The following is a 90366-nucleotide window of genomic DNA, read 5'->3' on the forward strand; positions in this document are numbered from 1 at the left end:
CATCAAGCCATACATCCGGATAACGATCTGGATCACAATCATTAACAAAACCGATGTAACCGTTTTCATCCTTGTGACCTTCTTCACGTAGTCCTCGCCTTGTCGCTGCCAGAATAGGCACCTTGCTAAACACAGGGGGTGTCTGTGAGTCGCTGCAATCTAAATAAGGGTGGTGAATATGATCACCATTCGTGACGTCGCGCGTCAGGCGGGCGTTTCTGTCGCCACCGTTTCCCGGGTTCTTAACAATAGCGCACTGGTCAGCCCGGAGACGCGTGAATGCGTGATGAAAGCCGTCACGGCGCTGGGCTACCGGCCTAATGCGAACGCCCAGGCGCTGGCGACCCAGGTCAGCGACACCATCGGTGTGGTGGTGATGGACGTGTCAGATGCGTTCTTTGGCGCGCTGGTGAAAGCCGTCGATATGGTGGCGCAGGAGCACCAGAAAAACGTGCTGATCGGCAACAGCTATCACGAGGCGGAAAAAGAGCGCAACGCCATTGAGGTGCTGATTCGTCAACGCTGTAACGCATTGATCGTGCATTCAAAAGCGTTAAGCGATGAGGAACTTTCCGCGCTGATGGAGCAGATCCCCGGCATGGTGCTCATTAACCGCATCGTTCCCGGCTATGCCCACCGCTGCGTCTGCCTCGATAACGTCAGCGGAGCGATGATGGCCACGCGGATGCTAATGAACAACGGGCATCAGCGTATCGGCTATCTGGCCTCCAGCCATCGCATCGAGGACGACGATATGCGCCGGGAAGGCTGGCAGAAAGCGCTGCTGGAACAGGGCATTACGGGGTCGGAAAGCTGGATCGGCACCGGCGCTCCGGACATGCAGGGCGGAGAGGCAGCGATGGTGGAGCTGCTCGGGCGCAACCTGCAGCTGACCGCGGTCTTTGCCTACAACGACAGCATGGCGGCGGGCGCGCTCACGGCGCTGAAAGACAACGGCATTGCGGTGCCGCAGCATCTGTCATTGATTGGTTTTGATGATATTCCGATTGCCCGTTACACGGACCCTCAGCTGACGACGGTTCGCTACCCCATCGCCTCCATGGCCCGGCTGGCCACAGAGCTGGCGTTACAGGGGGCCGCCGGGAAGCTGGATATCAATGCAACACACTGTTTCATGCCAACTTTAGTGCGTCGCCACTCCGTTGCCATTCGGCAAACTGTGGTGCCGATCACTAACTAATAATTCGCCGTGATGTAACCGTTTTCAATTTGTGAGTAAATTCACAGTAACTTAACAATGCGCTGTCTATGATGTCAGCGTTTTAGCAACTGAAACGCTATGTAACGGTGATTAATCACTTTGACCATAGCTGAGGTCCGTTAAACATCCAAAAAAACGCATTCTGGAGCGTTACCGACCAAGGAAGATAGAAATTTTATAAGTGGACTTCGGCCGGCAGTAACGTTTCTTTAACATGTGCCCGCCGAGCGTTATTCACACGAACTACCCTGCATAAAAATCGGAGATATCATGAATAAGAAGGTGTTGACTCTGTCTGCTGTTATGGCAAGCATGCTTTTCGGTGCCGCCGCGCACGCTGCAGATAGCCGTATTGGTGTGACTATCTATAAGTATGACGACAACTTCATGTCCGTTGTGCGTAAGGCAATCGAGAAAGAGGGTACAGGCGCACCAGACGTACAGCTGTTGATGAATGACTCCCAGAATGACCAGTCCAAACAGAACGACCAGATCGACGTTCTGCTGGCGAAAGGCGTAAAAGCTCTGGCAATCAACCTGGTTGACCCGGCAGCAGCAGGCACTGTTATTGAAAAAGCACGCGGCCAGAACGTGCCGGTTGTGTTCTTCAACAAAGAACCTTCCCGCAAAGCGCTGGATAGCTATGACAAAGCCTTCTACGTCGGTACCGACTCCAAAGAATCCGGCATTATTCAGGGCGACCTGATTGCCAAACACTGGGCCGCTAACCCGAACTGGGATCTGAACAAAGACGGTCAGGTACAGTTCGTACTGCTGAAAGGCGAGCCAGGCCACCCGGACGCTGAAGCACGTACCACCTACGTTATCAAAGAGCTGAACGACAAGGGTCTGAAAACCCAGCAGCTGGCTTTAGATACCGCAATGTGGGATACCGCTCAGGCGAAAGACAAGATGGACGCATGGCTGTCCGGCCCGAACGCGAACAAAATTGAAGTGGTTATCGCCAACAACGACGCGATGGCAATGGGTGCGGTAGAAGCTCTGAAAGCACACAACAAATCCTCTATCCCGGTATTTGGTGTGGATGCCCTGCCTGAAGCGCTGGCACTGGTTAAATCTGGCGCAATGGCGGGTACCGTACTGAACGATGCAAACAACCAGGCGAAAGCCACCTTCGATCTGGCGAAAAACCTGGCAGAAGGCAAAGGCGCGGCTGACGGTACTAACTGGAAAATTGACAACAAAGTTGTTCGTGTACCGTACGTTGGCGTAGATCAGGAAAACCTGGCGCAGTTCACCGGTAAATAAGTTATAGCATTCCACTGGGCGCAGTTTCTGCGCCCTTTTATCACGCGACGCGAGGCCGAGAAGGTATAATTATGGTCAGCACAACGACTCAGTCGTCCGGTGAATACTTGTTGGAAATGAGCGGTATCAACAAGTCTTTTCCCGGTGTTAAAGCACTGGATAATGTTAATTTAAAAGTACGGCCTCACTCCATTCACGCCTTAATGGGTGAAAACGGTGCGGGTAAATCAACATTATTGAAATGCTTATTTGGGATCTATCAAAAAGATTCTGGCAGCATTCTTTTTCAGGGGAAAGAGATCGATTTCCATTCCGCCAAAGAGGCGCTGGAAAACGGTATTTCGATGGTTCACCAGGAGCTTAACCTGGTACTTCAGCGTTCTGTTATGGACAATATGTGGCTGGGTCGTTATCCGACCAAAGGCGTATTTGTTGATCAGGACAAAATGTATCGCGACACCAAAGCTATTTTTGATGAACTGGATATTGATATCGATCCGCGCGCGCGCGTCGGTACATTGTCTGTTTCACAAATGCAGATGATCGAAATTGCCAAGGCCTTCTCCTATAACGCCAAAATCGTGATTATGGACGAGCCTACCTCTTCATTAACGGAGAAAGAGGTGAACCACCTGTTCACCATTATCCGTAAACTGAAAGATCGCGGTTGCGGCATCGTTTATATCTCTCACAAAATGGAAGAGATCTTCCAGCTTTGTGATGAAATCACCGTGCTTCGCGACGGGCAGTGGATCGCCACCCAGTCACTGGAAGGGCTGGACATGGACAAGATCATCGCCATGATGGTTGGCCGCTCCCTGAACCAGCGCTTCCCGAACAAAGAGAACAAGCCGGGCGAAGTGATTCTGGAAGTGCGCAACCTGACTTCACTGCGTCAGCCTTCCATTCGCGATGTTTCCTTCGATCTGCATAAAGGGGAGATCCTCGGTATTGCCGGTCTGGTGGGGGCCAAGCGTACCGATATCGTCGAAACGCTGTTTGGCATCCGCGAGAAATCCGCCGGGACCATTACCCTGCACGGTAAAAAGATTAATAACCATAACGCCAACGAAGCTATTAACCACGGCTTTGCGCTGGTGACCGAAGAGCGTCGCTCGACCGGTATTTATGCCTATCTGGATATTAACTTTAACTCCTTAATTTCTAATATTCATAATTATAAAAATAAAATCGGTTTGTTGGATAATTCCCGCATGAAGAGCGATACCCAGTGGGTGATTGACTCCATGCGCGTAAAAACCCCTGGACACCGCACGCAAATTGGCTCGCTTTCCGGTGGTAACCAGCAAAAGGTTATTATTGGACGCTGGTTGTTAACCCAGCCAGAAATTCTGATGCTGGATGAACCAACCCGCGGTATCGACGTTGGTGCAAAATTTGAAATTTATCAGCTGATTGCTGAATTAGCTAAGAAAGATAAAGGGATTATTATTATTTCTTCCGAAATGCCGGAATTGTTAGGGATCACAGATCGTATTCTGGTTATGAGCAATGGTCTCGTTGCCGGAATTGTTGACACCAAAACGACAACGCAAAACGAAATTTTGCGTCTTGCGTCTTTGCACCTTTAAGATCAGGGGCTCCTCATGAGTGCGTTAAATAAGAAAAGTTTTCTTACTTATCTGAAAGAAGGCGGTATTTACGTTGTTCTTTTAGTCTTACTGGCCATTATTATTTTCCAGGATCCGACTTTCTTAAGTCTGCTGAACTTAAGTAACATTCTGACCCAGTCTTCGGTGCGTATTATTATCGCCCTCGGCGTGGCAGGTCTTATTGTCACCCAGGGTACTGACCTGTCAGCCGGCCGTCAGGTTGGTCTGGCGGCGGTTGTTGCGGCAACGCTTCTGCAGTCGATGGAAAACGCCAACAAGGTCTTCCCGGAAATGGCAACCATGCCCATTTTCCTGGTGATCCTGATTGTCTGTGCCATTGGCGCGGTCATCGGTCTGATTAACGGCATCATCATTGCGTACCTGAACGTAACGCCGTTTATCACCACCCTGGGTACCATGATCATCGTTTACGGTATTAACTCCCTGTACTACGACTTCGTGGGCGCATCACCGATTTCCGGTTTCGACAGTGGATTCTCGACCTTTACGCAGGGCTTTATCGCGATGGGCAGTTTCCGCCTCTCCTACATCACCTTCTACGCGCTGATTGCCGTGGCGTTCGTCTGGGTGCTGTGGAACAAAACCCGCTTCGGTAAGAACATCTTTGCTATCGGGGGTAACCCGGAAGCGGCAAAAGTCTCTGGTGTTAACGTGGCGCTGAACCTGCTGGTTATCTATGCCCTGTCGGGCGTGTTCTACGCCTTCGGTGGTCTGCTGGAAGCGGGCCGTATCGGCTCTGCCACCAACAACCTCGGCTTTATGTATGAGCTGGATGCCATCGCCGCGTGCGTCGTGGGTGGCGTGTCGTTCAGTGGTGGTGTGGGTACTGTGCTGGGTGTGGTAACCGGTGTGATCATCTTCACCGTTATCAACTACGGCCTGACCTATATCGGCGTCAACCCGTACTGGCAGTACATTATCAAGGGCGCCATCATTATCTTTGCGGTAGCGCTGGACTCCCTGAAGTACGCGCGTAAGAAGTAAGATTTCGGTTAGCAAAAAACCCGCCTTGTGCGGGTTTTTTTATGCCCGGCGGCGCTGCGCTTGCGCGGGCCTACGGGGTAATGTAGGCCGGGTAAGGCGAAGCCGCCACCCGGCGGGGGTTACTTCTTCTTCTGCATCTCAAGCAGCTGTTCTGGCGTGACCGCCGGATAACCCTGGGCATCGGCCGGGACTTCCGTCATCGTCGGGATCGGCACCAGCGGGCCTAAGAAGCGCGGTTCGCGTTTAAAGATGTAGAGATCCGCCAGCGCCCCCAGGCGTGCGCCAAACTCGCGTACCCGCACGGTGAGCATATCTTTTGGCGATGGAACGGCATAACACTGGGCCTGAATGCCCATATGCAGGGCGATAAACAGCGCGCGTTCGCAGTGGAAGCGCTGGGTAATGATGATGAAATCGTTGGTATCAAATACCTTACGGGTGCGAACTATCGAATCGAGGGTTCTGAAACCGGCGTAGTCGAGCACGATATCGGCCGGATCAACCCCTGCGGCAATCAAATCCTTACGCATGGTGACCGGCTCGTTATAGCTCTGGAGCGCGTTGTCACCGCTCAGCAGCAGATAATTCACTTTGCCGCTGTTATAGGCGTTGAGCGCCCCCTGAATGCGGTAACGGTAATACTGGTTGATCACCCCGGTGCGGTAATACTTGGCGGTGCCCAGCACCACGCCGACCTGCCGGTAGGGCAGATCCTGAAGGTCATCAAAGATATAAGGAGCCGTTTTCCAGCTCATCCAGCGGTCGAGGCCCAGCGCAGTCAACAGCACGATGCCGATCAGGACAACCAGGCTGTAAAACACGCGCTTTAACATACAGATGACTCTTACCAAAGGTGAAATTTCACTCAGGCTACTTTACCCGTCTGGTAAGCGCAAGAAAGGGCGATTTAATTGGGGGGATTTTCATCAGTTGTGCGGGCATGGCTGCCCGCATCATACGCTTAGCCCAGCAGGACACGATCAATGTTGCTACAACCCAGCGCCCGCAGCGTGGCCGCAGTGGCATCCCACTGGATCAGCGGTGCATCGGCTTTCTCCGCCAGAATGGCGCGCTGGATATCCGGGTAGTCATAACCGTTTAGGCTGAGCAGGTTCAGCGCACCCTGTAACGGCGGCAGCGTCGGGTTAAAGGCGGCGTTTTCGGCATAGCTGCCGGTAAAGATTCGCCCGTCACGACACTCCAGCGCCACGCCGCTCGGCGCGTTGCTGTATGGCGCGTGTGCTTTATTGGCGGCAAGAATAGCAGCCTGGCTCAGTTCATCTCCGCTCACGGCATAACCGTGGTCCTGCTCGTCCATCAGCAGCGATTTGATCTCTAGATCTTTCGGTCCGAAGGCATCGGGCAGATAATCCGCCAGCGTATGCTGGGCGCGGCCCGGCAGGTTGATGCGCAGCGCTAATCCGCTGTTGAGTTCGTTCATAAACTGACGGCAGTGGCCGCATGGGGTGTAGTTGACGGTGATCGCCTCCAGGGCTTGTTCGCCGCGCAGCCAGGCGTGACTGATGGCGCTCTGTTCCGCATGAACGGTCTGCTGCATGGTAGCGCCGAGAAACTCCATATTGCCGCCGAAGTACCAGGTGCCACTCACGCCCCGGGCAATGGCGCCGACGTTGAAATGGGAAAGATCGGCGCGGGCGCAGGCCGCCGCCAGCGGCAGAAGCGCAAAAGCCAGCGCGTCATCATCCAGATCCGTGGCACGTTTCAGTGCGGCGACCTGTTCAGCCGTCAGCAGGGCGGGGAAGTGTGCATCCGCCAGAACCGGGGCCAGGGCTGACTGCAAATTCTCTGCTAGCTCGGCAAAAGCTGATTGAAAACGTGGATGCATGGCGTTGCCTCATAAAGGTTAATGGATCGGTAGTTTACGGAGCCGCTGGGGCTTTATATGTGACTTAGATCTCATTATGTGTGCAACTTATGAAACTCAGATTAAAAATGCGCGACGCGTCGCAAATTTTAGCCCACCACAGCCAGAATTATCGGGAACAGGAAAGGGGCGATTAGCGAGGTCAAAATCCCGCAGATCACCAGCGCCAGCGAACTGAAGGCACCTTCCTGATAATCCAGCTCCGCACAGCGGGCGGTGCCGAGGGCGTGTGAGGCGGTGCCCATCGCCAGCCCACGGGCAGATTTGGTGCGAATGCGCATGGCATTCAGCAGCGTATGGCCTAACACCGCACCCAGAATACCGACATAAATGACGCACACGGCGCTGATCGCCGGAATGCCGCCGAGGCTGCCGCCCACCGCCATTGCAATCGGCGTGGTCACCGATTTGGGCAGAATGGAGGCGGCAATTTCGGGTGTCGCCCCCATCAGCAGCGCCACCGAGGTGCCGGTGATCATCGCCACCACGCTCCCGGCGAGACAGATGGTAATAATCGATTTCCAGCGGGCGCGGATCTGGTGCAGTTGCTCATAAAGCGGAAACGCCAGCGCGACCACCGCAGGCTGGAGCAGATCGTTGAGAACTTTGCTGCCCTGGAAATAGTGAGCGTAAGGGATGCCGGTTAACAGCAGGAAAGGGATGATCACCACCATCGCTACCAGCAGGGGATTAAGAAGAGGAAACTTCAGGCGCACCGCCAGCTTGCGGGCGGCGAAGAAGACCGCCACGGTGAGCGGCAACGACCACCAGATATTCGCCATCATTTTTTCTCTCCTTTCTGTCCAATCACTTTGCGCTCCCCGTGCGCCAGGTGGGTGCTCCAGCTCACCACTAAAAACACCACCAGCGTACTGATCGTGCAGGAGACGAAGATCGGGCCAAACTGCGCGCTCAGCAGATCGTAATACTGCATCACGCCCACACCGATGGGGACGAACAGAAGGGCCATATAGCGGATCAGGACCGAGCAGCCTGGCTTGACCCAGTTTGCCGGAAGGATCTGTAAGGCAAGCAGCACAAACAGGATCAGCATGCCGATAATACTGCCGGGAATGGCGATCGGCAGCAGGGAGGCGAGAAAAATACCTGCATAGAGGCAGGCATAAATAAGGATGAAGGCGCGCAGGTATTGCCAGACAACGATCAGTGATTTATTCATGGTGGAAGCCCTTAATGGAACGCATTCATCATACAATTAAAACCGGAAACGTGCTACGGATCACATCATGACTTTTGAACATACCAGACATTCCCATTTGGAACCTCGGGCATTCCCCCAGCCAGAAGGGTAAAAACATTATAAATCAGCCCGGTTCCACGAGCCCTGAAACAGGGCTTTCCACCGTTACACAGAGCAGATACCATAGCGCCTCTTTTTTTACGGATATTGATATGCGTGTATTACTGGCACCGATGGAAGGCGTGCTCGATTCGCTGGTGCGCGAGCTGCTGACTGACGTTAACGATTATGATCTCTGCATCACCGAGTTCCTGCGGGTGGTGGATATGTTGTTGCCGGTAAAATCGTTTTACAGACTCTGTCCGGAGCTGCATCGCCAGAGCCGCACCGCCTCCGGTACGCTGGTGCGCGTCCAGCTTCTGGGACAATACCCCGAATGGCTGGCAGAAAACGCCGCGCGTGCCGTCGAGCTGGGCTCCTGGGGCGTGGATCTTAACTGCGGCTGTCCGTCGAAAATGGTCAACGGCAGCGGCGGCGGCGCCACGCTTCTGAAAGATCCCGAGCTTATCTACCGTGGCGCAAAAGCGATGCGCGAGGCGGTGCCCTCGCATCTGCCGGTGACCGTGAAGGTACGCCTCGGCTGGGACAGCGGCGACAGGCAGTTTGAAATTGCCGACGCCGTGCAGCAGGCGGGGGCGACTGAGCTGGTGGTTCACGGGCGCACCAAAGAAGATGGTTACAAAGCCGAACGCATTAACTGGCAGGCTATCGGCGAGATCCGTAAGCGGCTGACCATCCCGGTGGTCGCTAACGGTGAAATCTGGGATCGCGAGAGCGCGCTGGCCTGCATGGCCGCCACCGGCTGCGATGCCATCATGATTGGGCGCGGGGCGCTCAACGTCCCTAACCTCAGCCGGGTGATTAAATACGATGAGCCGCGCATGCCGTGGGCGGATGTCGTCACGCTGCTGAAGAAGTACTCCCGCCTCGAAAAGCAGGGCGACACCGGCCTGTATCACGTGGCGCGTATCAAGCAGTGGCTAAGCTATCTGCGCAAAGAGTATGACGAAGCCCTGGCGCTGTTTCAGGAGATCCGTACCCTGCAAACCTCGGCCGATATCGCCCGGGTGATTCAGGGGAAATAGCAGTACGGTCAGCATCACCTTTTTTGCGGCGCGCATTGTGGCACCGAACGACACAGTGAAATTGCGCAAACGGGATGCCAGTCCGGGCCTTTGCTGGATATGTAAAGGTATGACAAATTGTGGATTGCCACCGATTCCTAAACAAAGGAGGCGAGGCGGGCGTATTTTGCACCCTTCTTTTTTCGGTGAATAACGTCATGAATCGTTCGACTTTTTATTTTTGCTGCCTGCCTCTCTCCCTGCTTCTTGTTGCCTGCGCCCCGGGCCACGATACCGCAGCCTCGCTTAATCAACAGATCCCCGCTGCGAAAATCGATACCGGCCTGGCTGCCGGCCAGTGGCCTAAAGATAGCTGGTGGGAAGATTTTCACGATCCAGAATTAAATAAGCTGATTACCAAAGCCCTGGCCGATGCGCCGGATATGACCATTGCCCGTCAGCGCATCGCCCTTGCCGAAGCGCAGGCCAAAATGGCCATGGCTGCCGATGGCCCGGAGGTTAATTTCTCTGCCGATGCAGAGCGCCAGAAGATGTCAGCCGAAGGGTTGATGGGGCCCTTCGCGATAACCGATCCGGCGGCCGGAACCACCGGCCCCTGGTACACCAACGGCACCTTCGGCCTGACCGCTGGCTGGGATCTGGATCTGTGGGGTAAAAACCTCGCCCAGGTGGAAGCCCGCATCGGGAAGGTCAATGCACAACAGGCGGAGCTGCAGCAGACCCGTCAACTGCTTGCCAGCAGCGTGGCGCGTCTTTACTGGGACTGGCAGACCCAGGCGGCCATCGGGCATCTCTTAACCGCCATCAAACAGGAGCAGCTCAAGATTATCGGTACCGACCGGGAGCTATACCAGCATGGCATTACCTCTTCCGTGGAAGGGGTGGAAACCGACATTAGCGCCAGTAAAACCGATGAGCGACTGGCGGAGGTGAAGGGGAAAATGAAAGCCATCGAGGCGCGTCTGGCGGCGCTCACCAACTCCCCGACGGTGAAGCTCACCCCGCATGCCTTGCCCACTGTGGAGAGCAATCTGCCGTCGACCCTCGGCTATGAATTACTGGCTCGCCGCCCTGATTTACAGGAGGCGCACTGGTATATCGAAGCCTCCCTGCATGAGGTGGATGCGGCGAAAGCGGCCTTCTATCCCGATGTAAACCTGATGGCCTTCTTGCAACAGGATGCGCTGCACCTAAGCGATCTGTTCCGCTCCTCGGCGCAGCAGATGGGCGTCACCGCCGGTCTGACCTTGCCAATTTTTGACAGCGGACGCCTGAATGCGAATCTTGATATTGCCCAGGCGCAAAGCAATCTGTCGATTGCCCACTACAACAAAGCGGTGGTGGAGGCGGTCAATCAGGTGACCCGCTGCGCCAGCGACGTTGAAACGCTGATGGCAAAAAATAAACATCAGCAGCGCGTGGAAGCCGATGCCGCCCGGGTCGTGGCCCTGGCGCAGGCGCGTTTCAACGCCGGGATTGTCGCAGGCTCGCGCGTCAGCGAGGCCAGAATCCCCGCCCTGCAGGAACAACTCGCCGGGATTGCGCTGCAGGGGCAATACGTGGATGCCACCCTGCAACTCACCTCTGCGCTCGGCGGCGGCTATCACCACGGGTGAAAAGTGAGAAGTAACTATACTTATCTCTTTGTCTTCTTTTCTGGAGGTGAGTATGGGTTCAACCAATCGTGTGGCTATTGTAACGGCATCAGATTCGGGAATCGGCAAAACCACTGCGCTGATGCTGGCGGAGCGTGGGTTTGATATTGGCGTGACCTGGCACTCGGATGAAGAAGGGGCGATGAAAACCTGTCGCGAGATCGAGGCGCGCGGGCAGCGGGCAGAGGCCATCCATCTGGATCTCAGCCAACTGCCGGACGGGGCGAAAGCCATCGAGACGCTGATTGAACGTTTCGGCCGTCTTGACGTGCTGGTCAATAACGCTGGAGCGATGACCAAAGCGCCGTTTCTTGAGATGGAATATGACCAGTGGCGATCCATTTTTAGCGTCGATGTGGACGGGGCATTTCTCTGTTCGCAGATCGCCGCCCGGCAGATGGTGAAGCAGGGGGAGGGGGGACGTATCGTCAATATCACCTCGGTGCATGAACACACGCCGCTGCCGGAGGCCAGCGCTTACACCTCAGCCAAACACGCCCTCGGCGGCCTGACCAAGTCGATGGCGATGGAGCTGGTTCACCATAACATTCTGGTGAACGCCGTGGCGCCGGGCGCCATTGCCACTCCGATGAATGACATGGACGACAGCGAAGTGAAGCCCGGCTCCATGCCCAACATTCCACTGGCAAGGCCGGGGCATACCAAAGAGATTGCCAGCCTGGTCGCCTGGCTATGTGACACCGACGCCAGCTACGCCACCGGACAGTCATTTATCGTCGATGGCGGCTTTATGCTGGGCAATCCACAGTTTAAACCGGAGCAGTAATGCTTAGCTGCGATCCCGGCGTTTAAGCCACCAGCGCACCGCGAAAACCAGCACCAGCACCCCAATCAGCCAGATCCAGTGGCGCAGGTGCTGGTCCAGCGCGTGCAGCCAGGGCTCCAGCACTTCACCGCCCACGTAGCCTAAAGTGGTGAAGATCAGCGCCCAGATGATGGCGCCCACAATGTTCAGCGGCAGAAAAATTTTTGGCGGCAGGTGACTGGCCCCAATCAGCAGCGGGCCGATGATGCGGAAACCGTACATAAAGCGGGTGCCGATCACGAAAAGGTAAGGGTGGCGCTGGATCAGCTGCTGGGCGCGGTTGATTTTCTTCTGATGGCGGGAAAAGCGCCGCAGGATCGCCGGACCAAACCGGACGCCAAGCAGATAGAGTAGCTGATCGCCGATCATGCCCCCCAGCGCTACTGCGGCCACGACCAGGGGAAAACGCAGCAGCCCTTGATGCGCCGCCACGCCACCCAGTAGGGTGATAGTCTCGCCTTCCGCTATGCTGCCAATAACCAACGCGGCATAGCCATACTGTGCAATGAGAGTATTAATGTCCATAGGGGTAAGCGTAGCTGTCCTGAGAAAGTCTGCCTAATCATACACTCCCTCTGTCAATGAACCGACAATGACCATTTCCTTGTGTTGCTCAAAAAATAATCTCAGGCTGCATTATACTTGAGTTATCGCTAGCGGGCCGACAACAAGGGGGCGTTATGAACCATGTCTGGGGACTCTTTTCCCATCCCGATCGTGAAATGCACGTGATCAGAAGCGAAAACGAAACGGTCAGCCATCACTATACCCACCATGTGTTGTTGATGGCCGCCGTACCGGTAATTTGCGCGTTCATTGGTACCACGCAAATTGGCTGGGATTTTGACGACGGCAATATTGTAAAACTTTCGTGGACAACCGGACTGGCGCTGGCCGCGGTCTTTTACGCGCTGATGCTGGCAGGGGTGGCGGTAATGGGGCGGGTGATTTACTGGATGGCGCGTCGCTATCCGCAGCGTCCTTCCCTGGCGCACTGCATGGTGTTTGCCGGTTACGTGGCAACGCCGCTATTTTTAAGCGGGATTGTGGCGCTCTATCCTATTGTCTGGCTCTGCGCGCTGGTGGGCACCCTGGCGCTGTTTTATACCGGTTATCTGCTCTATATCGGTATTCCTACCTTCCTGAATATCAATAAAGAGGAGGGCCGCAGCTTTTCCGGTTCTACGCTCGCCATCGGCGTGCTGTTGCTGGAAGTGTTACTGGCGCTGACGGTTATTCTTTGGGGTTATGGATATCGTCTCTTCTGACGTCACTGCATTGCTGGCGGAATTGCCAGCAATGCAGCATCTGTTCACGATTAACTACTGGTAGCAAGGCATCCGGACGGCTATGATGCCTTAGCCAGCCCGTGTTCTCGCTTCGGCCCGGGCGGCGTACGTTATTACGTGCGTGAATAATTATCCGAAATCTCACCATGCTGAAATTCCGCGTTTCTTTACTGAGTCTTGCTCTGTTGCTGGCTGTGCCAGTGGCGACCCCCGCAATCGCCAACACTGCCGCTGTGGCTACGGCGACACAGCCGGAGATTGCTTCCGGCAGCGCTATGATCGTCGATCTGAATACCAACAAAGTGATCTATTCCAGCCACCCGAATCTGGTGCGCCCGATCGCTTCGATTACCAAATTAATGACCGCGATGGTGGTGCTGGATGCACGGCTGCCGCTGGATGAAAAACTGCGCGTCGACATCAGCCATACGCCAGAGATGAAAGGGATTTATTCCCGCGTGCGTCTGAACAGCGAAATCAGCCGTAAAAATATGCTGCTGCTGGCGCTGATGTCCTCGGAAAACCGCGCCGCGGCAAGCCTGGCCCACCACTATCCGGGCGGCTATGACGCTTTTATCCGCGCCATGAACGCCAAAGCGAAGGCGCTGGGCATGACCCAGACGCGTTTTGTGGAGCCAACCGGTCTGTCGATTCATAACGTCTCGACGGCGCAGGATCTGACGAAGCTGCTGATTGCCACTAAGCAGTATCCGCTGCTCGGCCAGCTCAGCACCACCCGCGAAGAGATGGCCACTTTCTCGCATCCGGCCTATACCCTGCCGTTTCGTAACACCAACCATCTGGTCTACCGCGATAACTGGAATATCCAGCTGACTAAAACCGGCTTTACCAACGCGGCGGGCCACTGTCTGGTGATGCGCACGGTCTTTAATGGCAAGCCGGTAGCGCTGGTGGTGATGGATGCCTTTGGCAAATATACCCACTTTGCCGATGCCAGCCGGCTGCGGACCTGGATTGAAACCGGAAAAGTCACCCCGGTTCCCGCCGCGGCCCTGAGCTACAAAAAGCAAAAAGCCGCCCAGATGGCGACGGCGCAGAACGATTGAATCGCGTTTAATGCCCGGCGGCGCTTCGCTTGCACGGGCCTACGGGTTGTGTAGGCCGGGTAAGCGCAGCGCCACCCGGCAATACCGCGTTGAAATAGATTACTCCGGCAGCGTCCAGTCACCCTCGTTAAGGGGGCGCTGCAAAATTAGCGTATCGCGCCAGTCACCTTTCTTATATCCCACGCTTCTGAGCTGCCCCGCCACTTCAAAACCGTGCTTTTTATGCAGGCGTAACGACCCGGCGTTGTTTGGCCCGTCGCCCACCACGGCGATCATCTGGCGCCACGGCCCCTCTTCGCTGCGGGTAATCAGGGCGCTCAGCAGCGCGCTGCCAAAGCCGCGTCCGGGCGTGCTGGCCTCGACGTAAATCGACTCTTCAAGGGTATAACGGTAGGCGGGGCGTGCACGATAGTGGGTGGCGTAGCAGTAACCCACCACGATACCCCGATAGAGCGCCACCAGCCACGGCAACCCCTGACTGGTCACCGCATGTATGCGCTCGCGCATCTCGTCAACGGTAGGAGGCACTTCTTCAAACGATGCGCGTCCGTTCAGCACGTGCCAGGCATAGATGGCGGCAATGGCATGCGCATCCTCAAGCTCGGCATCGCGAACCTGAACGTCAGTTTCGGAGAAAGTTTCAACAGCCGACATAATATGTCCGCTCCTCATCAAAAAAAGCCAGAGAAACGTTTCTCTGGCGACCCGTGGCTACTCTAGTACGATTTATAGGGGCTTAATAGTAGGTCCGTTCGGGCTAACTGGTGTGATCAGTAGCTTGCGAGCCATTACGCACTGTTTCTGACTCCTCTTTCCAGTTTTTATGCTTGGTTGTTTTGCCAATCCCCGGGTTCATACTGTTAGTTGGGTCATTAGCGCGATAAAACTGTTTTAATGAATCCGGTGCTTCGTAAATGTGACCGACATTGTGTTCCGCCGGATATTGCGCGCCGCGCGCCTTCAACAGGGCCAGCATTTGCGCCTTCAGGGCGTGGGCATCGACCCCTTTTTTAACGATGTAATCCTGGTGGAAGACGTAACACATAAAGTGGCCGTAATAGAGCTTATGCACCAGCTGGCTGTCGATCTCCGGCGGCAGTTTTTCGAACCATTCGGTATCGTTGCGGCGCAGGGCGATATCCAGCGCCAGAATATCCTCTACCTCGTCGGCGTGAACCGCCTGATAGCGGATCGCGGCGCCAGCAGCGGCAAAGCGGTGTAAAAAGGCCTTGCTGCCCTCTTCCGGGGTGCAGGCAAAGAAATCCCCCTCCGCGGTTTTGAAGAATTCGCTCAACCAGCTTTGCGCTTCGGCAATGCCGTCGCCCGCCATTTTCAGCAGCAGGTGATGTTCATACTTATCCCGCCAGCTTTTCATCCGCGGCGGCAGGTGTGCCGGGAATGCGCTGCCCAGCTTCTGCATGAAGCGGTCGGTAAAGTTAGGCTTAAACAGCGACACCTTCTCCAGCATCGCATCGGTGCGCCCCTTCATGGTGAAGAAGAAGGGCATCTTGTCGGTGCCGAGCTTGTCGATCATCAGGAAGGTGTCTTTGCCATAGCGTTCGGCGATGTCGTAAATATCCCGGTGCATATACTCGCCGGCGACCGGCAGATGGGTAAACTCCCCGAGAATGTGGCGACGGATAGTGGTCAGCACCTCCGGCTGGTTGGTGCCGATATAGAACACCTGCTGGCGTTTCTCGGCCGGGAAGGTGTCAAGGCGTACGGCAAAGACCGCCAGCTTGCCGGCACAGCCGGAAGATTCAAACAGACGGTCCGGGTCGGCGTTATAGCGCGCCGGGGTGTCGGCATCAATTTCACGTACCCGGCTGATGTAATCATGGTCGTGAGCGTGGCGCCCGTCATGCAGGACATCGCTATCTTTAACGCGGTCATCATCCAGCTTGCTGAGGATCTGCTCCGGCGTGACCCCTAAATCGATACCCAGATGGTTCACCAGCGTCAGCTTGCCCTGCTCATCGATGCGGGCGAACAGCGACATTTCGGTATAGGCCGGGCCGCGCTGCACCAGCGAGCCGCCGGAGTTATTGCAGATCCCGCCGATCACCGAGGCGCCAATACAGGAGGAGCCAATCACCGAATGCGGCTCCCGGCCCAGCGGCTTGAGCGCCTTTTCCAGGGAGTAGAGCGTGGTGCCCGGGTAGGCCAGCACCTGCTCGCCCTTATCCAACAGATGCAGCTTATCGAGGCGCAGGGTGCTGATGATGACAATGTCGCGATCGTAATCATTGCCGTTCGGCGTGGAGCCTTCGGTCAGGCCGGTATTGGCCGCCTGCATCAGAATGATTTTGTCTGCCGCGACGCAGGCATTAAGTACCCGCCACAGCTCCAGCAGCGTGCCCGGGAACACCACCGCCAGCGCGTCCCCTTGGCCGGAGCGAAAGCCCTTGCGGTAGCGGGCGGTTTTTGCGGCGTCGGTAAGCAGGTGCGCCTGGCCTACCAGACGTGACAACTCGTTAATGAAGCTGGTGTTATCGTGCAGTTGTACAGAAGACATCATCCACCCCTTGTGGTTATTCAAATGCGTCGTCGAAAATCATAGCGCGATTAATGTTTAAGCGAACGACTATTCACCAGAAAAATCAGAGAATAAACCCTGCAACGTTCAGAGGGTTTATGGCACACTGCGCTTTTCGTACGGTCTGGCCGCGACTATCCGGCGGTTATTGATGAGAGAGTAAACGAAATGAAATGGCTCTGTTCTGTAGGTGTGGCTGTAAGTCTGGCGCTGCAACCCGCGCTGGCTGACGACCTGTTTGGCAATCATCCGCTCACGCCGGAAGCCCGGGACGCATTTGTAACCGACCTGCTTACTAAGATGTCGGTTGATGAGAAAATCGGCCAGCTGCGCCTCATCAGCGTCGGGCCGGATAATCCGAAAGAAGCCATTCGCGAGATGATTAAAAACGGGCAGGTAGGGGCGATTTTCAACACCGTCACCCGCCAGGATATCCGCAAGATGCAGGATCAGGTGATGGAACTCAGCCACCTGAAAATCCCGTTATTCTTCGCCTATGACGTGGTTCACGGCCAGCGTACCGTCTTCCCGATCAGCCTCGGCCTGGCCTCCTCCTTTAACCTCGAGGCGGTGAAAACCGTCGGTCGCGTCTCTGCATACGAGGCGGCGGATGATGGCCTCAACATGACCTGGGCCCCGATGGTGGACGTCTCCCGCGATCCACGCTGGGGCCGCGCCTCAGAAGGCTTCGGAGAGGATACTTATCTCACCGCGACGATGGGTAAAACCATGGTAGAAGCGATGCAGGGCAAAAGCCCGGCAGATCGCTACTCGGTGATGACCAGCGTCAAACACTTCGCCGCCTATGGCGCCGTGGAGGGCGGTAAAGAGTACAACACCGTCGACATGAGCCCGCAGCGCCTGTTTAACGACTATATGCCGCCGTACAAAGCGGGTCTGGATGCCGGCAGCGGCGCGGTAATGGTGGCCCTGAACTCCCTGAACGGGACGCCGGCCACCTCCGACAGCTGGTTGCTGAAAGAGGTTCTGCGCGACAAGTGGGGCTTTAAGGGCATCACCGTCTCCGATCACGGGGCGATCAAGGAGCTGATCAAGCACGGCACGGCGGCGGATCCGGAAGATGCGGTGCGGGTAGCGCTGAAATCCGGCATCAACATGAGCATGAGCGATGAGTACTACAGCAAGTACCTGCCGGGTCTGGTGAAGAGCGGTAAGGTCACCATGGCGGAGCTGGATGACGCCACGCGCCATGTTCTGAACGTCAAATATGATATGGGGCTGTTTAACGATCCGTACAGCCACCTGGGGCCAAAAGAGTCTGACCCGGTAGACACCAACGCTGAAAGCCGCCTGCACCGCAAAGAGGCGCGTGAAGTGGCGCGTGAGAGCCTGGTGCTGCTGAAAAACCGTCTCGAGACCCTGCCGCTGGCGAAATCTGGCACCGTGGCGGTGGTGGGCCCGCTGGCCGACAGCAAACGCGATGTGATGGGCAGCTGGTCTGCGGCAGGCGTGGCGGATCAGTCCGTCACGGTGCTGACGGGCATTAAAGATGCGCTGGGCGACAAAGGCAAAGTGATTTACGCCAAAGGGGCCAATGTCACCAACGATAAAGACATCGTCACCTTCCTCAACCAGTATGAAGAGGCCGTGAAGGTCGATCCGCGCTCCGCCCAGGAGATGATTGACGAAGCGGTGAATGCTGCGAAGCAGTCTGATGTGGTCGTGGCCGTGGTGGGTGAAGCTCAGGGGATGGCGCATGAAGCCTCGAGCCGTACCGATATCACCTTGCCGCAAAGCCAGCGCGATCTGATTGCCGCGCTGAAAGCCACCGGCAAGCCGCTGGTGCTGGTGCTGATGAACGGCCGTCCGCTGGCGCTGGTGAAAGAAGATCAGCAGGCTGACGCGATTCTGGAAACCTGGTTCGCCGGTACCGAGGGCGGTAACGCCATTGCCGACGTGCTGTTTGGTGACTACAACCCGTCGGGTAAACTGCCGATGTCCTTCCCGCGCTCGGTGGGGCAGATCCCGGTCTATTACAGCCACCTGAATACCGGCCGTCCTTACAACGCCGACAAGCCGAACAAGTACACCTCGCGCTACTTTGACGAAGCCAATGGCCCGCTCTATCCGTTTGGTTATGGCCTGAGCTACACCACCTTTAAGGTTTCTGAGGTGAAAATGTCGGCCCCGACCATGAAGGCGGACGGCACGGTGACCGCCAGCGTGGATGTCACCAACACCGGCAAACGTGAAGGGGAGACGGTGGTTCAGATGTACGTTCAGGATATTACCGCCTCCATGAGCCGCCCGGTGAAACAGCTGCGTGGCTTTGAGAAGGTCAACCTGAAACCGGGTGAAACGAAGACCATCAGCTTCCCGATCGACGTGGATGCGCTGAAGTTCTGGAATCAGCAGATGAAATATGACGCTGAGCCAGGCAAGTTCAACGTCTTTATCGGTACGGATTCTGCCCGCGTAAACAAGGGTGAGTTCGAACTGCTGTAAAAATAGCCCGGCGCTGCCGGGCAATATCCAGACGGGGCCGCCTCACCTGATTCGTGATCGGCCCCGCAATTTTTTTCCCGTCCCGCCTGAAACCGACCTGATTCCCTCTTTTTTATTCCTCACCGGCGGGTGATTTGTGATGATTTTCACACTTCATTTTTGCCGCCCCTGATAAAACGTGAACCCCATCAAAAGCCCTTTCTACCGCCTTATCCTGGCGTGACGATCTTCACTCTTCGCTCAAAATCCCCAGACAGGGCCCGCGAGCAGGGGGATAAAACGGCGTTAAATGCCTGTCACTTAACAGCTGACAGGTATCAACATGAAGCTCTCGTTAGAAAATGTCGTTCTCGACCGCAGCGGTCTGACTCCCGTCACCGATCTCCTCCAGGGGCTGATTGCGACCCTCGCCCAGGCCGGTGGCGGTACGCTGGTGATCACGCCGGGTACCTACCTGACGGGCACGCTGGTATTACCGTCAAACTTCACCCTGCATCTGGAAGCCGGTGCGCGTCTGCTGGCGAGCCCCCATGAGGCGGACTACCAGGCCTGCGAAACCCAAAGCATGGCCGAGCTTTCCAGAATGGCGCTCCTCTATGCGCGTGATGCCCATCACCTGACCCTGTGCGGTCCAGGCTGCATCGACGGCAATGCCAGCGCCTGGTTTGCGCCAGCGCCGGACGCCCAGGGCTACCGTCAGCCGAAAACCCATCGTCCGCGCATGCTGGTGCTGGAAGGGTGCGAGCAGGTGCGGATCGCCGATATCACGCTGTACGACGCACCCATGTGGACCGTGCACCTGGTCAGCTGCAGGCATGTTTTTATCAAACAGATCACCATTGATAACGATCTGGCGCTCTCCAATACCGATGCGCTGGATCTCGACAGCTGCCAGCATGTGCACCTCAGCGACAGCTATTTCAGCGCCGCCGACGACGGCATCTGCCTGAAGACCACCGCCAAAAGCGCAGCGTTGCAGCAGCCGATGGAGAACGTCACGGTCAATAACTGCATCATTCGCTCAAAAAGTTGCGCCATCAAAGTGGGCACCGAGACCTTTGCCGACATCCGCAACCTGGTGGTCAGCAACTGCGTCATTTTCGAATCCAACCGCGCCATCGGCCTGGTCTCCCGCGACGGCGGACGGTTCAGCCAGATGCTGTTCAGCAATATCGTCTTTGATTGCCGGCACGGCGATCCCTGCCACTGGGGAAAAGCCGATCCGGTCTTTGTCTCCGTCCGCCACCGCGCGCCCAACGTCGCGCCCGGCGAGATAAGCCAGGTCACGTTCTTAAGCCTCAGCGGAAGCGGGGAAGGGGCTATCAACCTACACAGCGACGTGCCGGGCGCCATTCACGACATCACCTTTAACGGGCTGAGCTTCTCTCAGCGCCTGAGCGCCAGCGAGGAGCAGGGCTGCTATGACGTGCGCCCTCCCTGTAACCCCGCGCGCCCGACAGGGATGGGACTGGATAACGCCTGGCGCGTTAACCCGCAAACGGGGCGCGCCTACGGCGTAGAACGCTATCCGCACGGACTGCCCGCGCTCTATGCCGCAGGTGTTGAGGGATTACAGCTGCACGTCATCCAGATTGCCCGTCCGCTGCCGTTACCTGCGGGCTGGGATGAAGAGAGCATCCGAACTTACCCGGCGAATACAGGGAATACAAAATGATAAAAAAAGTGCGAGAAATTAAACTGCGTAACTATGTCTGTTACGGGCTGGCAGATGTGATTGGCTCCGGTGCCTTCACGCTGGTCAGCGCCTGGCTGCTGTTTTTCTTAACCACCTTCTGCGGGCTGACGCCGATTCAGGCGGGCTCGCTGTTTGCGGTGGCGCGTATTGTCGATGTGATCATGTGTCCGGTCATCGGCTACATTTCCGATAACTTCCATAAGACGGCGCTGGGCCGACGCTTTGGCCGTCGCCGCTTCTTCCTGCTGGCCAGCATTCCGCTGGTGTCGGTCTACAGCCTGCTGTGGGTGGAGGGCTTCAATTACTGGATGTACCTGCTGTTCTACATCCTGTTTGAGATCGTTTACACCATGATCATCATCCCGTACGACACCCTGTCGGCAGAGATGACCTCCGACTTCAAAAAGCGCTCAAAACTCACCAGCGCCCGCATGTATATCGCCCAACTGGCCGGTTTTGCTGCCGCCTTCCTGCCGGGACGTCTGGTGGCATACTTCGGGCCGGAGTCGTCAGCGTCATTCTTTTATACCGGCGCCATTTTCACCGTCTCCTTTATGATCGTACTGTTCTTTGTCTACTTCGGCACCTGGGAACGTTCGCTGGAGGAGATCCAGCAGAGCGAAGCCCACAGTGAAGAGGAAGAGAAGGAGCCGCTGGCAACCCGGACGTACCATATCTATTACGATTTCCTCTCCACCCTGAAAATCAAAACGTTCAGATCGCACCTCGGGATGTATCTGGGCGGTTCAGTGGCGCAGGATATCTTCAACTCCGTCTTTACCTACTTCGTGGTCTTCGCCCTGATGACCTCGTCGGTGATGGCCTCTAACCTGCTCGGCGTGATCAATGCCCTGCAATTCTTTGGCGTCGGGATCGCCACCTGGCTGACCCTGCGTTACTCCCCGTCCCGGGCCTTCGCCACCCAGGCCTCAATGGCTCTGGTGGCCTTTGCCCTGCTGGTGTCAGCGTACTTCCACCAGACCGGTGGGATGGTACTGCTGTATGCCGGGGCGGCGATTGCCGGCCTGGCGCGCGGCGGGATCTACGCCATTCCATGGAATAACTACACCTTCGTGGCAGACGTGGACGAGATCCTCACCTGTCAGCGTCGGGAGGGGATCTTCGCCGGCTTTATGAGTCTGCTGCGTAAGGCCTCTCAGGCGATGTCGATTTTCCTTGTTGGCGTGGCTTTGCAGATGTCGGGCTTTGTCTCCGGGCAGTCCGCGCAGCCGCAGTCGGCCATCAACATGATCATAGTGATCATGATTGTGCTACCGATGATCCTCACCGTCTGGGGGATCTGGTCGGCCTGCCAGTTCCGCATCAACAGCCGCACCCACGCCATTCTGAACGAAGAGGTGGCGCGCCTGAAGCAGGGCGGCAGCAAGGCGACCGTCAGCGCGGAAAACCGTGCGGTTATCGAAAGCCTGACCGGTATGCCGTATGAGCACTGCTGGGGCGAGAACAGCGTTGGCTATCTCAACCGCAAACGGATGATGGCGCGTCAGAGCCCTCCGCAATTCACCAACGCCTGATCCTCACAGCCTGACCGGGTCCGGGCCCCCGGTCTTTCAGGACGAAGCACATGACAGAACACAGCGTATATATTCAGCAAGGGATCTGGGCCAGACTGGGTCTGCCCCGGGAACTGAGCTGGGGTTTTATCGGCATTTTTCTGTTTATTACCGGTGCCACCATCGAGCAAAGCTGGCTGGCCTCGATGCTGCAAAACCGCGGCTTTGATGCGTTTCACATCAGCCTGCTCTCATCGGTGTTCGGCCTGTGCGTGGCGGTGATCTCCTGGTTTGCGGGGATCGGCGCGGGGGTACTGGGCCTGCGTCGTCTGATGTGGAGTGCCACGGCGATCTACTTTCTCGGTTCGATCCCGTTTATCGGCTATGCCCTGCCGCAGGGAAACTACCCCCTGATGGTCGCCAGCTACACCCTGCGCGGCGTGGCTTACCCGCTGTTTGCCTACTCGTTTCTGGTCTGGATTAACCAGCGCTGCGAGCCGCGTATCCTGGGGCGGGCGGTTTCCTGGTTCTGGATCGCCTTTGGCGTGGGGATGACCATTATCGGACCGTGGTACGCCAGCCTGATGTTGCCGCGGATCGGCGAAACCGCCACCCTGTTGAGCGGCTTTATCTTTGTGGTACTGGGGGCGTTCTGCGCGCTGGTGCTCAATCCCGATCGGCCGCAGACGGCGCAGGGCGGCAGCATGGGGGCGGCACTCACCGAAGGGATCATGGTGATGCTGCGGGAGCCTAAAATGCGTCTCGCGGTGATCGTCAAAACCATCAACGACATCGGCAAATTTTCGCTGGTGATCCTGATGCCGGTCTACCTGCCGCGCTTTGGCTTCAGTATCGCGACGTGGCTCACCATCTGGGGGCTGGTGAACGTTGTTAATATTTTCGCCAGCTACTTCTTTGGCTGGCTGGGGGACACCATCGGCTGGCGTAACACGGTGGTCTGGTTCTCCGGCACCCTGTGTGGTCTGGCGATGGTGGCGGTATGCTACGCCCCGGTGCTGTCTGGTAACAGCGAGCCCGCGCTGTTCTGCGCCTTAGCGCTCTATGCCATTGGGCTCGGGGCGTTCGGGCCGCTCAGCGCGCTGATCCCCTCCCTGCTTCCTGATAACAAAGGCGCGGCGATCGCCTGCCTCAATCTGGGCTCCGGCCTGAGCAACTTTGTCGGGCCGCTGATTATCACCCTCTGCGTGGCTCCCCTCGGCGTGGAGGGAACGCTGTGGGTGATCGCCATGCTCTACTTTGCCGCCAGCGTGCTTACCCTGCCGTTAAAACTGCCTGAGACGCGCTAAAACGCCACTTATCGACTACGCTTTTCTCTCAAGCCTCTGAAAAAGGCGGCAAAATCATGAGGAAAGCGGAATGACTATTTTAAAGGGGATTGTTGGTTCAGCGGCGCTGCTGGCGGCGTTGAGCCTGCCATTACAGGCAGCGGAGCCGGTAAAGGTCGGGTCGAAAATTGATACGGAAGGGGCGCTGCTGGGCAATATTATTTTGCAGGTGCTGGAGAGCCATGGCGTCAAAACCGTCAATAAAGTGCAGCTGGGTACTACCCCGGTAGTGCGTGGCGCCATCACCTCCGGCGAACTGGATATCTACCCGGAATACACCGGCAACGGGGCCTTCTTCTTCAAAGATGAAAATGACCCGGCGTGGAAAAATGCCAGCAATGGCTACGAGAAAGTGAAAAAACTCGATGCCGAACAGAACAAGCTAATCTGGCTTACCCCGGCTCCGGCGAATAACACCTGGACCATCGCGGTACGCAAGGATGTGGCGGAGAAAGGCAAACTCACCTCCCTTGAGGATCTGAGCCGCTACCTGAAAGAGAAGGGTGATTTCAAACTCGCCGCCTCAGCCGAGTTTATCGAACGCCCGGATGCCCTGCCTGCCTTTGAAAAAGCCTATGACTTCAAGCTCGATCAGAGCCAGCTGCTCTCACTGGCGGGGGGTGATACCGCCGTCACCATCAAAGCAGCCGCTCAGCAAACCTCGGGCGTGAACGCGGCGATGGCCTACGGTACCGACGGCCCGGTAGCGGCGCTGGGTCTGCAAACCCTCACCGATCCAAAAGGCGTTCAGCCGATCTATGCCCCGGCGCCGGTGGTGCGCGAGGCGGTGCTGAAGGCTTATCCGGAGCTGGACGCCTGGCTGAAGCCGGTATTTGAAACGCTGGATGAGAAAACCCTGCAACAGCTGAACGCCAGCATTGCAGTCGAGGGGCTGGATGCCAAAAAAGTGGCGGCAGATTACCTGAAGCAAAAAGGGCTGGTGAAATAACCCGCCGCAGGACTGTGCTGTGCCGATAAGATGTCATAACCGCGTGCTGCTGCTGATGGCTCTCATTGCCCTGGCTGCAGCCGCGCTACCCTTTGTGAATTTTGCCCCGAACCGGCTGGTGTCCGGGGAAGGGCGTGCCGTCTGGCAGGTGTGGGCGTTCTCGCCTGCACTGCTGCTTATTGTGCCGGGTCTGTTAATCGTGCTTGCACTGATGCGTGGTCGCGGGGCAGTGGTGGCGACGCTTGTGGTGTGCGAGCTGCTGTTCGCCGGGCTGGTCTGGAGCGCGGGGCTTGCCGCCACGCATCTTGCCAGCAGCGAAAGTCCGCTGGCGCGCACTGCCGTGGGCAGCGGCCTGTGGCTCTGGCTGGCGCTCTGCCTGCTCGCCTGCAGCGATGCCATTCGTCGGCTTAACCTGCCGCCGCTCTGGCGCTGGCTGCTGCAGGCGCAAATCTGGATCCTGCCGTTGCTGCTGCTGTTCAGCGGCGAACTCAACGCCCTCTCGCTGATGAAAGAGTACGCCAACCGGCAGGATGTCTTTAACGATGCCGGGCAGCAGCACCTCACGCTGCTGCTGGGCACCCTCATCCCGGCCCTGCTGATTGGCGTGCCGCTGGGGCTGCTTTGTTATCGCCGTCCGGCCTCTCAGGGGCCAGTGTTTGCGGTGCTGAATATCATTCAGACCATCCCTTCCGTGGCGTTGTTCGGCCTGCTGATTGCCCCGCTTGCCGGGCTGACCCGCGCCTGGCCGTGGCTGTCTTCGCTGGGCATTGCCGGAACCGGCCTGACGCCCGCGCTGATCGCCCTGGTGCTCTATGCCCTGTTGCCGCTGGCGCGCGGGGTGCTGGCGGGGCTCAGCCAGGTGCCCGCCGAGGTGCTGGAGAGCGCCGACGCGATGGGGATGAACAGCCGCCAGCGTTTCTGGCAGATCCAGCTCCCGCTGGCCCTGCCGGTGCTGTTGCGCGGCCTGCGCGTAGTGGCGGTGCAGACCGTGGGGATGGCGGTGATAGCGGCCTTAATTGGCGCCGGAGGATTCGGCGCGCTGGTGTTCCAGGGGCTGCTGAGCAGCGCCCTGGATCTGGTGCTGCTGGGCGTTATACCGACCATCGTGATGGCGGTGGTGGTGGACGCGCTGTTTGCGCTGTGGATCGCCCTGCTGCGAAGGAGAACCGATGATTGAGTTTGATGATGTAAGTAAAACCTTTGCCGGCGAGCCCGCGGTCAGCAATCTGGATCTGACCTTTGCCGAAGGGGCCTTCACGGTGCTGGTGGGCACCTCGGGCTCGGGCAAATCGACCACCCTGAAGATGATCAACCGACTGGTGGAGCATGACAGCGGTCTGATCCGCTTTGCCGGGCAGGAGATCCGCAGCCTGCCGGTGCTGGAGCTGCGTCGGCGGATGGGTTATGCCATTCAGTCCATCGGTCTCTTCCCGCACTGGACGGTGGCGCGCAACATCGCCACCGTGCCGCAGCTGCAAAAATGGCCTCGGCAACAGATTGACGACCGGGTGGATGAACTGATGGCGCTGCTGGGGCTGGATCCTGCCCTGCGTGAGCGCTATCCGCACCAGCTTTCAGGCGGGCAGCAGCAGCGGGTCGGTGTGGCGCGGGCACTGGCCGCTAACCCGGAGGTGCTGCTGATGGATGAACCTTTTGGCGCCCTCGACCCGGTCACCCGTAGCGCGTTGCAGCTGGAGATGACCCGCATCCATCGCATTCTGGGGCGGACCATTGTTCTGGTAACGCACGATATCGACGAGGCGCTCCGGCTGGCAGACCACCTGGTGCTGATGGACAGCGGCAGGGTAGTGCAGCAGGGGACGCCGCTGGCGCTGCTGACCCGACCGGCGAATGGATTTGTGCGCGAGTTTTTTGGCCGCAGCGAACTGGGCGTACGCCTGCTGTCGCTGCGCACGGTCGGCGAGTCGATGCGCCCGGAAATCACCTCGGGCGAGTCCAGCCCGCTGCGGGCCTCCATGAGCCTGCGGGATGCGCTCTCGGCATTTGTCAGCCAGGGCTGTGAGCGTCTGCCGGTGGTGGACGATCAGGAAAGGCCGTGCGGCACGCTCTGGTTTCGCGATCTGCTGGCCCGGGAGGCGTCGTGAGGCTATTACGCGATCCACTTCTGTGGCTGGTGGCGCTGTTTGTGGCGCTCCTGTTCCTGATGCCCTACAGCGCGCCGCTCTTCAGCGCGCTGTTCCCGGAGCTGCCGCGCCCGGTCTACCAGCAGGAGAGCTTCGTTAGCCTGACGCTCGCCCACTTCTGGCTGGTCGGCATCTCCAGCCTCTTTGCCATCGTGGTGGGGGCAGGCGCCGGGATTGCCGTAACGCGGCCGGCGGGCCGGGAGTTTCGCCCGCTGGTGGAGACCATCGCCGCCGTCGGGCAGACCTTCCCGCCCGTGGCGGTACTGGCCATTGCGGTACCGGTGATGGGCTTTGGCCAGCAGCCGGCGATTATCGCGCTGATCCTCTATGGGGTGCTGCCGATTTTACAGGCGACGCTGGCGGGGCTGGCGGCAGTGCCCGCGGCGGCCATCAGCGTAGCCGAAGGGATGGGGATGAGTGGCTGGCAGCGCCTGCGCAACGTCGAGCTGCCGCTGGCCGCGCCGGTGATGCTGGCGGGGATCCGCACCTCGGTGATTGTGAATATCGGTACCGCAGCCATTGCCTCAACGGTAGGGGCAAACACGCTGGGGACGCCGATTATTATCGGCTTAAGTGGCTTTAATACCGCCTATATTATCCAGGGTGCGCTGCTGGTGGCGCTGGCGGCGATTGTGGTCGATCGCGCCTTCGAACGGCTGGCACGAAGCCTCAGCCAACACCGCCACGGACAATAAACGAATAACCTGCCAGCATCACGCCCCCAATACCGCTGACGGCCATGAGAAAGAAGAGGGTGATAACCGCGACTTTGGTTGCCTTCATAATGTGCTCCTGATGTTAACAGGGCGATTATACGGTGAAGCGCGGGTGTTAATGAACCATTAATTGCCTTTCAGCGGGAAGACGGGATAGCCGTGCGCCTGCCACTGGGTCAGCTGCTGCTCCTGCGCCGCCGTCGGTGATTCTCCGCACCAGACCAGCAGCGTCTGTCCGTCGAACAGCTCCGGGCGCAGCTGAGCCAGCGAATGCGCCAGCACGTCGACGCGCCAGCCCTGCTGGGCGGCAATCCACGCTTCAAACCACAGGCGAGTCGTGTCGTGCACGTTCCAGCCGACTACCAGCGCATCTTTGCTGTTCTTCTTTCGCGCCGTAGCAAGATAAATACAGATATAGTTGATAAGCACGCCGTCCAGCGCGCTCAGCAGTGCCTGGAGCGTGGGCTGCTGCGATTGCAGACGCCTTCGTAACGGGATGAACAGTTGGGTAATAAGGGTTTGCGCAGGGTATTCACTGCCTCGTTCCTTGATCCATATACGCAGACGGTGCAGATGGCCGCATTGCAGATAACGCAGCAGCACCTCCTGTTGTTCGCGCCAGATGTCCTGCTCCTTCTGACCTTCCGGGCTCAATAGCGTTTTAACCTTCCCGACCTGGACGCCATTATCGATCCAGCCTTTGATCTCACGGATCCGGTCGATATCCGCATCCGTAAACAGCCGGTGGCCACCGTCGGTTCGCTGCGGTTTCAGTAATCCGTAACGTCGCTGCCATGCCCGTAACGTCACAGGATTGATATCACACAGGAGTGCCACTTCTCCTATCGTGTAGAGCGCCATGTTTTCCCTCCGGCTTGCGCATGCCCAGATTAACTGTAGACGGAGAATGCTGAACCAGGAAGTTTCGCTCTTTTTTCCCAAAAAAAATGCGAATATCAGATTATGTTCGGCTAAAGGTGTGATGGCTCACACGAAAACACATTTTCGTGCTTTGACTGCAAAGAAAGTTATTGCGCTTCGGTGTATGTTACGCGCTTTAAGAATTTGCGGTTTGTGGGTATGTACGAATTTAATCTGGTGTTGCTGCTGCTTCAGCAGATGTGTGTGTTTCTGGTCATCGCGTGGTTGATGAGTAAAACACGCCTGTTCATCCCCCTGATGCAGGTCACCGTTCGTCTGCCGCACAAGCTGCTCTGCTACGTCACCTTCTCTATCTTCTGCATTCTCGGCACCTATCTGGGCCTGCATATCGAAGACTCCATTGCCAACACCCGTGCGATCGGCGCGGTGATGGGCGGCCTGCTCGGCGGCCCGGTTGTCGGCGGACTGGTGGGGCTGACCGGGGGACTGCACCGCTACTCAATGGGCGGCATGACGGCGCTGAGCTGTATGATTTCGACCATTGTCGAAGGGCTGCTTGGCGGCCTCGTCCACAGCGTGATGATCCGTCGCGGTCGCCCGGATAAAGTCTTCAGTCCCCTTACTGCAGGCGCGATAACCCTGGTGGCCGAGCTGGTGCAGATGCTGATCATTTTGCTGATCGCCCGTCCCTTCGAGGACGCCCTGCATCTGGTGGGCAGCATTGCCGCGCCGATGATGGTCACCAACACCGTAGGCGCCGCGCTGTTCATGCGCATCCTGCTTGATAAGCGGGCCATGTTTGAAAAGTACACCTCGGCCTTTTCGGCAACGGCGCTGAAGGTCGCGGCCTCGACGGAGGGGATCCTGCGTCAGGGCTTTAACGAAGAGAACAGCATGAAGGTGGCGCAGGTGCTGCACCAGGAGCTGGATATCAGCGCGGTCGCCATTACCGATCGCGAAAAGCTGCTGGCTTTTACCGGCACCGGCGATGACCATCACCTGCCAGGCAGACCGATTTCGTCCGCATATACGCTTCGCGCCATCGAGACTGGTGAGGTAGTCTACGCCGACGGTAACGAAGTGCCGTACCGCTGCTCGCTGCATCCGCAGTGCAAGCTGGGCTCGACGCTGGTGATCCCCCTGCGCGGTGAAAACCAGCGGGTGATGGGGACCATCAAGCTGTATGAAGCGAAAAACCGTTTGTTCAGCTCCATCAACCGAACATTAGGAGAGGGGATCGCCCAGCTGCTCTCGGCCCAGATCCTCGCCGGGCAGTATGAGCGGCAGAAGGCGTTGCTCACCCAGTCGGAGATCAAGCTCCTGCACGCTCAGGTGAACCCGCATTTTCTGTTTAACGCCCTCAATACCCTGAAGGCAGTGATCCGTCGGGACAGCGATCAGGCAACGCAGCTGGTGCAGTTTCTCTCGACCTTTTTCCGTAAGAACCTGAAGCGGCCCTCGGAAATTGTCACCCTTGCGGATGAAATTGAGCATGTGAATGCCTATCTGCAAATCGAGCAGGCCCGGTTCCAGTCGCGCCTGCAGGTGACGCTGTCGGTGCCGGATGAGCTGGCCTGGCAGCAGCTGCCAGCCTTTACCCTGCAGCCGATTGTGGAAAACGCCATCAAGCATGGCACCTCCCAGCTGCTGGGCACCGGCGAGATCGCCATCACCGCCAGCCGCTTTAACCGCTATCTGGTGCTGGATATTGAAGACAATGCCGGGCTCTATAGCGGTGCAAAAGAGGGGGGAGGCCTGGGAATGGGGCTGGTGGACAAGCGTCTGCGCGCCCATTTTGGCGAAGATTGCGGCATTACCGTCACCTGTGAGCCCGACAGCTTTACCCGTATAACCTTACGACTGCCTCTGGAGGAACACGCATGTTGAATGTGCTGATTGTCGATGACGAGCCGTTAGCGCGAGAAAACCTGCGATTTTTGCTGCAGGAGCACAGCGATATTGAGATTGTCGGCGAGTGCGCTAACGCCATTGAAGCCATTAGCGCCGTGCACAAGCTGCGTCCCGATGTGCTGTTTCTGGATATCCAGATGCCGCGCATCAGCGGCCTGGAGATGGTGGGCATGCTCGATCCGGAACATCGACCCTACATTGTCTTTCTCACCGCCTTTGATGAATACGCGGTAAAAGCGTTCGAAGAGCACGCCTTTGACTATCTGCTGAAACCCATCGAAGAGCCGCGGCTGGAAAAAACGCTCAACCGTCTGCGCCAGGAGCGCAACGTGCAGGACGTATCGCTGCTGGCGGAACACCAGCAGCCGCTGAAGTTTATCCCCTGTACCGGCCACAGCCGGATCTATCTGCTGCAGATGGAGGACGTGGCTTTTGTCAGCAGCCGGATGAGCGGGGTGTTTGTCACCAGCCATGAAGGCAAAGAGGGCTTTACCGAGCTGACGCTGCGTACTCTGGAGAGCCGCACGCCGCTGCTGCGCTGCCATCGCCAGTACCTGGTGAACATGGCGCATCTGAAAGAGATCCGCCTTGAAGAGAACGGTCAGGCGGAACTGGTGCTGCGCGCCGGACAGACGGTGCCGGTCAGCCGTCGCTACCTGAAAAGTTTGAAAGAGGCGATAGGGCTGTAAAACTGCTACACTGCGCGCCATTGCATCATCGACACTCGAAGGCTCTATGCTCAGTAATGATATTCTTCGTAGCCTGCGCTACACCCTGAAAGCAAATAACAACGACATGGTGCGCATTCTTGCGCTTGCCGACATGGAATCCACCTCGGCCGGGTTCGACACCTGGATGACCAAAGAGGACGAGGAGGGGTTTGTTCGCTGCCCGGACATCATCCTCTCCGGTTTTCTGAACGGCCTGATCTACCACAAGCGTGGCAAAGATGAATCTGCGCCTGAGCTGTCGCTGGAGCGTCGTGTAAACAACAACACGGTGCTGAAGAAGCTGCGCATCGCCTTTTCACTGAAAACCGACGATATTCTGGCCATCATGAGCGAGCAAAAGTTCCGTGTCTCAATGCCGGAAATCACCGCCATGATGCGCGCGCCGGACCATAAAAACTACCGCGAGTGTGGGGATCAATTCCTGCGCTACTTCCTGCGTGGGCTCACCAACCGGGTGCATGCCGCGAAGCCGTAATATTGCCCGGCGGCGGGCCTACAGGTTATGGAGGCCGGGTAAGGCGAAGCCGCCACCCGGCAAAAAGGCATAAAAAAAGCCGGAGATTATCTCCGGCTTTTTTATTTATTTCACCTGGTGACCAGGCAGCGCACCGCTGTCCGGGCTTAACAGGAAAATATCTTTCCCGCCAGGACCTGCGGCCATCACCATCCCCTCAGAGATGCCGAAGCGCATTTTGCGCGGCGCAAGGTTCGCCACCATCACCGTGTGGCGACCAATCAGCGCCTGCGGGTCCGGGTAGGCGGAACGGATGCCGGAGAAGACGTTGCGCTTCTCGCCGCCCAGATCGAGGGTCAGGCGCAGCAGCTTATCGGAGCCCTCCACAAATTCCGCGTTTTCGATCAGCGCCACGCGCAGATCGACCTTCGCGAAATCGTCAAAGGTGATGGTTTCCTGAATCGGATCGTCCGCCAGCGGGCCGGTTACCGGTGCGGCGGCGGCTTTCACCTCTTCTTTCGAGGCTTCAACCAGGGCTTCAACCTGCTTCATCTCGATGCGGTTGTAGAGCGCCTTGAAGGCGTTCAGCTTATGGCCGAGCAGCGGCTGATTGATGCTGTCCCAGCTCAGTTCGGTGTTCAGGAACGCTTCAGTACGCGCGGCCAGCTGCGGCAGAACCGGCTTGAGGTAAGACATCAGTACGCGGAACAGGTTGATCCCCATGGAGCAGATCGCCTGCAGGTCAGCGTCGCGGCCTTCCTGTTTGGCAACTACCCACGGTGCCTGCTCGTCAACGTAGCGGTTCGCCAGGTCGGCTAGGGCCATAATTTCACGCACCGCTTTACCAAACTCGCGGCTCTCCCACGCTTCGCCAATCACGGCAGCCGCGTCGGTGAAGGTTTTGTACAGCTCAGGATCGGCCAGTTCCGCCGCCATCACGCCGTCGAAACGCTTGGCGATAAAGCCGGCGTTACGGGAGGCCAGGTTGACCACTTTGTTCACGATATCGGCATTGACGCGCTGCACGAAATCTTCCAGGTTCAGGTCGATATCGTCGATACGGGACGAAAGCTTCGCCGCGTAGTAGTAGCGCAGGCTGTCGGCATCAAAGTGGTTCAGCCAGGTGCTGGCTTTAATGAAGGTGCCGCGCGATTTGGACATCTTCGCGCCGTTCACGGTGACATAGCCGTGGACAAACAGGTTGGTCGGCTTGCGGAAACCGCTGCCTTCCAGCATGGCTGGCCAGAACAGGCTGTGGAAGTAAACGATGTCTTTGCCGATGAAGTGATAGAGCTCGGCCGTGGAATCTTTTTTCCAGTATTCGTCGAAGCTTACGGTATCGCCGCGCTTGTCGCACAGGTTCTTGAAGGAGCCCATGTAGCCGATAGGCGCATCCAGCCAGACGTAGAAGTATTTGCCCGGCGCGTTCGGGATTTCGAAGCCGAAGTAGGGTGCATCGCGGGAGATATCCCACTGCTGCAGGCCGGATTCAAACCACTCCTGCATCTTGTTCGCCACCTGCTCCTGCAGCGCGCCGCTGCGGGTCCACGCCTGCAGCATTTCGCTGAACGAAGGCAGGTCGAAGAAGAAGTGTTCGGAGTCACGCATCTCTGGGGTCGCGCCGGATACCACGGACTTCGGCTCAATCAGCTCGGTTGGGCTGTAGGTCGCGCCGCACACTTCGCAGTTATCGCCATACTGGTCCGGCGACTTACATTTCGGGCAGGTGCCTTTCACGAAACGGTCCGGCAGGAACATGCCTTTTTCCGGATCGTAGAGCTGAGAAATAGTGCGGTTTTTGATAAAACCGTTCTCTTTCAGACGGGTGTAGATCAGCTCCGACAGTTCGCGGTTTTCGTCGCTGTGCGTGGAGTGATAGTTGTCATAGCTGATGTCGAAGCCAGCAAAATCGGTCTGATGCTCCTGACTCATTTCGGCAATCATCTGCTCCGGGGAGATACCCAGCTGCTGCGCTTTCAGCATGATTGGCGTGCCGTGCGCGTCGTCTGCACAGATGAAGTTTACCTCGTGGCCGCGCATTCGCTGGTAACGGACCCAGACATCAGCCTGGATATGCTCCAGCATGTGGCCGAGGTGGATGGAGCCGTTAGCGTACGGCAGAGCGCACGTCACCAGAATTTTTTTCGCGACTTGAGTCATAGTAGGTATTACTTCTTTTAGCTGTAAAAAGGGTTTTTGATGTTACCCGAAAGGGAATAACTACGCCAAGTGATAAGGGCATTAATCCATAAATGAATAATTGTTACCTCTGGGGTAAACTTGGTAATTACATCTCTTTTTCAGAACAACTACAAAGGAGTCGGGATGAGTTCTCAATCCCAGGCCAAATCACCGGAAGCCTTGCGCGCAATGGTTGCCGGGACGCTGGCTAATTTTCAGCACCCCACCCTGAAGCACAATCTCACCACGCTGAAAGCGTTACATCACGTGGCGTGGCTGGATGATACCCTGCATGTCGAACTGCATATGCCTTTCGTCTGGAGCCATGCATTCGAGACGCTGAAAGAACAAACCAGCGCCGAGCTGCTGCGCATCACCGGGGCGAAAGCCATCGACTGGAAATTAACCCATACCATCGCCACGCTGAAACGGGTGAAGAACCATCCGGGTATCAATGGCGTGAAAAATATCATTGCTATCAGTTCCGGCAAGGGCGGGGTAGGGAAATCCTCCACCGCCGTGAACCTGGCGCTGGCGCTGGCCGCTGAAGGGGCGAAGGTCGGTATTCTGGATGCCGATATCTATGGCCCGTCAATTCCTAACATGCTGGGCGCGGAAAATCAGCGTCCGACCTCGCCGGATGGCACCCATATGGCGCCGATTATGGCTTACGGTCTGGCGACCAACTCCATTGGCTATCTGGTTACCGACGACAACGCCATGGTGTGGCGCGGGCCGATGGCCAGCAAGGCGCTGATGCAGATGTTGCAGGAGACAATGTGGCCGGATCTCGATTATCTGGTGCTCGATATGCCGCCGGGCACCGGTGACATTCAGCTGACCCTGGCGCAGAACATCCCGGTGACCGGCGCGGTGGTCGTCACCACTCCGCAGGACATCGCGCTGATTGATGCCAAAAAAGGCATTGTGATGTTCGAGAAGGTTGAGGTGCCGGTGCTGGGTGTCGTTGAAAACATGAGCATGCATATTTGCAGCAACTGTGGTCATCATGAAGCCATCTTCGGCACCGGCGGGGCAGAAAAACTGGCTGCGCAGTATCATACCCAACTGCTGGGACAGATGCCGCTGCACATTACGCTGCGTGAAGATCTGGATAGCGGCAAGCCGACCGTCGTCAACCGCCCTGAAAGTGAGTTCGCTGAGATGTATCGTCAGCTGGCAGATCGCGTTGCCGCACAGCTTTACTGGCAGGGTGAGGTGATCCCGGGCGACATCGCGTTCCGCGCGGTGTAAGCCTTTGCCGGGTGGCGCTTTGCTTGCGCGGGCCTACACCTCAGGCCAGGTAAGCGAAGCGCCACCTGCGCATTAAGCGATTAACGGTGGTAGAAGATATCGCCGTTATACGCTTTGTAGATCTTACCGTCCGTATCACCCACCAGTACGTAGTTCTCGCCCATGTAAGTCCAGTGGGTCCCCGCATCCGGTTCAGGCAGGTTACGCAGCTTATACTGCTTGATGGTGTACTCAGGTGTCAGGTACTGCGCCGGGGCGAAATCACCAATCTTGTATTTCGTAAAATCGGCTACAAACTCCTGTTCCTCATAGGCCTGGATGCCAGAGGGGGCCGCTGCGGCTTGTGGGGCAGCAAATGCTGCGCTCGCCAGTGACATCAATACGCCCAGAAGTAGAATTTTACCTTTAGTCATTTTATCTCCAGATTTACCGTGGCCATTACTCTTGTTCTGCCGTTTCGTGGCTGAGCAACAGATAGTCTATTTTATGTTTTGCCGGTTGGCTAAGGGTGTAAAAAATGTAACAAATCAACACATCCCCCCGCTAATCGCATCAGCTTTAAATATTTACATTGTGAATTTATTTCCTGATTTAGATTTATAGTGTTTATCTTTCTTTTTATAAATTCTTAAATCACTGCCTTCAGACATAATAGTCGTCAACGTGCTATGTTATTTTTTCTGTGGAATGTTTATGATGCCGTTTGATTAATTTGTGCTGTTTTTGATTTGCTTTTTTTAAAAGATATCAACAGACAATCTCCAGTACGGCCAGTGTTTTTTTATTAGGTTATTTTTTTGTAACTCTCTGACTATAGTTAATATTTTTAAATTTAATAATGTAGCAAATTTAATGAGAGCTACAGGGAAATGCGTGGGCATTTAACGGAATATAATAGAGCACCTCTTATTAATGACAATACCACTCCGCACCAGTGTAAGTTTTATTTGCGCGCTATTATTGACAGGCTGCACCATTACGCCTGGCCAGCATATAAATACTTCCGGGAAAAATAATATTGCGGTTACTGACAATCCATATGATTTAAATAAAAAAATGGATGTCTGGCCATTAACGCCCTCCGTGATTGAACAGCTTCGCACAAGCCAGGTGAAATCTCAGGCAAATCCGAATCTGGATGAGCAATTAAAGCACTGGGAGTACCGTATCGGCCCCGGAGATGTGCTGATGATCACCGTCTGGGATCACCCTGAACTTACAACCCCTGCCGGGCAGTACCGTAGCGCAAGCGACACCGGAAACTGGGTCGGCGCAGACGGAACGCTCTTTTATCCTTACGTCGGTAAACTGCACGTGGCCGGAAAAACGCTCGCCCAGGTGCGCGAAGAGATCACCGCCCGCCTGGACAGAGTGATTGAAAGCCCGCAGGTTGACGTCAGTATCGCGGCGTTTCGTTCGCAAAAAGCCTACGTTACTGGCGAAGTGGTAAAGTCAGGGCAGCAGCCAATTACCAATATTCCGCTGACCATTATGGATGCGATCAATGCGGCGGGTGGCCTCTCCCCGGACGCGGACTGGCGAAATGTGGTACTGACGCACAAGGGTAAGGACACCCGGATCTCACTCTATGCCCTGATGCAGCACGGGGACCTGACGCAAAACAGGTTGCTGTGGCCGGGGGATATTCTGTTTGTACCACGCAATGATGCCTTGAAAGTTTTTGTCATGGGTGAAGTGGTGAAACAGAGCACCCTCAAGATGGATCGCAGCGGCATGACGCTGGCAGAAGCCCTGGCGAACGCGGGTGGCCTGAACCAAAGCATGGCCGATGCGACCGGTATCTTCGTCATTCGCTCCAACGGCAACAACAGTCAGGACGGCAAAATCGCGCGTATCTATCAACTCAATGCCCGCGATGCGTCTGCGATGGTGCTTGGCACAGAATTTCAGCTCCAGCCCTACGATATCGTCTATGTCACCACCGCGCCTGTCTCACGCTGGAACCGGGTATTGACGCAGCTGGTGCCGACGATCAGCGGCGTGCATGATCTGACCGAAACAGTGCGCTTCATTAAATCGTGGCCTGAATAATGATCCGATCCATTCTGGTGATTTGTACGGGAAATGTTTGCCGTTCCCCGATTGGCGAGCGGCTGTTACAGCAACAGCTCCCCTCGTTAACCATCGCATCCGCAGGTATCCGCGCGCTTGCCGGGTACCCGGCGGATCGCTATGCGCAAAAAATTGCTGCCAGGCATGGCCTGTCGCTGGCGGATCATGTTGCACGGCCGCTGACGATAGCAATGATGCGGGAATACGATCTGCTTCTTGCCATGGAGTCAGATCAAATAAACCGGATCTCGCTTATCGCCCCTGAGGTGCGTGGCAAAGCCTTGCTGTTTGGGCAATGGCTGAGGGAACAGGAGATACCCGATCCGTACGGCAAAAGCATGGAAGCTTTTGAATATGTTTTTCGCCTGCTTGGCGAAGCAAGCCAGGAATGGGCCAACCGACTTACCGTTAAGGGATTACGTACATGTCGTCGAACATTGTAAATACTCAGGGTCAGGCTGATAGCCAACATGAGCTTGATCTGGCACGTCTTCTGGGAGAGTTAATCGATCATCGCGTGGCTATTCTCGGCATTACGCTAATTTTTGCGCTCTTCGGAACGTTATACGCACTCTTTGCATCACCGGTCTATCTTGCCGATGCGATGGTGCAAATAGAAAATAAGCAGCAGAACAGTATTCTCAAAACCTTAAATCAGCTGACACCGGCGCTTTCACCAGATTCCAGCGCCGAAATTCAAATACTAAAATCGCGAATGATCCTGGGTGAAACGGTGGAAGCGCTGCGCTTACGCGATGAAATCACTCAGGTTCGCCTGCCGCTGATAGGCAAAGCATGGGCGAAGCTGACTGGTCAACCCGACGGCACATTGATTCTGGATAATCTGACGCTTCCCGAAACCGCGGGCGAGCCGATTATTTTGACCTTGACCGCTGAAGTTAAAGGCCGTTTTCTGCTGGAAGGAGAGGGTATCAGCGCGCACGGCACGGTAGGTAGACCATTGCAGCATGGCGGGGTGAGCATTACCGTTCGTGAATTGTCAGCACCGCCTGGCACGCAATTCCGGGTTCGGCAACGTGGCCCACTGGAAGTGATAAATGCCCTGAGCCGTCAGTTTAGCGTGACAGAGCAGGGCAAAGAGAGCGGGATCCTGATGCTGAGTCTGACAGGCCACGATCCTGTGCAGATTAAAAACACGCTCAATCATATCATGCACAATTATCTGCAGCAGAATATTGCCCGCCAGGCCGCACAGGATTCACAGAGCCTCGTCTTTCTGCAACGCCAGCTGCCGCTGGTGCGGCAAGAGCTGGAGCAGGCCGAGGAGCGTCTCAATACCTATCGTAAACAGCGGGACTCGGTGGATTTAACCCTGGAAGCCAAGTCAGTGCTGGAACAGATTGTTAACGTTGACAATCAGCTGAATGAGCTTACTTTCCGCGAGGCGGAGGTCTCTCAGCACTTTAAAAAAGACCACCCCACCTATCGGGCGCTGCGTGAAAAGCGGCAGACTTTAGAGAGCGAACGTGAACGACTGAACAAACGTGTTGAGACGATGCCGTCTACGCAGCAGCAGGTTTTGCGCCTTAGCCGCGACGTGGATACCAATCGGGCGGTTTATCTTCAGCTTCTGACCCGTCAGCAGGAGCTCAATATCTCCCGCTCCAGCACGATTGGCAATGCGCGCATTATCGACTCGGCAGCCACAAACCCTGGGCCTATCAAGCCGCGCAAGGCGTTAATTGTCGCTTTTATGACCCTGTTCGGATTCTTTATCTCTGCCGCTGGCGTGCTGGCAAAAGCAGCGTTACGACGCGGCATTAACGCACCGGAACAACTTGAAAAAGAGGGTATTAACGTTTATGCCACCTTGCCCCATTCGGTCTGGCTGCACAGCAAAACCCGGGTGGGCAACCGCTATTTCTTCCACTGCTCCAGGCGGCATAAAATCAAAGATGTGCCATTCTTGCCCGTCGACAGGCCGCTGGATAATTTTGTCGAAGCCGTGCGCGGATTACGCACCAGCCTGCACTTCGCGATGATGGATGCCGTAAATAATATTCTCATGTTCAGCGGCCCGACTCAGGACTGCGGTAAAACACTGGTCAGTACCTCACTGGCGGCGCTGGTGACGCAGGTTGATAAACGGGTGCTGTTTATTGATGCTGATATGCGTAAAGGCTACGTGCATAACATCTTTGGGTTGCGCAATGATGCCGGTTTGTCGGATGTACTGTCAGGTAAAGTGACCTTCCAGGCGGCGATTCAGACTTACACCAGCGGACAGTTTGATGTCGTGACCTGCGGGCAGTATCCGCCTAATCCTTCAGAGCTGCTAACGCACGATCGTTTTCGTGAATTCATGACCTGGGCCAGCGAACAGTACGACATAGTGATTGTCGACGCTCCGCCGGTTCTGGCGGTCACCGATGCTGCGCTGGTAGGTCGGATCGCTGGCTCTACCCTGCTGGTAGCCCGGTTTAACGTGACCAGCGTTCGCGAGATGGAGGTCAGCCAGCACCGTTTACAGCAGATGGGGGTCAACATCAAAGGGGCAATTCTGAACGACGTCGTGAAATCGGCGGCCAGCTATTATGCTTCCGGTTACAATGCTTATGGTTATTCTGCCGGACAGCACGAAAACGAGAAGAGTAAAGCGAGATAACGAAAGAGAGACCCGGCAGCGAACGCTGCCGGGTGGGACAACTTACTTAGCCAGCAGCTCGTTCGCCGTGCGTTCCACCAGTGACAGCAGGACTTTAACATCCTCCAGGGTCACAATTGGGTTCAGCAGGGTCAGCTTCAGGCAGGTGACACCGTTATGCTCGGTAACACCCACGTTAGCGCGGCCTGATTCCAGCAGGGCATCGCCAATCTTCTGATTGAGCAGCGCGATGGCCGCGTCATCCAGCTGATGCTCCGGACGGAAACGGAACAGAACGCTCGCCAGCTGCGGCGGCATGACCAGTTCCAGTCGCGGCTGCTCAGTGACATACGTCGCAACCTGTTGGGCCATGGTGACACCGTGATCGATGATCTCAGCGTATTTCTTCTCGCCCAGCGCTTCCAGGCTCATCCACAGCTTCAGCGCGTCAAAGCGACGGGTGGTCTGCAGGGATTTGGACACCAGGTTTGGTACGCCAGCCTCTTCGTCGAACTCAGAGTTCAGGTACGCCGCCTGATAGCGCATCAGCTCATAGTGACGCGCCTCTTTCAGCAGGAACGCCCCGCAGCTGATGGTCTGGAAGAACTGCTTGTGGAAGTCCAGAGTAACGGAATCCACCAGCTCGATACCGTCGAGGTAATCGCGATACTTCTCGGACATCAGCAGCGCGCCGCCCCATGCCGCATCGACGTGAACCCAGATATTCTGCTTCGCCGCCAGCTCTGCAATCGCACGCAGCGGATCGATAGCACCCGCATCGGTGGTTCCTGCGGTGGCAACGATCGCCAGAATCTGTTCGCCGTTGGCATTGCACTGCTCAATTTTCGCGGCCAGATCGTTAAGATCCATGCGCGAACATTCGTCAGTTTTTACCTGGATAACGGACTGGTAGCCGAGGCCCATCAGCGCCATGTTCTTCTGCACAGAGAAGTGCGCGCTCTCGGAGCAGAGCACACGGATCTTACGCAGATCGCCCACCAGACCATCCTGCTGGACGGAGTGGCCCTGACGCGCAAAGAAGGCATCGCGCGCCAGCATCAGACCCATCATGTTGCTCTGGGTGCCGCCGCTGGTGAAGACCCCAGCGTCGCCCGCCTGGTAACCCAGGCGGGTACGCAGCCACTCGATCAGTTTTATCTCGATAATGGTCGCGGACGGGCTCTGATCCCAGGAGTCCATGCTCTGGTTAGTGGCGTTGATCATTACTTCCGCCGCCTGGCTTACCACCAGGCTCGGGCAGTGCAGATGCGCCACACACTGCGGATGATGCACCGCCAGGCTGTCTTTCAGGAAATATTCAACGGCACGCTCGATAGCAGTTTCGTTGCCCAGCCCTTCCGGACTGAATTCCAGGTTGATACGCTCGCGCAGTTCGGCGACCGTTTTACCCTGGTACATTTCCGGCTGTTTCAGCCACTGCATGACCGCCTGGGTGCTCTGCTCGATCGCCTGCTGGTAGGCTTCGATGCTTTGCGCCGAGGACGACAAAATCGGGTTTAAATCTGACATTCTATCCATTGTCTCCGGTTAAACTGGGCGAACGCCCGCAGCAAGCAGCGCCTGCTCAAATTTGTCCAGGAACACATTCAGCTCCTGATCGCTGATCAGCAGGGAAGGCAGCAGACGCACAACGTTACCGTTACGGCCGCCACGCTCCAGAATCAGGCCCGCTTCGAAGCACTTCTTCTGGATCAGCGCAGCGAGCTCGCCGTCGCCCGGGAAGCAGCCCATATGGTCGGCAGCTTCGTGCGGTTTAACGATCTCGATGCCGATCATCATGCCCAGACCGCGCACGTGACCGATAACCGGATAGCGTTTCTGCAGCTCAACCAGCTTCGCTTTCAGCCACTCGCCCTGGGCGGCAACTTTATCAGCGATGTTCTGCTCTTTGAGGATCTGCAGGGTGGTGAGGCCAGTAGCCATCGCCAGCTGGTTGCCACGGAAAGTACCGGTATGGTGACCCGGAGACCAGGCATCGAACTGCTTTTTGATACCCAGAACGGCCAGCGGCAGACCGCCGCCTACAGCTTTGGACATCACCACGATGTCTGGCTGAATACCTGCGTGTTCGAAGGCGAAGAATTTACCGGTACGGGCAAAGCCAGCCTGAACTTCGTCGAGGATCAGCAGAATGCCGTGCTCTTCAGTCACTTTACGGATGCGCTGCAGCCATTCAACCGGCGCCGGGTTCACACCGCCTTCGCCCTGGACCGCTTCCAGAATCACGGCAGCAGGTTTACGCACGCCGCTTTCCACGTCGTTGATCAGGTTTTCGAAGTAGTAGGTCAGCGCTTTCACGCCCGCTTCACCACCGATACCCAGCGGGCAGCGGTACTGGTGTGGGTAAGGCATGAACTGGACTTCAGGCATCATGCCGTCAACCGCTTCTTTCGGAGAGAGGTTGCCGGTTACAGACAGTGCGCCGTGGGTCATGCCGTGATAAGCACCGGAGAAGCTGATAATGCCGCTGCGGCCAGTTACTTTTTTCGCCAGCTTCAGCGCGGCTTCAACGGCGTCTGCACCGGATGGGCCGGTAAACTGCAGGCAGTACTCTTTACCCTGACCTGGCAGCAAGGAGAGCAGGTATTCTGAGAACGCGTCTTTTAACGGCGTAGTCAGATCCAGGGTATGTAACGGCAAGCCGCTGGTAATGACACTTTGAATGCTTTTCAGCACATCAGGATGGTTATGACCCAGCGCCAGCGTTCCCGCACCGGCCAGGCAATCAAGATACTCTTTATTATCCGCATCGGTGATCCACACCCCTTCCGCCTTCGTAATAGCTAAAGGCAGTTTGCGCGGATAACTCCTGACATTGGATTCCATTTCGGCCTGACGGGCCAGATAGGTTTCGTTGGTTTTGAAAGAAGAAGCATTCAAAGTATCAATACGGACTTTATCCGTCATCATATCACTCCTACAACCGCAGCTCAGCACGTGGCTCCGATTGAATAATTAATGAAAAAAATGAGAAGGGCCTCAAAAAACGCGGCCAATATAGAGCCTTTTTGCCCGGGGCTCAATGGTTAATTGTTTATCGTTTTGTAACGCGCGTTGAATCAACGCGCGTAAGGCGTAACCCCGCATGGTAGCTGAGGTTTTGTGGGGGGCGCTTCGTGTAAAAAAGAGGGGCGTTTTAGAATACTTTTGGACTACTTTTGAACGACGTTCAGAATGCCGTTGTCGCGCCCATGGGTTTTATTCCACGAGGCATCGGTCACGCCGTCCGCATCCAGTGAGATCGACAGGACGTAACCTGCGCCTCTGACTTCGTAGAAGTTAGCATTAAAGCGTTTCACCGTGGCTTTTTTGCCGTTGATGGTCGCCTGGGTAAAGCCGTTATTGATGCTGGCTTTGATACCGTTGGCGCTAAATGACGCTTCACGCAGCGGGTCGGCAACGTGTGCCGCCTGACCGTGTTGTACGGCTTCATGCGCATTCTCGAGGGCCTGTTTTTCCGCCGCGGCATTGATGGCGGCCTGACGGTTCTGGTCGGCAACGTAGCAGGCGTCGCGGCTTACGCCTTTGGCCTGACACTGCGCCAAGCGCTGCTCTTCTGAGACGCAGCCCGCAAGAAGCGTAGCCACTATCCCGACTAACAGAATCTTTTTCATACATTAACCTTAAATAAGTTGAGGAACCGATATTCCCCGGGGTTGATAAGTTCATTATTGTTGGTCTGGCCATTCTTTGCGTGCGTCTATAATAGAAACGCAGCGATGGCTCGGGATGACTATCGCGGAAGAGATGCGTTATCAGGTTGACGGAGATCACATTTAGCACGAATAGCTAAAAACTTGAGAGTTATCCTGGGACGATTATTGGAGGTTGGGTGAAAAACAAACTATATCTTACGCAAAAGGTGGGACGGGAGAAAAGCGGGGGATCACTGAACATTATTTATAAGCTGTTATTATCCTCAACTCCGTATGTTGTTGATGGGCTTTATTAATAGTAAATAATGAAAAATGAAATCAAGATAGTCAGTATTCCTACTTGCAACCGTCGCTTTCTTTCCTAGGACAAATTTTAAAATTAAATAGCCAAGCGTGTATCTTGGCTATTAATTTTATAGTTATATTTCAAATAATTGTGGCAAATAGAAAACTGCTAACATTATGAACAGACAAATAAAACCAACGATTGAAAGTCGCACTTTTACTCGTAACCAATCAGTGTACTGATTAGGGAGATCTTTGATGAAGCGAATTTGTTCATTGTCCATTCTGCGGGTATGAAATGAATTTTCCCTAAAATATAATGCTTTAATAAAGAAAGCATCACGCATAAAAGAGAAAAAAAATCCTGCGTCTTGATAAATTAAAACTTCTGCTGGTCTTGCTCCGAACTTATCTACAAATAATGAGCAAAGCTTAACAAATTTTTCATTGGATAATTTGTCATATATTACGCTGGAAGCGTATGTTGTTATTCCAAGAATCATAAAGATTCCAGAAATCTCAATTCGATGAATGGTCAAAAAATTAATTGCCGAAAACATTATACAATTGCTCCCCGCTTAACTCACCAACAGCACTGCCTACTGTACTGCCAGCATACCCTAAACTAATACCGGCAATGACAGTACAAACCAGTCCACCAACACCTGCACTACCAACACCGATTGCGACACATAATGGTATGGCGTAGCCGCCAGCGTAAACTCCACCGCCTGTACCCAAAGCAAAACTACCGATCTCGGTATACTTTTTCTTAGAGCATTCTTTCTCACGACCCACTGAGCAAGCCTGACTTACTTCATTAAGTGAATGGAGTCCGCTGAAGCCAATACCTAAATAACCAGTGTATCGCATTGCTTTAACATATTTGGCTGCCCGTTCAATGTGAGTTGCGTATCCATCAATATCACCCACTCCCGTTTCATTCCATTTGTGGGTAATAGAACTGCTCGAGAGGCCGAGTGCGTTTTTTATTTTGTTATATTCAACAAATTTCATGGCTTTATTAAGGAAACTGACTTTGAGTATGGACTCAAGCTCTTTAAACAACTGGCTACGCTTAACGTAAAATTGTTCACCAATCAACGCACCTCTTGTTATGTAGGTATTCTTATATGTATCCTGAATCTCTTTAAGAATTTTCTCGATATTCTCAAAGTATTTCCCAACAGGATCAGCAGCAAGGCCAATTCCAGTATCAGCGTAGCTGGTAAAATTAGCTATAGTAGCGTAATGCTTATGTAGGAAATTAGCTTCCTTGTGCGTCAATGGTGCCAATGCCGCATCAACTTGCGCTTTCGTGGATTTCATATGGGCGATCTGCTCATCGTCCTGCTTATCAGGATCAACCAGAAGCATAATAGAACCAGCTTTATAGCTTTTGCCTGTACCATTTAGTGTAACGAATAACTCTTTGGCTCCTATAGGTGGGTTTTCCGTGAACAGCAGACGTTGCCAGGCCTCTGTGGTGCCGCCATAAGGGAGAACGGCAAAACCTGCATCTATGCCAGTCTTCTTCGCTGTCTGAGCGTACTGTTCAGGGTCTGGTTCAATCTGATCTGGGAATACAGACATTTTGACGAGGTGAGACAGATCGGTGTGTGCTACTGTTTCATCTCCACCAAGTTCGTAATGATCTTCGAAGTTTGAAGGGACGAATTTCGATTTGCAGGGACAGGAGCTATAGCTGTGCAGAGTTCCAGCTATCCTTTTACCATGTATAGAGTCAGTATCAAGACCGCCACAGATACGGTAACGACCTGGATGTTTACCACAGGTCACTTGATGACCTTCACAGGCCATGTCTTTACCGAAAAACTGGTGATCATTCCATCCTTCAATAATCCGACCGCCGCATACCGTCTTATCACCTCTGAACAGAAAGTAACCTTTGGCTGCCATTAGTGCTTATTCCCTGGCATGTTTAAGAATCCTTTCGGGAATGTGTCACCTTCAGGGAAAATCAGCCTGCTGACGGACTGTGGTATTGAGATTATTTCGTCGCCATTATCAAGTATACTTCCAACCAGTGCTGCAGATGCGCCCTGCCTAATACGTGCTCCACCTGCACCGGAAATAACAGTGGCTTCACTGCTATCAGCGTAAACAACCTTATCTCCAACTCGTGCCATCCTATAACCGCCAACCGTACTACCTCCCGAAAGATTGCAGAGCATTCCCTCGTCGCGGGTAACGCTTCCCCCCACAGTGAACCGGAAAATGTAAGTTAATGAGCGACTAACGTGTTTGTTAAAATCTTCAAACTTTTCACGAGTCTTGCTGTCCCAGCTTTCTAAAAAATCTTCGTAGTAGGGTGACTGTGAAGAGGATTCTCGGAGTTCAGGCGTGATCTCATTGGTATATTGCTGCATAAATCCCTATGCTTGTTGTGGAAATATATTCTGTGGCTATTTTACAAACAATGACCACATGAGCAACAAGTATTGAATTTAAGTAAAACTACGTTTCGTAATAGATGGTTGGGAGATAGGGCGATGCTTTGTGATATTGCTTGGTCTATTAAGCACAAACCTTGAGTTACTTCCGATTTTACGCCGACAACTTCTAAATATCAGGTTAATACTAAAAAATCAGTACCAAGTTTCGACAGTTGTTAACATTAGCTGTAAGCAGCGGCCAAAGTAATTCAGGAGCAAGCAAACAAAGCAGAGTATAGCGCTAGTCCTATGGTGATGCCTCAACGATCATTTGATGATGTTTCTAGTTGTAGTGATTATGGTTATGCATGGATTAAACAATAAATTCGATAAAAAATATGGCTTAATTTAAGCCCTTAAAAACTGCAAATAGGGTAAGTTTACATAGTAGATGAACTACCTCTCATCTTATGTGTAAACTTCGATTTGAAACCCGCATAGAATGGGCATTCAAGGGATATATTTTTTAAAGCTATGGTCTAATTTTAGTTTGCAAGATTCTGAAGGGTTATCTAACCCTTTTTGATGCTGAGAGTGCTGAACCCCACTATAAACGGTTTACACATTAATTATGATATAATGAATAACATCAAGTTAATGTGTTTACGCATTGTGCTATTATTAAGGACATTAGGAATAACGAGATAATAGTAATGCAACATCCCCTTAGTAGATCCCTTGAGTAAGGATTTATTAAGGGGTATTCTTTATTTACCATCGATAATTTTTATCACTTCTTGCATAACAGGATCTTCATCAATCCAGTCATTTACCTTTTTAATAAATTCTCCAGCAGCTATAAGGGCTTCTTTCTCTTTAATATAACGGGGCAGTGTGTCAATAATACTCAAGGCCGTTTCTACAGGTTCACCAGTAAAACCTTCATTATCTAAAATACTTGAAGTGATGCTTTCAACAGCACCATTAATGATCGTTACTTGTTTTACAACCTTCTTCAAATCTCCTATAGCCATGTAATCAGTTCCAGCTCTGATAGCTAGAGCTATGTTACTTCTCGCAGCAGTATTACCCGCCTTTACTACTAAATCTTTGAAGAATCCCATTTTATGTTCATTTCTCAATTAATAAACTTATACAGAGAAAGAGACTAATAGCAGGTTAATAAATCCATGATAGAAACGCTATCAATCTCTTTTCCTATATAGCCCCCTAATAAAGAAGGGCTAATAGTACCTGTTTACTCCTATTTGGAAAGCTGAGCGTTTAACACAATTCCATTTTCAACTACAAGCGTTAACGTGTAGCCTTTCTTATGCCATTTCCCGTTATTAGGTTTCCAGCCTTGCCCTAACAGAAACTCAGAACCATCACCGATAGTACCATTGATTACAGCATCAGACTCAGCACTCACCTGTTTAAAAGCGGCGTCGTGATTAACTGGCTTATGTGCGCTTTGTGCGTATTGAATGAATTCACCGTTAGCGTCGTAATAACCCTTTTTACCATGCTTATAGACTACGCCATTATCCTGATCATCTTCATGATAGTTTTCCGAATCAGAGAGGTGATGATGATGATGGTGCTTGTGCTTACTATCGCTACCAATCTCTTTACCATCGAAAGCAGCAGCATGAGCGTTAGCAAGCGCCTGATTCATTGCAGCGCCCTTATATGCGGCGTTAGTCATTGCTTGCTCTTCTGGTGATACGTAGCGTTGAGCACAGCCAGCCAGCACAGAAGTAAGTACACAAACCAAAACTATTTTATTCATTAGTAATTTTCTCCAATATTATCTTCACAATCCGAAAGGAAGCTAATCACATCCTCAGAAGCGTTATATGCACGTTTGGAATATTCGTAGGCTTTTTCCGATAAACCAATAGCATCAGCATTTTTAGCTTTACGTGAAAAGTCACTAGCATCTTGAGCAGCAGATCTAGCAGAGTCTAAATCACATGCTATAACATTAACTGTAAACAAAGCCATTAAGCCCACAATCAATAACTTTTTCACACCATCACCATCTATTAATTAAAAGCCTAGAGATATTGTTATTATTTCAAATGATAAAAAACCAACTACTAACCAAATTGTAAAACTAAAATCATCCATTAGCCTTAACCAATCTCAAGGCAATAAATAAGCCAATAAGACTAAAGGCCATGCATAGCAATAATATTTTCATTTAGGATTTTGTATTTATTGCATCGGTTAGTAATGGAATCCACCGCCAGATTTACCGCCGCCGATATGTGAGCCAGCAGTAGAGAAACCGCCAGCAGAGCGGGAAGCTTGCGCGTTGTTAGCACCATTACCAGTGCCATGCTCAGAACGGCTATTTTTCTGATGATCGCTATGTACTGATTTTACAGGGGCATCAAATACGCTTTCATAGGGTATTGAAATCTGGATAGTGGAATCGATAGCAGCGATAGCGCCAGCAGTGGTGATGATACTACCCACTTGCACAGGTGTAGACGCTGGTACAGATGAAACACCTACGTTAATTGAGCTATTCGCAACTTTGCTAGTAATGGCTACAGGATTCCCCACTGGATTAGTTTTAACTCCTGGATTCATCGTAGAAGGTGCAACACCCGGAGCAGCAGCAGAGCTAGCCATTTTGCTAGCAGTCAATGCCGCTTGTAGAGCAGCAGCATCAGTAGTGTTTGCTACAGTGGTGCTAGATAACGTAGCAGGAGCCGCTACACCATTAATCACACTTCCAGCAGGTAAACCAGCTACGGGTGCTGTTGACAGGTTTGGATTAACTACCGTCTGAGATACGGTGTAAGACACTGGAGCAGGAGCAGCACCAACAACAGTACCGGGAGCCATACCGGGTGCGGTGGTAGGGGAGGCGGTGTTTACCGTTACAGTGAGTGGTGCTGATGGTGATGCTGGCGCTGATGGTACTGATGGTGTTGCTGACGGCGTTACAGATTGCACAGGAGCAGCTGGAGCATTAGGTGTAGCACTCATGTTAGCCGTAACCTGATTCATATGTGCTGTAACTTGAGCTTGTTGATTAGCTAAGTCTTGAGCCTTCAAAGCATTCAGTTGACCAATTGAAGCGGCTTGAGCATCACGCTGTTGTGCTAACTGATTTCTAAGGGCAGTAGAACGCACTTGAGCTAATGCAGAGTTTAGATCTTTCTGAGCGCGGGATATCTGAGAAGCATCACCAGATTTAGCGGCTTTATCCATATTGTAAGATGCAAGGCTAGCAACAGCTTTAGCAGCAGCCATATCACGACCTGCCTGAGCTTGCAGAGGTTCAGCATAAGCATTGAAAGCTGAGATAGTAGAAGTAGCGACGATGATAGCAAGAATAGAACGTTTCATGGACTGCTGAGATCCTAATTAAGTCGTTGATAGTAATGATTAATTTTGTAAGGCATTGATTATGCGAATACAAAATTTACATTTGTCAGGTTTGGTAATCTTTTTTAATGCCGTGAAGAAACTATCATCGAAACGGTGTTTTGAAATGTTGATGTACATCACGAAAAGCACGTATAGCTTAAGAGATATGATGTAATAAGTTAGGGAAGTAAGGCTTATTTCTTCGAATGAAAGAAGTGAGTGCTTAAAATGAAATTAAATATTAATTAATCAATCAAATGATTAATTAGAAGAGCATGGTTATTACGATGTTAAATTATTTTAACAAGGTTGGAACCTAATTTTACTGCTGTGTAATATACTTAATATAGAGCATTGAAAAAACTCTTGCAGAATCCCGACGACAATAAGGCGCGGGCAAACAGCTACCGACAATTACGCCATGAGCGGGAAGCTACTTCAAAGGCCGGATGCACAACCGGGTAAACAAAGGGAAGAAAGCTTAAAAGTAAGCTTTTCAGGAGTTGCCTACTCTCCTACTTTAACCAAACTGTATCTAAAATATAGTGATTAAGATAAATATTACCTTGAATGATTTACTTTACAGGTAAAGCAAAGCTTTACAATGTAGGATGTGTCTTAGGAAAGTTAATAACTTCCTTTCAATTACTTCTAATAACTTCAAAGCCTTTGGCTTTTCGTAGTAAGTCAAAAGACAAAAGCAATAATATTATCTTATTATTAAAATAAATATTTCCCTTCAGTTATTTATAATAACAACACAAATCTAAAGATTTGGTTGTAAGTAAGTCAAAAGATTAAATTCAAAAGACCGATAGTAAAAAGAACAAAGCAAAAGACTGATATTGCATATAGAGATAATTATCTTCTCTTATCGTACCTAATACGGCCTTTCCCTTTTATCGATCTTTTAATCCTTTCCCTCTCAATGGGAATTTGCTCTCTCTATCGGCCTATTAAAGCTTGCGGCTTTCGGACACTGGATAGTTTAAAAACTCATACTCGATCTTTCAAAGTAATCATAGTAGAAGCGCTTTTATTGTGAAGCTCCCTGACAGGTTGAGTGTGAGTCTTTAAGTTATCCATCCTTGCAGCTTAAATTTACACCCTCATTAGTTAACATTTCCTTGTGTTAGTTTGATCACGTACATATAGAGAAATAAAGAATTCCCCCTCACATGAAAAAGAATTTCTATGCCTAGAGAAACTAATTTTTGTGATGGGGCTTTTTTTAATCAATATGTAGTTATATGGTACTGGTTTTATATTTCTTGTAATAATATAAATATATACCCACCTAATTAATGAGATAGTCATTATGAATACATTCAAAGATATTGAGTACTACCAGCCAATCACTAAAAGAGTAGAGAGATTTAGTGAAAGCTATAAACAATCGGTTGGTTTCAAAAAACAGAAACGTAAAGCTAAGAACATCAACACTCTCAGGCAAGAAGCAATTCATGGCAGAGGGTATAAAGTAGATCTTATCTTCCCTTTATCGTTGGGAAAGTTGGAAGGGCTTCTTAATGGCAATTATCGTTTCAATGATTGGAATGAGTTAGAAGAAGTTTAATTGTTTACGGCCTTACGGCGATTTTTCAGCTTTAACCAAACTTAGATTCGCCGTAATACTTTGTATTCTCATGAGATACATTAGTAAATCCCTGGGATTGCATGATTAATTTTATCATTAATCGATACTCCCCAGTTTCTTAAGATTTTTTCACTATTCAAACTATAGTGCTCAACGGCAATTGATTGGATCATAATACCTTCATTTATGTCTAACTCTAAAGCTTGTGTGATTATCATGCAGGCATTCCAGTAAGCGTTTATAGCCATTTTTATATCATCTTCGCATGAAAACTTGGTAACAAATCGCTTTGTAAACCCTTCCTCGTTAGAAAAGTTTACTAAGAGTAATTTTTTAATTTCAATGGGCTTGAAAAGTAATATTCTATGCATGTTATCAAGAATGTTTTCAATTGATGCTATATATTTTAATGTTGATTCAGCACTCCTGGTAGGTGGGTTTTCCAATTTCTCTTTTAAAGCAATCCATAGATTATCTACTCGGCGTACGAAATTTTCGTCAGCGATGAATTCACCAGAGCTAGTAGACGCCATAGGATAAGAGTACCTATAGGTCGAATAACAGTTGTCAAACTCTAGAGTATATTTTTCGCCTGCCACTTGGAAACTTTTAAATGGTAAGCTTTCAAACATCTCAATAGTGTTTTTTCTATGAGAGTAAAAACCATCGGCCTTGTTTTTTCTTTCTGCTTCTTTTATCTGTTTATCAGTCTGAATGGTTCGATGTATGTTATTTACAACTACGCCAAAGGGAATTGATAAGGATAACAATCCTAACGGCAATTTGCTGATTTCAATGAATTTATTAAATCCATCTGCATCAAGTTTAAGATCGTATTCTCTCCAGCATATAAACCCTATCATCAAGAAAGAAACTATAGGTATTATGATTGCTGCTTTAAATAATTGTTGGTGAGTAAGAGGCTCAGCATTCATTTTGAATGCTTTAACCTTAAACAAATATAAAATGTGTAGTACTAAATATAATAGGAAAAATGCAAATATACCTGAGTTCAATGTCATTTTATCATGCCTTTGATTTTTAATTATTGGTAACTTTTAAATTAAATAATGAAGAGCGCTAAAGCAGCTTCACAAACAACCCTAGTATAATTTTAGCTATTAAACTAAAGGTTTTAACTCTCTTTACTATGAAATCTGATTGCCAATTCTAATTTGTTTTAGTGTCGAGTGAAAGAGGGTTTTAATAATTTGAATGATTTATAACCTTACTTAATCTTGTTGTCTTGACCCACACCCTTACTATCGGACAGCTAACGCAGTTAGCGTTTCTTCTGTCTTTTGCTCCTGCCTTACGCGAAGAAGCGATTGCCCGGAGACGAGTAACTGGAAGCCTGCGACAGTTACAACTTACCTACGCTCTTCACCTCAAGCGGATATACAAGCGGGTGAGCACATTTCAGGTAATTAATTACGTGAGAAACCTATTTCTGGTGTGATAACTGCTGTGATAAGCACTGTGATAAATCGATAATCCTTGCACCCTGCCTACGGCCCCGGTTACACTAAACGCCTACAATTTGTTTCTGTGTAAGTGATTGTTTTGTAATCGATTTGACTCGGGGTGCCCTTCTTTGTGAAGGCTGAGAATATACCCGTACCACCTGATCTGGATAATGCCAGCGTAGGGAAGTCAGATGCCCTCCGGGCTATCGCTTCTTCGCGCAAGGCAGGAGCGATACCATGCAGCCTGACCTGCTTAATCTACACGCCTTACACCATTTCCGAACCCGTTCTCCGCTGACCCACTGCATGACCAACGACGTGGTGCAGACCTTTACCGCCAATGTCCTGCTGGCCCTTGGTGCATCACCGGCGATGGTGATTGAAGCCGAAGAGGCGGAACAATTCTCCGCGCTGGCCGATGCGCTGCTGATCAACGTCGGCACCCTGACCGCACCGCGCGCCCAGGCGATGCGCCGGGCCATTGAAAGCGCGGTGGCGGCGGACAAGCCCTGGACGCTCGATCCGGTAGCCGTTGGCGCGCTGGCGTACCGCACCCGTTTTTGCCAGCAAATTCTCACCCTGAAACCGGCGGCCATTCGCGGCAATGCCTCGGAAATTCTCGCGCTCGCCGGGATGAGCGCGGGCGGGCGCGGGGTGGACACCACCGACACGGCGGCCAGCGCGCTGCCCGCTGCCCAGGCGCTGGCGCGGCAAACCAATGCGATTGTGGTGGTGACGGGGGAGGTGGATTACGTCACTGACGGACTGCGCACCCAGACCCTGACGGGGGGCGACCCGATGATGACCCGGGTGGTGGGCACCGGCTGTGCGCTATCGGCGGTGGTGGCGGCCAGCTGTTCGCTGCCGGGCGACCGGCTGGATAACATCGCGGCGGCCTGTGGCTGGATGAAACGGGCCGGTACCCTTGCGGCTGCTCAAAGCCGCGGGCCGGGCAGTTTTGCGGCAACGTTCCTTGATGCCCTGTGGGCTCTGGGGGCACAACGATGAAACGCATTAATGCCCTGACCATTGCCGGTACCGACCCCAGCGGCGGCGCTGGCATCCAGGCTGACCTGAAAACCTTCTCCGCGCTCGGCGCATACGGCTGCTCGGTGATCACCGCCCTGGTAGCCCAGAATACCCGGGGGGTGCAGTCGGTCTATCGCATTGAGCCTGATTTTGTAGCGGCGCAGCTGGAGTCGGTGTTCAGCGATGTGCGCATCGACACCACCAAAATTGGCATGCTGGCGGAGGCCGATATCGTCGAGGCCGTCGCGGAGCAGCTCCTGCGTCATCAGGTTAAAAACGTGGTACTGGATACGGTGATGCTGGCGAAAAGTGGCGATCCGCTCCTTTCACCTTCCGCCGTCGATACGCTGCGTAAGAAACTGCTGCCGCAGGTGGCGCTCATTACCCCTAACTTACCCGAAGCCGCGGCGTTGCTGGATGCGCCCCATGCCCGCAATGAGCAGGAGATGAAAGCCCAGGGCGATGCCCTGCTGGCGATGGGGTGTGAAGCGGTGCTGATGAAGGGCGGGCATCTGGACGATCCTGAAAGCCCCGACTGGCTGTTCACCCGGGATGGAACCCTGCGTTTTACCGCCCCGCGCATCAATACTAAAAATACCCACGGCACCGGCTGTACGCTCTCGGCCGCGCTGGCTGCGCTGCGCCCGCGGCATGATAGCTGGGCGGATACGGTGCGCGAGGCCAAAGCCTGGCTCTCCTGCGCGCTGGCAGAGGCGGACACGCTGGAAGTGGGGCAGGGCATTGGTCCGGTCCACCATTTCCATGCCTGGTGGTGAAGGTTAGCGCTTATCGCTGGAAAAATCGCCACCCACGGACCAGGCTTAGGGAGCTCGCAATCCTGTGAGCCTGGAGAAAACATGCCGACAGCCCGTCGGCACTAAGGGGAGCAAAACTATGACTGATATTGCGCAGTTGCTTGGCAAAGATGCCGAAAGCCTGTTACAGCATCGTTGTATGACCATTCCAGCCGACCAGCTCTATCTGCCTGGCCACGACTACGTTGACCGCGTGATGGTCGACAACAACCGCCCGCCAGCGGTACTGCGAAATATGCAGACCCTGTATAACACCGGGCGTCTGGGGGGAACCGGCTATCTGTCGATCCTGCCGGTGGACCAGGGGGTGGAGCACTCGGCCGGGGCGTCGTTTGCCGCTAACCCGCTCTATTTCGATCCGAAGAATATCGTCGAGCTGGCGATCGAGGCGGGCTGTAACTGCGTGGCCTCCACCTATGGCGTGCTGGCCTCGGTCTCGCGACGTTATGCCCACCGCATCCCGTTCCTCGTCAAGCTCAACCACAACGAAACCCTGAGCTACCCTACCGAATATGATCAGACCCTGTATGCCAGCGTCGAGCAGGCGTTCAACATGGGTGCGGTAGCGGTAGGGGCGACCATCTATTTCGGCTCGGAGCAGTCGCGCCGCCAGATAGAAGAGATCTCCGCCGCCTTCGAGCGTGCCCATGAGCTGGGCATGGTGACGGTGCTGTGGGCCTATCTGCGTAACCCGGCCTTCAATAAAGACGGCACGGATTACCACGTCTCTGCCGATTTAACCGGGCAGGCCAACCATCTGGCGGCCACCATCGGGGCGGATATCGTTAAGCAGAAAATGGCCGAGAACAACGGCGGCTATACGGCGGTCAAGTTTGGCTATACCGACGATCGGGTCTACAGCAAACTGACCAGCGATAACCCCATCGACCTGGTGCGCTACCAGCTGGCGAACTGCTATATGGGCCGCGCGGGGCTGATCAACTCAGGCGGTGCGGCAGGAGGCGAGACCGATCTCACCGATGCGGTGCGCACGGCTGTGATCAATAAACGCGCGGGCGGTATGGGGCTGATCCTTGGCCGTAAGGCGTTTAAAAAATCGATGGCCGACGGCGTGAAGCTGATTAACGCCGTGCAGGACGTCTATCTCGATAAAAAAGTCACTATCGCCTAGCCATTCTGCCCCTCTTCCGTTGGAAGAGGGGCAGATGCCGGGCGGCACTTTATTTGCCCGGCCTACAGCGACGAGAACTGCTAACGAAACCTTGTTTCATTTCATTCAAATCACCCTTCCGATCCACTTCACATTTCCCCTCTCTTTTGTGAAAAGTATCACTCCCTCCCGTGCAGATGCACAAAAAATGGTCAGCGCTTAGCGGAATTTGTCTAAGGCAGTGGACGAATTTTGCGCTTAAAGTTAGTTTCGAAACAGCTTTTCAAAATGAAAGAACACGCTGAACCTACGCCGTTTTAAGGACAAAAAATGAAAATCGAATCTGTAAACGTCACCGTCTTTCAGTATCCCACCCGCCGGGTCTCTGACAGCGCCGGACATTCCCATCCGGGACCGGAAAGCCTGGCGAAAATGGCGATGCTGACCATTACCGCAGACGATGGCACTAAAGGGTACGCCTTTGCACCGCCGGAAGTGGTGCGCCCCTTTGTGGTCAATACCTTCTTCCGTAAGGTGCTGATCGGCCAGGATGCGTTTAATCGCGAAAAGATCTGGCAGGAGCTGGCGCACTGGCAGCGCGGCAGCGCTCATCAGCTGACCGAGCGCGCGCTGGGCTTTGTCGAGCAGGCGCTGTGGGATCTGATTGGCCGCAAGCTGAATATGCCGGTGTGGAAACTCCTCGGCGGCTATCGCGATAAAGTCCCCGCCTACGGCAGTACCATGTGCGGCGATGACCTGCCGGGCGGTCTCTCCACCCCGGAAGAGTACGCCAGCTTCGCGGAAAAACTGGTTGCCCGCGGCTACAAAGCGATCAAGCTCCACACCTGGATGCCGCCAGTCTCTTTCGCCCCCAACCCGAAGATGGATATCAAAGCCTGCGCCGCGGTGCGTGAAGCGGTCGGGCCGGATATCGACCTGATGATCGACGGCTACCACTGGTACAGCCGCGCGGAAGCACTGTGGATCGGTAAGGAGCTGGAAAAACTCAATTTCGCCTGGTTTGAAGAGCCGATGGAAGAGGAGAGCATGGCCTCCTATGCCTGGCTGGCGGAAAACCTCTCCATTCCGATTATCGGGCCGGAAAGCCTGGGCGGTAAACACCACAGCCGCGCCGACTGGGTTAGAGCCGGGGCGTGCGACATCCTGCGCGCCGGTGCCAATGGCGTGGGCGGCATTTCGCCAACCCTGAAAGTGGCCAACCTGGCCGAATCATTTGGTATGGACTGCGAAGTGCACGGCAACGGCGCGGCGAGCCTGGCGGTGATTGGCGCGATCAAGAACTGCCGCTGGTACGAGCGCGGACTGCTGCACCCGTTCCTCGATTACGATGAGCCAGCTGCGTACCTGCACAGCCTGATCGACCCGATGGATGATGAGGGCATGGTCAGCCTGCCGACGCGCCCGGGACTCGGCGAAGAGATTAATTTTGCGTATATCGAAGCCAATACCGTCAGCCACGACTGATAAATAAAACTTCTACCCTACAAACGGTATACACAGATGAAGAAAAACTCCCTCACGAGGGCGTGTTTACTCGCGCTCTCGCTGATGATGGGGAGCGGTGCGGCGTACGCGAAAACGCCGCCCGATCAGCTCATCATCGGTATGAATATGAACAACCTGCTGACCCTCGATCCGGCCGCGATGACCGGCAACGAGGTGGTGGGCATTGTGGTCAATCTCTACGATTCGCTGGTGGAACTGGATCCTAACACGCTCACCAACGTCAAACCGGCGCTGGCGAAATCATGGGATATCTCGCCGGACGGCAAAACCCTGACCTTCCACCTGCGCGATAACGTCACCTTCCACTCCGGTAACCCGCTGACCGCCGAAGACGTGGTGTGGTCCATGCGCCGCCTGCTGCACCTCAACCTCGCTCAGGCCTCGGTATGGAAATCTTACGGTTTCAGTAAGAAGAACATCGACCAGCAGATTAAGGCCCTGGATGACTACACCGTGCAGCTCACCTTGCCTAAGGCCAACGATCCACAGCTGGTGATTTACTCCCTGGGGGCGCTGGGCAACCTTGGCGTGCTGGACCGCAAAACGGTGCTCGGCCACGAGGTGAACAACGACTGGGGCAACCGCTGGCTCACCACCAACGAAGCCGGATCCGGACCGTTTATGCTGGAGACCTGGCAGGCAAAAGATGTGCTGCGCATGCAGCGCAATCCGCACTACTGGCGCGAAGAGCCGAAGATGAACCGCGTGGTGTTGCGCCACTTCCAGGAGTCGCAAACCCTGCGCCTGATGGTGGAGAAAGGCGATCTGGATATCGCCAGCAACATGGCGGTGGCTGACATCAACGCCCTGCGCAAGGATCCGCAGCTCACCGTCGAAGCCGTGCAAAAGGGCACGGTCTACTACGTGGCGATGAGCATGAAGGAGAAACACTTCGCCAACCCGAAAGTGCGCGAGGCGGTGCGCTATCTCATTGACTATCAGGGTATCAACAAGGCGCTGATGCCGGGCTATGGCGTGCTGCACCAGCGGCCCATCAAAGCGGGAATGCCGTCGACGCTGCCGGATCCGGGCTACAAACTTGATATTCCGCGCGCCAGAAAGCTGCTGGCGGAGGCGGGCTATCCGGAAGGTTTTGACACCACCCTGCGGGTGCTGGCGGATCAGCCGTTCCTCAATATCGCCATCGCCGTACAGTCCACCCTGATGCAGGCGGGTATCAACGCCAAAATCATTACCGGCACCGGGAATCAGATCTACGGCGCGATGCGCGAGCGTAAGTTCGACATGCTGGTGGGGCGCGGCGGCAGCGGCGTGGAGCCGCACCCGCACTCCAGCCTGCGCGCGCTGGTCTATAACCCGGACAACAGCGATGAAGCCCGGTTGACAAACTTCCAGGGCTGGCGCACCAGTTTTTACGACAAAACGCTGAACGAGATGATCGATAAAGCGCTGCTGGAGCGCGATCCGCAAAAACAGATCGCCGACTATCAGCAGATTCAGGTGCGTTACGACCAGTTGATCCCGGCGCTGATCCCGCTCTCCCAGATGGTCGATTCGGTGGTGGTGCGTAACGAGGTGAAAAACTTCCAGTCGCATCCCTCCGCCACCACCTTCCTGCGGGAAGTCTACAAAACCGGAGGTGAAAAATGAGTGTTGCGATCCTCGCCCCAGGCTCCCGCACCCGGCGTTTTTCAAAACGCCTGACCCAGGTACTGGTGACCCTGTTCGGCCTGCTGGTGCTGACCTTTTTCATTGGCCGCGTCATGCCGGTCGACCCGGTGCTGGCCATTGTCGGCCCGGATGCGGACCACAGCACCTATCAGCAGGTCTATCAACAGCTGGGCTTCGATAAATCCCTGCTGACCCAGTTCGGGATCTACCTCAATAACCTGCTGCACGGCGATTTTGGCAATGCCCTGCTGACCGGCAAACCGGTGCTGGATGATATTCTGCGCGTCTTCCCGGCCACCCTGGAGCTGGCAACCATGGCGATTATTGTCGGCGCCGGTTTAGGGATCCCGCTTGGGGTGCTGGCGGCCGCGCGCCGTAACAGCGTCTCGGATTATGTGGTACGCATCATCAGCCTGGCCGGGTACTCCACGCCAATCTTCTGGGTGGGAATGATGGGGCTGCTGCTGTTCTACGCCTGGCTTGGCTGGGTAGGGGGCGCCGGACGGCTGGATTTAGGGCTGGATGGCCTGGTGCCGCGTCGCACCGGACTGATGACCGTCGATGCCCTGCTGGCGGGTAATAGCGCGGTCTTCTGGAACGCCATTAACCATCTGGTGCTGCCCGCCTCGCTGCTGGGCTTCCACTCCCTGGCTTACATTAGCCGCATGACCCGCAGCTTTATGCTGGCCCAGCTGTCGCAGGAGTTCATTATCACCGCCCGGGTAAAAGGCTTAACCGAGCGCCAGGTGATCTGGAACCATGCGTTTCGCAACATCCTCGTGCAGCTGCTGACGGTGGTGGCGCTGGCCTACGGCTCATTGCTGGAAGGGGCGGTGCTGATTGAAACCGTCTTCTCCTGGCCGGGCTTTGGCTCCTATCTCACCGGCAGCCTGCTGCTGGGGGATATGAATGCGGTGATGGGCTGCGTGCTGCTGGTGGGGATGATCTTCGTGATGCTCAATCTGCTCTCCGACATGCTGTATCAACTCTTTGACCCGAGGACGAAATCATGACCGTTTCTCTGGATACACCGCTGCGCGCTTCCCGCAGCGAAGGGCGCCAGCGTCTGGCGCGGATGGCCCGCCGCACCTTTGGGTTTGCCGGGCAGATGGCGCGTAACCCGCTGACGGCCATTGGCGGCGGCATTATTCTGCTGCTGTTGATCGTGGCGGCCTTCGCGCCCTGGATCGCCCCGTACAACCCGCTGGTGCAGGATCTCAACAACGCCCTGGTGGCGCCGAACGCGCAGCACTGGTTCGGCACTGACGAATTTGGCCGGGATATCTTCAGCCGCCTGGTCTACGGCTCGCGCATCACGCTCTATATCGTACTGCTGGTGTCGGTCACCGTTGGCCCGCTGGGGCTGCTGCTGGGTGTTACCGCCGGCTACTTTGGCGGCAAGGTGGATGCGGTCCTGATGCGCGTCACCGATATCTTTATCTCTTTCCCGAGCCTGGTGCTGGCGCTGGCGTTTGTCGCAGCGCTCGGCCCGGGGCTGGAACATGTGGTGATCGCCATTACGCTCACCGCCTGGCCGCCGATAGCCCGACTGGCTCGCGCTGAAACCCTGTCGTTACGCCAGGCCGACTTTATCTCCGCCGTGCGTCTGCAGGGGGCCTCCCCGGTACGGGTGCTGTGGCGCCACATCGTGCCGCTGTGCCTGCCGTCGGTGATTATCCGTATCACCATGAATATGGCCGGGATCATCCTGACCGCTGCCGGGCTGGGCTTCCTCGGCCTTGGCGCGCAGCCGCCGGAGCCGGAGTGGGGGGCGATGATCTCCAGCGGCCGCACCTACATGATGGAGTGCTGGTGGGTGGTGACAATTCCGGGGCTGGCGATCCTGATTAACAGCCTGGCGTTCAACTTCTTAGGAGATGGCTTACGTGACATCCTCGATCCTCGCAGCGCCTGATGCGCCGCTGCTCGACGTGCGCGATCTGCACGTCGATTTTATCAACGGACGCGCGGTCACCCACGCGGTGCGCGGCGTCTCCTTTCAGCTCGGGCGCGAGAAGCTGGCGATTGTCGGTGAGTCGGGCTCCGGGAAATCCACCGTCGGGCGGGCGCTGCTGCGCCTGCACCCGGCAAAGGCGCAGATCACTGCCACCCGAATGCAGTTTGGCGATGTCGATTTACGCAGCGTCAGCGAGGCGCAGATGCGCGGCATCCGCGGCAAGCGCATCTCGATGATCATGCAGGATCCGAAGTACTCCCTGAACCCGGTGGTCTGCGTTGGGGATCAGATTGCCGAGGCCTGGCTGACTCATCATCCTGGGCGTAAGGCCGAGGCGAAAGCCAAAGTGCTGGAGATGCTCGATGTAGTGCGCATTCGCCAGCCGGAGCGGGTCTATCAGCTCTATCCGCATGAGATCTCCGGCGGGCAGGGGCAGCGCATCATGATCGCCATGATGCTGATCACCGACCCGGAGCTGGTGATTGCCGATGAGCCGACGTCAGCGCTGGACGTCTCGGTGCGGCTACAGGTGCTGGGCCTGCTGGACGATTTAGTCCAGTCCCGCGGGCTGGGGCTGATCTTTATCAGTCACGATATCAACCTGGTGCGCAGCTTCTGTGACCGGGTGCTGGTGATGTACGCCGGGCGGGTGGTGGAGTCCATCGCCGCCCACGATCTGCACAACGCGAAGCACCCCTACACGCAGGGGTTGATCAATGCCCTGCCTGAGATGAATCACCGCCGTCCGGTGCTGCCGGTGTTGCAGCGCCAGGCCAGCTGGCTGACCGAATAAGGAGCGAAGATGATCGAGGTAAAAAACCTGAATCTGGCTTTTGGTGAAGGGGAAAAACGCAGCCAGGTTCTGTACGACGTCAATATCAGCGTGCAGCCAGGGGAGATTTATGGCCTGGTAGGGGAGTCGGGTTCCGGTAAAACCACGGTGTTAAAGTGCCTGGCAGGATTATTCACCCACTGGGAGGGGGCGCTGGCGATTAACGGCCAGGCGCTGGAGCGGCGCATCAGCCCGCAACGCTGCCGTCTGGTGCAGATGGTATTTCAGGACCCGTACGGTTCGCTGCACCCCCGGCACACCATCGGCGATATTCTGGAAGAGCCGCTGCAAATTCACGGCATTAACGACCGGGAGCGACGTATTCACGGCTTACTGGACAAGGTTGGTCTCAATCGCGCTTTCCGCGACCGCTACCCGCATCAGCTCTCCGGCGGCCAGCGCCAGCGCGTGGCCATTGCCAGGGCACTGATCCTGGAGCCGCAGGTGCTGTTGCTGGATGAACCTACCTCAGCGCTGGACGTCTCGGTACAGGCAGAAATCTTAAACCTGCTGGCGGAACTGCAGCGCGAGTCGAAACTCACCTACCTGATGGTGACCCATGACCTGGGGGTGATCGCCCATCTCTGCCAGAAGGTGGCGGTGATGCAGTACGGCAAAATTCTGGAAACGCTGACAGTGGATGACCTGGTGGCGGGGCAGGCAAAAACCGATTACACCCGAATGCTGGTCAGCGCCAGCCAGCAGTACAGCCGCGAGATGGCGAGGGAGGTGGCGGTCTATTAGTGCGGTCTGTTTGCCGGGTGGCGGCTTCGCCTTACCCGGCCTACAAAACCCGTAGACCTGCGCAAGCGCAGCGCCGCCGGGCAACTCAGCGCAGAAGCGGACAGTCCGGCGGCAACCGACAATTGAGCGCCCCCGGCAAAAGGGCGATGTGGAAGTGGTCCCCGCTCAACGGCTCGCCATCCAGGTTAAAGGTCATGCCGTGCGGCGCCTGAATTTCGAACCACGCCGACTCGCCATCCACAAGATGCGGGCTCTCTTCCGCTTTGGTCAGAGTAGTGAACAGGGCAGGCAGCAGCTCATCGCCAGTGATGATACGCACCCCGAGCAGCCCGTCATTGATCAGCGCCTCCGGGCAAAGCTGCTGACCGCCGCCTGCCTGACGGCCATTGCCGATGCCAATCACCAGGGCGTTACCCTGCCAGTGGAAGTTCTCGCCGCGGATTTCGCACAGATCGGGTTTCAGGGTATCTAATCGCGCCAGACCATGGATCAGGTACGAGACCCCACCCAATGCCGCTTTCAGTTTTTCCGGGGTTTCGCTGGTAATACGGGTGCCAAATCCCCCCGTCGCCATATTGATAAAGCAGGTTTTGTCGTTGACCCGGGCAATATCTACCGCCGTGGCTTTTCCGGCGATAGCCAACTGCAGGGCTTTATCGAGCGCCTCCGGGATGCCTGCGCTGGTGGCAAAGTCGTTCGCTGTGCCGAGGGGCAGTATACCCAGCGCGGGACGGTGATCGCCCTGCAGATTAATTAATGCGGACGCCACCTCGTTAATGGTGCCATCACCACCGCCCGCAATGACCGTCTCGACGCCAAGCGTGCGGGCTTCATTGATATAGCGTGCCGCGTCGCCTTTTTCCCAGGTGACGCGCACGTGGATTTGAACGCCTTCGTCGCGTAACAGTGTAACCGCCTCGCGCAAAAGATCGTTGCCCGCGCTTTTACCATTGAGAATTAATAAACTTGCCGGATAGGTCGCCATCCACGTTGCTCCTGTGCTGATCTTCAAGAAGTGTATCGCAGCGCGGAGAAAAGCGGGTAAGAAGAGGACGAAAGGCGAAAAATTAAATGAGTGGCGATCCTAAGTTTGCGCCACTCGGTCAGGATATTAAGACGTTATCGCGCCATAGGGACATAATGCAAAGACGCAGTCGCGACGATGCATACAGCGGGTGATCAGCGCCCCCTCATTGCCAGGGCAGCCGGAACTTTTCAGAAATGATGACCAAAGCGTGGGGTTATAAGGGAATGTACGAAGAATGTTTAGTGCTCTGATTTTACCGTCGATAACAATACCGAAGGGACTTGTCACAAGGACCGAGCCGACGCTGATAAAATAATCTCCCTTGTACCAGATTATCAGCCTGAGATTTTTAACGGTGAGTACATGTATAAAAATTGTTCCAGTACGAGGGCAAACCATCCTTTTTTCAACCACCCAGTACATATTTCCTCCTTCTCCTTAAGTGAAATTTCCTTCATAAGAAGAATAGCATCAGACATGTTTATGAATAACCTGACTTTAATAAATTGATAAATTAAGTCACTTCCCGGCGAAAAAAGAAAGAAATTTACGTTAAGGGCGGGCTTTGAGGTCGTTACGATACTGGGTAGAAAAAAGAAGGGGTTTTTAGACAAAAAAATTAGCCTGCGTAAGGGAGATTACTCAGGCTAAGGAGGTGGTTCCTGGTACAGCTAGCATTTATGGGTTATGTTTTTCAGCGTTGGCAATAATACCCTCATCAAACGCAGCGGTATGTGATCGAATTCTAAGAATCATCTCATACCAAAAAATAACCCGCTTTCATTACTTAACGTGCGGCGCTTGGGTATTTTCGCCGTTAAAATTACGCATCAGTAACGCATAATCCAGGGCAATCTCTTCCGGGACCGGCAGCCAGACGGTATGTCCATCTCCCGGTGCGACGGTGACCGACTCGCCTTTGCCATTCACCATATGCTCCAGGGTAAAGTTGATATTGCCCTGCGGGGTCATCAACTCCAGGCTGTTGCCTACGAGGAACTTGTTTTTAACCGCCACCGCCGCAAGGTTGCCCTTGCGCTCGCCGGTGAACTCGCCGACAAACTGCTGGCGTTCAGAAACCGAGTGGCCATATTCATAGTTCTGGTAATCGTCATGGGTATGGCGTCGCAGGAAGCCTTCGGTATAACCGCGGTGCGCCAGCCCTTCCAGCGTTTGCAACAGGGTACTGTCGAACGGTTTACCTGCAGCCGCATCGTCAATCGCCTGGCGATAAACCTGGGCGGTACGCGCGCAGTAGTAATAGGACTTGGTGCGGCCTTCGATTTTAAGGGAGTGCACACCCATCTGGGTGAGGCGCTCCACGTGGGCAATGGCACGCAGATCTTTGGAGTTCATAATATAGGTGCCGTGCTCGTCTTCGAACGCGGTCATGTATTCACCCGGGCGCTGGGCCTCTTCAATCATAAACACGCTGTCGGTCGGAGCCCCGATACCCAGCGTCGGTTCAATATTTTGCACCGGAATAGGCTCGTGCTTATGCACGATATTGCCTACCTCATCCTGCTTACCTTCCTGAACGTTATACTCCCAGCGGCAGGCGTTGGTGCAGGTGCCCTGGTTCGGGTCACGCTTGTTGATATACCCGGAGAGCAGGCAGCGGCCAGAGTAGGCCATGCACAACGCGCCGTGAACGAATATCTCCAGCTCCATGTCTGGCACCTGGGTGCGGATCTCTTCGATCTCTTCCAGCGACAGCTCGCGGGACAATATCACGCGGGTCAGCCCCATCTGCTTCCAGAATTTCACCGTCGCCCAGTTTACGGCGTTGGCCTGTACCGAGAGATGAATGTCCATCTCCGGGAAGTGCTCCCGCACCAGCATGATCAAACCCGGGTCCGACATGATCAACGCGTCTGGCCCCATCTCCACCACCGGCTTCAGGTCACGGATAAACGTTTTCAGCTTGGCGTTATGCGGCGCGATGTTGACCACCACGTAGAATTTTTTACCCTGCGCGTGGGCTTCGTTGATGCCGAGCTGCAGATTCTCATGGTTAAATTCATTATTACGCACGCGCAGGGAGTAGCGCGGCTGGCCCGCATAAACGGCATCGGCGCCGTAGGCGAAAGCGTAACGCATATTTTTCAGCGTTCCCGCCGGGGAGAGGAGTTCCGGTTTAAACATGTTCGTTCTCGTTCTGATGACAGGTCAGATGCGCGCACAAGGTGGGCGCCGGGAGGAGATCCCATACATTAAGGGCGGGCATTGTAGCGCTGCGGGAAGGGGAGGTAAACCATTGAGTGAGTAAACGCCGACGGCAGGACAGTACCGTCGGCATCAGCTCAGGCGTGGGGAATCAGAGGTCGTCCTGGGTGTGATCGACAATGATTTCCAGGGTCTTACGAATGACATCGGCACGGACAACGTCGCGCGTCGATTCAATTTCGCGGATCAAACGTAAAATAATCGCTTTGTTAGTCAGCGGTTCCTTCGCATCCAGAATGGCACCCGTTACAGTCTGAAGCAGCGCCCACTCTTCGGCCAGCAAACCGCCAGCACTGCGAAAGTAGTTGGACAATGCAGCATTGGGCAGTTCGTCGTAAAAATCATTATTCTGGAGCATAGCCTGGCTCATAGTGTCACACCGGTTCAGTTATATAAGTTAATTATGCAGTTAATGCTTATTTCTGTTGGCTTGCGGGCTATTGCCAAACAGAGGATAGACATTGCTGCTGCTGTGTCGACCATCCGTGTCCCACGCCTGTTGTTCACTTTGGTTATTACGCCGGGCGCTCCCTTTTCCATCATTGGAAATTTCCAGAATAATTTGGGAAAGCGCATTCCGGCGCTGCCCGTCCTGCTCTACCGATAACATCTGCTGCAGCCTCTCCAGCAACAGCTTCATGCTGATGGGGCCATTATCTTTCAGTAAAGAAAACGTGGCTTCGCCAATAAGTTCATCAGTCAGTCGTTCATGGTCACTTCTGTTCATAACTACGTCTCTGTCGCCGCATCTTCCTGCCAGGAGAGAAGCGGCATAAAGTCAGTCTGTGGCGACAGTATAAAAAAACTGTTGCAAAGAAAAAACTGACTCAAAAAACAAGGTAATCAGCTGCTGTGGCGTATCGCTTAACGTTCAAACAGCAGGCCAACCAGAGTTTGATATCGGCTCTCCTCTTCCCGATCCGACGCCTGTTCCATGCGGTGAAGAAGACGGGTACAAATCGCCTTTCGGTTAAGGATTTTTCCTTCCCGTAGAATTTCAACCACAATTTGACCCAGCGTCTCCTGCTGGGAGGGCTGGTTTGCTTTGTTAAAGTACTGGGCAATGGCATTGGCTGTGTTCGGTGTGTACCCGTTCTCGCGCATATGTCACTCCTGAATTCCGCTGTATTTAAATGGTTAATATCTTGTTAACTGGTAAATACTGTACATACTAATTGTACAAGTTAACAAATATATTTTGATCAATACGTGCTAAGTGTTTCTATTCAACATCTTAAAAAATACAAATTGTGTAAAACAGTCTAAAAAGATTGTACATTGTCGACGATTTTCGTCATTAAGGCGGGTACAGGTGACGGGCTATTTTCCCGTCTGGGCAGGCTGCCAAGACGTGCAGCCAACCATCTGATACTGTGGACTTTCATTCACCTCCTCTTATTGGAAACCCGATGCTCACTACCATCATTTACCGTAGTCATTTTCGTGACGACGTACCGGTTACCGTGCTGGAAGACATGGTTGTTGCAGCGAATGTAAAAAACAGAGAGGCCGGCGTAAGCGGCATTCTCCTGTTTACCGGCAAGCTCTTTTTTCAGCTGCTCGAAGGACCTGAGGAGAAGGTAAGAGCCATTTACCGCGCGATCTGTGAAGACCCGCGTCACCACAACGTGGTGGAACTGTTGTGCGATTACTCCCGCGCCCGACGCTTCGGCAAGTACGGCATGGAACTCTTCGATCTGCGTCACTATGACCGTCACGAGGTGATGCAAAACGTGCTGGATAAGGGCACCACAAAGTACCAGATGACCTACAACGACAGGGCGCTGCAGTTCTTCAGAACCTTCGTCGAGGAGAGTGAGAAAGAGAACTACTTTGAGCTGCCGTCAGGGGATCACTGGGTATTTGTCCCGGATAATGACGCTCCCAGCGTACGCGCGCTGCAGGGGCGTTTAAGCAATACGTGCAACTTCGCGTTCCAGCCGATTATCGACCCGCTGGCCCGTGAAATTGTCTCCTTCGAAGCCCTGATCCGCACCCCGGACGGGGAGTCTGCCCAGCACTGGTTTGAGGGGCTCGAAGGGGATGCTGTCTACGAAGCTGACCTCAAAAGCAAGAGCGTTGCTTTCGCGATGGCAAGCGAGTTGGGGCTGGGGGAACAGAGCCTGTCAGTGAACCTTTTACCGATGACGCTGGTCAATGTTCCCAATGCGGTCAACTATCTGCTCCAGGAGATAGAAGCTAACGGGCTGGTAGCCGAGCAGATTGTGGTAGAGTTTACCGAGCACGAGGTTATCTCCCGTCTGGACGAGTTCACCGGCGCGGTACGTGAGCTAAAAGCCGCAGGTATCGGCGTGGCGATCGATCACTTCGGTGGCGGGTTTGCCGGCTTATTGCTGCTGGCGCAGTTCCAGCCAGACAGAATTAAGATCAACCGGGACCTGATCCGCGACGTGCACAAGAGTGGTCCAAGGCAGGCGATTGTGCTCGCCATCATCAAATGTTGTACAGCTTTGGAAATATTGATCTCCGCGGTGGGCATTGAGCAGCCAGAAGAGTGGATGTGGCTCGAATCTGCCGGCGTTTCGCAGTTCCAGGGGCACCTGTTTGCCCACCCTGAACTGGCCGGCATCCCGCCAGTTTCGTGGCCTGAGCCGCGCGAGGAAGTCGTGCGCTAACCTTCGCCGGGCAGTGTTACAATTCTGTTGTACAATATAACGAGTTGTACAGCCCGGCGAGATTCGTTACCTTGAACAATGAATATATCGATCAGTCATGAGGAATCGATGGCCTTTTACAGTATTGGCGATGTGGCAGAACGTTGCGGCATCAACCCCGTCACCCTGCGTGCATGGCAGCGTCGGTATGGCCTGCTAAAACCGCAGCGCAGTGAAGGCGGACATCGACAATTTGATGATGACGACCTCCAGCGCATTGAGGAGATCAAGCGCTGGATTGAGCGTGGCGTACCGGTTGGTAAGGTAAAAGCCCTGCTTGACGGGGATAAAGCCCCCGAGCCGGGAGACTGGCGCGTGCTGCGGGAAGAGATGATTGCCACCCTGAGGCAGGTCAACCCGGCAAAATCCCGCGCGCAGATCGCGATTTTCTGCCAGCACCACTCCGTGGATGCGCTGGTAGACCATGTATTTATTCCCGTGCGGGCCACTCTCCGTCTCGATCACGCCACCGCGCGGGCGATGGGCAGCCTGCTGGACGGTATTCTGATCGAGCAGGCGGTCACCAGCCTGACGGAGTCGCGTGCGAAAGCAGGCAGGGATGCGTTACTGATAGGCTGGGGTATTGAGGACCGAACCCGCCTGTGGCTGGAAGCGTGGCGCCTTTCGCATCGGGGCTGGCGCATCAACGTATTTGCTGAACCTCTGGCGTTACCCCATCCGGAGTTCTTCCCGGGCCAACATATTCTCGTCTGGGCAGGCGAGACATTATCAGACGAACAGCGCCAGCAGCTGGAGCACTGGCAAAATCAGGGGTATGTCATTACGGCACACGGGGCGGCTGACGCCGTCTGATGCCATTACCCGCCGCAGCGGGTAACGTTCTCTCTTATCACCCGCCAATCCGGCACGCATCCGCTTCCCAGCGATACCCCACGCCATACACTGCGCGAATAAACGACTGGTCGGCATCCAGCGCTTCAAGCTTGCGGCGCAGATTTTTGATATGGCTGTCGATGGTGCGGTCCGTCACCACCCGGTAATCGTCATACAGGTGGTTCAGCAGCTGCTCGCGGGAGAATACCTTCCCCGGCTCATGGGAGAGGGTTTTCAGCAGACGAAATTCCGCCGGGGTGAGATCCAGTAACTTACTGCGCCAGCTTGCCTGAAAACGACCTTCATCAATGATGAGTGGGCTTTCGGCATCCAGCACCTGCAACTCACGCTGCGGTTTACAGCGGCGCAGAATGGTTTTCACCCGGGCCACCACTTCGCGCGGGCTGTAGGGTTTGCAGATGTAATCGTCGGCACCGATCTCAAGACCTAACAGGCGGTCAATCTCTTCAATTTTGGCGGTGACCATCACAATCGGCACTTCAGAGAAGCGGCGGATTTCGCGGCACAGGGTCAGGCCGTCGGTGCCCGGCAGCATCAGGTCAAGCAGGATCAGATCCGGCGGGGTCTGGCGTACATATGGCAGGACCTGATCGCCGTGGCTGATAAGCGACGGGGCGTAGCTCGCCGCCCGCAGATAGTCGATTAATAACTGCCCAAGCTTAGGCTCGTCCTCCACAATCAGAATGCGGGGTGTGTTTTCGTCAATGGGTAACTCAGTCATGCTTCTCTCGATAAATCGCGTTCCAGCGGTAGCTCTACTGTAATGCTAACCCCGCCAAAAGGCGAATGGGCGGCGCGGAGGGTGCCGCCGTGGGCTTCAACGATGTTGACGCAGATCGCCAGTCCCAGGCCGGAGCCGCCGCTGGCACGATTGCGGGAGCCTTCGGTGCGGTAAAAACGCTCAAACAGCTTGTTGAGCTGGTCGTCCGTGACGCCAGGGGCGGTATCAGCGAAGGTCAGCGTAAAGCGCTGCTCTTCGCACTTGCCGGCGATCCGCAGCGCGCCGCCCGCGTCGGTATAGCGCAGGCTGTTTTCCAGCAGGTTGTTAAACAGCTGCATCAGCCGGTCGCGATCGCCAAACACTACGGCGTTTTCCGGTAGCGAGAGCTCAATGCGCAGGTCGCGGCTGGCAAAGCGTTCCCGGAAGGCGCCGCTGGCGACTTCCAGAATGTTGATCACATCCACCGGCGCTTTCTGGTAGGCCAGCGCCCCTTCGTCGGACATCGACAGCTGATGCAGATCCTCTACCAGTTTAGTGAGGGTGCCCACTTCCGCCTGTAAAGAGGCGACCGATTCCGGGGTGAACTTACGCACGCCATCCTGGATCGCCTCCAGTTCGCCGCGCAGCACCGCCAGCGGGGTGCGTAGCTCGTGGGAAATATCCGCCATAAAATCCCGGCGCATCTGCTGGTTTTTCTCCAGGGTACTGGCGAGCTGGTTAAAGTCCTGCGCCAGCTTGCCCAGTTCGTCCTGGCTGCGGGTATCGACGCGGGTGGAAAAATTCCCCGCAGCCAGCTGGTGGGTGCCGTCCACCAGCCGTTTGACCGGGGCCAGCAGGCCGCGCGCCAGCGGAAAGGTCGCCAGCGCCGCCAGCAGGGTGGAGAGCGCCACTATCAGCCAGCTGGTCTGGCGCTGCTGTCGATCAAAATTGATGTCGGTATTGCGCGTCAGCCGTTCGACCGGGGAGGCGATCACCCAGCCCACGGCCGCGCCGTTGACGGTGATGGCCCGCTTCGTGCCGTCCGGCGGTACCGGAGCCCGCGGGCCGACCAGCACACGCATCTCCTGGTCGATCACCCAGAACTGGGTGCGCCAGCCGTGGGGCGGCATGCCGGGTCCGGGACGATCGCTGTCGGTATCGTGCTCCAGCGAGCGCAGGATTTGAAAGACAAAGCGGTCATTGTTGCGTAAAAAGCGCCAGTTGCCGTGGAGAGCGTACTGCTCGGCCAGGGCATCGCTCAGGCCCTGCAGACGCTGCTCGTTACCGTGTTTGATGTAGTCAATAAAGCCGCGCTCAAAGCTGACCCGCACCGCCCAGTGCATGGTGATCAGCAGGACCATACAGGTGGCGAAAATGGCCAGAAACAGCTTGCCGGTGATACCCGGTCGCCAGAACTTCATCTTTCACTCCTTTTGCGCCGCCTGATGACGACATTCTTGCTGGTATCATCCGGAACCCGGGCGAAAATAAAGGCTGGCAGGGCGATAATCAGCGCCATGCTCAGGTAGGTGTAGAGGAATACCTGATGGACGACGGCACTGTCGGCGGTGAGCTGATGCTGCCCGTACAAGCCCAGCAGCAGCCCGGCAATCGTCACGCCCACGCTCATCGACAGCTGCATGATCATCGACAGCAGGCTGTTGCCGCTGCTCGCCTGCTCATCGGGCAGATCTTTCAGCGTCAGGGTATTCATGGAGGAGAAGCGGATGGAGTTGATCATTCCCTGGCAGAACAGCACCAGCGGCAGAACGTAGTACCAGCCCAGCAGCGCAACGCCCATAAACAGCAGGCTCACCAGCGCCAGCCCCAGGGTGGAAGCGACCAGCACCCGGCGATAACCGAAGTAGTTCACTACCTGCACGACAATGCGCTTCATCCCCATGCTGCCGAGCACCATCGGGATCATCATCAGCCCGGCGTGAAACGGCGAAAAGCCGAGGCCAATCTGCAAAAAGACCGGGGTCATAAACGGCAGCATGCCGCTGCCGATGCGTCCGGCCAGGCTGCCGAGCAGCCCCAGCCGGTAGGTGGTGTTCTGAAACAGCGTCAGGCTGAATAACGCCCGGTCATTGCCCCGGGCGTGCCACAGATACCAGAGAATCGACACCACGCCGATGGCCACCAGTCCGGCGAGGGCCAGGGCGGAGATCCCGAGCCCCTTTTGCCCATCCAGCGCCAGGGTCAGGGTCGCCATCCCCGCCGCCAGCAGGAAAAAGCCTCCCAGATCGAAACGCCGGGTCTGCATTTTGTAGTTCGGCATCAACATCAGGGTGGCAATCGCCCCGATAATCCCCACCGGCAGGTTAATCAGGAAGATCCAGTGCCAGGAGGCGTACTCCACCAGAACACCGCCCAGCGCCGGGCCCAGCAGCGGCCCCACCTGGCCGGGGAGGGTCACGAAGGTCATCGCCGCCATGTACTGCTCGCGCGGGACGATCTTCATCACCGTCAGCCTGCCTACCGGCACCATCATCGCGCCGCCGACGCCCTGCAACACCCGGGCCATCACCAGCTCGTTGAGCGTCTCCGCCCGGGCGCAGAACAGGGAGCCTGCGGTAAAAAGCACGATGGCGGTAAAGAAGATATTGCGCACCCCCACTTTGTCCGCCAGCCAGCCGCTGGCGGGGAGCATCACCGCCACCGTCAGCACATAGGCGACAATCACCATATGCATATGCAGCGGGCTCTCCCCAAGGCTTTTCGCCATTGAGGGGAGGGCGGTGTTGACGATAGTCGTATCCAGCGACTGCATAAAGAAGCCGAAGGCGACAATCCACAGCTGCCAGCGAACGTTCGCGGGGAGATCCGTCATTAGCCTGTTACCGTCTCTTTCTGTTTACGTGAAAAACGCACCCGTAAGCGATCAAAGAACAGATAGACCACCGGGGTGGTATAGAGCGTCAGCAGCTGGCTCATCACCAGCCCGCCAACAATGGTGATCCCGAGCGGCTGGCGCAGCTCCGCGCCATCCCCGCTGGAAATTACCAGCGGCAGAGCGCCGAACAGCGCCGCCAGGGTGGTCATCATAATCGGGCGAAAACGCAGCAGACAGGCCTGGAAGATCGCCTCCTGCGGCGTCATGTTGCCGTTGCGCTGTGCCTCCAGGGCAAAGTCGACCATCATGATGGCGTTTTTCTTCACGATGCCGATTAACAGCATAATACCGATCAACGCGATCAGGCTGAACGGGGCGCCAAACAGCTCCAGTGCCAGCAAGGCGCCCACGCCCGCCGAGGGCAGGGTGGAGAGGATCGTCAGCGGATGAATATAGCTCTCATACAGCACCCCAAGCACGATATAGACCGTGGCGATCGCCGCCAGAATCAGGATCACCTGTGAGTTCATGGTCTCCTGGAACACCTGGGCGGTACCGGCAAAGCTGCCACGCACGGTGGACGGTACCCCAAGCTGGGTCATGGCGCGGTTGATGGCGTCGCTCGCTTCCGAGAGGGATTTCCCGGTCGGCAGGTTAAACGACACGGTCGAGGCCGCCGACAGCCCCTGATGGTTGACCGACAGCGGCGCATTAGCGGGCTGCCAGCGGGCGAAATAGGAGAGCGGGATCGCCTTACCGTCGTTATTAATCACAAACATCTTATCCAGAGCGCTGATATCCTGCGTATAGCGGGGATCGACCTCCATCACCACCTTGTACTGGTTCATCGGCTGATAGATGGTGGAGATCTGCCGCTGGCCAAAGGCGTTGTTCAGCAGGCTGTTGGCGGCGCTGACGTCAATCCCCAGCCGCGACATGGTTTCGCGATCGTAGGTCAGGGCCATCTCCGCGCCGTTGTCCTGCTGGTCGGAGTTAACGTCCGCCAGCTCCGGCAGCGCTGCCAGCGCTTTGCGGATCTTCGGCTCCCACTCTCTGAGGGCGGCAAGATCGTCTGACAGCAGGGTGTACTGGTAGCTGGCATTCGACTGGCGCCCGCCCACGCGGATATCCTGCACCGCCACCAGGAACATATTTGCTCCCGGCTCTTTCGAAAGCGCGCCCCTGAGGCGGTCGATCACCTGCTGCGCAGTTTCGTTACGCTCGTCACGGGGCTTGAGGGTGATAAACATCATCCCGCTGTTGACCCGTGAGCCGCCGGTAAAGCCGGTGACGTTATCCACGGCTTTGTCTTCGCGGATGATCTTCATGAAATCCTGCAATTTGCCGCGCATCGCCTGGAAGGAGATGCTCTGGTCGGCCTGAATTCCCCCCATCAGCACCCCCGTGTCCTGCTCCGGGAAGAAAGTTTTTGGAATGGTGATATACATCCAGACATTGAGGGCGATAGTGCCGATCAGCACCAGCCCGACGATCCGGGTGTGGTTCAGCACCCACTTCAGCGATTTACCGTAGCCTGACTGCAACGCCATCAGCATCCGGCCAAAGCCCCGTTTGCGCGGCTGCGACGTCGGCGGGCTGCGTTTCAGCATCCAGCCGCACATCATCGGCGTGAGCGTCAGCGACACCAGCAGCGATATACCGATCGCCACCGACAGCGTGACCGCAAACTCACGCAGCAGACGCCCCGGCAGTCCGTCCATCAGCAGCAGGGGCAGGAACACCGCCACCAGGGAGAGACTCATGGAGAGCACCGTAAAGCCCACCTCACGCGAGCCTTGCAACGCCGCCTGCAGCGGTTTCATCCCCGCTTCGAGGTGGCGGGAGATGTTCTCCAGCACCACGATGGCGTCATCCACCACAAAGCCGGTGGCGATGGTCAGGGCCATCAGAGACAAATTGTTGAGGCTAAAGCCGCACAGGTACATGGCGGCGAAGGTGCCAATCAGCGACACCGGGACCGCCACCGCCGGGATCAGCGTCGCGCGCCCGGAGCGCAGGAAGAGAAATACCACCAGGATCACCAGCGCCACCGAGATAATCAGCGTTTGCTCTACCTCTTCGAGCGAGGCGCGAATGGTGGGGGAGCGATCCTGGGCAATCTGCAGATCGATGGCCGCCGGAATGGTCTCCTGCAGCTCCGGCAGACGGGCGCGGATGCTGTTCACCGTCTCAATAATGTTGGCTTCCGGCAGTTTGCGGATCATCAGCAAAATGGCGGGCTTAGCGTTGGTCATCCCGGCGTTGCGCACGTCCTGCACCGAGTCGGTGACGCTTGCCACGTCGCTTAAGCGCACCGCCGCGCCGTTATTGTAGTGGATGATTAAGGGCTGATATTCCTCCGCGGTCTTCAGCTCGTCGTTGGTCTGGATCTGCCAGCGGCGGCTGCCATCCTCCACCGACCCTTGCGGCCTGCGCACGTTGGCGTTGCTGATGGCGCTGCGCACGTCGTCCAGCGAGACGCCCTGGTTAAAGAGCGCCTGCGGGTTCAGCCCCACGCGCACCGCGGGCAGGGAGCTGCCGCCGACGTCCACATCGCCCACGCCCTCGATCTGGGCGATGGTCTGCGCCAGCTGGGTGGAGGCGAAGTCGTACAGCTGCCCCTGGGAGTAGGTGTCCGAGGTGAGCGTCAGGATCATAATCGGCGCATCGGACGGATTGGCTTTGCGGTAGGTCGGACGGCTCGGCATGCCGCTCGGGAGCAGGCTTTGCGCGGCGTTGATCGCCGCCTGCACGTCGCGCGCCGCGCCGTTGATGTCGCGGTTAAAGTTAAACTCCAGAATGATGCGCGTACTGCCGAGGGAGCTGCTGGAGGTCATCTCGTTGACCCCGGCGATGCGCCCGAGCGAGCGCTCCAGCGGCGTTGCCACCGACGAGGCCATCGTTTCCGGGGAGGCGCCGGGGAGCGAGGCGCTGACCATGATCACCGGGAAATCCACCTGCGGCAGCGGGGCCACCGGCAGCAGCCGGAAGCCGAGCACGCCGCAGAGGGTGATGGCGAGGGAGATTAAAATCGTCGCCACCGGGCGGTAAATGAAGAGGGCGAAAAACTTCACTTACGCCTCCTCTTCTTCACGTTTCGGGAAGCGGCTTTTGCTCCACAGGGCCAGGCGGTCAAAGAGCAGGTAGATCACCGGCGTGGTAAACAGGGTTAATACCTGGCTCACCAGCAGCCCGCCCACCATGCCAATCCCCAACGGACGGCGCAGTTCGGCCCCGACCCCGGTACTGAGCATCAGCGGCAGGGCGCCGAGCAGCGCCGCGAGAGTGGTCATCAGGATCGGACGGAAACGCAGCAGACAGGCCTGATAGATCGCCTCCCGCGGCGGCATGCCCTGCTCGCGCTCGGCGGCGAGGGCAAAGTCGATCATCATGATGGCGTTCTTCTTGACGATGCCGATCAGCAGGATAATGCCGATGATGGCAATCACATCCAGCTCGTTGCCCGCCAGCATCAGCGCCAGCAACGCACCCACACCCGCGGTGGGCAGGGTCGAGAGGATGGTGATGGGATGAATAAAGCTCTCATAGAGCACCCCCAGCACGATGTACATCGCCACTACCGCGGCCACGATCAGCCAGATGGTGCTCCCGAGCGCCGCCTGGAACGCCAGCGTACTGCCCTGGAAGTGGGTCTGGATATCGGTCGGGAAGCTGAGACGTTTTTCCGTATCGGTAATGGCCTGAATCGCTTCGCCCAGCGAGTAGTCGTCCGGCACGTTAAACGAGATGGTGGTGGAGGGGAACTGATCCACATGGTTCACCGCCAGCGGCGTAAAGCGCTCTTCCACTTTGGCAATTGCATTCAGGGGCACAATCCCGCCATCTTTGCTGGTCAGGCGCACCGAATCCAGTCCTGCCAGCCCCGGCGTCTGCCGGGTATCGTGCTCCAGCACCACCCGGTACTGGTTAGCCTGGGTATAGATGGTGGAGATCAGGCGCTGGCCGAAGGCGTTGTACAGGGCGTTATCCACATCCGCCATGCTAATGCCCAGCCGGCTGGCGCTGTCGCGATCGACGTTGATATAGGCCGCCAGGCCTTTGTCCTGCCAGTCGCTGCTGACGTCCGAGAGCTGCGGCAGCTGCTGGAGCTCATCCACCAGCTGCGGCACCCAGGTGCTGAGCGCGTCGAGGCTGGTGGCCTGCAACGTAAACTGATACTGAGTGCGGCTCACCGTGGTGTCGATGGTCAGATCCTGCGTCGGCTGCAGGTAGAGTTCCACGCCAGGCACCTTCGCCACTGCATTTTGCAGTCGGTCGATCACCGTGTTCACCCGGTCATCACGATCGTCCAGCGGCTTGAGGTTGATTTGCAGGCGAGCGCTGTTGAGGGACGGGTTAGTGCCATCAACGCCGACAAAAGCGGTCAGGCTCTCTACCGCCGGATCTTTCATGATCGCCTCAGAGACCGCCTGCTGGCGCTGGGCCATGCTGGCGAACGACACCGACTGCGGGGCCTGCAACGTGCCCTGAATGATGCCGTTATCCTGGATCGGGAAGAAGCCTTTCGGGATCATCACCCACAGCAGCACGCTCAGGGCCAGGGTACCGAGCGCCACGCCGAGGGTCGCCCACGGATGGTTCAGCACTTTGGCCAGCAGGCGTCCGTAAGCGGCAATAATCCGCTCGAACATCCGCTCCGAGGCGCGGGAGAAACGGTTCTGCTTGCGCAGAGATTCATGGCTCAGCATGCGGGCGCACATCATCGGCGTCAGGGTGAGCGACACCACCGCTGAGATTAAAATCGCCACCGCCAGGGTCACCGCAAACTCCCGGAACAGACGCCCGACGATATCGCCCATAAACAGCAGCGGGATCAGCACCGCAATTAACGAGAAGGTGAGGGAGATAATGGTGAAGCCGATCTCACCGGCCCCCTTCAACGCCGCCGCCAGCGGTTTCTCGCCTTTTTCGATATAGCGGGAGATGTTCTCGATTACCACGATAGCGTCATCCACCACAAAGCCGGTGGCGATGGTCAGGGCCATCAGCGTCAGGTTATTGATCGAGAAGTCGAGGAACACCATAACGGCGAAAGTGCCCACCAGTGACAGGGGCACCGCCACCGCCGGAATAATGGTCGCCGGAACGTTGCGCAGGAACAGGTAGATGATCATTACCACCAGCGCAATCGCCAGCATCAGTTCAAACTGGGTATCGCTCACCGACGCGCGAATGTTGGTGGTGCGATCCGACAGCACCTTAACGCTCACCGATTTTGGCAGACTATCGATAAGGGTGGGCAGCATCGCACGAATGCTGTCGGCGGTATCGATGATGTTAGCCCCCGGCTGGCGCTGGACGTTCATCACAATCGCCTGCTGTTTGTTGGCCCACGCCCCGAGCCAGCTGTTTTCTGCCCCCTGCTCGACGGTCGCCACGTCGCCAAGCCGGATCGCCGCCCCGTTCTGGTAGGCGACAATCAGCTGACGATACTCATCCGCGGACTGCATTTGGTCGTTAGCGGAGAGGGTCACCGCCCGGGTCGGACCATCGAGCGAGCCTTTCGCCGAGTTAACGTTGGCGTTAGTGATGGCGGTGCGGATGGTTTCGCTGGTCAACCCCAGGGAGGCGATCGCCTGGGCGTTGAGCTTCACGCGAACCGCCGGACGCTGGCCGCCGGAGAGGGTCACCAGCCCGACGCCGGAGACCTGGGAGATCTTCTGCGCCACGCGGGTTTCCACCATATCTTCCACCTGGGTCATCGGCATGGCAGAGGAGGTGACGGCGAGGGTCATGATCGGCGGATCCGCCGGGTTCACCTTGCTGTAGACCGGCGGGTTAGGCAGGTCGGACGGCAGCAGGTTGGTGGCAGCGTTGATAGCGGCCTGCACCTCCTGCTCGGCGACATCCAGCGACAGGCTGAGCTGGAACTGTAACGTCACCACCGACGCGCCGCCGGAGCTTTGCGACGACATCTGCTTCAGGCCCGACATCTGCCCAAACTGGCGCTCCAGCGGGGCGGTGATGGCGGAAGTGACGACATCCGGGCTGGCGCCGGGGTAGAGCGTCACCACCTGAATGGTGGGGTAATCCACTTCCGGCAGGGCAGAGACCGGCAGGAAGCGGTAGCCAATGATCCCCGCCAGCAGGATCGCCACCATCAGCAGGGTGGTGGCGACAGGGCGGAGGATAAACAGACGCGACGGCCCGCCTGTAGCGCTCGGGGGCATCACCTGCATCAGGCGTTCTCTCCCTGTTTTTTAGCTTCGCGTTTGCCAGGATCGGCAGGGGTGTCGGCGTGGGATTCTACGACCTCCACTTTTGCCCCTTCGGTCAGACGGTCGATGCCGTCGGTCACCACGCGGTCGCCTGCCGACAGCCCGGCGGCAATGACCACGCTCTGGCTGTCCTGAATGCCCGGTTTCACCAGGTGCTTGCTGACCTTGTTGTCACTGTTCAGCACCCAGACGAAGTTGCCTTCGTTACCCATCTGCAACGCTGCCGTTGGGATCACCACCGCATTCTCTTCGGTAGCGACCAGCATGCGGGCGTTAACAAACTGGTTCGGGAACAGGGCGTCGTCCTGATTGTTAAACCGTGCTTTCAGCTTGATGGTGCCGGTGGTGGTGTCGATCTGGTTATCGAGGCTCAGCAGAGTGCCGTCGCTGAGCTTCTGCTTGTTGGCGCGATCCCAGGCCTCCACGGTTAAGCTTTTACCGGCTTTCTGCGCCTGGATAATGGTGGTGATATCGCTCTCCGGCAGGGTAAACACCAGATCGATAGGGTGGGTCTGGGTGAGCACCACGATCCCGGTGGTATCGCCGCTGGAGATCTGGTTGCCGATATCCACCTGTTTTAATCCCACGCGTCCGTCGATAGGGGCGGTGATGCGGCTCCAGTCGAGCTGGAGCTGCGCGCTGGCGACAGCGGCCTGGTCTGCCTTAATGGTCCCCATGCTTTCGCTCACCAGCGCCTGCTGGGCGTCGAGCTCCTGGCGGGAGACGAGGTTGGTTTTCACCAGCTGCTGATAACGGGCCAGATCCCGGCGGGCATTAGCAAGGGTGGCCTGATCTTTAGCCAGCTGTCCCTGGGCCTGGGCCAGCGCAACCTTGAACTGGCTGGGATCGACTTCGGCCAGCAGATCGCCAGCCTTCACCTGTTGTCCTTCCTGGAAGTGCAGGGCGATAAGTTGCCCGTCGACGCGGCTGCGCACGGTGACGGTGTTGGCGGCGGTAATGGTGCCGAGCCCGGAGAGATAACGCGGCACGGATTTACTGACTGCGGTGGCGGCCTGAACCGGCGCGAGAGCGCCGCCGCGCATGCCGTGACGTCCACCGCCTGCCGGGCGCTGCGCCTGGCTGGATGCACCGGCAGGAGCCGAAGCGTGTTGATGCCAGTACCACGCGGCGGCAAGGGCCACCACAATGATGCCAGCGGCGATTACCCAGCGGGATTTATTGCGGCCTTTCATCGTTATATGTTCTCGTCCTGAAACAGTGCGGAAAATAATACTAGTTTAGTGAGGCAATTGAGCGGAAAAATGGAGGAAATATGAAAGACTGTCGGGAATTGTCCGAATGGCGCGGGGCAAGGCCGGTGCGGACTGCATGCCGGGTGGTGGCTGCGCCTTACCCGGCCTACGGGTTGGATGCGGTCTGCGTGCCGGGTGGTGGCTGCGCCTTACCCGGCCTACGGGTTGGATGCGGTCTGCGTGCCGGGTAAGGCGTAGCCGCCCGGCATTTCCAGCCTAGCTGAAGACCACCTGCGCCCAGCGCGCCAGCCCGGCGGTGACAGAGCCAAAATCATCACCCCCGGCAATCGGGATGCCCGGCAACTGCTGCGCCAGGGCTTTTTTGATCAGCGGCGAACGGGCGCTGCCGCCGGTCAGGTAGATCACGTCCGGCTTCTCATTGCCGTTATCCAGCGCCAACTGCACCTGCTCGAGGATGCGCTGTAACGGATGCGCCAGCGCCGCCTCCAGCCCCTGCTGGCTGATGGCCGTCGCCAACTCATCGCTGATGAACGGCAGCGTTACGGCGTGTTCTGCGGCCTCGGAGAGGGCAATTTTGCTCTCTTCCGCGCTGCGTACCACCCGGTAGCTCAGACGTTGACGCCACACTTTATGCAACAGCGCCACTTTGTCGCCATCCTGAGCGTCGCGGATCAGATCGTTAAGAAAACGGCCATTGGCGACACTGTAGAATTCGCTTTGCGCCGGCACATCGTTGATCGCCACGGCGTTCCACCACGGCAGGATCGGAAGCGCGGTGCCTTTTTCTGTCTGCCCGCCCATGCCGAGCAGCGGCATCAGGCTCTTAAAGGCCAGGGCGATGTCCAGGTCATTACCGCCAATACGACAGCCGCTGTGCCCCAGCAGGCTGTTCTCGCGATCCCGGCGCTGATGCCACTGCGGGCCCATCAGCAGCAGCGAGCAGTCGGTGGTTCCGCCGCCGATATCCACGACAAGTACCCGTTTTTCGCTCTCAAGCGTCGCCTCAAAATCGAGACCGGCAGCGACTGGCTCATACTGGAATACCACATCGCGGAAACCGGCACGCTGCGCGGCGCGTTCCAGAATCCCCTGCGCCTGCTGATTCGCGTCATCGCCGCCCAGCCCCTGGAAGTTAATCGGCCGGCCAATCACCGCCTGGGTGATCGTATCCGTCAGCTGAGTCTGGGCCTGCTGGCGAATATGCAGCATCATGGCGCAGACCAGATCTTCAAACAGCGCCACCTGCTGCGGCTTCAGGCCGCTGGCGCCGAGGAAAGATTTTGGCGACTTCACAAAGTAGACCTCTTCCGGATCCTCAATGTAGTGACCCAGGGAAGAGAGTCCAAACTGTACGCTGGCCGGGGTGACGTCGATATCTTCTTCGCGGTTAAAGCTCACAGCCCGACGCAGCAGCGCCTGGGTTTCCGTGCCGGTAGCCGGTACCTGATGATGGCGGTACAGCCACTCGCTCACCGCCTCGCGGGTCGGCGCGCAGAGCATCGACGGCAACAGCGTGCTGTTATTTTCCATTTTCAGCAGCTGCGGCTGCCCGTTTTGCATCACCGCAACTGAACAGTTGGCGGTGCCATAGTCAAATCCGATAAACACTTCAGCGTCCCCATGCCATTGAGAAGGGGCGAGACTGTAGCGAAATGTCTGGCTGGCGACAACAGGAATATGAAAGCAAGGCGCAGGTGGCAATCTCCGTTTATGCTGTGACAGGACAAAATAAGGAGCGACGATGTTTACCCTCACCTGGCAGCCGCCCTATGACTGGCAATGGATGTTGAAATTTCTCGGCGATCGCGCGGTCGCCGGGATTGAAACCGTGACCCCCACCGACTACACCCGCAGCTTTGCCTGCCAGGGACACCGGGGGCTGATCCGCGTTACGCCACAGCCCGGGGGCACGCTGGAAGTAGTGCTCAGCGAGGGCCTGCTGCCCATCGCTGAACTGTGCCTGGCACGGCTTACCCGCCTGTTCGATTTGCACTGCGATCCGCAGCAGATCGCTCAGGCGCTGGGCTCGCTCGGCGCCGCGCGGCCTGGCCTGCGCCTGCCGGGCTCGATGGATACCTGGGAGCAGGGCGTGCGCGCCATCCTCGGGCAGCTGGTCAGCGTGGCCATGGCCGCGAAACTCACTGCGAAGCTGGTGGCGCTATGTGGTGACCCCCTGCCGGAGGCGCCGGGCTATTGCTGTTTCCCGACGCCTGCCGCGGTAGCACAAACCGATCCGCTGGCACTGAAAGCGCTGGGCATGCCGCTGAAACGCGCAGAGTCGCTGATCCATCTGGCCCGGTCGGTCATGGCAGGGGATTTCCCGACAGAGACCCCGGCCGATATTGAAAGCGCGATTAAAGGGTTACAGACCCGGCCCGGAATTGGCCGCTGGACGGCAAACTACTTTGCCCTGCGCGGCTGGCAGGCAAAAGATGTCTTTCTGGCGGACGATTATCTGATTAAGCAGCGCTTTGCCGGCATGACGCCGGCGCAAATCCGCCGCTATGCTGAACGCTGGCAGCCGTGGCGCTCGTACGCCCTGCTGCATATCTGGTATACCGACGGCTGGTCGCCGTCAGTTGATGCCGAAATAGCTGGTATTCAGTAGCAGCTCCAGCGGCTGCGGCTCGCCAATGGTATTGCCGTAGATATAGTCGATGCCAATGCCGGAGAGGGTATCCATCATGATCGGTTGATTGCTCGGCCCGGCGATTGTTTTGATGCCCAGCCGCTGGGCGTGGCCCTGGATAATGGTCACCAGCATCTCATCCATCAGATTTCCGTGAACGTTCGCCACCAGCTCGGGATCGAGGAGCAGATAATCGGCCATCTGCGCGCTCAGGTGGTTGAACACCTCCATATCGCGGCCCACATGGCTCAGGATGATACGGCATCCGGCTTCACGCAGCTTCTGCAGATTGTGGTGGGTATTGTCATCCTCCTGCGTCAGGACGCTGACGTTAACGATCAGATGCAGCAGTCGCGGCTGCAGCGGACAGGCGCGCAGCATCTCCAGCAGTTCATCCACCAGCGTGGCGCTGGCAAGACCGGCCATGGAGAGCGGCAGGGCGACCCCGGTGCCTTTGTTGGTCAATGGGGTGGCGAAGTTGCGGAAAAACTCCTGCAAAATACGTCTGTCCAGGGCGTGGATTAACTCCGGCTCCGCCAGCCCCGCCCGGAAAGCCTGCTCTTCGAGCATCTCGCCGTCGTTGGTCCACAGGCGCAGGGCAAGCATCCAGAAGGTGCTGCTTTCAGGGATACGCGGCGAGGCGACGCTGCGGGCAATCATCAGCAGATGATTGTCTTTGATCATGTGCCACTGCTCGTCCAGCGAGATGGTGCCCGGCGCGTTCAGCATTCGCTCCTGTTGCGGTTCATACACCGTCACCACGCCACGGCCACTGTTCTTCGACGAGTAGCAGGCGATATCGGCCTGGGACATCACCTCTGAGGCCTGGTTATTGCGCTCGTCGATCTGGGTGATCCCGGCGCTGGCCCCGATGCGGTGCAGGCGGCCCTCCCACATAAAGTGATACCCATTGATGGCGTCGATGATACGACCGGCAATATAGCGCGCGCTTTCGGTGTTGCAGTCCGGCAGCAGCAGGCCAAACTCATCCCCGCCCAGACGGGCCAGCATATCGGTAGAACGCAGCATGCTCAGCATCAGGGAGGAGAGCTCCCGCAGCAGCGCATCCCCCGCCGCGTGGCCTGCGGTGTCGTTGACCGCTTTAAAGCGGTCCAGATCGATAAACACCAGCGCGTGACGCTGGCGCGTCTCCTGCACGGTGTGCAACATCCGCTTAAGGGAAGCTTCAAAACTGACGCGGTTCGCCAGGTGGGTAAGGGCATCATGAGAAGCGTTATAGCTCAGCTCGCGCAGCATTTTACGCGATTCGGTAACGTCCTGAATAACCAGCACCGAGCCGATGTTCTGCCCGTCGAGGGTGCTTAGCGGGGTAATGCTGTAGTGAATATCGTAGCTGCCGCCGTTGCGGCTGTGCAGCACCACATCCTGTTCGATATCGCTACGGGACATATCTCCGCTGTGGATGTTCTCCATCAGCGGGCCGTTATCGCCAAAGGTGATATGCAGAACCGAGAGGATCGGCTGCGACAGCGCCTCTTCCTGCAGCCAGCCGCTCATCTTCTCCGCCACCGGGTTCATAAAGGTGACGTTCATATTGATATCGGTACAGAGCACCGCTTCGCCGATGGAGTCGAGGGTAATATGCAGGCGCTCTTTTTCCTGGAACAGCGCCTCGTTCAGCTCTTTCACCTCGGTCATATCCATATTGATACCAAGCAGGCGTTCCACTTCACCCTGCTTATTCAGCACCCGGTTCGCCAGGGCGCGAATATGGCGGATACCGTCTTTCACCCGGATACGGAACTCCAGCTTGAACGGAACGCGGGCCGCCAGCGAATCCCGTACCACCTGTTCCGCCATGGCACGATCTTCCGGCAGCATGCACTCATGCCAGAGCTGCCAGGTGGGTTTAACATGGGCAGGCACTTCATACAGCTCGAACATGCGCTTATCCCAGCTGATAACGTTGGGTTTGACGTCCCACTCCCAGATACCAATTCCGCCAGCCTCGTTGGCAAGCGTAATACGTTCCATCAGTCGCTTGTTCACCCACTCGGTATGCTTGAGGTCGTTAATATCTTCAATCTGGGCAATAAAGTAGAGCGGGGTACCATCGGCGTGACGTACCAGGGAGACCGCGAGCAGAGCCCAGACCACCTCGCCGCTACGGGTGTAGTAACGCTTTTCCAGCGAGTAGCTGTTGATTTTGCCTTGCAGCAGTTGATCCAGTTGCTCCAGATCGCTCTCTAAATCTTCCGGCCAGGTAAGTTGCTGGAAGCTAAGGGAACGCAGCTCGGACTGGGAGTAGCCGAGGAACTGACACAGCGCTTTGTTCGCCTGCAGCCACTGCCCGTCGGTGCTGACCAGCGCCATACCGATAACGGAATACTCCATCGCGTTGCGAAAACGCTCTTCGCTCTCGGTAATGTGCTTACGCTCGGCGCGAAATGCGTACATCACCATCGTCATTACGTTGGCGGGCAGCAGCATCATCAGGAAGGGCAACCATGGGGCGTTGGTCATCGCGCCAAAATTTTGCGTGGTCAGCGGAACCGGATTTTTGGCAATCATCAACGACACCATCATTACCGTCACCAGGAAGACCAGGAAGGCTTCAAGACGCGGCAGACGCACGGCGCTCCACATCAGCAGAACAATGATGGCCGTAAAGGGCCAGGGCAAAAAATGCAGAGCGATCCAGCTCAGAATCAGCGTCACTGCCATGGTCAGCAGGGTTTCAAACAGCAGGCGCGGGTTGCGATGGCGCAGCAGATAGTGCGGCTTAAACAGCAGGCCTAATGGCACCAGCGCCAGCGAGCCGACAGATTCTGACAGCACCCAGACCATAAAGGTGCGCAGCGGCTCGTCGCTTGGGACCAGCAGCCAGACCAGTACGCCGCCCAGCAGGGGCGGGATAAGCGCGCTGCCGATCGCCAGACGGATCCAGTCTCCGAGATTCTGTAAGGGGTTGTAGGCGGGGAGCAGTTTGCGCAGCAGTAAAGCACCGGCAAAGGCCTCCACAACGTTGATGCCCGTGTACCACAGGTTGACGGTGTCCCAGGAGAAGATAAGCCAGGTGGCGAAGATATTCCCGACGCTACAGGCGAGGGCGATCCCGGGCCACATCTTTCCGGCGTGGCGGTAAAACGCCACCATCATAATTGAGGTCGGGAACCATAAAGGTGCTAAAAAAGTGCCTAAACGCGTTAATTCGAGCGAGAAAAGTGTGAATATAAAGGTAACCAGTCCAAGACTGACAAGCCGTAGTAAAGGATGTGGCGTAGTGACCAAAACGCGCTGGTATTTTTTATTCATTACCGCTCTATCCGAAGACGCCATGCCGCCAGGAGTCTTCTCCAGACGAGTTCATTTTTTAATTTTGATCATGCTAGTACAAACAATTTACAATTTATATGGTATGCGCTCATAAATTGACATCACAGCATTATTAAATACTTATCCTGCAAAAAATTCATCTTTGGCGCTGGAAAAGTAGCCGAAAAAATTTGTATCAGGAGTAATCTGCACGGACTTTGAACGTGTCTCGCATAACATTTCTATTCGGCTGGTATCAGGCCGATGAAATCCCTATAATTGCCGCGTTTGACGCTCAGGCGTCGTCCTTCCTTACATCCAGGTTACTCAGGTCGCAAAATTTATGACTGATAAGTCTCATCAGTGCGTCATTATAGGCATCGCCGGCGCATCGGCTTCAGGTAAAAGTCTCATTGCCAGTACGCTTTACCGTGAATTACGTGAACAGGTCGGTGATGAGCACATCGGCGTTATTCCAGAAGACAGCTATTACAAAGATCAAAGCCATCTGTCGATGGAAGAGCGTGTCAAGACCAACTATGACCATCCCAGCGCGATGGACCACAGCTTGTTATTCCAGCATCTTCAGGCCCTGAAGAACGGCACTGCCATTGAGCTGCCCGTCTATAGCTATGTTGAACACACCCGTCTGCAGGAAACCGTGCGCATTGCGCCGAAAAAGGTCATTATCCTCGAAGGGATCCTGCTGCTCACCGACGCCCGTCTGCGCGAATCCATGAACTTCTCGATTTTTGTCGACACCCCGCTGGATATCTGCCTGATGCGCCGCATCAAACGCGACGTGAACGAACGCGGCCGCTCAATGGATTCGGTGATGGCGCAATACCAGAAAACGGTCCGCCCAATGTTCCTGCAGTTTATTGAACCGTCCAAACAGTACGCCGATATCATCGTGCCGCGCGGGGGTAAAAACCGCATCGCTATTGATATTCTGAAAGCGAAAATCAGCCAGTTTTTTGAATAACACGCGCGAATTGTGTACCGTTCAAAGATAACCGGGTTCGCCCTCCGGCTCTGGTGGCCTGAGGGCGCGCTGCACGAAAGGAGAAAGTGATGCGTCTTTGTGACCGAGATATTGAAGCCTGGCTGGACGAAGGACGTCTGAGCATTACCCCGCGCCCGCCGGTCGAGCGCATTAACGGCGTGACTGTCGATGTCCGTCTGGGGAATAAGTTTCGTACCTTTAGCGGCCATACCGCGCCCTTTATCGACCTCAGTGGGCCGAAAGATGAAGTCAGCGCCGCACTCGATCGGGTGATGAGCGACGAAATCGTGCTGGACGACGGCGAGGCGTTCTATTTACATCCGGGTGAACTGGCGCTGGCCGTCACCTTTGAATCCATCACCCTGCCTGCGGATCTGGTTGGCTGGCTCGACGGACGTTCGTCGCTGGCGCGTCTGGGGCTGATGGTACACGTGACTGCGCACCGTATCGATCCGGGCTGGTCAGGGCGTATCGTGCTGGAGTTCTTCAACGCCGGTAAACTGCCCCTGGCGCTGCGTCCGGGCATGATGATTGGCGCGTTGAGTTTCGAGCCGTTAACCGGCCCGGCGGCACGTCCTTACAACCGCCGCCAGGATGCTAAATATCGCGATCAGCAGGGTGCTGTCGCCAGTCGTATTGATAAAGATTGAGCTTAAATCCGGTCCATTGAGGAAGCCATGAGAAGAGTTCTGACAACGCTGATGATTTTGCTGGTGGTGCTGATTGCAGGCCTGTCAGCGTTGGTTCTGTTGGTCAATCCCAATGACTTTCGCACCTACATGGTGCGTCAGGTGGAGGCGCGCAGCGGCTATGTCCTGAAGCTGGATGGCCCGCTGCGCTGGCACGTCTGGCCGCAGCTTAGCATCCTTTCCGGACGCATGTCCCTCACCGCGCCGGGGGCGTCGGTGCCGATGGTGACTGCCGACAATATGCGCCTTGACGTGGCGTTAATGCCGCTGCTGTCGCATCAGTTGCAGGTCAATGAGGTGATGCTCAAAGGGGCGGTGATCCAGCTGACCCCGCAGTCTGAAGCGGTACGTAATGCCGATGCGCCGGTGGCCCCGCGTGAAAACACGCTGCCGGATAAAGCCGAGGATACCGGCTGGTCATTCGATATTGGCCGTCTGAAGGTGGCTGACAGCCTGCTGGTGTTCCAGCACGAGGGGGACGAGCAGGTCACGGTTCGCAATCTCAACCTGCAGATGGAACAGGATGAACACCACAAAGGCAAAATCGATTTTAGCGCCCGCGTGAACCGCAATCAGCGCGATCTGAACCTCGCATTTAGCGCTAACGTCAACGCCTCTGACTATCCGTATCTGCTGAGCGCCGACATTGAGCAGCTCACCTGGCAACTGACCGGCGTCGATCTGCCGGCGCAGGGCATCAGCGGGCAGGGCACCTTACAGGTTCAGTGGCGCGAGGAGCAGAAACAGCTCGCGCTCAATCAACTCAATTTGCAGGCTAATGACAGTGCCCTCACTGGGCAGGCCCGCGTGATCCTGGGTACCGACCCGCAGTGGAACATGAATCTGCAGTTCGACAGGCTTAATCTGGAAAATCTGCTCCCGGCGCAGGCGACCGCAGCGGCAAACAATCAGGCGGTACAGCAGGGGCAAAATCAGGCCAGAGCCCAGCGCCCGGTTATCGCCTCCAGTCTGGACCAGCCTGATTACAACGGTCTGCGTGGCTTCAGTGCCGATATCCAGCTCAAAGCCAACAGCGTACGCTGGCGTGGGATGGACTTCACCCAGGTCAGCAGCCAGATGAGCAACGAGAACGGGCTTCTGACCATTGCGGAACTGAGCGGTAAATTGGGGGAAGGGCAGCTCTCCTTGCCCGGTACGCTCGACGTGCGTAAAGCCACCGCCCAGACCACCTTCCAGCCGCGTCTCGATAACATTGAGATCGGCACCATCCTGAAGGCCTTTAATTATCCGATTGCGCTGACCGGCAGCCTGAACCTGGCCGGGGACTTCTCCGGCAGCAAGATTGACGCGGAAGCCTTCCGCCATAACTGGCAGGGTAAGGCACATCTGGAAATGCACAATACCCGCATGGAAGGGCTTAACTTCCAGCAGCTGGTGCAGCAGGCGGTGGAGCGCAGCAGTAACGTGAAGGTCAAAGACAACTTTGACAATGCGACCCGTCTGGACAGCTTTGTTACCGATCTGACCCTCAATAAGGGGCAGGTGACGCTGGAGGGGATGCAGGGCGAATCACCAATGTTGATGCTCGAAGGCAACGGCACGCTGGATCTGGTTAAGGAGACCGCCGACACCCGCTTCAAAGTTCGGGTGCTGGAGGGCTGGCTTGGCGAAGGTAAGCTGGTCGATTTCCTGAAAACGACGCCGATCCCGCTGAATGTCTACGGCAAATGGCAGGCGCTGAACTACACCCTGCAAGTGGATCAGCTGCTGCGTAAGCATCTCCAGGATGAAGCGAAACGTCGTCTGAGCGACTGGGCAGAGAAGAATAAAGAGTCGAAGAACGGGAAAGATGTGAAGAAGTTGCTGGATAAGCTTCAGTAGCGCTATCTCCCCTCACCCGAGAGGGTGAGGGGAACCGCATCACACCTCGTAATCCACATCATCCTCCGTGATCAGCGGGATTAGTTGTACCTTCTGCACCCGGTGGTTCTCCACCTCCAGCGTTTTCAGCGCGTAATCGCCCACCTGCACCTCTTCCCCCGGCTGGGGGATTCGCTGCAGGTTCTCCATCAGCAGCCCGGCGATGGTGTGATATTCGCGCTTATCATCCAGCGGCAACTGCACATACTGCACCAGATCTTCCAGCGGCATATGGCCGTTCGCGGTCCAGCTTCCGTCGGCGTTCTTCTGGATATCATGCCGGGCGTCGATCTCTTCCACTTCGTTTGGCAGGTTACCCGCGATGGTCTCCATCACGTCGCTAAGGGTGACAATCCCCTCCACGGAACCAAACTCATCCACCACAAAAGCAAAGTGGGTGCGCGCGTTGCGGAACTGCTCCAGGGCCTGCAGCAGCGGCAGCCCCTCCGGGAAGACCAGCGGCTGACGGATCAGCACCCGCAGGTTTAATGGCTCGCCGCGCAGTTGCTGATTGAGCAGATCAATCACATGAACCACCCCCAGCAGCTCCTCTTCCCGGTCGCTACCGGTGACCACAATGCGGGTGTGCTGGTTTTTATCCAGCAGCGCACGGATGGTCGCCTCCGGGGCATTGAGGTCGATATGCTCGATATCATGGCGCGAGGTCATGATGCTGCTGACGGAGCGCTGGTTCAGGTGGAGCACCCGCTCAATCATCCGCCGCTCCTGAGGGGCGAAGATCGGGCTGTTGTCATGGTCGGCGAGCAGGGAGGCGGACTGCGCATCCAGCTCGGCATCCTCCTTTTTACCGCTCAGCAGACGAATCACCGTCTCGGCGGTACGCTGGCGCAGCGTCTGATTGGCGGAGAGAAAGCGACGGCGGTTGAAAATCGCCAGCTGGTTCAGCGCCTCGATAATCACCGAGAAGCCGATCGCGGCGTAGAGATACCCCTTCGGAATATGGAAACCAAAACCGTCCGCCACGAGACTAAAGCCAATCATCAGCAGGAAGCTCAGGCAGAG

Annotated in this window: 77 protein-coding genes and 1 riboswitch (1 of these 78 only partly in view); of the genes, 41 read left to right on the plus strand and 36 right to left on the minus strand. The window is 55.7% G+C overall.

Annotated elements, in window-relative coordinates:
* The 5 genes from yeiB to mglC all read left to right on the plus strand — a co-directional run.
* A protein-coding gene (yeiB, locus tag B3X29_RS00755) for a DUF418 domain-containing protein YeiB (RefSeq protein WP_103180329.1) crosses the window boundary here: on the plus strand, positions 1 to 23 show its 3' portion. It extends 1135 nt beyond the left edge of the window; the window shows 23 of its 1158 coding nt (coding positions 1136–1158); the start codon falls outside the window, past its left edge; the stop codon is at positions 21 to 23.
* Between the two features lie 155 nt (positions 24 to 178).
* A complete protein-coding gene (gene galS / locus B3X29_RS00760; protein ID WP_159339591.1) occupies positions 179 to 1201 on the plus strand; it encodes an HTH-type transcriptional regulator GalS in 1023 nt (340 codons plus the stop codon).
* A 291-nt stretch (positions 1202 to 1492) separates the two neighbouring features.
* Entirely contained in the window at positions 1493 to 2491 is a 999-nt protein-coding gene (gene mglB, locus B3X29_RS00765; RefSeq protein ID WP_103180326.1) for a galactose/glucose ABC transporter substrate-binding protein MglB, read from the plus strand.
* 71 nt (positions 2492 to 2562) lie between these two features.
* The gene (mglA, locus tag B3X29_RS00770; protein ID WP_159339590.1) at positions 2563 to 4083 is read left to right on the plus strand and encodes a galactose/methyl galactoside ABC transporter ATP-binding protein MglA; all 1521 of its coding nucleotides are present in this window, start codon (positions 2563 to 2565) and stop codon (positions 4081 to 4083) included.
* 15 nt (positions 4084 to 4098) lie between these two features.
* Complete coding sequence (gene mglC / locus B3X29_RS00775) at positions 4099 to 5109, plus strand: galactose/methyl galactoside ABC transporter permease MglC (RefSeq protein WP_103180322.1); 1011 nt, start codon at positions 4099 to 4101, stop codon at positions 5107 to 5109.
* Between the two features lie 119 nt (positions 5110 to 5228).
* On the opposite strand, the gene sanA is transcribed toward mglC, so the two are convergent.
* The 4 genes from sanA to B3X29_RS00795 form a co-directional block, all read right to left on the minus strand.
* Complete coding sequence (gene sanA / locus B3X29_RS00780) at positions 5229 to 5942, minus strand: outer membrane permeability protein SanA (RefSeq protein WP_103180320.1); 714 nt, start codon at positions 5940 to 5942, stop codon at positions 5229 to 5231.
* 128 nt (positions 5943 to 6070) lie between these two features.
* The gene (cdd, locus tag B3X29_RS00785) at positions 6071 to 6955 is read right to left on the minus strand and encodes a cytidine deaminase (RefSeq protein ID WP_159339589.1); all 885 of its coding nucleotides are present in this window, start codon (positions 6953 to 6955) and stop codon (positions 6071 to 6073) included.
* 128 nt (positions 6956 to 7083) lie between these two features.
* The gene (locus B3X29_RS00790) at positions 7084 to 7779 is read right to left on the minus strand and encodes a CidB/LrgB family autolysis modulator (RefSeq protein WP_103180317.1); all 696 of its coding nucleotides are present in this window, start codon (positions 7777 to 7779) and stop codon (positions 7084 to 7086) included.
* Positions 7776 to 8174: a CidA/LrgA family protein gene (locus B3X29_RS00795; RefSeq protein ID WP_103180316.1), complete on the minus strand. Its 399-nt coding sequence runs from the start codon at positions 8172 to 8174 to the stop codon at positions 7776 to 7778. Before B3X29_RS00795 ends, B3X29_RS00790 begins: the two co-directional genes overlap by 4 nt.
* A 233-nt stretch (positions 8175 to 8407) precedes the next feature.
* Here B3X29_RS00795 and dusC point away from each other — a divergent pair, with 233 nt between their 5' ends.
* The 3 genes from dusC to B3X29_RS00810 all read left to right on the plus strand — a co-directional run bounded on the left by dusC (position 8408) and on the right by B3X29_RS00810 (position 11782).
* Positions 8408 to 9340 carry a tRNA dihydrouridine(16) synthase DusC gene (dusC, locus tag B3X29_RS00800; RefSeq protein ID WP_159339588.1) on the plus strand — a complete coding sequence of 311 codons (933 nt, stop codon included), beginning with the start codon at positions 8408 to 8410 and terminating at the stop codon, positions 9338 to 9340.
* Positions 9341 to 9537: 197 nt separating this feature from the next.
* The gene (mdtQ, locus tag B3X29_RS00805; RefSeq protein WP_159339587.1) at positions 9538 to 10956 is read left to right on the plus strand and encodes a multidrug resistance outer membrane protein MdtQ; all 1419 of its coding nucleotides are present in this window, start codon (positions 9538 to 9540) and stop codon (positions 10954 to 10956) included.
* 52 nt (positions 10957 to 11008) lie between these two features.
* Positions 11009 to 11782 carry an SDR family oxidoreductase gene (locus tag B3X29_RS00810; RefSeq protein WP_103180306.1) on the plus strand — a complete coding sequence of 258 codons (774 nt, stop codon included), beginning with the start codon at positions 11009 to 11011 and terminating at the stop codon, positions 11780 to 11782.
* Positions 11783 to 11785: 3 nt separating this feature from the next.
* Here the strand turns inward: B3X29_RS00810 and B3X29_RS00815 are convergent, their stop codons facing one another.
* Positions 11786 to 12346 (minus strand): DedA family protein, encoded by a 561-nt coding sequence (locus B3X29_RS00815; protein WP_159339586.1) that lies wholly within the window; start codon positions 12344 to 12346, stop codon positions 11786 to 11788.
* Positions 12347 to 12501: 155 nt separating this feature from the next.
* On the opposite strand from B3X29_RS00815, the gene B3X29_RS00820 reads away from it, so the two are divergent.
* Together B3X29_RS00820 and pbpG are read left to right on the plus strand one after the other, a co-directional pair.
* Positions 12502 to 13089: a Yip1 family protein gene (locus B3X29_RS00820; RefSeq protein ID WP_103180303.1), complete on the plus strand. Its 588-nt coding sequence runs from the start codon at positions 12502 to 12504 to the stop codon at positions 13087 to 13089.
* 167 nt (positions 13090 to 13256) lie between these two features.
* Positions 13257 to 14177 carry a D-alanyl-D-alanine endopeptidase gene (pbpG, locus tag B3X29_RS00825; protein WP_103180301.1) on the plus strand — a complete coding sequence of 307 codons (921 nt, stop codon included), beginning with the start codon at positions 13257 to 13259 and terminating at the stop codon, positions 14175 to 14177.
* Between the two features lie 99 nt (positions 14178 to 14276).
* On the opposite strand, the gene B3X29_RS00830 is transcribed toward pbpG, so the two are convergent.
* Both B3X29_RS00830 and dld read right to left on the minus strand, forming a co-directional pair.
* Positions 14277 to 14831 carry a GNAT family N-acetyltransferase gene (locus B3X29_RS00830; RefSeq protein WP_159339585.1) on the minus strand — a complete coding sequence of 185 codons (555 nt, stop codon included), beginning with the start codon at positions 14829 to 14831 and terminating at the stop codon, positions 14277 to 14279.
* A 103-nt stretch (positions 14832 to 14934) separates the two neighbouring features.
* On the minus strand, positions 14935 to 16692 hold the full coding sequence (gene dld / locus B3X29_RS00835) for a D-lactate dehydrogenase (RefSeq protein ID WP_103180298.1): 1758 nt from the start codon (positions 16690 to 16692) through the stop codon (positions 14935 to 14937).
* A gap of 189 nt (positions 16693 to 16881) precedes the next feature.
* Between dld and bglX the strand changes: the two genes are divergently transcribed.
* From bglX to B3X29_RS00875, 8 genes are all read left to right on the plus strand, one after another.
* Positions 16882 to 19179, plus strand: coding sequence for a beta-glucosidase BglX (bglX, locus tag B3X29_RS00840; RefSeq protein WP_156654890.1), 2298 nt, complete (start codon positions 16882 to 16884; stop codon positions 19177 to 19179).
* Positions 19180 to 19501: 322 nt separating this feature from the next.
* Positions 19502 to 20854, plus strand: a complete 1353-nt coding sequence (locus B3X29_RS00845) for a glycoside hydrolase family 28 protein (RefSeq protein WP_159339584.1) — start codon at positions 19502 to 19504, stop codon at positions 20852 to 20854.
* A complete protein-coding gene (locus B3X29_RS00850; protein ID WP_159339583.1) occupies positions 20851 to 22410 on the plus strand; it encodes an MFS transporter in 1560 nt (519 codons plus the stop codon). The genes B3X29_RS00845 and B3X29_RS00850 overlap by 4 nt, the downstream gene beginning before the upstream one ends.
* A 50-nt stretch (positions 22411 to 22460) precedes the next feature.
* Positions 22461 to 23696 (plus strand): MFS transporter, encoded by a 1236-nt coding sequence (locus B3X29_RS00855; RefSeq protein WP_159339582.1) that lies wholly within the window; start codon positions 22461 to 22463, stop codon positions 23694 to 23696.
* Between the two features lie 70 nt (positions 23697 to 23766).
* Positions 23767 to 24684, plus strand: a complete 918-nt coding sequence (osmF, locus tag B3X29_RS00860; protein ID WP_103180290.1) for a glycine betaine ABC transporter substrate-binding protein OsmF — start codon at positions 23767 to 23769, stop codon at positions 24682 to 24684.
* Between the two features lie 19 nt (positions 24685 to 24703).
* Entirely contained in the window at positions 24704 to 25861 is a 1158-nt protein-coding gene (locus B3X29_RS00865; RefSeq protein ID WP_103180288.1) for an ABC transporter permease, read from the plus strand.
* A complete protein-coding gene (locus B3X29_RS00870) occupies positions 25854 to 26789 on the plus strand; it encodes an ABC transporter ATP-binding protein (protein ID WP_103180286.1) in 936 nt (311 codons plus the stop codon). The genes B3X29_RS00865 and B3X29_RS00870 overlap by 8 nt, the downstream gene beginning before the upstream one ends.
* Positions 26786 to 27523: an ABC transporter permease gene (locus B3X29_RS00875; RefSeq protein ID WP_159339581.1), complete on the plus strand. Its 738-nt coding sequence runs from the start codon at positions 26786 to 26788 to the stop codon at positions 27521 to 27523. The genes B3X29_RS00870 and B3X29_RS00875 overlap by 4 nt, the downstream gene beginning before the upstream one ends.
* Here the strand turns inward: B3X29_RS00875 and B3X29_RS00880 are convergent.
* Complete coding sequence (locus tag B3X29_RS00880) at positions 27498 to 27611, minus strand: protein YohO (RefSeq protein WP_072036698.1); 114 nt, start codon at positions 27609 to 27611, stop codon at positions 27498 to 27500. The genes B3X29_RS00875 and B3X29_RS00880 overlap by 26 nt on opposite strands.
* Positions 27612 to 27670: 59 nt before the next feature.
* Positions 27671 to 28405 carry an HTH-type transcriptional regulator MlrA gene (gene mlrA / locus B3X29_RS00885; RefSeq protein WP_103180283.1) on the minus strand — a complete coding sequence of 245 codons (735 nt, stop codon included), beginning with the start codon at positions 28403 to 28405 and terminating at the stop codon, positions 27671 to 27673.
* A gap of 219 nt (positions 28406 to 28624) precedes the next feature.
* On the opposite strand from mlrA, the gene B3X29_RS00890 reads away from it, so the two are divergent.
* From B3X29_RS00890 to B3X29_RS00900, 3 genes are read left to right on the plus strand one after another with little or no spacing between them, the layout of a single operon-like run.
* Positions 28625 to 30313: a sensor histidine kinase gene (locus tag B3X29_RS00890; protein WP_103180281.1), complete on the plus strand. Its 1689-nt coding sequence runs from the start codon at positions 28625 to 28627 to the stop codon at positions 30311 to 30313.
* Positions 30307 to 31026 carry a two-component system response regulator BtsR gene (gene btsR, locus B3X29_RS00895; RefSeq protein WP_103180279.1) on the plus strand — a complete coding sequence of 240 codons (720 nt, stop codon included), beginning with the start codon at positions 30307 to 30309 and terminating at the stop codon, positions 31024 to 31026. The genes B3X29_RS00890 and btsR overlap by 7 nt, the downstream gene beginning before the upstream one ends.
* A gap of 46 nt (positions 31027 to 31072) precedes the next feature.
* On the plus strand, positions 31073 to 31543 hold the full coding sequence (locus tag B3X29_RS00900) for a DUF1456 family protein (RefSeq protein WP_103180277.1): 471 nt from the start codon (positions 31073 to 31075) through the stop codon (positions 31541 to 31543).
* A 105-nt stretch (positions 31544 to 31648) separates the two neighbouring features.
* On the opposite strand, the gene metG is transcribed toward B3X29_RS00900, so the two are convergent.
* Complete coding sequence (metG, locus tag B3X29_RS00905) at positions 31649 to 33682, minus strand: methionine--tRNA ligase (RefSeq protein ID WP_103180275.1); 2034 nt, start codon at positions 33680 to 33682, stop codon at positions 31649 to 31651.
* Positions 33683 to 33847: 165 nt separating this feature from the next.
* Between metG and apbC the strand changes: the two genes are divergently transcribed.
* Positions 33848 to 34957, plus strand: a complete 1110-nt coding sequence (apbC, locus tag B3X29_RS00910) for an iron-sulfur cluster carrier protein ApbC (RefSeq protein WP_103180274.1) — start codon at positions 33848 to 33850, stop codon at positions 34955 to 34957.
* Between the two features lie 80 nt (positions 34958 to 35037).
* Here apbC and B3X29_RS00915 read toward each other — a convergent pair whose 3' ends face one another.
* Complete coding sequence (locus tag B3X29_RS00915; RefSeq protein WP_103180272.1) at positions 35038 to 35370, minus strand: RcnB family protein; 333 nt, start codon at positions 35368 to 35370, stop codon at positions 35038 to 35040.
* Between the two features lie 499 nt (positions 35371 to 35869).
* Here B3X29_RS00915 and B3X29_RS00920 point away from each other — a divergent pair, with 499 nt between their 5' ends.
* Genes B3X29_RS00920 through B3X29_RS00930 form a run of 3 tightly spaced genes read left to right on the plus strand, consistent with a single transcriptional unit; the run spans position 35870 to position 39656 of the window.
* The gene (locus B3X29_RS00920) at positions 35870 to 37009 is read left to right on the plus strand and encodes a polysaccharide export protein (RefSeq protein WP_103180271.1); all 1140 of its coding nucleotides are present in this window, start codon (positions 35870 to 35872) and stop codon (positions 37007 to 37009) included.
* Positions 37009 to 37473, plus strand: coding sequence for a protein tyrosine phosphatase (locus B3X29_RS00925; protein WP_103180270.1), 465 nt, complete (start codon positions 37009 to 37011; stop codon positions 37471 to 37473). The genes B3X29_RS00920 and B3X29_RS00925 overlap by 1 nt, the downstream gene beginning before the upstream one ends.
* Positions 37455 to 39656 (plus strand): polysaccharide biosynthesis tyrosine autokinase, encoded by a 2202-nt coding sequence (locus B3X29_RS00930; protein ID WP_159339579.1) that lies wholly within the window; start codon positions 37455 to 37457, stop codon positions 39654 to 39656. The genes B3X29_RS00925 and B3X29_RS00930 overlap by 19 nt, the downstream gene beginning before the upstream one ends.
* Before the next feature lie 42 nt (positions 39657 to 39698).
* Here B3X29_RS00930 and B3X29_RS00935 read toward each other — a convergent pair whose 3' ends face one another.
* The 10 genes from B3X29_RS00935 to B3X29_RS00980 all read right to left on the minus strand — a co-directional run bounded on the left by B3X29_RS00935 (position 39699) and on the right by B3X29_RS00980 (position 49359).
* Positions 39699 to 41165, minus strand: coding sequence for a pyridoxal phosphate-dependent decarboxylase family protein (locus tag B3X29_RS00935; protein WP_159339578.1), 1467 nt, complete (start codon positions 41163 to 41165; stop codon positions 39699 to 39701).
* 18 nt (positions 41166 to 41183) lie between these two features.
* Positions 41184 to 42566, minus strand: coding sequence for a diaminobutyrate--2-oxoglutarate transaminase (locus B3X29_RS00940; RefSeq protein ID WP_156654884.1), 1383 nt, complete (start codon positions 42564 to 42566; stop codon positions 41184 to 41186).
* A 242-nt stretch (positions 42567 to 42808) separates the two neighbouring features.
* Positions 42809 to 43270: a hypothetical protein gene (locus B3X29_RS00945; RefSeq protein ID WP_103180263.1), complete on the minus strand. Its 462-nt coding sequence runs from the start codon at positions 43268 to 43270 to the stop codon at positions 42809 to 42811.
* Between the two features lie 461 nt (positions 43271 to 43731).
* A complete protein-coding gene (locus B3X29_RS00950) occupies positions 43732 to 44157 on the minus strand; it encodes a hypothetical protein (RefSeq protein ID WP_236560460.1) in 426 nt (141 codons plus the stop codon).
* Positions 44141 to 45517, minus strand: coding sequence for a PAAR domain-containing protein (locus B3X29_RS00955; protein ID WP_159339577.1), 1377 nt, complete (start codon positions 45515 to 45517; stop codon positions 44141 to 44143). Before B3X29_RS00955 ends, B3X29_RS00950 begins: the two co-directional genes overlap by 17 nt.
* Complete coding sequence (locus tag B3X29_RS00960) at positions 45517 to 45987, minus strand: PAAR domain-containing protein (protein ID WP_103180261.1); 471 nt, start codon at positions 45985 to 45987, stop codon at positions 45517 to 45519. The genes B3X29_RS00955 and B3X29_RS00960 overlap by 1 nt, the downstream gene beginning before the upstream one ends.
* Before the next feature lie 773 nt (positions 45988 to 46760).
* Positions 46761 to 47117: a hypothetical protein gene (locus B3X29_RS00965; RefSeq protein ID WP_103180260.1), complete on the minus strand. Its 357-nt coding sequence runs from the start codon at positions 47115 to 47117 to the stop codon at positions 46761 to 46763.
* Positions 47118 to 47257: 140 nt separating this feature from the next.
* The gene (locus B3X29_RS00970; protein ID WP_139156353.1) at positions 47258 to 47785 is read right to left on the minus strand and encodes a hypothetical protein; all 528 of its coding nucleotides are present in this window, start codon (positions 47783 to 47785) and stop codon (positions 47258 to 47260) included.
* Complete coding sequence (locus tag B3X29_RS00975; protein WP_159339576.1) at positions 47785 to 48027, minus strand: hypothetical protein; 243 nt, start codon at positions 48025 to 48027, stop codon at positions 47785 to 47787. Before B3X29_RS00975 ends, B3X29_RS00970 begins: the two co-directional genes overlap by 1 nt.
* Before the next feature lie 198 nt (positions 48028 to 48225).
* A complete protein-coding gene (locus tag B3X29_RS00980) occupies positions 48226 to 49359 on the minus strand; it encodes a hypothetical protein (protein WP_159339575.1) in 1134 nt (377 codons plus the stop codon).
* A gap of 1339 nt (positions 49360 to 50698) precedes the next feature.
* On the opposite strand from B3X29_RS00980, the gene B3X29_RS00985 reads away from it, so the two are divergent.
* Positions 50699 to 50956: a hypothetical protein gene (locus B3X29_RS00985; protein WP_103180258.1), complete on the plus strand. Its 258-nt coding sequence runs from the start codon at positions 50699 to 50701 to the stop codon at positions 50954 to 50956.
* 80 nt (positions 50957 to 51036) lie between these two features.
* On the opposite strand, the gene B3X29_RS00990 is transcribed toward B3X29_RS00985, so the two are convergent.
* Positions 51037 to 51999 carry a hypothetical protein gene (locus tag B3X29_RS00990; RefSeq protein WP_159339574.1) on the minus strand — a complete coding sequence of 321 codons (963 nt, stop codon included), beginning with the start codon at positions 51997 to 51999 and terminating at the stop codon, positions 51037 to 51039.
* 548 nt (positions 52000 to 52547) lie between these two features.
* A riboswitch (TPP riboswitch) is annotated at positions 52548 to 52645 on the plus strand.
* A 35-nt stretch (positions 52646 to 52680) separates the two neighbouring features.
* Here B3X29_RS00990 and thiM point away from each other — a divergent pair.
* The 9 genes from thiM (at position 52681) to B3X29_RS01035 (ending at position 62090) form a co-directional block, all read left to right on the plus strand.
* Entirely contained in the window at positions 52681 to 53451 is a 771-nt protein-coding gene (gene thiM / locus B3X29_RS00995) for a hydroxyethylthiazole kinase (protein WP_159339573.1), read from the plus strand.
* Positions 53448 to 54248: a bifunctional hydroxymethylpyrimidine kinase/phosphomethylpyrimidine kinase gene (thiD, locus tag B3X29_RS01000; protein WP_156239338.1), complete on the plus strand. Its 801-nt coding sequence runs from the start codon at positions 53448 to 53450 to the stop codon at positions 54246 to 54248. The genes thiM and thiD overlap by 4 nt, the downstream gene beginning before the upstream one ends.
* A 118-nt stretch (positions 54249 to 54366) precedes the next feature.
* The gene (gene fbaB, locus B3X29_RS01005; RefSeq protein ID WP_103180254.1) at positions 54367 to 55419 is read left to right on the plus strand and encodes a class I fructose-bisphosphate aldolase; all 1053 of its coding nucleotides are present in this window, start codon (positions 54367 to 54369) and stop codon (positions 55417 to 55419) included.
* A gap of 309 nt (positions 55420 to 55728) precedes the next feature.
* Positions 55729 to 56883: a mandelate racemase family protein gene (locus B3X29_RS01010; RefSeq protein ID WP_103180253.1), complete on the plus strand. Its 1155-nt coding sequence runs from the start codon at positions 55729 to 55731 to the stop codon at positions 56881 to 56883.
* A 36-nt stretch (positions 56884 to 56919) separates the two neighbouring features.
* Positions 56920 to 58536, plus strand: a complete 1617-nt coding sequence (locus B3X29_RS01015; protein WP_290503208.1) for an ABC transporter substrate-binding protein — start codon at positions 56920 to 56922, stop codon at positions 58534 to 58536.
* Positions 58533 to 59570 (plus strand): ABC transporter permease, encoded by a 1038-nt coding sequence (locus B3X29_RS01020; protein ID WP_103180251.1) that lies wholly within the window; start codon positions 58533 to 58535, stop codon positions 59568 to 59570. Before B3X29_RS01015 ends, B3X29_RS01020 begins: the two co-directional genes overlap by 4 nt.
* Entirely contained in the window at positions 59567 to 60472 is a 906-nt protein-coding gene (locus B3X29_RS01025) for an ABC transporter permease (RefSeq protein WP_103180250.1), read from the plus strand. Before B3X29_RS01020 ends, B3X29_RS01025 begins: the two co-directional genes overlap by 4 nt.
* Positions 60444 to 61307 (plus strand): ABC transporter ATP-binding protein, encoded by an 864-nt coding sequence (locus tag B3X29_RS01030; RefSeq protein WP_103181111.1) that lies wholly within the window; start codon positions 60444 to 60446, stop codon positions 61305 to 61307. The genes B3X29_RS01025 and B3X29_RS01030 overlap by 29 nt, the downstream gene beginning before the upstream one ends.
* A 9-nt stretch (positions 61308 to 61316) precedes the next feature.
* Positions 61317 to 62090, plus strand: coding sequence for an ABC transporter ATP-binding protein (locus tag B3X29_RS01035; RefSeq protein WP_103180249.1), 774 nt, complete (start codon positions 61317 to 61319; stop codon positions 62088 to 62090).
* 85 nt (positions 62091 to 62175) lie between these two features.
* On the opposite strand, the gene yegS is transcribed toward B3X29_RS01035, so the two are convergent.
* From yegS to ycgZ, 5 genes are all read right to left on the minus strand, one after another.
* Entirely contained in the window at positions 62176 to 63075 is a 900-nt protein-coding gene (yegS, locus tag B3X29_RS01040) for a lipid kinase YegS (protein ID WP_159339571.1), read from the minus strand.
* Between the two features lie 825 nt (positions 63076 to 63900).
* Entirely contained in the window at positions 63901 to 65262 is a 1362-nt protein-coding gene (gene yegQ, locus B3X29_RS01045) for a tRNA 5-hydroxyuridine modification protein YegQ (RefSeq protein ID WP_103180245.1), read from the minus strand.
* Between the two features lie 172 nt (positions 65263 to 65434).
* Positions 65435 to 65713: a biofilm development regulator YmgB/AriR family protein gene (locus B3X29_RS01050; RefSeq protein WP_103180244.1), complete on the minus strand. Its 279-nt coding sequence runs from the start codon at positions 65711 to 65713 to the stop codon at positions 65435 to 65437.
* Positions 65714 to 65752: 39 nt separating this feature from the next.
* Complete coding sequence (locus B3X29_RS01055) at positions 65753 to 66070, minus strand: hypothetical protein (RefSeq protein WP_156654881.1); 318 nt, start codon at positions 66068 to 66070, stop codon at positions 65753 to 65755.
* Between the two features lie 137 nt (positions 66071 to 66207).
* A complete protein-coding gene (gene ycgZ, locus B3X29_RS01060; protein ID WP_103180242.1) occupies positions 66208 to 66447 on the minus strand; it encodes a regulatory protein YcgZ in 240 nt (79 codons plus the stop codon).
* 305 nt (positions 66448 to 66752) lie between these two features.
* Between ycgZ and B3X29_RS01065 the strand changes: the two genes are divergently transcribed.
* Both B3X29_RS01065 and B3X29_RS01070 read left to right on the plus strand, forming a co-directional pair.
* Complete coding sequence (locus B3X29_RS01065; RefSeq protein ID WP_103180241.1) at positions 66753 to 67979, plus strand: diguanylate phosphodiesterase; 1227 nt, start codon at positions 66753 to 66755, stop codon at positions 67977 to 67979.
* A gap of 108 nt (positions 67980 to 68087) precedes the next feature.
* A complete protein-coding gene (locus B3X29_RS01070) occupies positions 68088 to 68831 on the plus strand; it encodes a MerR family transcriptional regulator (protein ID WP_103180240.1) in 744 nt (247 codons plus the stop codon).
* A 37-nt stretch (positions 68832 to 68868) separates the two neighbouring features.
* On the opposite strand, the gene baeR is transcribed toward B3X29_RS01070, so the two are convergent.
* The 7 genes from baeR to yegD all read right to left on the minus strand — a co-directional run bounded on the left by baeR (position 68869) and on the right by yegD (position 81470).
* Positions 68869 to 69594 (minus strand): two-component system response regulator BaeR, encoded by a 726-nt coding sequence (gene baeR / locus B3X29_RS01075; RefSeq protein WP_103180239.1) that lies wholly within the window; start codon positions 69592 to 69594, stop codon positions 68869 to 68871.
* Positions 69591 to 70994, minus strand: coding sequence for a two-component system sensor histidine kinase BaeS (baeS, locus tag B3X29_RS01080; protein WP_103180238.1), 1404 nt, complete (start codon positions 70992 to 70994; stop codon positions 69591 to 69593). Before baeS ends, baeR begins: the two co-directional genes overlap by 4 nt.
* Positions 70991 to 72406, minus strand: a complete 1416-nt coding sequence (locus tag B3X29_RS01085) for an MFS transporter (protein ID WP_159339570.1) — start codon at positions 72404 to 72406, stop codon at positions 70991 to 70993. Before B3X29_RS01085 ends, baeS begins: the two co-directional genes overlap by 4 nt.
* Positions 72406 to 75483: a multidrug efflux RND transporter permease subunit MdtC gene (gene mdtC / locus B3X29_RS01090; RefSeq protein WP_103180236.1), complete on the minus strand. Its 3078-nt coding sequence runs from the start codon at positions 75481 to 75483 to the stop codon at positions 72406 to 72408. Before mdtC ends, B3X29_RS01085 begins: the two co-directional genes overlap by 1 nt.
* Entirely contained in the window at positions 75484 to 78609 is a 3126-nt protein-coding gene (locus B3X29_RS01095; protein WP_159339569.1) for an MdtB/MuxB family multidrug efflux RND transporter permease subunit, read from the minus strand. It abuts the gene before it with no gap.
* Entirely contained in the window at positions 78609 to 79841 is a 1233-nt protein-coding gene (locus B3X29_RS01100) for an MdtA/MuxA family multidrug efflux RND transporter periplasmic adaptor subunit (protein ID WP_103180234.1), read from the minus strand. The genes B3X29_RS01095 and B3X29_RS01100 overlap by 1 nt, the downstream gene beginning before the upstream one ends.
* Before the next feature lie 276 nt (positions 79842 to 80117).
* Positions 80118 to 81470 carry a molecular chaperone gene (gene yegD, locus B3X29_RS01105; protein ID WP_103180233.1) on the minus strand — a complete coding sequence of 451 codons (1353 nt, stop codon included), beginning with the start codon at positions 81468 to 81470 and terminating at the stop codon, positions 80118 to 80120.
* Positions 81471 to 81603: 133 nt separating this feature from the next.
* On the opposite strand from yegD, the gene alkA reads away from it, so the two are divergent.
* On the plus strand, positions 81604 to 82470 hold the full coding sequence (gene alkA, locus B3X29_RS01110; protein ID WP_159339568.1) for a DNA-3-methyladenine glycosylase 2: 867 nt from the start codon (positions 81604 to 81606) through the stop codon (positions 82468 to 82470).
* Here alkA and B3X29_RS01115 read toward each other — a convergent pair.
* Complete coding sequence (locus tag B3X29_RS01115) at positions 82438 to 85767, minus strand: diguanylate cyclase (RefSeq protein ID WP_159339567.1); 3330 nt, start codon at positions 85765 to 85767, stop codon at positions 82438 to 82440. The genes alkA and B3X29_RS01115 overlap by 33 nt on opposite strands.
* Before the next feature lie 343 nt (positions 85768 to 86110).
* Between B3X29_RS01115 and udk the strand changes: the two genes are divergently transcribed.
* From udk to asmA, 3 genes are all read left to right on the plus strand, one after another.
* Positions 86111 to 86752, plus strand: a complete 642-nt coding sequence (udk, locus tag B3X29_RS01120) for a uridine kinase (RefSeq protein WP_032612454.1) — start codon at positions 86111 to 86113, stop codon at positions 86750 to 86752.
* Positions 86753 to 86841: 89 nt separating this feature from the next.
* The gene (dcd, locus tag B3X29_RS01125; RefSeq protein WP_103180230.1) at positions 86842 to 87423 is read left to right on the plus strand and encodes a dCTP deaminase; all 582 of its coding nucleotides are present in this window, start codon (positions 86842 to 86844) and stop codon (positions 87421 to 87423) included.
* Between the two features lie 27 nt (positions 87424 to 87450).
* Entirely contained in the window at positions 87451 to 89304 is a 1854-nt protein-coding gene (gene asmA, locus B3X29_RS01130; protein WP_159339566.1) for an outer membrane assembly protein AsmA, read from the plus strand.
* Positions 89305 to 89343: 39 nt separating this feature from the next.
* Here asmA and B3X29_RS01135 read toward each other — a convergent pair.
* On the minus strand, positions 89344 to 90366 hold a 1023-nt coding region (locus tag B3X29_RS01135; protein ID WP_290503211.1), incomplete at its 5' end, for a hemolysin family protein.

The sequence above is a fragment of the Leclercia sp. UBA5076 genome, from assembly GCF_002416465.1.
GTDB lineage: Bacteria > Pseudomonadota > Gammaproteobacteria > Enterobacterales > Enterobacteriaceae > Enterobacter.

What these genes read in the sequence shown, in the direction of transcription:
- B3X29_RS00820 (WP_103180303.1), top strand. Translation starts at nt 12,502, where the DNA reads ATGAACCATGTCTGGGGACTCTTTTCCCATCCCGATCGTGAAATGCAC.
- ycgZ (WP_103180242.1), bottom strand. Translation starts at nt 66,447, where the DNA reads ATGCGCGAGAACGGGTACACACCGAACACAGCCAATGCCATTGCCCAG.
- thiM (WP_159339573.1), top strand. Translation starts at nt 52,681, where the DNA reads ATGCAGCCTGACCTGCTTAATCTACACGCCTTACACCATTTCCGAACC.
- dusC (WP_159339588.1), top strand. Translation starts at nt 8,408, where the DNA reads ATGCGTGTATTACTGGCACCGATGGAAGGCGTGCTCGATTCGCTGGTG.
- fbaB (WP_103180254.1), top strand. Translation starts at nt 54,367, where the DNA reads ATGACTGATATTGCGCAGTTGCTTGGCAAAGATGCCGAAAGCCTGTTA.
- B3X29_RS00945 (WP_103180263.1), bottom strand. Translation starts at nt 43,270, where the DNA reads ATGAAAAAGATTCTGTTAGTCGGGATAGTGGCTACGCTTCTTGCGGGC.
- metG (WP_103180275.1), bottom strand. Translation starts at nt 33,682, where the DNA reads ATGACTCAAGTCGCGAAAAAAATTCTGGTGACGTGCGCTCTGCCGTAC.
- B3X29_RS00845 (WP_159339584.1), top strand. Translation starts at nt 19,502, where the DNA reads ATGAAGCTCTCGTTAGAAAATGTCGTTCTCGACCGCAGCGGTCTGACT.
- B3X29_RS00900 (WP_103180277.1), top strand. Translation starts at nt 31,073, where the DNA reads ATGCTCAGTAATGATATTCTTCGTAGCCTGCGCTACACCCTGAAAGCA.
- B3X29_RS01050 (WP_103180244.1), bottom strand. Translation starts at nt 65,713, where the DNA reads ATGAGCCAGGCTATGCTCCAGAATAATGATTTTTACGACGAACTGCCC.
- btsR (WP_103180279.1), top strand. Translation starts at nt 30,307, where the DNA reads ATGTTGAATGTGCTGATTGTCGATGACGAGCCGTTAGCGCGAGAAAAC.
- B3X29_RS00815 (WP_159339586.1), bottom strand. Translation starts at nt 12,346, where the DNA reads ATGGACATTAATACTCTCATTGCACAGTATGGCTATGCCGCGTTGGTT.
- B3X29_RS01065 (WP_103180241.1), top strand. Translation starts at nt 66,753, where the DNA reads ATGCTCACTACCATCATTTACCGTAGTCATTTTCGTGACGACGTACCG.
- B3X29_RS01025 (WP_103180250.1), top strand. Translation starts at nt 59,567, where the DNA reads ATGACCGTTTCTCTGGATACACCGCTGCGCGCTTCCCGCAGCGAAGGG.
- B3X29_RS01010 (WP_103180253.1), top strand. Translation starts at nt 55,729, where the DNA reads ATGAAAATCGAATCTGTAAACGTCACCGTCTTTCAGTATCCCACCCGC.
- B3X29_RS00940 (WP_156654884.1), bottom strand. Translation starts at nt 42,566, where the DNA reads ATGATGACGGATAAAGTCCGTATTGATACTTTGAATGCTTCTTCTTTC.
- B3X29_RS01115 (WP_159339567.1), bottom strand. Translation starts at nt 85,767, where the DNA reads ATGAATAAAAAATACCAGCGCGTTTTGGTCACTACGCCACATCCTTTA.
- mdtQ (WP_159339587.1), top strand. Translation starts at nt 9,538, where the DNA reads ATGAATCGTTCGACTTTTTATTTTTGCTGCCTGCCTCTCTCCCTGCTT.
- B3X29_RS00980 (WP_159339575.1), bottom strand. Translation starts at nt 49,359, where the DNA reads ATGAAACGTTCTATTCTTGCTATCATCGTCGCTACTTCTACTATCTCA.
- B3X29_RS01055 (WP_156654881.1), bottom strand. Translation starts at nt 66,070, where the DNA reads ATGAACAGAAGTGACCATGAACGACTGACTGATGAACTTATTGGCGAA.
- mglB (WP_103180326.1), top strand. Translation starts at nt 1,493, where the DNA reads ATGAATAAGAAGGTGTTGACTCTGTCTGCTGTTATGGCAAGCATGCTT.
- yegS (WP_159339571.1), bottom strand. Translation starts at nt 63,075, where the DNA reads ATGGCGACCTATCCGGCAAGTTTATTAATTCTCAATGGTAAAAGCGCG.
- thiD (WP_156239338.1), top strand. Translation starts at nt 53,448, where the DNA reads ATGAAACGCATTAATGCCCTGACCATTGCCGGTACCGACCCCAGCGGC.
- B3X29_RS00880 (WP_072036698.1), bottom strand. Translation starts at nt 27,611, where the DNA reads ATGAAGGCAACCAAAGTCGCGGTTATCACCCTCTTCTTTCTCATGGCC.
- galS (WP_159339591.1), top strand. Translation starts at nt 179, where the DNA reads ATGATCACCATTCGTGACGTCGCGCGTCAGGCGGGCGTTTCTGTCGCC.
- B3X29_RS00790 (WP_103180317.1), bottom strand. Translation starts at nt 7,779, where the DNA reads ATGATGGCGAATATCTGGTGGTCGTTGCCGCTCACCGTGGCGGTCTTC.
- B3X29_RS00990 (WP_159339574.1), bottom strand. Translation starts at nt 51,999, where the DNA reads ATGACATTGAACTCAGGTATATTTGCATTTTTCCTATTATATTTAGTA.
- B3X29_RS00850 (WP_159339583.1), top strand. Translation starts at nt 20,851, where the DNA reads ATGATAAAAAAAGTGCGAGAAATTAAACTGCGTAACTATGTCTGTTAC.
- B3X29_RS00955 (WP_159339577.1), bottom strand. Translation starts at nt 45,517, where the DNA reads ATGGCAGCCAAAGGTTACTTTCTGTTCAGAGGTGATAAGACGGTATGC.
- B3X29_RS01095 (WP_159339569.1), bottom strand. Translation starts at nt 78,609, where the DNA reads ATGCAGGTGATGCCCCCGAGCGCTACAGGCGGGCCGTCGCGTCTGTTT.
- yegQ (WP_103180245.1), bottom strand. Translation starts at nt 65,262, where the DNA reads ATGTTTAAACCGGAACTCCTCTCCCCGGCGGGAACGCTGAAAAATATG.
- dcd (WP_103180230.1), top strand. Translation starts at nt 86,842, where the DNA reads ATGCGTCTTTGTGACCGAGATATTGAAGCCTGGCTGGACGAAGGACGT.
- B3X29_RS00870 (WP_103180286.1), top strand. Translation starts at nt 25,854, where the DNA reads ATGATTGAGTTTGATGATGTAAGTAAAACCTTTGCCGGCGAGCCCGCG.
- baeR (WP_103180239.1), bottom strand. Translation starts at nt 69,594, where the DNA reads ATGACTGAGTTACCCATTGACGAAAACACACCCCGCATTCTGATTGTG.
- sanA (WP_103180320.1), bottom strand. Translation starts at nt 5,942, where the DNA reads ATGTTAAAGCGCGTGTTTTACAGCCTGGTTGTCCTGATCGGCATCGTG.
- B3X29_RS00890 (WP_103180281.1), top strand. Translation starts at nt 28,625, where the DNA reads ATGTACGAATTTAATCTGGTGTTGCTGCTGCTTCAGCAGATGTGTGTG.
- pbpG (WP_103180301.1), top strand. Translation starts at nt 13,257, where the DNA reads ATGCTGAAATTCCGCGTTTCTTTACTGAGTCTTGCTCTGTTGCTGGCT.
- baeS (WP_103180238.1), bottom strand. Translation starts at nt 70,994, where the DNA reads ATGAAGTTCTGGCGACCGGGTATCACCGGCAAGCTGTTTCTGGCCATT.
- B3X29_RS00970 (WP_139156353.1), bottom strand. Translation starts at nt 47,785, where the DNA reads ATGAATAAAATAGTTTTGGTTTGTGTACTTACTTCTGTGCTGGCTGGC.
- B3X29_RS00950 (WP_236560460.1), bottom strand. Translation starts at nt 44,157, where the DNA reads ATGTTTTCGGCAATTAATTTTTTGACCATTCATCGAATTGAGATTTCT.
- B3X29_RS01085 (WP_159339570.1), bottom strand. Translation starts at nt 72,406, where the DNA reads ATGACGGATCTCCCCGCGAACGTTCGCTGGCAGCTGTGGATTGTCGCC.
- mlrA (WP_103180283.1), bottom strand. Translation starts at nt 28,405, where the DNA reads ATGGCGCTCTACACGATAGGAGAAGTGGCACTCCTGTGTGATATCAAT.
- apbC (WP_103180274.1), top strand. Translation starts at nt 33,848, where the DNA reads ATGAGTTCTCAATCCCAGGCCAAATCACCGGAAGCCTTGCGCGCAATG.
- B3X29_RS00810 (WP_103180306.1), top strand. Translation starts at nt 11,009, where the DNA reads ATGGGTTCAACCAATCGTGTGGCTATTGTAACGGCATCAGATTCGGGA.
- asmA (WP_159339566.1), top strand. Translation starts at nt 87,451, where the DNA reads ATGAGAAGAGTTCTGACAACGCTGATGATTTTGCTGGTGGTGCTGATT.
- B3X29_RS00915 (WP_103180272.1), bottom strand. Translation starts at nt 35,370, where the DNA reads ATGACTAAAGGTAAAATTCTACTTCTGGGCGTATTGATGTCACTGGCG.
- B3X29_RS00930 (WP_159339579.1), top strand. Translation starts at nt 37,455, where the DNA reads ATGTCGTCGAACATTGTAAATACTCAGGGTCAGGCTGATAGCCAACAT.
- B3X29_RS00925 (WP_103180270.1), top strand. Translation starts at nt 37,009, where the DNA reads ATGATCCGATCCATTCTGGTGATTTGTACGGGAAATGTTTGCCGTTCC.
- B3X29_RS00795 (WP_103180316.1), bottom strand. Translation starts at nt 8,174, where the DNA reads ATGAATAAATCACTGATCGTTGTCTGGCAATACCTGCGCGCCTTCATC.
- B3X29_RS00920 (WP_103180271.1), top strand. Translation starts at nt 35,870, where the DNA reads ATGACAATACCACTCCGCACCAGTGTAAGTTTTATTTGCGCGCTATTA.
- B3X29_RS00985 (WP_103180258.1), top strand. Translation starts at nt 50,699, where the DNA reads ATGAATACATTCAAAGATATTGAGTACTACCAGCCAATCACTAAAAGA.
- udk (WP_032612454.1), top strand. Translation starts at nt 86,111, where the DNA reads ATGACTGATAAGTCTCATCAGTGCGTCATTATAGGCATCGCCGGCGCA.
- B3X29_RS01100 (WP_103180234.1), bottom strand. Translation starts at nt 79,841, where the DNA reads ATGAAAGGCCGCAATAAATCCCGCTGGGTAATCGCCGCTGGCATCATT.
- B3X29_RS00935 (WP_159339578.1), bottom strand. Translation starts at nt 41,165, where the DNA reads ATGTCAGATTTAAACCCGATTTTGTCGTCCTCGGCGCAAAGCATCGAA.
- osmF (WP_103180290.1), top strand. Translation starts at nt 23,767, where the DNA reads ATGACTATTTTAAAGGGGATTGTTGGTTCAGCGGCGCTGCTGGCGGCG.
- B3X29_RS00855 (WP_159339582.1), top strand. Translation starts at nt 22,461, where the DNA reads ATGACAGAACACAGCGTATATATTCAGCAAGGGATCTGGGCCAGACTG.
- mglA (WP_159339590.1), top strand. Translation starts at nt 2,563, where the DNA reads ATGGTCAGCACAACGACTCAGTCGTCCGGTGAATACTTGTTGGAAATG.
- cdd (WP_159339589.1), bottom strand. Translation starts at nt 6,955, where the DNA reads ATGCATCCACGTTTTCAATCAGCTTTTGCCGAGCTAGCAGAGAATTTG.
- B3X29_RS01015 (WP_290503208.1), top strand. Translation starts at nt 56,920, where the DNA reads ATGAAGAAAAACTCCCTCACGAGGGCGTGTTTACTCGCGCTCTCGCTG.
- B3X29_RS00965 (WP_103180260.1), bottom strand. Translation starts at nt 47,117, where the DNA reads ATGGGATTCTTCAAAGATTTAGTAGTAAAGGCGGGTAATACTGCTGCG.
- dld (WP_103180298.1), bottom strand. Translation starts at nt 16,692, where the DNA reads ATGTCTTCTGTACAACTGCACGATAACACCAGCTTCATTAACGAGTTG.
- B3X29_RS00960 (WP_103180261.1), bottom strand. Translation starts at nt 45,987, where the DNA reads ATGCAGCAATATACCAATGAGATCACGCCTGAACTCCGAGAATCCTCT.
- B3X29_RS01070 (WP_103180240.1), top strand. Translation starts at nt 68,088, where the DNA reads ATGGCCTTTTACAGTATTGGCGATGTGGCAGAACGTTGCGGCATCAAC.
- B3X29_RS01035 (WP_103180249.1), top strand. Translation starts at nt 61,317, where the DNA reads ATGATCGAGGTAAAAAACCTGAATCTGGCTTTTGGTGAAGGGGAAAAA.
- B3X29_RS00830 (WP_159339585.1), bottom strand. Translation starts at nt 14,831, where the DNA reads ATGTCGGCTGTTGAAACTTTCTCCGAAACTGACGTTCAGGTTCGCGAT.
- B3X29_RS01020 (WP_103180251.1), top strand. Translation starts at nt 58,533, where the DNA reads ATGAGTGTTGCGATCCTCGCCCCAGGCTCCCGCACCCGGCGTTTTTCA.
- mglC (WP_103180322.1), top strand. Translation starts at nt 4,099, where the DNA reads ATGAGTGCGTTAAATAAGAAAAGTTTTCTTACTTATCTGAAAGAAGGC.
- bglX (WP_156654890.1), top strand. Translation starts at nt 16,882, where the DNA reads ATGAAATGGCTCTGTTCTGTAGGTGTGGCTGTAAGTCTGGCGCTGCAA.
- alkA (WP_159339568.1), top strand. Translation starts at nt 81,604, where the DNA reads ATGTTTACCCTCACCTGGCAGCCGCCCTATGACTGGCAATGGATGTTG.